Raw genomic sequence first — 110,658 nt, 5'->3', positions numbered from 1 at the left:
TCGCTTCGCTCAACGCCATCCTACGAAAAGCCGTGCTTCCCTGGAGGTGTAGGAGCGGACTCCGTCCGCGATTGAAAACGACCATCGCACAACCTGCGGACATCCTCGGGGTGCCGGTGGGCACGATGATGAGCCGCTCGGCGGCGGCCCGCTTGAAACTGGCGGAAGCTGCGACGCCCGGCCAGGGGAGGACGGCGATGAACGAACACGGCACAGACCTGCGAAGTGGAGGCGCGGATCGCCGCCGACGCCGAGCTGGCCCCGCTGCAGCACCTGGGAGGCGGGGGTGGGGCGTGACGGCCTGGCTGGCGGGGTTGCTGCTGGCCGCCAGCGCTGCGTCGTTGCAGGCGGCGCCCGGGGAACACTGGCGCCTGGCCCGTGACGAGGACGGCATCCGCGTCTACCTGACCGCGGTGCCCGGCTCGCGCTACCAGAGCTACCGCGGCGTGGCCGACATGCGCGCCGACGTGGCCACCCTGGCCGACCTGCAGGAGAACCTGCGGGTGGCCTGCAAGTGGCTGTATGCCTGCGCCGAGCTGCGCCTGTTGAAGACCAGCGGCGACGACGTGTGGCTGTACATGAGCACCCAGCTGCCCTGGCCGGTGCAGCCGCGCGACATGGTGTTGCTGGTGACTACCCGGCGCACTGCCGATGGTGGCCTGTTGCGCGACATTCGTGCGTTGCCGGACTACCTGCCGGTGGTGCCGGGGCAGATTCGCGTGCGGGAGTTGAGCGGTATCTGGAGCCTGACGCCGTTGGGGGATGGGCGGACGCGGGTGACTTACCAGATGCGTGCGGAGCCTGGCGGGAGTGTACCGTCCTGGTTGGCGGATAGCTTTGTCGTCGATGCGCCGTTGGATACCCTGAGGACCCTGCGGGCGGTGGCGGAACGGCAGGCGCCGCGGCGGCCGTAGTTTTGGCGTTTGGCTTTTCGTAGGATGGGTTGAGCCTTGGCGAAACCCATGCTGCCGTGGTGATGGGTATCGCTCCGCTCAACGCCATCCTACGCGGCGGCGTGTTTGCCGGTGGGGTAGGAGCAATTGTCTTGCGCCGAGGTGCTTTTCGTAGGATGGGTTGAGCCTTGGCGAAACCCATGCTGCCGGGGTGATGGGTATCGCTCCGCTCAACGCCATCCTACGCGGCGTCATGTTTGCCGGTGGGGTGGGAGCAACTGTCTTGCGCCGAGGTGCTTTTCGTAGGATGGGTTGAGCTTGCGATACCCATGCTGCCGGGGTGATGGGTATCGCTTCGCTCAACGCCATCCTACGAAAAGCCGTGCTTCCTGGAACCGTAGGACTCTATCCGCCCTACGATGAAACATCCGATCGGGATGACCCCGAACTCCCCATTCACTCCGGACGGCTCCCTCTCCCTCCGGGAGAGGGTTGGGGTGAGGGGGCTCTGCACGAACGCAAAAAAAGACCGGCCCTGGGGCCGGTCGAGGGTGACACCGGAGTAGGAGAGATCAGCCGCGCTTGAGCACCAACGTCAGAATGTCGTAGCTGGCCACCAGCTCGCCGTTCTGGTTGGTGACTTCCACGTCCCAGGCGACCACGCCTTGCGGCTCGCCCTTGGGGCTCTTCTTGCCCTGGTCGATCTTGCGCTTGCAGGTCAGGCGGGCCTGGATGGTGTCGCCGATGCCCACCGGGTTGATGAAGCGCAGGGTGTCCAGGCCGTAGTTGGCCAGCACCGGGCCGACGCCGGGGGAGACGAACAGGCCGGCGGCCGCCGAGAGCACGAAGTAGCCGTGGGCGATGCGCTTGCCGAACTGCGAGTCTTTCGCCGCCAGCTCGTCGAAGTGCATGTAGAAGTGGTCGCCCGACAGGCAACCGAAGTTCACCAGGTCGGCCTCGGTGACGGTGCGCCGGTGGGTCAGCAGGGATTCGCCGATCTTCAGCTCGTCGAAGTAGCGGCGGAACGGGTGCACTTCGGTCTCGTAGACCTGGGCGCCGCGCACGTATTCGCCGGTGACCGCCATCAGCATGGTCGGCGAGCCCTGTATCGCGGTGCGCTGCAGGTAGTGCTTGACCGCGCGCACGCCGCCTAGCTCTTCGCCGCCGCCGGCGCGGCCCGGGCCGCCGTGCTTGAGCACCGGCAGCGGCGAGCCGTGGCCGGTGGATTCGGCCGCCGACTCGCGGTCGAGGATGTGCAGGCGGCCGTGCAGCGCGCCCATCACCGGGACCACCTTGGCCGCGACCTGCGGATCGCGGGTGATCAGGCTGGCCACCAGGCTGCCCTTGCCGCGCGCGGCCAGGGCGATGGCTTCGTCGAGGTCGTCGTAGGCCATCAGGGTGCTGACCGGGCCGAAGGCCTCGATGTCGTGGGCGCCACCTTCGGCGTGCGGGTCGCGGCTGCGCAGCAGGGTGGGGGCGAAGAACGCGCCTTCGCTCACGCCTTCGCCGCGTGGGGCGAAGCCGTCCTTCGCGCCGAAGATCAGCTCGCTGGATTTCAGCAGCGCTTCCACGCGCTCGGCCACGTCGGCCTGCTGGGCGTGGGAGGCGAGGGCGCCCATCTTCACGCCTTCCACCGACGGGTCGCCGACCACGACCTTGGCCAGGCGCTCGCGCAGGCGCTCGGCCACGGCGTCGACGTGTCTGGCGGGGACGATGGCGCGGCGGATGGCGGTGCATTTCTGCCCGGCCTTGGCGGTCATCTCGCGGGCCACTTCCTTGACGAAGAGGTCGAATTCCTCGTCGTCCGGGGTGACGTCCGGGGCCAGGATGGCGCAGTTCAGCGAGTCGGCCTCGGCGTTGAAGGGCACCGAGTTGCGGATCAGGTTGGGGTTCACCCGCAGCTTGGCGGCGGTGTCGGCGGAGCCGGTGAAGGTGACGATGTCCTGGCCCAGCAGGCGGTCGAGCAGGTCGCCGGTGCCGCCGATGATCAGCTGCAGGCTGCCGGCCGGCAGCAGGCCGGATTCGTGCATCAGGCGCACGGCCGCTTCGGTCACGTAGCTGGTGGCGGTGGCCGGCTTGACGATGCAGGGCATGCCGGCCAGGAAGCTGGGCGCGAACTTTTCCAGCATGCCCCAGATCGGGAAGTTGAAGGCGTTGATGTGCACGGCGATGCCGCCGCGCGGCACCAGGATGTGGCTGCCGGCGAACTTGCCGGTCTTGCCCAGGGGGATCGCCGGGCCTTCGTGGACCACGTTGCCCGAGGGCAGCTCGCGGCCGCCGACGCCGGCGTAGGCGAACAGGGTGCCGGCGCCGCCCTCGATGTCGATCCAGCTGTCGGCGCGGGTGGCGCCGGTGTGCCGGGAAATCTCGTAGAGCTGTTCCTTGCGCTCGGTCAGGTACAGGGCCAGGGCCTTCAGGCGCTGGGCGCGCTGCTGGAAGTCCATGGCCAGGAGCTCGGCCAGGCCCTGCTGGCGGGCGTGGGCCACGGCTTCGGCGAAGTCCAGGGCCTCTTCGTGGGTACGCGCCACGAGCTGGCCGTTCAGTGCGCTACGCAGCGCCTGGGCGCCATGCTGGCCGATCCAGCGGCCGCCGATGAAACTCTGCAGGGTGGGCTCTTGGGCCATCACTCTATCCTCCAAAAGGTACGCAAGGGTTCCGGCCGCGGCCGGTGACCGCCGTAGCCGGGTGGGCTGCGGCGGCGCGTTCGAACGGTGGCGGGAAAAACCGCCGGGTCAGGGACGCCAGGGGCCTTTTGGGCCCGGGGCGGTGAAACCTGACTCTTTGTAGGAGCGGGCCCTGCCCGCGATTCGCGCGCAGGGCGCGCTCCTACATGGAGACCGCGTAGGATGGGTTGAGCGAAGCGATACCCATCATCGTGGCCTACGAAGAGCAGTCAGAGCTGGTCGAAGTCGAGGACCACCTTGTCGCTCAGCGGGAAGGCCTGGCAGCTGAGCACGTAGCCGGCGGCCACTTCGTAGTCTTCCAGGGCGAAGTTGCTGTCCATTTCCACTTCGCCTTCGATCACCTTGCACTTGCAGGTCGAGCACACGCCGGCCTTGCAGGAGTAGGGCAGCTCGGCGCCCTGGGCGTTGCCGGCGTCGAGCACGCTGACGCTGTTGCGCGCCAGTTCGAAGGACAGTTCGCGGCCGTCGCTGATCACCGTGACCTGGCTCTTGCCGCTGCCGCTCGCGGCGGCGGCCTGGCGGGCTTCGCGCCTGCTCTCGCTGCCGGCGGCGGCGAACAGTTCGAAGTGGATGCGCTCGGCCGGCATGCCGTTGGCCTTGAGCTGGTCGCGCACGGTCTCGGTCATCGCCTGCGGGCCGCAGATGAACGCGGCGTCGAGGCTTTTCACGTCCAGCCAGCGGCTGAACAACTGGCCGCACTTGTCGGCGTCGATGCGGCCGTTGTACAGGTCCACGTCCTGCTGCTCGCGGCTGAACACGAAGATCAGGTTGAGGCGCTGCAGGTAGCGGTTCTTCAGGTCTTCCAGCTGCTCGCGGAACATCGCGGCGTTGCTGGAGCGGTTGCCGTAGAGCACGGTGACGCGGCTGTGCGGCTCGCTTTCCAGGGTGGTCTTGACGATCGACAGGATCGGTGTGATGCCGCTGCCGGCGGCCACCGCCAGGTAGTTGCCGTGGCGCGCGGCATCCAGTTGCACGTTGAAGTGGCCGGCAGGCGGCATCACTTCCAGGCTGGCGCCGGCCTTCAGCGCCTCGTTGGCGTAGGCCGAGAAGCGCCCGCCGGGCACGCGCTTGATCGCCACGCGCAGCTCGCCGTCGTTGACGCCGCTGCAGATGGAGTAGGAGCGGCGCACTTCCTCGCCGTCCAGCTGGGCGCGCACCACCAGGTGCTGGCCCTGCTCGAAGCGGAAGCTGTCCTGCAGGTCCTGGGGGACGTCGAAGGCGATGGACACGGCGTCGCGGGTCTCCGGGCGCACTTCGCGGATCTTCAGGCTGTGGAATTTGCTCATTGTTCTTCTCCGGCGGCTTTGCCGCATGGAGGGCGAATACAAACGTCGCGAGCGACGGTCAGGCTAGGCGGAAGCGGCTTTGGAAGCGCAGTTCACGTGTGTGAATGAGCATTCCGAAGGCGTTTCCAACGACGCATGGCCGAGCGCAGCAGTTTGTCTTCGTCCTCCCTAGATGCACTTGAAATAGTCGAACGGTTCGCGGCAATCGAGGCAGCGGTACAGCGCCTTGCAGGCCGTGGAGCCGAACTGGCTGAGCTGCTCGGTGTGCAGGCTGCCGCACTGCGGGCAGCGCACTTCCGGGGTCTCGCCGAGCAGGCTGCGCTTGCTGGTGCTGCCGGCCGGCGGGGCGATGCCGTATTCGCGCAGCGCCTGGCGCCCGGCGTCGCTGATCCAGTCGGTGGTCCAGGCCGGGTCCAGGCGCCGTTCCAGTTGCGGCGCGGCGAAGCCGGCGTGTTCCAGGGCCTGCTGGATGTCCTGCTCGATGACCTCGGTGGCCGGGCAGCCGGAGTAGGTGGGGGTGACCACCACGTGCAGGTGCCCGCCGTGCCAGTCCAGGCCGCGGACGATGCCCAGGTCGACCACGCTGACCACCGGCACCTCCGGGTCCATCACCTGGCCCAGCACGTGCCAGGCGCGGCTGAGGTCGTCGGCGGAGCCTGCGCGCGCGCCGCGGTCGCTGGCGATCAGCTCACCAGGTCGCATCGGGGTAGGCCCGCTGGAGGAACTGCATCTCGGCCAGGAGGATGCCCAGGTGTTCGGTGTGCAGGCCGCGGCGGCCGCTGAGGTAGAAGTTCACCGCGGGCTGGGGCAGCGGCAGGGTGGCGCTGGCGAAGATGTCGGCGACCTTGGCGCGCCAGGCGGCGGCCAGCTCTTCCGGGTTGGGCGCCACGCCCTCGGCGAACAGGCGCTGTTCCACCTCATCCGCGTTGGTCATCTCGACGGTGAAGCGCCACACCTGCGGAATCGCCGCGAGCATGCGCGCATGGCTTTCCTCGGTGCCGTCGCCCAGGCGCTCGACCCACTCGCCGGAGCGGCGCAGGTGGTAGGTGACTTCCTTCAGGCCCTTGGCGGCGATGGCGGCGATGCGCGCGTCGCTGGAGCCGCTGAGTTGGCGCAGCACGTGGAAGTGCCAGGCGTCGTAGAGGAACTGCTTGGTCATGGTCACGGCGAAGTCGCCGTTGGGCTGCTCGACCAGCAGCAGGTTGCGGAAGGCGCGCTCGTCGCGGCGGAAGGCCAGGTGGTCGGCGTCGCGGCCGTCGTCCAGCAGTTCAGCGGCGTACTCGTACCAGTTGCGCGCCTGGCCGACCAGGTCGAGGCCGACGTTCATCAGCGCCAGCTCTTCTTCCAGGGCCGGGGCGCGGCCGCACCATTCGCACAGGCGCTGGCCCTGGACCAGGGCGCTGTCGGCGAGGCGCAGCAGGTATTCGATCTTGTCGTTATGCGGGTTCATGCACGCGATCTCACATGTGGCCGACTTCGGGCGGCAGCTCGTAGAAGCTGGCGTGGCGGTAGACCTTGTCCTGCGCCGGGTCGAACAGCGGGTCCTTCTCGTCGGGCGAGGAGGCGGTGATCAGCGCCGAGGGCACCACCCAGAGGCTCACGCCTTCGTTGCGGCGGGTGTACAGCTCGCGGGCGTTCTCGATGGCCATCGCGGCGTCGGCGGCATGCACGCTGCCGACATGCTTGTGGTTCAGGCCGTGCTTGCTGCGCACGAAGACTTCGAAAAGGGTCCATTCGCTCATGGTGTTCTCCTCGCGGCTCAGGCGGCGTCGCGTTTGCGTTGTTGTTTTTTACGGGCATGGGCGACCGCGGCTTCGCGGACCCAGGCGCCGCTCTCGATGGCGTTGCGGCGGGTGGCGATGCGCTCGGCGTTGCACGGGCCGTTGCCCTTGAGCACTTCGTAGAACTCTTCCCACTGGATTTCGCCGAAGTCGTAGTGGCCGCGTTCCTCGTTCCACTTCAGGTGCGGGTCGGGGGCGGTGCAGCCGAGCAGTTCCAGCTGCGGCACGGTCTGGTCGACGAAGCGCTGGCGCAGTTCGTCGTTGCTCTGCCGCTTGATCTTCCAGGCCATGGACTGGGCGCTGTTGGGCGAGTGCTCGTCGCTGGGGCCGAACATCATCAGCGCCGGCCACCAGAGGCGGTTGATGGCGTCCTGGACCATGTCCTTCTGCGCCTGGGTGCCGTGGCGCATCATGGTCAGGAGGATTTCGTAGCCCTGGCGCTGGTGGAAGCTCTCTTCCTTGCAGATGCGGATCATCGCGCGGGAGTAGGGGCCGTAGGAGGTGCGCTGCAGTACCACCTGGTTGACGATGGCGGCGCCGTCCACCAGCCAGCCCACCGCGCCCATGTCGGCCCAGTTCAGCGTCGGGTAGTTGAAGATGCTGGAGTACTTGGCGCGGCCGGAGTGCAGCTTGGCGACTTCCTCGTCGCGGTCGGCGCCGAGGGTTTCCATGGCGCTGTACAGGTACAGGCCGTGGCCGGCTTCGTCCTGGATCTTCGCCATCAGCTGCAGCTTGCGCTTGAGCGTCGGCGCGCGGGTGACCCAGTTGCCCTCCGGCAGCATGCCGACGATTTCCGAGTGGGCGTGCTGGGAAATCTGCCGGATCAGGGTCTGGCGGTAGGCGTCGGGCATCCAGTTCTTCGCCTCGATCTTGATCTCGGCGTCGATCTTCTCCTGGAAGGCACGCTCCTCGGGGGACATGTCCTCGAGCGACTTGACGCGTTTGACGCCAGTCTCGACCAGTTGTGCGTACATGCTGTGTCTCCAGCCTTTGTTCTGTTGTGGGGGAGGCCTTGGCCATGGCGTTATTTTTAAATGATACAGAAAGCAATGTCTAACACTAAATAGTGTGTCGTATGTGTTTTTTGTATCGCTTTGGGGGTAGGCGCGGGTGGGGCGTTGGGCGCCAGTGGGAGGCTTGTGGTGACTGGTTGCTGGAATTTGCAGCTATCTGGCGGTGAACGTGATGATAGAGGAGGGTGCGGATCAGGCGGATGGTCGCGGCTTCGGCGCGATACCGGAGTGACGAGTGGAGGGGTTGAAGCGATACGTAAAATTCGGTTCAGGTTGGAATGTGTGTCTCCGATGGCGCCCGCCGGGGCGGGCGCCGGTATCGGTTCAGGCGTCGACGATCACCTGGAAGCCGCCGAAGATCATGCGCTGGCCGTCGAAGGGCATGGACTGGAAGTTGTCCTTCAGGCGTGGGTCCTCCATAACCTTCTTCATCCCGGCGTCGCGTACCTCGCGGGACGGCCAGGTGATCCAGGAGAACACCACGGCCTCGTCGTCCTTGCGTTTCACGGCCATGGGGAAGGAGGTCACCTTGCCTTCGGGGACGTCGTCGCCCCAGCACTCGACCACGCTGAGCGCGCCGTACTCCTTGAAGACCACCGCCGCCTTGCGGGCCAGCTCGGTGTAGGCCTCGCGGTTGGCGGTGGGGACGGGGACGATGAAGCCGTCGATGTAGTTCATGGTGGGGCTCCCTTTGCTGTTTGAGGGGGGAGGTGGGTCTCCCGTGGGGTCGATTGCTAGTCGTTCAGGGTGGGGGAGGATCGACAGGGGTGAGGCGGAAGGTGATGGGCGGTCGGGGAGTGGGCTGGATGTTTTTGGTGTTGGGGGTGAGTTGGGTTCCCTCTCCCCAGCCCTCGGCTGCGCGCCCCGCCCTGAAGGGAGAGGGGGCTTGTCCGTGCCGAGAAAGGTGATGGTTTCCGCCGGCAGCCACTGCGCTAGCCGGCTAACGCCATAACACCAAACCCTGCCCAACGGTCCCCTCTCCCTTCAGGGAGAGGGTTAGGGAGAGGGAGCGGAGGTCCGCTTGACGATGAAGCCAAGCCTTATCACTCAATAGCCAAAGGCCGCAGGAGTGCTCGGATGTTTCAGCAGGTAGAGGACGGCTCCCTCTCCCTTCAGGGAGAGGGCTGGGGAGAGGGAGCGGAGGTCCGCTTGACGATGAAGCCAAGCCTTACCTCTCAATGCCGACTGGCCACAGCCGCCCCAATCCCCGTCATCGACCGGATGAACTGCCCCAGGTACCGCCCACGCTCCGCTTCCGCCCTTGCCGAACGGTCGCTCACCGAGAACGCCCAGGCCGCCAGGAAGGCCGCGCTCATGGAGAACAGCGCCGGGTTGCTGTAGGGGAACACCGCTTCGGCGTTGCCCAGCACCGCCACCCACACCGGCGGGCCGAGCACCAGCAGGGCGATGGCGGTCAGCAGCCCGGCCAGGCTGCCGGCCACCGCGCCGCGGGTGGTCAGGCCGCGCCAGAACATCGAGAGGAACAGCACCGGGAAGTTCACCGAGGCGGCGATGGCCAGCACCAGGCCGGAGAGGAAGGCGATGTTCTGCGACTCGAAGAGCACGCCGAGGATCACCGCCAGCACGCCGATGCCCAGGGTGGCCAGGCGCGACACGCGCATTTCCTCGGCCTCGCTGGCCTGGCCCTTGCGCAGCACGCAGGCGTAGAGGTCGTGGGACACTGCCGAGGCCGCCGACAGCGCCAGGCCCGCCACCACCGCGAGGATGGTGGCGAAGGTCACCGCGCAGATGAAGCCGAGGAACAGGTTGCCGCCCACCGCCTGGGCCAGGTGTACGGCGACCATGTTGCCGCCGCCGATCAGCGCGCCCTCGGCGGTGCGGAAGGCCGGGTCGTCGCCGACCATGACGATGGCACCGAAGCCCACGGCGATCAGCAGCAGGTAGAAGTAGCCGATGAAGCCGGTGGCGTAGAACACGCTCTTGCGCGCCTCGCGGGCGTCGCTGACGGTGAAGAAGCGCATCAGGATGTGCGGCAGGCCGGCGGTGCCGAACATCATGCCCAGGGCCAGGGAGATGGCGTCCACCGGGTTCGCCAACAGGCCGCCGGGGGCCATGATCGCCACACCCTTGGCGTGCACTTCGCTGGCCGCGGCGAACATCGCCTCGCTGCTGAAGCCGAAGTGGCGCAGCACCATGAAGGCCATGAAGCTGGTGCCCGAGAGCAGCAGCACGGCCTTGATGATCTGTACCCAGGTGGTGGCCAGCATGCCGCCGAAGGTCACGTAGCAGACCATCAGCGCGCCCACCACCAGCACCGCCTGCAGGTAGCTCAGGCCGAACAGCAGTTCGATCAGCTTGCCGGCGCCGACCATCTGCGCCACCAGGTACAGCAGCGCCACGATCAGCGTGCCGAAGGCCGCGGTGATGCGGATCGGCGCCTGCTCCAGGCGGTAGGAGACCACGTCGGCGAAGGTGTACTTGCCCAGGTTGCGCAGGCGCTCGGCGATCAGGAACAGGATGATCGGCCAGCCGGCGAGCACGCCCAGGGCGTAGAGCAGGCCGTCGTAGCCGCTGGCGAACATCATCGCCGAGATGCCCAGGAAGGACGCCGCGGAGATCATGTCGCCAGCGATCGCCAGGCCGTTCTGCATGCCGGTGAGGCCGCCGCCGGCGGTGTAGAAGTCCGCCGCCGAGCGGGTGCGCAGGGCGGCCCAGCGGGTGATGGCCAGGGTGGACAGGACGAAGGCCAGGAACAGGCCGATGGCGTGCCAGTTCAGCGGGCGTTCGGCGCCGGCGGCCAGGGCCGGCTCGGACAGCGCCAGACCGGCGAGCAGGAACAGGGCCTTCATGCCTGGGCCTCCTGCTTGAGCCGGTCGTTCAGCGGGTCCAGCACCTTGTTGGTCTGGTGCACGTAGAGGCCGGTGAGCAGCACCGAGAGCAGGATCAGGCCGACGCCGGCGAGCATGCCGACGCTGGTCACCCCGCCGGCGAGCGGGCGGCCCAGCAGGCCGGGGGCGAAGGCCACCAGCAGGACGAAGCCGTAGTAGGCCAGCAGCAGGGTGGCGGTGAGGGACCAGGTGAGGCGTTGCTTGCGGCGGACGAGAAGGAGGAAGTCCGGGTGTTCCCGGAGGCGTTCCAGGGGCAGGGTCATGGCGCGCTCTCTGTTGTTGTGAGGTTGTCGAGGCGGTTTGTTCGATACGTAAGTTTATTGTTTGTTTGTAATTGCGTATCGTAATTGATTGTCGCTCAGCGAGCGTGGGGCGGGGAGGGTGGTGCGGGCGAAGTTCGTGTCGGGATGTTGCCGGGAGAGGGCTTTTCGTAGGAGCGAGGGGGACGCCTAGCCCCGTAGGATGGGTTGAGCTTGCGATACCCATCGGGCCATGGTGATGGGTATCGCTTCGCTCAACCCATCCTACGAAAAGCATCACGGCGCAATCGCCGGCAGGGGCACCGCACGCAAACGAAAAAACCCCGCCTCGGCGGGGTTTTCGTGGCGCGGGGCGATCAGCCCTGGTTGCGCTTGTCGAACACGTGGCAGGCCTTGCCTTCCGAGCGCTTGAGGCTGTGGAAGGGCTGGATCAGGATGCGCGCGCTGATGCCGATGTGCGTCTTGACCTGCTTGCTCAGCTCGTTGGCCACCTGCTTCTGCTGCTCGGCGTCCAGGTGCTGCAGTTCGTGCTTGAGCTCGACGTGCACGTCCATGCTGTCCATGTTGCCGTTGCGATACAGGTGGATTTCGTAGACTTCGGCCAGCTGTTTCACTTTCAGCACCTGCTCCTCGATCTGCGTGGGGAACACGTTCACCCCGCGGATGATCAGCATGTCGTCGCTGCGCCCGGTGATCTTGTCGATGCGCCGCATCGGCCGCGCGGTGCCCGGCAGCAGGCGGGTCAGGTCGCGGGTGCGGTAGCGGATCATCGGCAGCGCTTCCTTGGACAGCGAGGTGAACACCAGCTCGCCGTATTCGCCGTCGGGCAGCACGCGGCCGGTGGCCGGGTCGATGATCTCCGGGTAGAAGTGGTCTTCCCAGACGGTCGGGCCGTCCTTGGTCTCGGCGCATTCCATGGCCACGCCCGGGCCCATGATCTCGGACAGCCCGTAGATGTCCAGGGCGGTGATGCCCAGGCGCTCTTCCACGGCGCGGCGCAGTTCGGCGGTCCACGGCTCGGCGCCGAAGATGCCCAGGCGCAGCTTGAGGCTGTGCGGGTCGACGCCCTGGCGCTCGATCTCGTCGGCCAGGTTGAGCATGTAGGACGGGGTGACCATGATGATGTCCGGCTGGAAGTCGCGGATCAGCTGGACCTGTTTCTCGGTCTGGCCGCCGGACATCGGGATCACCGTGCAACCCAGGCGCTCGGCGCCGTAGTGGGCGCCCAGGCCGCCGGTGAACAGGCCGTAGCCGTAGGACACGTGGACCTTGTCGCCCTTGCGCCCGCCGGCGGCGCGGATCGAGCGCGCCACCACGTTGGCCCAGGTGTCGATGTCGTTCTGCGTGTAGCCGACCACGGTGGGCTTGCCGGTGGTGCCGCTGGAGGCGTGCAGGCGCACGATCTCGCGCTGCGGCACGGCGAACATGCCGTAGGGGTAGTTGTCGCGCAGGTCGTTCTTGCCGGTGAAGGGGAACTTCGCCAGGTCGTCGAGGGATTTCAGGTCGTCGGGGTGCACGCCGGCTTCGGCGAAGCGCTGGCGGTACAGCGGGACGTTGTCGTAGGCGTGCTTCAGGCTCCAGCGCAGACGGTCCAGCTGGTGCTGGCGCAGTTCGTCGACGCTGGCGGTCTCCAGCGGGTCGAGCAGGGCACGTTCGGCATCATGGTACATATTCATGGGTTCACTCGATTTGTTCTTGTACGCCAGCCCGCGTGCGGGCTGCGAGTGTCATGGGGGGAGGATACGCCCCCCGCGGAATCCGGTCTTTGCGCTTCTGGCCAGGGTCTTTGGCGTCTCTGCCAGAATTACTGCGGCAGGCGCTCGATGACCATGGCGATGCCCTGGCCGACGCCGATGCACATGGTGCACAGGGCGTAGCGGCCGCCGCGCTCTTCCAGCTCGTGCAGCGCGGTGGTGACCAGGCGCGCGCCGCTCATGCCCAGCGGGTGGCCCAGGGCGATGGCGCCGCCGTTGGGGTTGACGCGCGCGTCGTCGTCGGCCAGGCCCAGTTCGCGCAGCACGGCCAGGCCCTGGGCGGCGAAGGCTTCGTTGAGTTCGATCACGTCCATGTCGTTGAGGCTCAGGCCGGTCAGCTCCAGCACCTTGCGCGTCGCCGGCACCGGGCCGATGCCCATGATCCGCGGCTCGACGCCGGCCACCGCCATGCCGACCACCCGGCCGCGGGCCTTCAGGCCGTGGCGTTGGGCCGCTTGCGGGCTGGCCAGCAGCAGCGCGCAGGCGCCGTCGTTGACCCCCGAGGCGTTGCCGGCGGTGACGCTGCCGCCCTCGCGGAACGGCGTGCCGAGCCTGGCCAGCTGTTCCAGGGTGGTGTCGCCGCGTGGGTGCTCGTCATGCTCGACCACCTTGGCCGGGCCTTTGCGCTGGGGAATTTCCACCGGGACGATTTCCTTCGCCAGGCGGCCGCGGGCCTGGGCGGCGGCCGCCTTGTGCTGGCTGCGCAGGGCGAAGGCATCCTGGTCGGCCCGGGAGATGTCGAACTGTTCGGCGACGTTCTCCGCGGTTTCCGGCATGGAGTCGATGCCGAACTGCGCCTTCATCAGCTTGTTGACGAAGCGCCAGCCGATGGTGGTGTCGAAGATCTCCGCCGTGCGACCGAAGGCCTGCTCGGACTTGCCCATCACGAAGGGCGCGCGGGACATGGATTCGACGCCGCCGGCGAGCATCAGCCCGGCCTCGCCGCAGCGCAGGGCGCGGGCGGCGTTGCCGATGGCGTCCAGGCCCGAGCCGCACAGGCGGTTGATGGTGGTGCCCGGCACTTCCTGGGGCAGGCCGGCCAGCAGCGAGGCCATGTGCGCGACGTTGCGGTTGTCCTCGCCGGCCTGGTTGGCGCAGCCGAGGATGACGTCGTCGATGGCGCTCCAGTCCAGCTGCGGGTGGCGCTGCACCAGGGCCTTGAGCGGGATGGCGGCGAGGTCGTCGGCGCGCACGCCGCTGAGGGCGCCGGCGTAGCGGCCGATGGGCGTGCGCACGGCGTCGATGATCAGGGCGTCGCTGAGGGTGGCGTTGGTCATTCGGGGGTCTCCTGCGTCAGCACGGTGCCGCGCACTTTGTAGGATTTGCCGTGGAACAGGGCGATCAGCTGTCCGTGCTGGTTTTCGATGCGTACGTCGTAGTTGCCGGTGCGGCCGCTGCGGCTCTGCTCGCTGGCCGTGGCGGTCAGTTCGTCGCCCAGGCGCGCCGGGGCCACGTAGTCGATGCTGCAGCCGATGGCCACGGTGGCCTCGTCATAGCTGTTGCAGGCGAAGGCGAAGGCCGAGTCGGCCAGGGCGAAGAGGAAGCCGCCGTGGCAGGTGCCGTGGCCCTGGATCATGTCCTCGCGCACCGGCATGCGCAGTTGCGCGCTGCCGGGGCCGGCGTCGAGCAGGGCGATGCCCAGGCGCTGGGTGGCCAGGTCGCGGCTGAACATGGCGTCGGCGCAGGCGCGGGCCAGTTGTTCGGGGGTGCGTTCAGTCATGCAGGCGGCTTCCTTCGGCGTGTTTGCGGCGCAGCAGCAGGGACGGGCGGTAGCGTTCCTCGCCGTAGCTGCGTTGCAGGTTGTCCAGAGTGCGCAGCACGTAGCCGACGCCGATGGCTTCGGCCCAGGCCAGCGGGCCGCGCGGGTAGTTGACGCCGGCGCGCATGGCCAGGTCGATGTCGGTGGCTGAGCCCACGCCTTGCAGCACGGCGTCTGCCGCTTCGTTGGCGAGCATGGCCACGGTGCGCAGCACGGCCAGGCCGGGCAGGTCGGCCAGGGCGGTGACCTTCAGGCCGGCGCGGCGCAGCAGGGCCACGGCCTGGTCGCGGGCTTCGGCGCTGGTGTCGGCGGACCAGCCGATGGCGATGCGCGAGGCCTTGGCGTAGTCCAGCGCCAGGTCGAACAGCACCAGGTTGCGCAGGCCGTCGTCCTTGCCGCGCTGGCTGGCCAGGCGGCCGTCGGAGAGCGCCAGCACCGCGTCGCCGACGCGCAGCAGGCCGCCGCCGGCGCGCTCGATGACTTGCACGCCGGCATCCTTCAGGCGCTGCACCAGCGGCTGGGCCACGCCCAGGTCGCCTTCGACCACGCAGTTGGCCACTTCGGCGGCGCTGTCCAGTTCCGCCGCCTGCGGGCGCTCGGCGCCTTCGGCATAGTCGTAGAAGCCGTGGCCGCTCTTGCGGCCCAGGCGGCCGGCATCCACCAGCTCCTTCTGGATCAGCGAGGGCTGGAAGCGGAAGTCGCCGTAGTAGGCGGCGAACACCGAGCAGGTCACCGCGTAGTTGACGTCGTGGCCGATCAGGTCGGTCAGCTCGAAGGCGCCCATGCGGAAGCCGCCGGCATCGCGCAGCAGGGCGTCGAGGCTGGCGCAGTCGGCGGCGCCTTCCTGCAGCAGGCGCAGGCTTTCGGCGTAGAACGGGCGGGCCACGCGGTTGACGATGAAGCCGGGGGTGGAGCGGGTATGCACCGGCTGCTTGCCCCAGTGCTTCGCGGTGGCGTGCAGGGCCTTGGCCAGTTCCGGGCAGGTCGCAAGGCCCGAGACGATTTCCACCAGGGCCATCAGCGGCGCCGGGTTGAAGAAGTGCATGCCGATCACCCGCTCGGGGTGCTTGAGGCCGGCGGCGAGGCTGGTGATGGACAGCGAGGAGGTGTTGCTGGCGAGGATGCAGTCGGCGGCGCACAGCGCTTCCAGCTGGTTCAGCAGGCCGCGCTTGACCTCCAGGTTCTCGACGATGGCCTCGACTACCAGGCGCGCATCGGCCAGGGCCTCGATGGCTTCCACTGGTTGCAGGCGCGCGACTATGGCGCTGCGCTGCTCGGCGTCGAGCTTGCCTTTCTCGACCAGGCGGCCGAGCTGGCGGTCTATGCCGTCGATGGCCTGGGCGGCGGCGCCCGGACGGTTGTCGTAGAGCTTCACCGGGTGGCCGGCCTGGGCCGCCACCTGGGCGATGCCGGCGCCCATGGCGCCGGCGCCGATCACCGCGACCTGGGCATTGATATCCAGTGCTTGCATGTCAGCGGCCCTTGAAGCTGGGGGTGCGTTTTTCCATGAAGGCGCCGACGCCTTCGCGGTAGTCCTCGCTGCGCCCGGCCAGGCGCTGCAGGTCGCGCTCCAGCTCCAGCTGCTCGTCGAAGCTGTTGTTCAGGCTGGCGTTGAGGCTGCGCTTGATCAGCGCCAGGCCGTAGGTCGGCTGGGTGGCCAGGTGGCGCGCCAGCTTCAGGGCTTCCTCGCGCAGGTTGGCGTCGTCCACCACCTGGTAGATCAGGCCCCATTGCTCGGCCTGTTCGGCGGACAGGCGATTGCCCAGCAGGGCCAGGGCCTTGGCGCGGGCCAGGCCGACCAGCCGCGGCAGCGTCCAGGTGCCGCCGGAATCGGGGATCAGGCCGATCTTGCAGAAGGCCTGGATGAAGCTGGCCGAGCGCGCCGCCAGGACCAGGTCGCAGGCCAGCGGGATGTTCGCCCCGGCGCCGGCGGCCACGCCGTTGACCGCGCAGATGACCGGCAGCGGCAGGTCGCGCAGGGTGCGGATCAGCGGGTTGTAGAACTTCTCGATGGACTCGCCCAGGTCGGGCATCTCGGCGCCCGGGGCGACGTTGCGGTCGGACAGGTCCTGGCCTGCGCAGAAGCCGCGGCCTTCGCCGGTCAGCAGCAGCACGCGGGCCTCTTCGCTCTGGCGCACCTGCTTGAGCGCTTCGCGCACCTCGCCGTGCATCCTGGCGTTGAAGCTGTTCAGCTGCTCCGGGCGGTTCAGGCTGAGGAGGGCGACGCCGTCCTCGATGGAAAACAGGATGTGCTCGAAGGTCATGGGCGGGCTCGCTCCATCAATCGGTATATAGAAAGGAAGAGGCTTCAGCGGCCGAGGAAGCGCGCCGGGCGCTTTTCCTGGAAGGCGCGGATGCCTTCCTCGCGGTCGGCGGTGCCGGCCAGCAGGGTGAAGGCGTGGCGCTCGAAGCGCAGGCCGCTGGCAAGGTCCGTGTCCTGGGCCTTGAGCAGCGCTTCCTTGGCCATGCGCACGGCCAGCGGCGCCTTGCGCGCGATGACGCGGGCGACCTGCAGGGCGCGCTCGACGGTGAATTCGGGTTGGGTGACTTCGCTGACCAGGCCGGCGCGCAGGGCGTGGCGGGCGTCTATGGCTTCGCCGGTGAGGACCATCTGCATGGCCAGGGACTTGCCCACCGCGCGCAGCAGGCGCTGGGTGCCGCCGGCGCCGGGGATGATGCCGAGGTTGATTTCCGGCTGGCCGAAGCGGGCGTCCTCGCCGGCGATGAGGATGTCGGCGTGCATCGCCAGTTCGCAGCCGCCGCCCAGGGCGAAGCCGTTGACCGCGGCGATCAGCGGCTTGGCGAAGGCGGTGATGCGCTGCCAGTGGGCCACGCGCGGGTCGTTGAGGATGCCGACCAGGTCGCGCTCGGCCATCTCCTTGATGTCGGCGCCGGCGGCGAAGGCCTTGCGGCTGCCGGTGATGACCACCACGCGGGTCTCGGCGTCGCGCTCGGCGGCGTCCAGTTCCGCGGCCAGTTCGCCCAGCAGTTCGGTGTTCAGGGCGTTGAGCGCCTCGGGACGCTGCAGGGTGATCAGGCGGACGCCGTCCTCGGGCGCCTGCACGGCGAGGGTACGAGGCATGTAAAGCTCCTCAGGCTGCACGCACGGCCTGGGGCCGGCTCATTGGAATTGTTATGTGGGCCCGTCGCGCCTCTGTGGGTGCGGACGGGCCCTGGCTGGCATCCAGTATATGCCTTAAGTGATACAAAATAGCAATAACAAAATTGATTTATGTGTCTCGTATGTCGAGCGAGCTGCCAGGTTCGGGCTTCCGCAAGGGGCTGCGAAGCCCGTTGGGCAAGGGCTGAGAGCTATAGGATTTGCGGCTTGGCAGGCGCGCCGGTGGTCGCTCGGGAAAGCGATACAGCATCGGGCGCATTGACGATCAGATTTGTTGTGATACAAGATTTTCCAAACAACGAATCACGACGGGTCGCTTTCCCGTCCCGCCTTGCCGGCGCCCCTGGCGCCGCCGTGCACAAGGAGCCACCCCGATGCCGTCCGTCGCCTGCGCGCTGGAACCCTTCGCCGAAGCTGGATGCCCGTTCAGGGTGCAGCGCCACCTCGATCTGCCCGAAGAGGAGGCCTGAGATGCCCTGCTACAGCCTCGAAGGTCTGACCCCGGTGGTCGATCCGACCGCCTATGTCCACCCCACGGCGGTGCTGATCGGCGACGTCATCGTCGGCCCCGGCTGCTACGTGGGGCCGCTGGCGGCGCTGCGCGGCGACTTCGGGCGGATCATCCTGGAGGAGGGCGCCAACCTGCAGGACACCTGCGTCATGCACGGCTTCCCGGACAGCGACACGGTGGTCGAGCGCAACGGCCACATCGGCCATGGCGCGGTGCTGCACGGCTGCCGCATCGGCGCCGACGCCCTGGTGGGGATGAACGCGGTGGTGATGGACAAGGCGCACATCGGCGAGCGCTGCATCGTTGCCGCCACCGCCTTCGTCAAGGCCGGCTTCGAATGCCCGCCGCAGAGCCTGGTGATGGGCTCGCCGGCCACGGTCAAGCGCGAGCTGAGCGAGCAGGAGATCGCCTGGAAGCAGCGCGGCACCGCCGAATACCAGCAACTGAGCAAGCGCTGCCTGGCCAGCCTGGTGGAATGCCAGCCGCTGGCCGCGGCGGAGGTAGACCGCCCGCGCCTGGGCGATTCCGGGTTCCGCCCGAAGGGGCGGGGCGCATGAGCCTCATTGGGGTTCGCTCCAATGGCCAGGCGGCCCGGCGGGCAGGTATAGTCGGCGCTTTATCCGCGCCCGACCGAGCCATGAGCAGTCTCGCCCCGCTGAACCAACTGATCGCCCGCTTCCAGGAACAGACGCCGATCCGCGCCAGTTCGCTGATCATCACCCTCTATGGCGACGCCATCGAACCCCACGGCGGCACCGTCTGGCTGGGCAGCCTGATCGGCCTGCTGGAGCCCATGGGGATCAATGAGCGGCTGATCCGCACCTCGATCTTCCGCCTGACCAAGGAAGGCTGGCTGACCGCCGAGAAGGTCGGCCGGCGCAGCTACTACAGCCTCACCGGCACCGGCCGGCGGCGTTTCGAGAAGGCCTTCAAGCGCGTCTACAGCCCCGGCCTGCCGGCCTGGGACGGCGCCTGGACGCTGGTGCTGCTGTCGCAGCTGGCGGCGGACAAGCGCAAGCAGGTGCGCGAGGAGCTGGAATGGCAGGGCTTCGGCGCCATCGCCCCGAGCGTGCTGGCCTGCCCGCGCTGCGACCGCGCCGACCTCACCGCGACCCTGCTGGACCTGGACGCGCTGGACGACAGCATCGTCTTCGAGACCCACGCCCAGGAAGTGCTCGCCTCCAAGGCCATGCGCCTGCAGGTGCGCGAGAGCTGGAAGATCGACGAGCTGGGCCAGCACTACAGCGAATTCATCCGTCTATTCCGCCCGTTGTGGCAGGCGCTGCGCGAGCAGGGCGAGCCGGATGCCCAGGACTGTTTCCTGGCGCGCACCCTGCTGATCCACGAATATCGCAAATTGCTACTGCGCGACCCGCAACTGCCGGACGAACTGCTCCCCGGCGACTGGGAAGGGCGCGCGGCGCGGCAGCTGTGCCGCAACCTCTACCGCCTGGTGTACGCCAGGGCCGAGGTGTGGCTGAACAGCGCCCTGGAGACCGCCGACGGCCCCTTGCCGGATGCCGGCGAGAGCTTCTACCGGCGCTTCGGAGGGTTGAACTGAGCCAGGCTGGCTCGAAACATGCTTCACAAGCGCCGGACCGAGGCGGCGCTGCGGGACCACCGGCCGGACGGCCGGGCCATGACGGGCGCCTGCCTGAGCGTCCGCTGATAAAAACAATGCGTGCATGAGGCTTTAGGTCATGAACCCTTCATCGATTTCCAGGGATGAGGCTTTCGAAGCGTGGTTGTGCCAGGTGAACCAGGCGTGCGGGCGTTTCGACGCGCGCACCCTGGGGCCGTCCTTCCACGGGAAGCTGCGGGAGTACCAGGGCGGTGCCATCAAGCTCAGCGTGGTCGACATGTCCCAGGTGCACCTGTACCGCACCAGCAAGGAGGTGAGCGCCAGCGGCAACGGCCACTTCTACGCGGTTTTCCAGCTCGAAGGGCGCTCGCGCCTGGAGCAGGACGGCAACCGCGTGCAGCTGGCCCGCGGCGACATCACCCTGGTGGACGCCAACCGCCCCTGCGACATGACCTACGAGGAGGACTCGCGGCAGCTGTCGCTGATCCTCCCGCGCCAGGTGCTGGAGCGCGGCCTGCGTTTCTCCGGCATCGACTGTGCGCGGCGCATCCCGGCCAGCTCGCCGGTGGCGGTGCTGGCCAACACCCTGATCCTCGAAACCACCCGCCAGAACGGCCTGGGCATGCAGGAGAGCGAGGCCACCCTCGACGCCCTGGTCAGCCTGCTGCGCCCGGCGCTGGCCGGCGCGGAAGCCGAGGGCGACAGCCATGAAAGGCTGTTCCGCAAGGCGCTGGCCTTCATCGACGAGCACATCGGCGCGGAGGAACTCTGCCCGGAACTGATCGCCCGCGAAGTGGGCGTGTCGGTGCGCGGCCTGTACCGCATGTTCGCCAAGAAGGGCCTGGTGGTGGCGCAGTACATCAAGAACCGCCGCCTGGACTTCTGCGCCGAATCCCTGCGCAACGCGGCGGGCGAGCAGAAGCTGTCGGCGCTGGGGTATGCCTGGGGGGTCTCGGATTCCAGCTACTTCTCCACGGCGTTCAAGTCGCGCTTCGGGGTTTCGCCGGGGGAGTATCGGAAGCGGTATGTGCATTGATGTAAGAGCCGCTGGAGGCTGGAAGCTGGAAGCTGGAAGCAAGAGCGCCCAGAGCCCCTCTCCCCAACCCTCTCCCGCAAGCGGGAGAGGGGGCTGTCTGTGTCGAGAGGGGGCCTGGCCCCAGATGGCAATCCCTGCGCTAACCGGCTAACTCCAGAACATCCGACCCTGCCCAACGGTCCCCTCTCCCTTCAGGGAGAGGGTTAGGGAGAGGGGGCTCTTGGGCCGGGCACCATAGCTTCCCAGCTCCGTAGGATGGGTTGAGCGAAGCGATACCCATCACCCCGGCAGCATGGGTTTCGCAGGCTCAACCCATCCTACGAAAAGCCCCTCGACGCAGCCGGCGGTTGCCCCTACCGCTCTTGCTTCCAGCTTCCAGCTTCCAGCTTCCAGCCTCCAGCGGCTCTTCTGGCACCCCCACCAACACGACTGGCACACAGAAAAACACCCGCACTCGCGCCCCTGGCGACAATCGTCCTCGACCGGCACCTGCCTTGTGCCCGGCCGACAAGAATCGATCGAGAGTGCCTCTGCATGCTTTTCACCGTGAAAACCCGAATCAAGACCGGCCTCTGCGGCCTGCTGCTGGCCGTGGCCGGTGCCCAGTCCGGGCTGGCCCTGGCCGATGACCTGGCCGCCAAGGGCCAGGCCGTTTTCGAGCGCGACTGCTCCGTTTGCCATACCGCCAATGCCGGCGGTGCCAACATCATGGGGCCGAACCTGCATGGGGTGATCGGCCGCAACGCCGGCTCCCTGGCCGGTTTCAGCTATTCCCAGGCGATGAAGGACAGGGGCGCGGCCTGGAGCCGCGAGAGCCTCGAAGCCTTCGTCACCCAGCCCCAGGCCGCCGTGCCGGGCACCTACATGCCCTACCAGGGCCTGGCCGACGCCGACGAGCGCAAGGCCCTGAGCCTGTGGCTGAGCCAGCAGCACTGACCTTTCCCGGCCGCTCCCGGCGAGCGGTTCCCTGCCTGGCCCGCGGGCCGCAAGAACAGGAGTCACCATGAGCATCACCGCAACCCTGCCGCAGGTCGCCGAGTTCCTCCAGCGCCGCCACGGCTGCTTCATCGACGGCGCCTGGGTGGCCTACGACGGCCCCACCAGCGACGTGCTCAACCCGGCCAGCGGCGAAACCATCGCGCAGATCGCCGACATCGATACCGAGATGCTCGACCGCGCCGTGAAATCCGCCCACGCCGCCTTCAAGTCGCGCGTCTGGTCCGACCTGCGCCCGGCCGACCGCGAGCGCATCCTGCTGCGCTTCGCCAACCTGGTGGAGCAGCACGCCGAGGAACTGGCCCAGCTGGAAACCCTCAGCCAGGGCAAATCGATCAACCTGACGCGCATGCTCGACGTCGGCGCCACCGTCGAATTCATGCGCTACATGGCCGGCTGGGCGACCAAGATCGAGGGCCAGTCCCTGGACGTGTCCATCCCGCTGCCGCCGGGCACCAAATTCACCGCCTTCACCCGCCGCGAGCCGGTGGGCGTAGTCGCCGGCATCGTGCCCTGGAACTTCCCGCTGATGATCGCCGTGTGGAAGCTGATGCCGGCCCTGGCCACCGGCAACACCGTGGTCATCAAGCCCGCTTCGGAAACCCCGCTGACCGCCCTGCGCCTGGCCGAGCTGGCCTTCGAGGCGGGCGTGCCGGCCGGGGTGTTCAACCTGGTCACCGGCGACGGCGCGCGCATCGGCGGCGGCCTGGCTTCGCACAAGCTGATCAGCAAGGTGTCCTTCACCGGCTCCACCGCGGTGGGCCGCAGCGTCGGCATCGCCGCCATGCAGAACATGACGCGCTTCGCCCTGGAACTGGGCGGCAAGAACCCGATGATCATCCTGGCCGACGCCGACATCGACAAGGCCGTGCAGGGCGCGCTGCTGGGCGGCCTGCTCAACAGCGGCCAGGTCTGCGCCGCGGCCTCGCGCTTCTATGTGCACGAGTCGCGCTACGCCGAGTTCGTCGAGAAGCTCGGCGCGGTGGTCGCCGGCATGAGCATCGGCCAGGGCATGGACGACACTGCGCAGATCACCCCGCTGGTGTCGCGCAAGCAGCAGGTCTCGGTGCTCAAGCACATCGAGACCGCCCGCCGCGAAGGCGCCCGGGTGGTCTGCGGCGGCGAGCCGATGGACTGCGACGGCTTCTTCGTGCGCCCGACCGTGCTGGCCGACGTCACCCAGGACATGGCCGTGGCCCACAATGAAGTCTTCGGCCCGGTGCTGGCGGTGCTTTCCTTCAAGGAAGAGGACCAGGCCATCGAGATGGCCAACGACAGCGAGTACGGCCTGGGCGCCAGCCTGTGGACCAACGACCTGACCCGCGCGATGAACCTGGTGCCGCGCATCGAGTCCGGCACCGTGTGGGTCAACGCCCACGTGCTGCTGGACCCGAGCATGCCCTTCGGCGGCGTCAAGCAGTCCGGCATGGGCCGCGAGTTCGGCCGTGCGGTGGTCGAGGCCTACACCGAGATCAAGTCGGTGTGCATCGCCCACTGAGGGCGCCTTGCGTAGCGTGCCGCGCGGCGGCACGCTACGCCGCTTTTCCGGATGGCGGCAGAGGAGGCTGATCGCATGTTCGCCCTGACCCTGCGCGTGGCGCTGGCCTGCCTGCTGCCGTTCGCCGCCATCTTCCTGCTCGACGCCATGCCCGGCGTGCACCCGGCCTGGGACTTCGCCAACGTCGCCGGCTTCGTCGCCGGGGCGCTGTTCCTGCTGCTGTTCGCCTACACCGGCAAGCCCATGGCCCGGCCGCGGCACGACGGCAAGTTCTTCATGGTGCTGCACCGCGACCTGTCGTTCGTCGCCGCCGTGCTGCTGGTCGTCCACGTGGCGGTGCTGCTGGTGGACGAGCCGCTGGTGCTCGACGAACTGCTGCCCGGCGCGCCCTGGCACATGCTCGCCGCCGATGGCGCGACGCTGCTCCTGCTGCTGATCCTGCCGCTGAGCCTGACCGCCGTGCGCCGGCGCATCTGGCCCAGACATGCGGACTTTCGCCGCTGGCATTATGGGTGGAGCGCGGCCATAGTCGCGCTGGCCGGCGTGCACATGATCGGCGCCGGCTACTACAGCGGCGCCACCTGGAAGGCCGTGCTCTGGGGCGCGCTCAGCGTCGCCGCGCTGGTCTGGCCGCTGCTGCCGCGGCCCACGCCGCACTATGCCGAGGGCGGGCGCCGGCGGCACAGCGCCTACCTGGCCAGCCGCCTGAGCCTGGGCGTGCTCTGCGCCGGCCTGGCGTTGGCCGGGCTCTATGCGCTGCTCGGCAGCGTGGACCTGCCGCTGCTATGAAGCGCTGGTACCTGCTGTTGGCCATCCCGCTGCTGGCGGCCTTCGTCCTCGGCGCGCGGCACGGCCACGACCAACTGGTGCGCCAGCACCCGCTGCTGCCGATGAACTTCGACCACACCAACCACGGCAGCATCAACTGCGTCACCTGCCACCACGACTTCGTCGACCGCTCCACCTCGGCCTCGCCCAGCGGCAGCCGCACCTGCGTGCTCTGCCACAAGGAGTCGCCGCAGCTGGCCGTGACCATCGAGCACGACTTCCACCAGTTCTGCGAAAGCTGCCACCTCAAGCGCCTGCAATCCTTCCAGCAGGCCGGCCCGGTGCGTTCCTGCAAGGGCTGCCACACGCCGCCCGCGGTGGCGGGCGCGCCTTAGTTGAGGATCAGCAGGCGCGGGTATTCGCGCAGGTGCGAGGAGGTGATCTGGGCGAGGGAGCGCATGGCCCCCAGCGGGTCGTCCAGGCGGTAGTTGGCGGTGATGCTGACGTCTTCCAGGCGCTCGTCGGCGTTGACGATCCAGCCCGGGTAGTAGCGCCGCAGTTCGGCCAGCACCTGGCTCAGCGGGCAGTTCTCGAACACCAGGCGGCCCTGCACCCAGGCCAGCAGGCGCTGGCTCTCGCCGTTGTGGCGGCGCTCGCCGAAGCCGCCGGGGCCGACGCGGATGCTGTCGCCGGCGCCGAGGCTGACGCGGGTGTCGTCGCCGGCGCTGCGCAGGTCCACCTCGCCGTGCTGCACGCTGACTTCCGCCTCGTTGCCCAGGTAGCGCACGGCGAAGGCGGTGCCGCGCACACTCACCTGCACCGGGCCGGCCTCCACCTCGAAGGGGCGGCTGCGGTCGTGGGCCACGTCGAAGTAGGCTTCGCCGCGGAACAGCCGGGCGCTGCGGCGCTGCTCGTCGAGGTGGCTGGACAGGGCGGTGTCGGTGTTCAGCAGGATGCGCGAGCCGTCGGCCAGTTGCAGGCTCTGGCGCTGGCCCACGGCGGTGTAGTGGTCGGCGCGGATGTGCGTCAGCAGGTCGCCCTGCAGCGCCACGCCGAGGGCCAGCAGCAGCCCCGCGGCGGCGGCGAAGGAACGCCAGCGCCGGCGCTTGCGTTGCCGCGCCTGGTGCCGCGCCTGGGCCTCCAGGCCGGTGGCGGCCAGGCCGAGCAGTGGCGAGTCCCACAGGCTACTGGCGTGCCGGAAGGCGCGGGCGTTGGCCGGGTGCGCAGCCAGCCAGGCGTCGAAGCGCGCGCGGGTGGCGGCGTCGGCGTCTTCCAGCTGGATCAGCCAGTCCAGCGCTTGGGCCAGGTGCGGGTCCGGGGCGGTCACGCGGCGTTCCTCGAATCGGGGGCGCACATTGTGGGCCAGCCGCGGGCCGATGGGTAGCCCGTCATGCCGGCGGCTCCAGGCGCCCGAGCACGCCGATGCAGATGGCCATGATGAGCTTCAGCTCCTTCTGCACCGTGCTGGGCGACACCCCCAGTTGCTCGGCGATTTCCGCGTAGCCGCAGCCGTGCAATCGGCTGAGGATGAAGATCCGCTGCTGGCGCGGGGTGAGGCGTTCCAGGGCCGAGCCCAGGCGCTCCAGCAACTGCTCGGCGTGCAGGCCGTCCTCGGCCGAGCTCTGGCTGGAGGGCACCGCCTGGAGCACCTCCTGGGGCACGTCGTCGAGCAGGGTGCGCGATTGCATGCGCAGGTGGCGCAGGTGGTCCAGGGCAAGGTTGCGGCCGGTCTGGAAGAGGAACGGCTCCAGGTGTTCCACCGGGCGCTCGCGCAGGGTGCGGGCCACGCGCAGGTAGGTTTCCTGGACCAGTTCTTCGGCGATGCTGGGGTTCTTCACCATTCTCGCCAGGGTGCGCAGCAGCGGGGTGCGTTGGGCGAGGAACACGGTGTCGAGGTGGGAAAGGCTCACGCGACGTCCATGCAAGTCATTTTCTGATGAGAATAATTATCGTTCGGCGGGCATGCTCGGCACAAGCCGGGGCGCCGAGAAAAAAGAGCGAGGCCCGCAAGCGCGCCTCGCTCGTCCCTCAGCCGGCTTGTGAGGGAAAAGGGGGAGGGGGCTCAGGCCTTGTCGGCCTTGCCGGCGGCCGCGGCGAACTTCGCCAGGCGCACGTCCAGGCGCCGCGGACGGCGGCCGTGGTCCTCGGCCTGCTCCTTGCGGCGGATGGCGTTGCGCACCATGAGCGAGCCCAGGTAGCGCACCGGTTCCGGCGGGAAGTGGCCGAGCGGCCCCTGGGCCAGCGGCGAGCGCGTCCACTCGTTGTCCAGGCCCTGCACCAGCGAGGCGAGGAGCTGCCCGCCCATGTGGCAGGGGCCGACGCCGCTGCCGGAGTAGCCGAAGCCGTAGAAGATGTTGCCGCCGGCGCCCAGCCGGCCGAAGAACGGCAGGCCGGTCACCGAGCGGTCGGAGGGGCCGTTCCAGCTCGCGGCGATGGGCACCTCGGCGAAGGTCGGGAAGAACTCGCCGAGGCTGCGCCGCAGCAGGCCGAGGTAGGGCGAGGGCTGGTCGAACACCGGCAGCATGCGCCCGCCGTAGGCGAAGGTGTTGCCGCCCTTGCCGAGCATGAGCCGGCCGTCCGGGGTGTTGTGGTAGTAGTGCACGAAGATGCGCGAGTCGAGCACGGTCACTCCCGAGGTCAGGCCGATCTGCCGCAGCAGGTCCGGGCGCGGCTCGGTGATGATCATGTCGCTGGAGACGATGGCCACCGTGCGCTCGAACTGCGGGAAGGCCCGCGCCATCCAGGCGTTGATCGCCAGCACCACGCGGTCCGCCGCCACCTGGCCATTGGGCGTGTGCACGCGGGCCGGGTGGCCTTCCTCCAGGCCGGTCATCGGCGTGCCCTCGTACAGGCGCACGCCCAACTGCAGCGCCACCCGGCGCAGGCCGCGCACCAGCTTGCCCGGCTGCACGCTGGCGGCGGCGGGGGAGAACCAGCCTTCCAGGTGCTTGTCCGAGCCGGCCATGCGCCGCACGTCTTCCAGCGGGCGCCGGGTGAAGGAGTTGATGCCGTGCTTCTCCAGCGCGGCGATCACCCCGTCGGTGGCGCCGACCTGGGCGGCATTGGTCGCCGTGTACAGGGTGCCGTCCAGGCGGTAGTCGGCATCCACCCCGTATTTTTCGCAGAACTCGCCGATGGCCTGGATGCTGCGCTCGGAGGCCTTCACCAGGCGGATCGCCTCGGCCAGGCCGAACAGCCGCTCCAGGGTAAAGAATTTCGCCGACCAGGACAGCGCGCAGCCGCCGTTGCGCCCGCTGGCGCCGGCGCCGCAGATGTCGGCTTCGACGATCACCACGTCCAGCTCCGGGTTCTGTTCCTTGAGCTGGATGGCGGTCCACAGGCCGGTGTAGCCGCCGCCGACGATGCACACGTCGGCGCGGGTGTCCTGTTGCAGCGGGGCGGCCCTGTCGCTGTCGTGCTGCAGGGCCTGGGCGAGCCAGAAGGGGCGCATGGGGAGTCTCCGTGATCGGGGCGCAGGGTAGGGCGTTCGGTATGCGGTTTATCGGGCGGGGTGGGCACGTCCCTGTGCCCCGGGAATCAGGAGCGCGCCGGGCGCACCTTCAGGGGGCGGTTCGGCGTGGCCGGGGCGCTCTTGCGCGCGCCTTCGGGCAGGCTGTTCCAGTGCGGCACCAGGATGGCGGCGGCGATCAGCGCGGTGACGGTGAAGCCGATGAACACGCTGTAGGTGTCGAAGTAGCCGGGCAGCAGGCCGCCGAGGATGGCGCCCACCGAGCCGCAGCCGTTGACGAAGCCGGCGGCGGTGCCCGCGGCCTTGCCGGTGCCGAAGTCGATGGCGGCGGCGCCGCTGATCATCGAGTCCGGGCCGTAGAGGGTCAGGCCCATCATGAACAGCAGGGCGAACACCAGCATCGCGCTGCCGGTCTGCATGGCCGGGACGAACAGCGCCAGGCAGGCGGTCAGGCCGATCAGGCTGATGACGCAGGCGGGCATGCGCCGGGCGCCGAACAGCTTGTCCGAGGCCAGGCCGATGAGGATGGGGCCGAGCAGCCCGGCGATCTCGAAGGAGGTCGGCAGCACCGCGGCGCCCACCTTGCCCAGGGCCGGCATGCGTTCGTAGACGATCACCGGGCCCCACAGCAGGATGGCGTAGCGCGCCGGCTTGAGCAGGAAGTAGGCCAGGCCGAGGGTCATCACGGTGCGGTTGCGCAGCACGGCGCGGAGGGTTTCCCAGAAGCCGGGGTTCTTGCCCTGCTCATGGAAGCCGGCGTAGTGCACGGCCTGCGGCTCGTCCGCCTCGATCGGCGGCAGGCCGACGTCCTGCGGGCGGTTGCGCTGCAGCAGCAGGAACAGCAGGGCGACGCCGCCGACCACCGCGGCGGAGGAATAGAAGGCCGCGTGCCAGGTGCCGAACACGCTGTAGGCCCACCAGCCGGCGAAGGGCGAGGCGACCAGGCCACCGAAGGCGTAGCAGGTGCTCCACAGGCCGAGGATGCGGCCGCGCTCGTGGGCGGCGAAGAAGCTGCCCATGTTCTTGCACAGCCCGGACCAGCCGGTGGACTGCGCCAGGCCCTGGATGACCATGCAACTGGCGAAGATCGGCACGGTGGCGAAGGTGCCCATGACCAGGGCGGCGAGGGTGGAGATCGCCAGGCCGCCGAACACCACGATGCGCGGGCCGAAGCGGTCGGCGAAGACGCCCCAGGTGAACTGGCCCACGGCGTAGGCGGCCAGGTAGATGGCGTCCATGTCGGCCATCATGGCCTTGTCCAGTTCGAAGGTCGTGTCCTCGGCGATGCCGAGCTTGGCCACGGAGAAGGCCTTGCGGGTGAAGTAGAAGGCGGCGTACGCGAGCCAGGTGATCGCGAAGATCTGCACGCGCCAGCGCTGCATGGAACCTTTGCCCGCGTGGGCTGCGGTGCCGGTGGGGTTGCTCATCTGATCTGACCTCGTTGTTGTTGGAGTGCCGGCAGTCAGGGAAAAACTTGTTGTTGTTATATGAGCGGGCCGTACCTTTCCGGAGGTGACGGGTCAGGGCGGATGCGGTGAGGTTGCCGTGGGCCGGAGCCCTTGGTGAAACGCATGGAAACAAGTTCGGATAAATAAATAAAATCGATTTATCAAATTTTAAAAATAAGTCTGACTTGTAAGTCACGGCGCCGGCCGACTACAGTGGCGACCTTCCCGAACCCTACGGAGCCAGGCCCATGCAGGTTTCCCACGCGCAACTGAAGGCCTTCCACGCCGTGGCGCTGACCGGCAGCTTCACCCGCGCCGCCGAGCGCCTGTTCCTCACCCAGCCGGCGGTTTCCGACCAGGTGCGCAAGCTGGAGGAGCGCTACGGGGTGCTGCTGTTCCACCGCAACAAGCGCTCGGTGCGCCTGACCGACCTGGGCGAGCGCCTGCTGGCGGTGACCCAGCGGCTGTTCGTCATCGAGGCCGAGGCCCACGAGCTGCTGGCGGCCTCCAGCGCCCTGCAGACCGGCAACCTGACCCTGGCGGTGGACGCCGCGGTGCACCTGCTGCCGCAGGTGGCGCGCTTCTGCCAGCGCTACCCGGGCATCCACGTGCGCATCGAGAGCGGCAACACCGACGAATCGCTGCAGTCGCTGTTCAACTACCGGGCCGACCTGGCGCTGCTGGGGCGCACGGTGGAGGACGAGCGGTTGCTGTCGGTGACCCTGCGCAGCGACCCCATAGTCGCCTTCGTCGCCAGCGGCCATCCCTGGGCCGGGCGCGAGTCGATCCGCCTGGCGGACCTGGACGACGCGCCACTGGTGCTGCGCGAGCAGGGCTCGGTGACGCGCCAGACGCTGGAGGAAGAAATGCACCGCGCCGGCCTGCGCATCCGCCCGGCCATCGAGGTGGAAGGCCGCGAGGCCGCGCGCGAGGCGGTGGTGGCGGGCATCGGCCTGGGCGTGGTGTCGGCCGCCGAGTTCGGCGCCGATAGCCGGGTGCATGCTTTGCCGATAGTCGATTGTGAAAGGCGGATGAGCGAGACCCTGGTGTGCCTGCGCGAGCAGAGTTCGCGGCGGATAGTGTCGACCTTCCTCGATGTGGTGCGCGAGGATTTGTGGGAGGGGGCTGGCTAGTCCGGCGTCGCCTTGGGGGCAATCGCGGACGGTACACCTTCCGGCAACACCCCGTAGGATGGGTTGAGCGGAGCGATACCCATCACCGCAACCGCATGGGTTTCGCAAGCTCAACCCATCCTACGGTGCCGTGCCTATGCGGGGTGTGTAGGAGCGGACTCCGTCCGCGATTATCCGTCGTCAACGGCAGGTCAGGCCCCGCCATCCTCCGCCAGCTCCAGGAACGCACTCACCACCCGCAAGCCGCGGCGCCGCTCCAGGCAGCCGAGGGAATGCCGGTTCACCAGCGCCTCGCCGAGCAGCGGCACGGCGCGTACCCGCGGGTCGCGGCTGACTTCCAGCGAGGAGACGATGCCGATGCCCAGCTCCGCCGCCACCGCTTCGGTGACCGCCTCGCGGCTGCTCAGCTCCATCAGCACCCGCGGCTGTATCGGCAGGGCGCCGCAGGCGCGGTCGAAGGTGCGACGGGTGATGGAGTCCGGCTCGCGCAGCACCATGATCTGCTGGTCCAGCTCCGCCAGTGGAATGCCTTCGCTGCGCCCGCACCAGGCGTGCTCCGCCGGCAGCAGCGCGCACAGGTGAGATTCCACCAAATCGCGCAGGTACAGCCCCGGCCGCTCGTCCACCTCGGTCACCACGGCCACGTCCACGTGCTCGCTGAGCAGCGCGTTCAGCGTCTCCTGGGCGTTGCCCAGGCGCAGGTTGACGGTGATGCCGGGGTAGCGCGCGCGAAGGCGGGCGAGCAGGGGCATGACCAGGTGCGGGCCGTCGGCCGCCACCTCGATGCGCCCGCTGAGCAGCTTGCGGTTGGCGTCGAGCAGCGTCTCGGCCTCTTCCTCCAGGGCGAACAGCGTGCGGCTGATGGCCGCCAGGCGGCGGCCTTCCTCGGTCAGCTCCACGGCGCGGGCGGTGCGGCGGAACAGGTTGACCTGGTAGTGCTCTTCCAGCGCCTTGACGTGCCCGGTCACCGCCGGCTGGCTGATGAACAGGCGCTCGGCGGCGCGGGTGAAGCTGCCTTCGCGGGCTACGGCGTCGAAGGCGCGGAGCTGGAACAGGTTCATAGGGTATAGGTCCGACTTATGCCTTGGATCATGACAAACAATTTGAGCGATAACGCGTCGCTTGGCAACGTATGTCCAGGCCCGCTCGACGGGCCGCGACAAGAACCTCACCCCGCACAGGTTTTCCCCTGATAGAGGAACCGAGCATGAGCACTGCCGAGCGCGCGCCCATCCTGTTGACCCCCGGCCCCCTGACCACCTCCCCGCGGACCCGCCGCGCCATGCTGGTCGACTGGGGCTCCTGGGACAACGATTTCAACGCCCTGACCGCCGATGTCTGTTCCCGCCTGCTGGCCATCATCCATGGCGAAGGCAGCCACACCTGCGTGCCGCTGCAGGGCAGCGGCACCTTCTCCGTCGAGGCCGCGGTGGGCACCCTGGTGCCGCGCGACGGCAAGGTGCTGGTGCTGATCAACGGCGCCTACGGCAAGCGCCTGGCGAAGATCTGCCAGGTGATCGGCCGGCAGTTCAGCACCTTCGAGACCGAAGAGGACGTGCCGACCACCGCCGAGGACGTCGATCGCCTGCTCGCCGCCGACCCGGCCGTGACCCACGTGGCGCTGATCCACTGCGAGACCAGCACCGGCATCCTCAACCCGCTGGAAGCCATCTCCAAGGTCGTCGAGGCCCACGGCAAGCGCCTGATCATCGACGCCATGAGCTCCTTCGGCGCCCTCGACATCGACGCCCGCAAGGTGCCCTTCGACGCGCTGATCGCCGCTTCCGGCAAGTGCCTGGAAGGCGTGCCCGGCATGGGCTTCGTCTTCGCCCGCAACGAGTCGCTGGCGGCCAGCGCCGGCAACTGCCATTCCCTGGCCATGGACCTGCAGGACCAGCAGGCCTACATGGCCAAGACCGGCCAGTGGCGCTTCACCCCGCCCACCCACGTGGTCGCCGCGCTGCACGAGGCGCTGAGCCAGTACGAGGAGGAGGGTGGCCTGGCAGCCCGTCACAATCGTTACGCGGACAACTGCCAGACTCTGCTGGGCGAGATGGCCAAACTCGGATTCCGCAGCTTCCTCCCGGCGGCGATCCAGGCGCCGATCATCGTCACCTTCCACGCCCCGCGCGATACCCGCTACAGCTTCACCGAGTTCTACAACCGGGTGCGCGAGAAGGGCTACATCCTCTACCCGGGCAAGCTGACCCAGGTGGAAACCTTCCGCGTCGGCTGCATCGGCCAGGTCGACGCCCAGGGCATGCGCGAGGCGGTGGCGGCCATCGCCCAGACGCTGCGCGAGATGGAAGTCTTCGAGATCTGAACCCCTTTCCCGGCGCAGGCCCGGCCTGCGCCCGACAACAGGATGCAAACGATGAACTACGAACAACCCAAGCAACTGCAAGCCGTGGTACTGGACTGGGCCGGCACCGTGGTCGACTTCGGCTCCTTCGCGCCGACGCAGATCTTCGTCGAGGCCTTCGCCGAGTTCGGCGTGCAGGTCAGCCTGGAAGAAGCCCGCGGCCCCATGGGCATGGGCAAGTGGGACCACATCCGCACCCTCTGCGACATCCCGGCCATCGCCGAGCGCTACCAGGCCAAGTTCGGCCGCACGCCGACGGACGATGACGTCACCGCCATCTACGAGCGCTTCATGCCGTTGCAGATCGAGAAGATCGCCGAGCACTCCGCGCTGATCCCCGGCGCCCTCGATGCCATCGCCCAACTGCGCGAACAGGGCCTGAAGATCGGCTCCTGCTCCGGTTACCCGGCGGTGGTGATGGAAAAGGTGGTCAAGCTGGCCGCCAGCAACGGCTACGTCGCCGACCACGTGGTGGCCACCGACGAAGTGCCCAACGGCCGCCCGCACCCGGCCCAGGCCCTGGCCAACGTGATCGCCCTGGGCATCGACGACGTGGCCGCCTGCGTGAAGGTCGACGACACCTGGCCGGGCATCCTCGAAGGCCGCCGCGCCGGCATGTGGACCGTGGCGCTGACCTGCTCGGGCAACGCCCTGGGCCTGACCTACGAGCAGTACAAGGCGCTGCCGCAGGACAGGCTGGAACAGGAGCGCCGGCGTATCGGGCAGATGTTCGAGGGTTCGCGCCCGCATTACCTGATCGACACCATTGCGGAGCTGCCGGCGGTGGTGGCCGACATCAACGCCCGCCTGGCGCGGGGGGAGATGCCGCAGAGTTTCTGAGGCTTCCGGCATGAGAGAAAGGCCCGCTTCGGCGGGTCTTTTTCGTTGCTGGGTGGGGGGCTTTTCGTAGGAGCGAGGGGGACGCCTAGTCCTTGCTCGCGAACAGAGTTGGCTGGGGATTGCAGGTGCTGGGTTTGAGAGCGCCCTCTCCCTAACCCTCTCCCTGAAGGGAGAGGGGACCGTTGGGCAGAAACGTGTATTACGGAGTCAGCCGGCAGTTCCAGGGCTTCCGGCTAAAACAATTGTCGACACTGGCACGGACTAGCCCCCTCTCCCTTCAGGGAGAGGGCTGGGGAGAGGGTTGCGGAGCCAACCCAATACGCCATAACCGCCAGTGAGCGCCGTTCGCGAGCAAGCTCGCTCCTACGAAAAGCCCCCTCAATTCACCACATTGCGCACAAAACGCAGCAACCCATCCCCCAGGTTCCGATAGGAAAACCGCTGGTTGCTCTTGAACACATGGAACCCCCCGCTGGCCACCTCCCAACGCTGGTCGCCAATCTCCAGCGTCAGGTGCCCCTCGATGACGTAAACCATGTCATACCACCCCTCGGCATCGGGCTCTGCGTCATAGCTGTCGCCCGGCGCCAGGGCCCAGTGCCACAGCTCGGCCTGGCCGCGGGCCGGGGTGCTGGCCAGCAGGGTGCCGCGGCTCTCGGCCTGGCGGCCGGCCCAGGCCACCACGTCGACCCGCGAGAGGTCGCCGGTCTGCGGGGCGCGCACCAGGTCGGCGAAGGTCACCGAGAGGGCCGCGGCGATGCGGTCGAGGGTGGCCAGGCTGACGTTGGTGTCGCCGCCTTCGATGCCGACCAGCATGCGCCGGCTGACGCCGCTGGCCTTGGCCAGGGCGTCCTGGCTCAGGCCCGCGGCGCGGCGCAGGGTCTTGACGTTGTCGGCGACGTGGACGAGCACGCTGGGGCGTTCGTTGGTGTTGGGCAATATATTGCTCATTCGACCGATTTTGCGCATTATGTTGCGCATAAGCATACGCCAGGTCCCTGGCTGCATTTCAACCTTTTCGGTCTGCCTCCATGCCGCGTTCCCGTTTCGCCACGCTGTTCTTCCCGGTCGCCGTGCTGCTCGTCTCCATGGCCTCGATCCAGGGCGGGGCGGCCCTGGCCAAGAGCCTGTTCCCGGTGCTCGGCGCCCAGGGCGTGACGGCCATGCGCCTGCTGTTCGCGGCGATCATCCTGCTCGCCGTGCTGCGCCCCTGGCGCAAGCCCGTCGCGCGCAGTTCCTGGGGGCCGCTGCTGGCCTACGGCATCACCCTGGGCGGCATGAACCTGATGTTCTACATGGCCCTGCGCACGATTCCGCTGGGCGTCGGCGTGGCCCTGGAGTTCACCGGGCCGCTGGCGGTGGCGCTGTACTTCTCGCGCAAGCCCATCGACTTCCTGTGGATCGCCATCGCCGTGTGCGGCCTCTGGCTGCTGCTGCCCATCGGCGAGCTGGGCCATGGCGTCGACCCGCTGGGCGCCGCGCTAGCCCTGGGCGCGGGTGCCTGCTGGGCGATGTACATTCTGTTCGGCCAGCGCGCCGGCAACGACCACGGCACCCAGACGGCGGCCATGGGCGTGACCATCGCGGCGATATGCATCTTCCCCGTGGGCCTGGTGCATTCCGGCGCCGCGCTGTTCGACCTGCAGCTGATCCCGGCGCTGCTGGGCGTGGCGGTGCTCTCCAGCGCCTTGCCCTACACCCTCGAGATGATCGCCCTGACGCGCCTGCCGGCGCGCACCTTCGGCACCCTGATGAGCATCGAGCCGGCTTTCGCCGCGCTGTCCGGCCTGGTGTTCCTCGGTGAGCAGCTGACCGTGCTGCAGTGGCTGGCCATCGCCGCGATCATGCTCGCCTCGGTGGGCACCACCCTGACCAGCCAGCCGAAGCAGCCCGCCGCGAGCGTGGTGGCGGCGGACTGATCAGCCGCCGAGGGTGGTCGCCAGCCGTTCCTGGATGAAGTCCAGGAAGCACTGGATGCGCAGGGCCAGCTGCGAGTTGCGGTAGTACACCGCGTTGATCGGCTGGCGCTGCTCGCGCACCAGTTCCGGCAGCACCTTGACCAGGCGCCCGGCGGCGATGTCGTGGCAGGTCATGAAACCCGCCAGGCAGACGATGCCCTGGCCGGCCAGGGCCAGCTGGCGCAGCGTCTCGCCGCTGGAGGCGGAAAGGTCGGGGGTGATCGCCAGGCTTTCCCCGCCGGCATGGGGCAGTGGCCAGACGTTCAGGCTTTCCGGCTGGGTGAAGCCGAGCAGGCTGTGCCGGGCCAGGTCTTCCACGCTCTGCGGCGCGCCGTGCTTTTCCAGGTAGGCCGGGCTGGCCAGCAGGTTCAGCCGGCTGCTGCCCAGGGGCCGGGCGTGCAGCGTCGAATCGCTGAGGGTGCCGATGCGGATGGCGACGTCGGTGCTCTGTTCCAGCAGGTCGATGTTCAGGTCGTTGGTGTTCAGCTGCAGCTCGATGTCCGGGTACTGCGCGCGGAAGGCGTCGATGTGCGGCACCACGGCGTGCAGCATGAAGGGCGAGGCGGCGTTGATCCGCAGGCGCCCGGCCGGCCGTTGTTGGCGCAGCGCCAGGCGTTCTTCCAGCTCGTCCATCCGCGCCAGGATGTGCCGCGCGCTGTCTAGGAAGAAGCGGCCCTCCTCGGTGAGCTTCATGCGTCGCGTGGTGCGGTTGAGCAGGGTGGTGCCGAGCTTGTCCTCCAGGCGCGCCAGGGTGCGGCTGACGGCCGAGGCGGTGAGGCCCAGCTGCTCGGCGGCGGCGGTGATGGAGCCGCTGTCGATGACGGTGGTGAAGGTGCGGAGTTCGTCGGATTGGACTTTCATCGGGGCCCTGTCGGTGGCTGCTTCTAGCTCGCGAATGGTGTTTGCCGGTGGGGGTGGTGCATGGGGTTGATTCCGTTCCCTCTCCCCAGCCCTCGGCTGCGCGCCCCGCCCTGAAGGGCGAGGGGGCTTGTCCGTGCCGAGAGAAGGGATGGTTTCAGCTGGAAACCTTCGGTGTTGCCGGCTAACGCCAGAACACCCAGCTCTGCCCAACGGTCCCCTCTCCCTTCAGGGAGAGGGTTAGGGAGAGGGCGCTCCCAAATCCAGCACCTGCATTCCCGGTGAACTCTGTTCGCGAGCAAACTCGCTCCTACAAGTAAAGCCGCCCCTCAAAACGTCCCCGGATAAGCCCCGCCATCCAGCAACAGATTCTGCCCGGGCATGGGCACTGCAGACAAAGGCACGCAGCGCACCTCGATGCCCGGCGCGTGCTGGCGCAGTTCCGCGGCGGTGGCTTCCAGCGCCTCGGCGCCGCGAAAGTGGCGGCCACGACATTTACCCGCGCCGTGGCCGCAGCGCAAGCCGCCGGCTTCAGTCCCAGGCCGGGGCCAGGCTGGCCGGGCTGGTGATGCGCTCGTTGCGCTCCAGGGCGGCGATGGCGGCCATGTCCGCCTCGCTCAGGCGCAACTCGCGGGCGGCGAGGTTGCTCGCCAGGTTGGCGCGCTGGGTGGAGGAGGGGATCACCGCGTAGCCCAGCTGCATGGCCCAGGCCAGCACCACCTGCGCCGGGGTGGCGCCGTGGCGCTGGGCGATCTCGCCGATCACCGCGTCGCCCAGCACCTTGCCGTAGCCCAGCGTCATGTAGGAGGTGATGCGGATGCCGTGGCGCTCGGCGAACCCGGCGACCTTGCGGTTCTGCAGGTAGGGGTGCAGCTCCACCTGGTTGGTGGCGATCTCGCCGGCGCCGACCGCGTCGATAGCCTGCTGCATCAGCGCCAGGGTGAAGTTGGACACGCCGATCTCGCGGGCCAGGCCACGGGCCTTGGCCTCGGCCAGGGCCGCCATGTATTCGGCGACCGGCACCGCGCCGCCCGGCGAGGGCCAATGGATCAGGCAGAGGTCGACGTAGTCGGTCTTCAGCTTGTGCAGGCTTTCTTCCAGGCTGGGGATCAGCCGCTCGCGGGAGAGATTCTCGGTCCAGATCTTGGTGGTCAGGTACAGCTCGCCGCGCGGCACGCCGCTGGCCGCCACGGCCTGGCCGACCTCGGCCTCGTTGCCGTAGATCTGCGCGGTGTCGATGGCGCGGTAGCCCAGCTCCAGGGCGGTGGATACCGAGTCGATGACCACCTGGTCCTTGAGGCGGAAGGTGCCGAGGCCGAGGGCGGGAATGCTCATGGGAAGCTCCTGTGGGGGATGGGTTGCACTGGAGCTTAGTATCCGGGGATGCACTGCTGAGAAAAACGCGGGCAGCAGCAAAGGATATTTGCCGTGGAATCACGAATGCTTGGAGCGGGCAATTGCTCCACTCACATGGCGGAAGGCGCACCGTCGTAGGATGGCGTTGAGCGAAGCGATACCCATCATCGCCGCTACAGGGAAATGGTGCGGGTGGGGCGGAGCGGATCTCATCCGCGAATCGCGCCGGGACGTCCGGCTATCGCGGACAAGGTCCTACGGTTCCAGGAAGCACGGCTTTTCGTAGGATGGCGTTGAGCGAAGCGATACCCATCACCACGGCAGCATGGGTATCGCAAGCTCAACCCATCCTACGAAGAGCATCTCGGCGCAAGACAGTTGCTCCTACGAAGAGCGCGCAAAAGAAAAGCCCCGCCAAGGCGGGGCTCTTCCATGTAGCGCGAGGCTCAGTTGCCAGCGGCAGCTGCTGCGGCCTGCTCGGTCAGCGTCTCGGTGTGGTCGCCGTGGTTCTTGCTGAGCTGCGGGGCCAGGGAGCCGATGATCATGCCGAAGGCGCTACAGATCAGGCCCACCAATTGCGGCGGCCAGAAGTCGCCTTCCTGGTGGCCCATCTCCAGCGAGATCCAGCCGATCAGCCCGCAGGCGATGGCGGTCAGGGCGCCCTGGGTGGTGGCGCGCTTCCAGAACAGGCCGAAGAACAGCGGCACCACGGCGGCGACCAGGGTCACCTTGTACGCGTTGCCGACCATCTCGTAGATGCTGGCATTGGAGTAGAAGGCGAACAGGCAGGTGGCGATGGTCATGGCCAGCACGCTGGCGCGCATCAGCTTCAGCGCCTGGTGGTCGTTCAGGTGCGGCAGCATGGGCTTGAGGATGTTCTCGGTGAGGGTCACCGACGGGGCCAGCAGGGCGCCGGAGGCCGAGGACATGATCGCCGAGAGCAGGGCGCCGAAGAACATGATCTGGGCGAACATCGGGGTGCGCTCCATGATCAGGTGCGGGAGGATTTGCTGGGCGTCCTCGTTCAGCCAGTGCTTGACCATCTGCGGGTCGATCATCGACGCGGCGTAGGTCAGGAAGATCGGCAGCATGCAGAACACCAGGTAGCAGGCGGCGCCGGTCATGGTGGCGCGCGAGGCGATCTTCTCGGTCTTGGCCGACATCACCCGGGCGTACACGTCCTGCTGCGGGATGGAGCCGAACATCATGGTCACCGCCGCGCCGAGGAAGGCGACTATGTCCTTGGCCGAGGTGCCCTGCAGGAAGTGGAACTTGCCTTCGGCCGCGGCGTGGCTGATCACCACCTGCGGGCCGCCGGCCATGTCGCCGATCAGCCAGACCAGGTAGCACAGGCCGCAGACGATGATGATCATCTGCAGGAAGTCGGTCAGGGCCACCGACCACATGCCGCCGAACAGGGTGTGCAGCAGCACGATCACGGTGCCGATGAGCATGCCCTGGGTGGTGGTGATGGCGCCGTCGGAGAGCACGCTGAAGCATACGCCGAGCGCGGTCAGCTGGGCGGCTACCCAACCCATGTAGGAGATGATGATCACCAGGCTGGTGAAGATTTCCACGTGCTGGCCGAAGCGCTTGCGGAAGAAGTCACCGATGGTCATCAGGTTCAGGCGGTACAGCGGGCGGGCGAAGACCAGGCCCACCAGCATCAGGCAGCCGAAGGAACCGAAGGGGTCTTCGATGATCCCGGCGAAGCCTTCCTGGAGGAAGGTGGCGGGAATGCCCAGAACGGCCTCGGAGCCGAACCAGGTGGCGAACACCATGGTCACGACCAGGGGGAAGGACATGCTGCGGCCGGCCGCTGCGTAGTCCGAGGAGTTGTGCACGCGGGTCGCGGCGTAGAAGCCGACGATGACCGTAATCAGCAGGTAGATCCCGACAAACCAGATCAGCATTTGTTCGTTCTTTCCATTGGCTGGCCAGGTGCGCTTGGCGGGTAGGGGAGGCGCAGACTGGCGGTTTTTGTTTTTGGACTTGGCGGCCCCGGCGGGTGCCGGGCCCGGTCGGCAGGAGGGACTGCCGGCCGGAACGCAACGGGCGAGCAGTCTGCCAAAGACGTAAAATATGTCAAACAATTACAGAGCGATTGAATGAAAAAAATGACAGGCGAGCAGGCTTGATTCGTTCAACTGTTTGATTTAGTGCGGTTGAGCTGCGCCGATAGTCAGAAATATTTGACAGTAGGTGTTCGATAAGAACAACGCGGGTGCCGGCGCCGGGCTGACCTGCAAGGCGTTTCGTGACCGCTGCGTCCGGCCTGCCCGGCATGGGCAGAAGCGCCGCAGCGGGCGCCGCGCATTGACGCGGAGCCGCCGCCAGCCAGTAGAATCGCGCCTTTTCGCCCAAGGACGCCCCATGAGCCTCTACCAGCCCGGCATTCTCGCCACCCCGGTTCCCGCCCAGGCCCGCCACCTGTTCTTCGACCTGCAGGCCACGGAACACCTGCCGGCCGCCCTCGACCGCCTGCTGCAGCTGGCCGACGGCGAAAGCGCGGTGGTCGGCTTCGGCGAATCTCTGGTGCGTGTGCTGGGCCGCCAGGTCGAGGGGCTGCGCGAGTTCCCGGCGCTGTCCGGCGCCGGCGTCGACAACCCGTCCACCCAGCACGCCCTGTGGGTGTGGCTGCGCGGCGAGGACCGCGGCGACCTGCTGCTGCGCACCCATGCGCTGGCGCGCGAACTGGCGCCGGCGTTGACGCTGGTAGAGCAGGTCGAGGCCTTCCGCCACGGCGCCGGCCTGGACCTGACCGGCTACGAGGACGGCACCGAGAACCCGCAGGATGAAGACGCGGTGGATGCGGCGGTCGTCGCTGGCGCCGGCGCCGGCCTGGACGGCGGCAGCTTCGCCGCCATCCAGCAGTGGCGCCACCAGTTGCAGGCCTTCGCCGCGCTGCCCCAGGCCGAGCAGGACGACATCATCGGCCGGCGCAAGAGCGACAACGAGGAACTGGACGAGGCGCCCGAGTCCGCACACGTCAAGCGCACCGCCCAGGAGAGCTTCGAGCCCGAGGCCTTCGTGGTGCGCCGCTCGATGCCCTGGACCGCAGGCGCCGAGGCCGGGCTGATGTTCCTGGCCTTCGGCCGCAGCCTGGACGCCTTCGAGGCGCAGCTGCGGCGCATGAGCGGCCTGGAAGACGGCATCGTCGACGCCCTGTACCGCTTCAGCCGCCCGCTGACCGGTGGCTATTACTGGTGCCCGCCGCGCCGTGACGGCCTGCTCGATGTGAGCGCGCTGCTCGGCTGAGGCGGGGCGGGCGCTTTCAGCGGCTGAGGTGGATGCGCATCTGCGTATAGCCGTTGACGAAGCGCCCGGTGCTGCCGAAGGCCGCATAGCGGAAGGCCCGGTGCATGGCGGTGAGGCCGCTGCAATGCAGGTTGCGCAGCTTGCGGTAGGCGGTCTGGTAGCGGTGAAGGAAGTTCTGCACGAAGGACGTCTCCCTGTTCGCGGTTGGGCGATCCCTGCATCGAGCGGTATCGACAGTATGGCCAGGCCTGGGACTTCTGCCGGTTTGCCTGCATGGCGATGGGGCTGTTGCCGGCGATTTCCTGGCCTATCCTGGAAAGACCGTCGAAGATCGCCACTGTTCCCCGGCGAATTGAAAAATGGAGTAGGCCATGGCTGTCAGACGCCTGGTCGCCAACCTGGCCGTGGACGATCCGGCGGCGCTGGCGGCCTTCTACCGGCAGGTATTCGAACTGGACCTGCTGATGGACCACGGTTGGATTCTCACCCTGGGCAGCGAGGGCCGCGCCCGTGCGCAGTTCTCCCTGGCCAGCGAGGGCGGCGGGGGCGCCCCGGTGCCGGCGCTGTCGGTGGAGGTGGACGACCTGGAGGCCGTGTTGCAGCGGGCCCGCGAGGCCGGCGCGGCAATCCTCTTCGGGCCGCGGGACGAGCCCTGGGGCGTTCGCCGCTTCTTCCTGCGCGACCCGGCCGGGCACATCGTCAACGTCCTGGTCCACCTCGACGCCGACGCTTGACGGCCGCCCCCGGCTTCGCCTAAGTTGGCCGGCATGACCCGCACAACCCTGAACTTCGGCCGAATCATTATTACCGCCATTACGCAATTGGCGGGTTAGCCGACGTCCACCGAACCCGCCCTGGAGGCGGGTTTTTTCTGACTGTCTCCCGGGCCCCGTGAAAATGCCCAGCAGGAGACAGGCCCAATGAGCCCCCACCGCGTCACCCAGGCCATCGAACAGGCGGATCGGTTGATCAACGCCCGGCAGTTCGAGCCCCTCATGGATTCCCATACCGATGACGCCTGCGGCGCCGACCTGCTCGACAGCCTGCCGGCCGGCGGCCGAACCCGGGAGGCGCGCGCATGAGCCAGGACGCGCTGCTCAAGGAATACGTGCGCAAGATCCTCGCCGCGCCGGTCTACGACGTGGCCATCGAAACCCCGCTGCAAGCGGCCCGGCAGCTCTCCGAGCGCCTGGGCTGCCAGGTGCTGCTCAAGCGCGAGGACCTGCAGCCGGTGTTCTCCTTCAAGATCCGCGGCGCCTACAACAAGCTGGCGCAACTGAGCACCGCGGAGCGTTCGCGCGGGGTGATCGCCGCCTCCGCCGGCAACCATGCCCAGGGCCTGGCGCTGGCGGCGAAGGAACTGGGCGTGAGCGCGACCATCGTCATGCCGCGCACCACGCCGGAGCTGAAGGTGCAGGGCGTGCTCTCCCGCGGCGGCAAGGTGCTGCTGCACGGCGACGCCTTCCCCGAGGCCCTGGCCCACGCCCTGCAACTGGCCGAGGTCCACGGCTACACCTTCGTGCCGCCCTACGACGACCCGGACGTGATCGCAGGGCAAGGCACCGTGGCCATGGAAATCCTCCGCCAGCACCCCGGGCGCCTGGACGCCATCTTCGTGCCGGTGGGCGGCGGCAGCCTGGTCGCCGGCATCGCCGCCTATGTGAAATACCTGCGCCCGGAAGTGAAGGTCATTGGCGTCGAGCCGGACGATTCCAACTGCCTGCAGGCCGCGCTGGCCGCCGGCGAGCGCGTGGTGCTGCCACAGGTGGGCCTGTTCGCCGACGGCGTGGCGGTGGCGCAGATAGGCGCGCACAACTTCGAGGTGTGCCGCCATTACGTGGACGAGGTGATCACCGTCAGCAGCGACGAAATCTGCGCGGCGATCAAGGACATCTACGACGACACCCGCTCCATCACCGAGCCCGCCGGCGCCCTGGCCGTGGCCGGGATCAAGAAGTACGTCGAGCGCGACGACGCGGCGGGGCAGACCCTGGTGGCCATCGATTCGGGCGCCAACATCAACTTCGACCGCCTGCGCCACGTCGCCGAGCGCGCCGAACTGGGCGAGAAGCGCGAGGCCATCCTGGCGGTGACCATCCCCGAGCGCCCGGGCAGCTTCAAGGCCTTCTGCGAGGCGGTGGGCAAGCGCCAGATCACCGAGTTCAACTACCGCTACGACCGCAGCGAGGAAGCGCAGATCTTCGTCGGCATCCAGACCCACCCGCAGAACGACCCGCGCCCGGCGCTGGTGGAGCAACTGCGCGAGCGGGGCTTCCCGGTGCTGGACCTGACCGACAACGAGGCCGCCAAGCTGCACATCCGCCACATGGTCGGCGGCCGCGCGCCGCAGGTGGAGCAGGAGCGGCTGTTCCGCTTCGAATTCCCCGAGCGGCCGGGGGCGCTGTTCAACTTCCTCGAACGTCTCGGCGGGCGCTGGAACATCAGCCTGTTCCACTACCGCAACCACGGCGCCGCCGACGGCCGCGTGCTGGCCGGCCTGCAGGTGCCCGAGCACGAGCGCGACGAGCTGGTCGCGGTGCTCGACGCCATCGGCTACCGCTACTGGGACGAGAGCGAGAACCCGGCGTACCGGCTGTTCATCGGCTAGGGCAGGGCAGTGGACTGGCGAACTTCGCCGCGATTGGCTATTGGGCCCGCCTCGGGGCCGGCGTAGCTTGGGGGGCAACAGCCCTTCAACCCGCTGGGCCCCTGGCCCGAGGAGCCGTCCGATGTCCCTTCGCAATCTGCTGTTCGCCGGCCTGGTGCTGGCGCTGCCCGCGCTGGCCCACGGGGCCGAGCACGAGAAGATCGCCACCCTGCAGGAACACGCGCTGCCCGACGCCCCCGGCAAGAAGGGCCTGCTGATCGAGGTCAGCTACAAGCCTGGCGAGGCCTCGGCGCCCCACGTCCACGCCGGCGCGGTGTTCGCCTACGTGCTGGAAGGCGCGGTGGTGTCGCAGCTAGAGGGCCAGCCGCCGGTGACCTACAAGGCCGGCCAGTCCTGGTATGAGGCGGCCAACACGCCGCACCTGGTCTCGCGCAACGCCAGCGCGACGCAGCCGGCCAGGCTGCTGGTGTGGATGCTGCTGGACGAAAAGGCCCCGGTGCTGACGCCGCTGAAGCAGTGAGATTGCCGCCGCCGGCCATTTCTGCTGGGATGCCCCGATCGACCGACAAACGAGGGAGCCCGCAATGGCCAGCTACCAGGAACTCTTCGCCATCGGCGAAGGCTTCGACGCCTTCGTCGCCCGCGGCCTGCCGGCGGAAATCGCCGCGGTGCGCGCGGTGCAGCAAAGGCTCGAAGAGCCGGGCCTGATCAGCGCCGCCACCCGCGAACGCCTGGCCGCGGTGCAAGGCCGCTACCACCTGCTGGTGGCCGGTGAGATGTGGTGCCCGGACTGCCAGCTCAACATCACCGCCCTGGACTGGCTGTGCCGCCAGCAGCCGCGCATCGACCTGGCGGTGATCTCCAAGGGGCGCGCCGAGGATGAACTGCAGCAGCGCCTGGGGTTGGAGCGCGTGGCCATTCCGCTGGTGGTAGTGCTGGATGCCGGGTTCGAGGTGGTCGGGCGCTTCATCGAACGGCCGCAGGTGGTGGTGGCGGGGTGGGACGGGGTGAAGCCGGCGTATCGGGCGGGGGATTATCTGGAGAGTACGGTGCTCGATCTGGTGGCGGTGTTTGAGGGGGCGGAGGGGAGGGTGTTTGCTGGTGGGTGAGGTGTGTTGGGTTGACGCCGCTCCCTCTCCCCAGCCCTCTCCCTGAAGGGAGAGGGGGCCAGTCCGTGCCGAGAGAAGGTCTGGTTTCAGCCGGCAATCTCAGTGCTAGCCGGCTGACTCCAGAACACCAGCGTCTGCCCAACGGTCCCCTCTCCCTTCAGGGAGAGGGTTAGGGAGAGGGCGCTCTTCAGGCCACATACCGAACCTGGCCGGTAACTGCGGTGGTTCTGCTTGATCTGGTGGGGGCCAGTCCGTGCCGAGAGAAGGCCTGGTTTCAGCCGGAAACCTTCGGCGTTGCCGGCTAACTCCAGAACACCCAGCCCTGCCCAACGGTCCCCTCTCCCTTCAGGGCGGGGCGCGCAGCCGAGGGTTAGGGAGAGGGCGCTCTCCAGGTCACGCACCACAACCATCCGGCCCCACCAACCGCTTCTTCAGATAAAACCGCTGATGCCCCGGCGGGCAATCCTCCAGCACGCCCATCAGCTCGAACCCCTGCTTCCGATAGAACCCCGGCGCCTGGAAGCTGTAGGTATAAAGGAACACCCCCACACACCCACGACGCCGCGCTTCCTCCTCAACCAGCACCAGCAACTGCGCACCCAGCCCGGCACCGCGTTGCCGTGCGTCCAGCCACAGATAGTCCACGTACAACCACCCCATCCCCGAATGGCCGAACAACCCGCCCACCAACTGCCCCTCGGCATCACGGGCATACAGCTCGAAACCCTCATAGCCATACGCCGTGCCCATCTGCTCGACGTTATAGGCGCGCAGGCCTTCCTCCACGACGGCCCGGGCCTGGGGGTCGGCGCCGGGGGTGAACTGGTAGCGGGCTTGCGACATGGCGCCTCCTGGGCGTGGGAAAGCGCCTAGTCTAGAGGTTAAGCGGGGCCCGTGTCCGGTGCCCCGCGCTGGCACCGGTACGCGCTTTGGTGAAGAATGCGCGCCCGCGCCAGACACCGAGCACCCCATGACCGCCACCCGCGAGCACCGCCCATGAGCACCACCACCGTCGAGCTGATGCGGACCGGCCCCGAGCACAGCGAGCTGATCCGCAACCTCTACCAGTTCTATGCCTACGAGTCCTCGGACTGGGAGCAGGAAGACGTCGAGGCCGACGGCCGCTTCTACATCCACGAGGAACACCTGGCGCGCTACTGGCAGGCGCCGCAGTGGAGCGCCGAGCTGGTGCTGGTGGACGGCTTCATCGCCGGCTTCGTGCTCATCGAACGCAGCGAACTGCCGGGCATCGATGCCCTGGAGCTGGCCGACCTGTTCATCCTGAAGAAGTACCGCCGCCAGGGCATCGGCCGCGCCGTGGCGACCCAGGTGCTGACGCGCGGGGAGGGCGCCTGGCTGGTGCGCTTCTACCGCCAGGACGAGGCGGCGCGGGCCTTCTGGCAGGCGGTGCTGGAGGTGTTGCCGCGGCCGGCGCTGTCCGTCGAGCCGGGCGACGACGAGCAACTGCTGAGCTACCTGGTGACGCCGGCCATCCACTGAGCCGCTGTGCGCGCGGGTCATAGGTCTGTCATTTGCGATCATTGAGCCGCGCCGGGGCCGGTCTTATGGTTCCTCTGACCACGGCGTCCGGCGCTGCCGGATGGCCCTGCATTACAAGAACGACGAGACAGAGGAACCGATGATGAGCGAATTGCAACTGCAACCCCGGGCTGCCGCCTCCCTCCAGCACTGGCACCGCATGATCGCGCAGCGTGACTTCGGCGCGTTGCCCGAGCTGTTGGCCGAGGACGTGGTGTTCCGCTCGCCCATGGCGCACACGTCCTACCCGGGCGCGAAGGTGGCGGCGACCATCCTCAACACCGTGCTGCAGGTCTTCGCCGACTTCACCTACCACCGCGAGCTGGCCAGCGCCGACGGCCTGAGCGTGGTGCTGGAGTTCAGCGCCAAGGTCAACGGCCGCGAGCTCAAGGGCATCGACATGATCCGCTTCGACGAACAGGGCCGCATCGTCGAGTTCGAAGTCATGGTGCGCCCCATGAGCGGCCTGCAGGCCCTGGGCGAGGAAATGGGCCGGCGCGTGGGCGCCTACCTGGCGACGGCCAAGGCCTGACCGGAAACCCCATCGGCCCGGCATACGCGCCGGGCCGAACCCCGGGTGCGGCGGCGCCCTGTGCTAGGCTGAGGCGGTTGTCCCCCCAGCCGAGTGAACACGGATGCTCGCTGCACTCAAGCGTTACCCGCGGTCGGTGAACCTGCTGTTCTGCGCCACCTTCGTCCTGACCCTGGGGCGAGCCATCAGCCTGCCGTTCCTGGTCGTCTACCTGTCCTCGGCCTTCGCCCTGCCGATCGCCCGCATCGGCGCCATCGTCGGCGGCGCGCTGATCGCCGGCTCCGTGCTGAGCCTGTACGGCGGCTACCTGACCGACCGCCTGTCCAGCCGCGGACTGATCCTGGGCTACACCGCGTGCTTCATCGCCGGCTTCGTCGGCATGTGCCTCACCGCCAACCTCTGGCTGTTTTTCGGCTTCCTGGTGGCCTTCAACTTCGCCTACTCGGCGGTGGACGTGGTGGTGAAGGCGAGCTTCGGCCGCCTGCTGCCGGCGCAGGAGCAGGGCCGCGCCTTCTCCATCCGCTACACCTTCATCAACATCGGCTACGCCGTCGGCCCCTTCCTCGGCGCCGGGCTGGCGCACTGGGCGCCGAAGCTGCCGTTCGTGGTTTCCGCGCTGCTCGGCGCCGGCTTCCTGCTGCTGTACCTGGGCTACGGCGAGCGCAGCCAGCGCCCGGCGCCGGCGGTGCAGGCGCCGGTGTCCTTCCTGGCCCTGGGCCGCGTGCTGCTGGATGACCGGCGCCTGGTCTGCTTCACCTTGGGTGGGGTGCTCAGCGCGGTGGTGTTCGGCCAGTTCACCGCCTACCTCTCGCAGTACCTGGTCACCACCCGCAGCGCCGAGGTGGCCTACCAAGTCATCAGCACCGTGGTGGCGGTCAACGCCCTGGTGGTGATCGCCCTGCAGTACCCGCTGGGCCGACGCATCGACGAGAACCGCCTGGAAAACTGGCTGCTGGCCGGGCTGGCGCTGTTCCTGGCCGGGGTGATCGGCTTCGCGCTGTCCACCAGCGTGCTGCACTGGGTGCTGGCGATGACGGTGTTCACCCTGGGCGAGATCATCGTGTTCCCCGCCGAATACATGTTCATCGACCGCATCGCCCCGCCGCAGCTGCGCGGCATGTACTACGGCGCGCAGAACCTATCGAACCTCGGCGGCGCCCTGGGCCCGGTGCTCTGCGGCTGGGTACTGGCGAGCCTGCCGGCGCACTGGATGTTCGTGATGCTGGGCGCCTTCGTCGTCGCCGGCGGGGTGTTCTACCGCCTGGGCGCGGCGCTGCCGGCCGCCCGGCAGGCCTGAATGCCGGAACCGCCGCCTTCCGGGCCCGCCGGCACGGGTTGCCGCTTGCACCACCGTCGCCGCCATTGATAGCCTTCGCGGCCTAAGAAGAACACAGGCCCCGGGTATGGTGATCAGGGTTGTCGAAGCGCAGGAAGTCGATCAGCAGCGGATAGCCATTCCGGGTTGGGAGCAGCAGTACACGCAGATGTCCGCCGGGCGTTTCGCCGGGCGCATCCTGCATGCCGAGGTCGAGGGCATCGAGCTCTACGAGGAGCAGATGAACCTGCGCGTGGAGCAGGAGTTCCACGCGCCGCCCGGCGCGCTGGTGTTCAGTTTCGACATGTCGGAGAACACCCTCTACCTGCTCGATGGCGAGACGCGCAACGCCTGGGTCACGCCGGAGAACTACCGCGAGGTGGCGGTGGTGATCAAGCAGGCGGGGCAGTGGGGCCAGGCGCTGGACGACTTCGCCGACCTGGTGCTGACGCCCCTGCGCTCCGACGGTTGCCGTTCGCTGGCGGCTTCGCTGAGCAACCTGCTCGCCGGCGCAGGCGCCGGGCGTCATCCGGTGGAGGCCCCCGGCGTGGCGCAGGCCATAGTCGCCAATTGCTTCTCCCTGCTCTGCGAGGCGCCGGCCGGCGACGAGCAGCGTTCGCGCTCCATCGTCCAGGCCAAGCGCGTGGTGCAGCGGGTCAAGGACGTGGTGAACGATTGCCCCGAAGAGAACTTCGCCATGGCCGAGCTGGCCGCGAAGGCGGGTGTCTCGCCGCGCACCCTGCAGCAATCCTTCCTGCGTTACGCCGGCATGCCGCCCATCGTCTGGCTGCGCAACCGCCGCCTGAACGCCGCCCGCCGCGACCTGCTGGGCGCCGCCGAGTCGGGCATGACCGTCGCCGATGTGGCGATGAAGTGGTCGTTCTGGCACCTGGGACGCTTCTCCCAGTCCTACCACGCGCTGTTCGGCGAGTATCCCAAGGCCACTGTCAGGCAGGGGGCACGGCCTTAGTGCTGTTACCTTCGGCCAGCGGCGGATAACCGCGAACGGTTATGCGCCCTACGGTGTTCGCCGGAAATACGGGGTGCGAGGATGGCGCCGGACTACCAGCGCACTCAGGACAGCCCCCTCTCCCGCTTGCGGGAGAGGGTTGGGGAGAGGGCGCTCTTGTGCCCAGCACCTACGCCACCGGGAAACACCGTTCGCGAGCAAGCTCGCTCCTACGAAAAGCTCTTCGCGCCACGCAAAGAAATGATGGGTATCGCTTCGCTCAACCCATCCTACGGGTGTTGTGTTTGCCGAAGAGCATTTCGGCGCGGCCTCAGCCCAGCTTCTCGCGTATCCGGTACCAGGCCATGCCCAGGGCCAGCAGTGGCGAGCGCAGCAGCTTGCCGCCGGGGAAGGTCAGGTGCGGCACCGCGCTGAACAGGTCCAGGCCCTGGCTGTGGCCGCTGTGGATGGCCTCCGCCAGCAGCTTCGCCGACCAGTGCGTGACGTTCAGCCCGTGGCCGGAGTAGCCCTGGGCGAAGAACACGTTCGGGTACGCCTTGAGCCGCCCCACCTGGGGGAAGCGGTTGGCAGTGATGCCGATCATGCCGCCCCACTGGTAGTCCAGCCTTACGTCCGCCAACTGCGGGAACACCTTGAGCACCTTCGGCCGCATGTAGGCGCCGATGTCCTTCGGGTCGCGCCCGGAATAGTGGCAGGCGCCGCCGAACAGCAGGCGGCGGTCGGCCGTCAGGCGGTAGTAGTCCAGCCCCACCTTCTGGTCGCACAGCGCCATGTTCTGCGGGATCAGCTGCGCCGCCAGCGCCTCGGGCAGCGGCTCGCTGGCCACCACGTAGCTGCCGGCGGGCAGCACCTTGCCGGTCAGGCGCGGTTCCAGTTCTTCCAGGTGCGCGTTGCAGCCGAGCACCAGGTTGGCGGCCAGCACCCGGCCCCGCGCGCAGTGCACCACCACCTGGCGGCCATGCTCGATGCGCAGGGCGGGGCTGCGTTCGAACACCTTGGCGCCCAGGGCCGCCGCCGCGCGGGCCTCGGCGCGCACCAGGTCGAGCGGGTGCAGGTGCCCGGAGCCCATGTCCACCAGGCCGCCGGCGTACTGGTCGCTGGCCACCACCTCGCGGATGCGCTCCGGCGCCACCAGATGCGTCTCGTGCGGGTAGCCCTGGGCGTTCAGCTGGGCGTGCTCCTCCACCAGGCCGGCATACTGCGCCGGGGTGTTGGCCAGCTCGCAGAAGCCCCAGCGCAGGTCGCACTCGATGGCCAGGTCGCGGATGCGCTGCGCCACCAGCTCCACCGACTCGGTGCCGGCCCGCTCCAGGTAGCGCACGCCTTCCTCGCCGACGTACTTGGCGAAGCCGCTGACGTCGTGGCCGATGCCGCGGATCAACTGGCCGCCGTTGCGCCCGCTGGCGCCCCAGCCGATGCAGCGGGCCTCCAGCAGCACCACGCTAAGGCCGCGCTGGGCCAGCTCCAGCGCGGTGTTGACGCCGGTGAGCCCGCCGCCGACGACGCAGACGTCCGCGCGAACCTCGCCCTCCAGCGCGGGGTAGGGCTGTTTGTCCCGGGCGCTGGCGGCGTAGTAGGACGCGACCTGCTCGTCGGTGTGGCTCATGGCTCGCTCTCGCTTCATTGGTTGAACTTGATCTTGCTCCAGCTGCGGGTCATCAGGCGCATGATCTTGGGCGGCGGCGCCTTGGCGATGTACAGCTTGTCCAGCACCTGCTGGCTCGGGTAGACCTCGGGGTCGTTCTGCATCTGGGCGGGCAGCAGCGCCTTGGCGTCGGCGTTGGCGCTGGGGTAGCCGACGTACTCGCTGATGCCGGCGATCACCTGCGGATCGAGAATGTAGTTGATGAAGGCCAGGGCCTGCTCGGGGTGCGTCGCGTCCGAGGGAATGGCCATCAGGTCGAACCACAGGTTCGCGCCTTCCTTGGGAATGGCGTAGGCGATCTCGATGCCGTTCTTCGCCTCCCGGGCCCGCGCGGCGGCCTGGAACACGTCGCCGGAGTAGCCGAAGGCCACGCAGATGTTGCCGTTGGCCAGGTCCGAGATGTACTTCGAGGAGTGGAAGTAGGTGACGTAGGGGCGCACCGCCGCCAGCTTGGCCTCGGCCTTCGGGTAGTCCGCCGGGTTGGTGCTGTTGGGGTCCAGGCCCAGGTAGTTGAGCACCGAGGGGATCATCTCGTCGGGCGAGTCCATGAAGGCCACGCCGCAGGCGCTGAGCTTCTTGATGTTCTCCGGCTCGAACAGCACCGCCCAGGAATCGATGCGGTCGACGCCCAGCACCTGCTTGACCTTCGCCACGTTGTAGCCGATGCCGTTGGTGCCCCACAGGTAGGGCACCGAGTGCTTGTTGCCCGGGTCGTTCTGCTCCAGCAGCTTGAGCAGCCGCGGGTCCAGGTGCTTCCAGTTCGGCAGCTTGCTGCGGTCCAGCTCCAGGAACACCCCGGCCTGCACCTGGCGGGTGAGGAAGTGGTTGGAGGGCACCACCACGTCGTAGCCGGTGCGGCCGGCCAGCAGCTTGCCTTCCAGCGTCTCGTTGGAATCGAAGACGTCGTAGACCGGTTTGATGCCGGTGGCCTTCTGGAAGCCGCCGAGGGTGTCCGGGGCGATGTAGTCGGTCCAGTTGTACACGCTGACGGTCGGTTCGGCGTGGGCGCCCGCGGCCAGCGTGGCCAGGGCGAAGGGCGCAAGGTAGCGCAGCAGTCTCATGACGACTCCTGAATTGTTGTTGTGGTTGAGGCGAAAAGGGCGGATCAGACGCTCAGCAGCAGGAACTCGCGCTCCCAGGAACTGATCACCCGCTTGTAGTTCTCGTGCTCGGTGCGCTTCACCGCGACGTAGCCCTGCACGAACTTGCGGCCCAGGTATTCGCCGAGCACCTCGCAGTCTTCCATCTGCGCCAGGGCGTCCTCGATGGTGATCGGCAGGCGCAGGTTGCGGCGCTCGTAGGCGCGGCCCTGCACCGGCGCGCTGGGGTCCAGCCGCTCGACCATGCCCAGGTAGCCGCACAGCAGGCTGGCGGCCAGCGCCAGGTAGGGGTTGGCGTCGGCGCCGGGCAGGCGGTTCTCCACGCGCATGGCCGCGGGCGGGGCGGCCGGCACGCGCAGGCCCACGGTGCGGTTCTCTTCGCCCCACTCGACGTTCACCGGCGCGGAGGTGTCCGGCAGGAAGCGGCGGAAGGAGTTCACGTTCGGCGCGAACATCGGCAGCACTTTCGGGATGTACTTCTGCAGGCCGCCGATAAAGTGCAGGAACAGCTCGCTCATGGAGCCGTCCTCGTTGGCGAAGACGTTTTTGCCGGTGGCGATGTCCAGCACGCTCTGGTGGATGTGCATGGCGCTGCCCGGCTCGTCGGTGATCGGCTTGGCCATGAAGGTGGCGCTCACGTCGTGCTTGAGCGCGGCCTCGCGCATGGTGCGCTTGAACACGGTGATCTGGTCGGCCAGGTGCAGCGCGTCGCCGTGGCGGAAGTTGATCTCCATCTGCGCCGGGCCGTCCTCGTGGATCAGCGTGTCCAGGTCCAGGCCTTGCAGTTCGCACCAGTCGTAGACGTCTTCGAACAGCGGGTCGAACTCGTTGGCGGCGTCGATGGAGAAGCTCTGCCGGCCGCTCTCGGCGCGGCCCGAGCGGCCCACCGGGGCTTCCAGGGGGAAGTCCGGGTCGCTGCTGCGCTTGGTCAGGTAGAACTCCATCTCTGGCGCCACCACCGGGCTCCAGCCCTTGTCGGCGTACAGCTTCAGCACGCGCTTGAGCACGTTGCGCGGCGACAGCTCGATGGGGTTGCCGTACTTGTCGAAGGTGTCGTGGATGACCATCGCGGTCGGCTCCAGCGCCCAGGGCACCACGAAGATGGCGTCCGGGTCGGGCTTGCAGAGCATGTCGATGTCGGCCTCGTCCAGCAGGTCGTAATAGACGTCGTCGTCGACGAAATCGCCGGTGACGGTCTGCAGCAGCACACTTTCCGGGAGCCGCATGCCCCCTTCGCCGAGGAACTTGTTGGTGGGGGAAATCTTGCCGCGGGCGATGCCGGTCAGGTCGCTGACCACGCATTCGACTTCGGTGATTTTCTGTTGCTTCAGCCGTTGCTCCAGTTGCTCGGCGGGGGTGCTCATACAAGCCTCGGATGGTTCATGGGTTCTGGGTGGGGGCGCCGGCAGCGTGGCGCTGCCTGGCCGCGGGGCTAGTTTCGTCCGCCGGGCGGGGGCGTTCTATCCACTTTCCGCACGCTTGAGGCCGCGGGGGGCGCAGGGCGGGGGACTTGTGGCGATTCTTCGGGCGGAATCAGGGGAAGTTTCCGTCGCGGCAACTGCCTTGAGCCCTTACAAGGCGCATCCGTAGATTCCGTCTGCCACGGTTCGTCCGTGGTGGGGCGTAGGAACCCCTGAACGACAACAGAGCACGGCGGCGCCATAGCCGCAGGGAAAGGCAGCTTCTTGTGTCTGATTCCCTGCGTTTCCATGGCGGGCCGTGCGAGGAGGCTTCGGCCTGCCGGTTTCTCTGTTGTCCGGTATTCCTACCCTGGCACGGTCCGCCTCTCCCTTCCAGGAGGCGGCTCCCATATCCCATAGAGGAGCAAGACGGAACATGCATCGCCTTGTCGTTCAGTCCAAGCAACACCCCCGCAGCACCCGCCAGGAGGTCCGTCATGGCTGACCTCGTTCCCCTCATCCCCCTCAGCCCGGCCACCGAGCCCCACGACGACGTGCTGTACGTCAACCCCAACGCCCCCGCCGACCACCTCCACGAAGCCGCCGTCCGCCGCCTGAGCGCGCTGGAAGACCTGCTGCACATGCTGGAGGACAGCGCCGACGAAATGCCCCTGACCCACCTCCAGGCCCGCATGGCTGCCGCGCTTGCGCCGCTGGCGGCGGAAGCACGGCAGCTGTACGAGCTGGCGCAGGTCAAGCGAGGGTAATGCCCCGGCCCCGGACGCGCCGGGGCCATGACGGGGCGGCGCTGGCGGCGTACCGTTCGACCGCCGGCAGCGTCGTCCTCCCCGTGATTTGATCGTGGTCAAACTTCCGTTCGCCCCGCGGCGTACAAGTGACCCGGCGGTTCCTTCCCACGCCGGCGCCACGCCAGGAGGTTTCCATGCCCACCACCCAGCCTTCACAGCCCACCACCGAAGCCCCCGACGAGCATTGGGTCGAGGCCCTGCCCGACGGCAGCCATGTTCTGATCCGGCCGTTGCGCGCGGAAGACCGCCAGCGCGAGGCGGACTTCATCGCCCGGCTGTCGCCGGAGGCGCGGCATTTCCGCTTCCTGTGCAGCATGCGCGAGGTCAGCCCGGCGCTGCTCGACCAGTTGATGACGGTGGACTTCCACGACAGCGCCGCCTACATCGCCCTGGTGCACCAGGACGGCGAGCTGGTGGAAGTGGGCGTCAGCCGCTACGCCCGCGGCGCCGACGCCGGCCATTGCGAGTGCGCGGTGACGGTGGCCGATGACTGGCGGCACCGCGGCCTGGGGGTGGCCCTCATGCGCCACCTGATCGAAACCGCCCGGCGCAACGGCATGACGCAGATGTATTCGATCGATTCGGCGGCCAACGCGCCGATGCACGAGCTGGTGCGCTTCCTCGGCTTCAGCAGCCACCAGGACCCCGAAGACCCCACGCAGACCATCCATACCCTGCAGCTGCAACCGGCGACCTGAAGCGGGGAGGCTGCCATGCACATCCAACTGCTGTGCACCGGCGACGGGCGCTGCTACGTCCAGCTCGACCAGTTCCGCGTGCCTTTCCGCAACGCGGAGCAGGCCAGCGCCTACCTTGAGCGCCTGCAGCAGCGTATCGCCGCGCCCCACGTGCTGGCCGAGGCGCAGCGCCGCGACGCCGACAAGCGTCAGGCCCAGCGCCGCGCGGGCTGAGCCTTCCACGGGCCGCGGTCACGGCCGGCGCGCCGTGGGCCCTCCTGGCCGCCTACAAGGGGCGGCCGCTCACCGGCCGTTCAGGGGCGTATCGCCAGGATGCTGGAGTGCACCCGGTACAGCGCCTGCTCGGTGGTGCTGCCGACGATCTTCGCCAGCCCGGCGTGGTAGAGGGTGCCCATGACCACCACATCCATGCGGTAGTCGTCGACGAATTCGGCGATGACGCGGTTGGCCGCGCCCTTGATAAGGTGCAGGCACTTCTGCTCGATGCCGAAGCGTTCGCCCAGGCGCTGCATGCGCTCGGTGGCGCGGCCGCTCATCTGTTCCTGTATTTCGCTGGTCCAGGCCACCGGCCCCACGGCGTAGGCGAGGAAGCTGCTGCTCAGGTCGTAGGCCTGCAGCAGGTGCAGCTCGGCGTCGCATTGCAGCGCGAGCTGCTGGGCCGATTCGACGATGCGTTCGTTCAGTTCGTCGACGCGGGTGTCGTCCTGGGACAGGTCCAGCGCCGCCACCACCTTGCGCGGCAGGGGATGCTCTGCGTGGCTGACCAGGTGCAGCGGCACCGCGCACTGGCGCAGCAGTTGCCAGTCCAGCGGCGTCATCAGTGCCCGGCTCACGGCCGTTTCGTAGTGGACGTCCTTGATCAGCAGGTCGAAGCCGCGTTCGCGCACCCGGCGCAGGACTTCCTGCAGCGGGTCGTCGCTCCACACCGCCTCGGGGCTGGCCTCGATGCCGCGCCCGCGCAGCAGCTCCACCTGGTCGTCGAGCCAGGCCTGGTGCCGCTCCTGGATGGTGTTGCGGGCGCGTTGCTGCAGGTCGTAGTCGAGGGTGTTCAGGGCTGGCGCCAGGCTGTCGATCATCAGCATGTGCAGGCTGGCGCCGGCGGAGCCGGCCAGGGCCTGGGCGCGGGCCATGGCGGCGGAATAGTGCTGGTGGGTGTCGCAGATCAGGAGCAGGCGCGAGTAGGCGTTCATGGCGGTCTCCGCAGCGGCGCCCGCGCCACGGGCGGCGCGGGCTGGGTGGCTGTGAGCCTGGGCCGGGGCGCGTGCGGGCACTTTGATGCGCATCAAGAACGATGCATCAAGAACGATAGTGGAGAGGGGGCGGCAGGCGGTCGAAGCGGACCACCGGTCCTTCGGCCGGGGGCGGCGACTGCAGGCGCTCGTTGCGCAGCCAGATGCTCGCCGCCGGCACCCCGCTGCGCAGGCACGCCTGGGCCGCGCTGCGGCCGAGAAAATCCGGGGTGGCGCAGAACACCACGTCGGGCAGCCGCTCCAGCAGTTGCCGGTGCAGGCGTTCCAGCAGGCAGGCGCCGTGGACCCTTTCGTCGAGCAGGCCCAGCGAGTGCAGCCAGCGCCGGCATTCCTCGGGCAGGCCCGCCAGGCTGGCGGCATCGGCGATCAGGTCCAGGCGCAGCGCGGGCATCCAGCAGGCCAGTTCGTCGATCGCCGCCGCCACCGACAGCAGGCCGTTGCCGCTGGCCACCACCAGCAGCCGGCCGGCGCGCAGCGGCAGGGGCCAGCCGACGCCCAGGGGGCCGCGGTAGTCCAGCCAGCCGTCCGTGGCCGCGAACCGGCCGGGGTGGCTGGCGCTGACGATGAACGGCCCGTGGTGCTCCGGCAGGCTGATGTAGCTGCACGGCTGCAAGGCCCCGCCATGCACGCCCAGCAGGCAATACTGGCCGGGTATGACGGCGCTGCCCGCGTCGTCCTCCAGCAGCAGGCGCAGGCATTGCCCGGTGCCCGGCAGGCAAAGCACTTCCAGTAGCCGTACCCGTTCCATTGCGCGCCCCCTTGGCGAGGTCGACCAGACGCGTCGTTTCGGGTCAGGCTAGGCGCCGCGGGCCGGGCCGCCTTGACCGTCATCAAGTTCTGCGCCGCGGGGGCCGATGCCGGCGTTTTGACCGGGATCAAGGACAGCCGCCATGGCCGTCGCAGAATCGATTCGCCCCATTTCCGAGGCGGTTCATCCAGCGGAGGAATTCCCCATGTCCGACCCCGCAAAGCAAGTCCCCGTCACGCCGTCCCCCAGCCAACCGGCCAAGGCGCCAACCCCCGGCGCCAGCCCCTTCGATACGCTGCGACGGCAGATCGACAGCCTGTTCGACGACTTCGGCCGCACGCCGCTGCGCCTGCCCTTCGGCCACAGCGCCTTCGACGTGGAGCCGTTCTGGCGGCGCGAGCCGTTCAGCCGCGGCCTGCCCGCGGTGGACGTCAGCGAGCAGGCCGAGGAGTACCGCATCAGCGCCGAGCTGCCCGGCATGGATGAGAAGGACATCGAGGTGAAGCTGGCCAACGGCAACCTGGTCATCAAGGGCGAGAAGAAGGAAGAGAAGGACGAGAAGCGCAAGGAGTACCACCTGTCGGAACGCCACTACGGCAGCTTCGAGCGGGTGTTCCGGCTGCCCAAGGAAGTGGACGCGGAGAAGGTCCACGCGCAGTTCTCCAAGGGCGTGCTGCAGGTGCACTTGCCCAAGCGCGCCGAGGCGGTGCACCCGGAGAAGGTCATCCCGGTGAAGAACGGCGATTGATGCACTCGGGCGCGCCTGCTGGCGGCAGGCGCGTCCCTTCGTCGAGTGGCGTAGCGCGGCCAAGCGCAACGGCTATAGTGGGAAAATCCCCTTATTGCCGGAGGCGCCGCCATGTCCGACGCTTACCGCTCCCCGCCGCGCCCGCAGGTCAACTGCCAGGCGTGCTCGTTGAGCCGCCTGTGCCTGCCGGCGAGCCTCAGCGACGGCGAGGTCGAAGAGCTGGACCGCATCGTCCGGCGCAGCCGCCCCCTGCAGAAGGGCGAGTACCTGTTCCGCGCCGACGAGCCGATGCAGCACGTGTTCGCCGTGCGCTCCGGGGCGCTGAAGAGCTACCTGCTCGACGCCAACGGCGGCGAACAGGTGACCGGCTTCGTGCTGCCGGGCGAGATGCTGGGGCTGGACGCCATCGGCTCGCCGCGCTTCCCGGGCTATGCGGTGGCGCTGGAGGTTTCCATGGTGTGCAGCATCGGCCTGGAACAGCTGGAGGACCTGTCCGGGCGCATCCCCGGCCTGCGCCACCAACTGCTGCACATCCTCAGCCAGGGCATCCAGGGCGAGTACGCGCACATCCGTTGCAGCCGCGAGCGCGCCGAACAGCGCCTGGCCGGCTTCCTCCTCGGCCTGTCGGCCCGCTACCAGCAGCGCGGCCTGTCGCAGGACCGCTTCACCCTGCCGATGAGCCGCGGCGACATCGGCAACTACCTGGACCTCACCATGGAGACGGTCAGCCGGCTGTTCACCCGCTTCGTGCAGACCGGCCTGATCGAGTGCCACGGGCGCGAGGTGCGCCTGCTCGACCGCCAGGGCCTGTGCCGGATGAGCGGTGTGGAGGCGCAGCCGGAGCGACCGTGAGCCGCTGAGCGGGCCGTTCATCCGCTGGCCGCGGCGCGGGCGGCGGGCGCGCCGCCAATCTGATCGAGATCAAAGTCGGGCCGTGGCGTCGCGCCCATCGTGCAAGGCGAGCGAATGTCCGCTTGCCCGCACAGGAGACGAGCCATGGCCATCGGCGAATACTGCAACCGCGACGTCGTCATCGCGGCGCCTACCGTATCCATCCTGACCGCCGCCCGGTTGATGAGCGAATACCACGTCGGCGACCTGGTGCTCGCCGAGCAGGTGGAGCGCGAGCGCTACCGGCCCGTGGGCATCATCACCGACCGCGACATCGTGCTGGAGGTGGTCGCCAACAACGAGCCGGAGCCGGGCAGCATCCAGGCCGGCGACATCCAGCTGCGCAACCTGGTCACCGCGAAGGAAAGCGACGATGTGTTCGACGTCATCACCCGCATGCGCCAGGCCGGCATCCGGCGGATGCCGGTGGTCGACGAGCAGGGGCTGCTGGTGGGCATCGTCTCGGCGGACGACCTGCTCGGCGTGCTGGCCGACAACCTGCGCGACCTCTCGCGGCTGGTGGGCTTCCAGAACCTGCGCGAAGAGGGCGAGCGCGAAGAGGATTACTAGGCCCTGCCGGGCGAGGTGGCTGCCATGCATGACCTGACGCTTCCCTTCGTCGACCGCGCCGCTGCCGGCAAGGCCATAGCGCGCTTGCTGCCGGCCTACCGGGGCCGCCCCGGGGCGATCGTGCTGGCCCTGCCGCGCGGCGGCGTGCCGGTCGGCTATGAGGTGGCCAGCGAACTGGGCGTGGAGCTGGACCTGATGATCGTGCGCAAGCTCGGCGTGCCCTGGTACCCGGAGCTGGCCATGGGCGCCATCGCCAGCGGCGGCGTGCGGGTGCTGAATGACGACGTGCTGCGGATGCATGGCGTCGACGCGCACGCCCTGGAGACGGTGGAGCGCAGGGAAAGCGCCGAGCTGCACCGGCGCGAGCGCGCCTACCGTGGGCAGCGGCCCGTGCCGCAGCTGGCTGGCCGCCAGGTGCTACTGGTCGACGACGGCCTGGCCACCGGCGCCACCATGCTGGCTGCCGTGCGCGCGGTACGCCAGCAGGCCCCGGCGGCCATCGTCGTCGCCGTGCCGGTGGCGCCGGCGGAAGTGCTGGAAGAGCTGCGCCACGAGGTCGACGAGGTGGTCTGCCCGTTCACCCCGGAGCCGTTCAGCGCCATCGGCCGCTGGTACCTGGACTTCTACCAGACCTCCGACGCCGAGGTGGTGGAGCTGCTGCAGCGGGCCTGGCGGCGGGAGGCGGGCGAAGCCTAGCCTCAGGTGCAGCGCCGGCCGTGGCGCAGCACGTCGATGCGCAGCTCCGGCTCGTAGGGCGGCACGTTGCATTCGACGATGTCGTCCGGCGCCACCTGCAGGCGCAGCCCCACCACGTCGGCGTGCACCGGTTGGCGGCTCACGCAGCGGTCCACCAGCACGCCGGCCAGCACGTGCCGCGCTCCGAGCTGGGCCAGGTAGGCGCAGGCGCGCAGCAGCGAGTGGCCTTCGTAGAGCACGTCGTCCACCACCAGCAGCGTGGTGCGGCTGAGGTCCATGCCGGCCAGTTGCGGGTTCTCCGTCAGCTCCGTCTCGGGGTGCAGCAGGCTCAGGTCGTCGGCGTAGCGCTTCACCTTCAGGGCGTGGACGGGCAGGGGCGGGTGGCCGCATTGCACCAGGTGTTCCTGCAGCCGGTGCGCCAGGGGTTCGCCACGCCGGACTATGCCGACCAGCGCGCTTTCGCCCGGGGGCAGCAGCGGGGCGGCCTTTTGCGCCATGGCCTGGAGCACGGCATCCAGCTCCCGGGCGTCGTACAGGGTCAGGCGTTGCGGAGCGTTCGGGGTCGCCATGGTGGGCCTCCAGGCCGTTGCCGGGCATGGCTTTCACCATCGCGCGTCGGGCGAGGGGCGAATTTGATCCAACGCAAATCCGGCGCAGGCCAGGGGGCTGAAACTCGTTGGTAGTTCCCCCATCGAGCCCGATGCGGGCCCCTGCCTTCCGGCGCGCTGGCGGCGTGGCCGGATACCCACGAGGTGCGCTATGAGCCAGCCACGCAAGCTCCTGTTCCTGACCCACCCCGAGCAGCACGATTCCCCCGGCCTGCAGCGCGCGCTCGCCCTGGCATCGGCCTGCAATGCGGCCTTGCACGTGCTCGTCTACGTGGGGCCCTTCGCGACCTTCCTGCTGGACCGCAAGGTCATGGAGCAGGCGCGCGAAAGCCTGGTGCAGGCGCAGCGCAAGGCCTGGGAAGGCGAATGCGCGGCCCTGCGCGGGCGGGGGCTGGAGGTCACGGCCTCGGTAGTGGCGGCGGACAACCTGCGCGAGGAGATGCTCCAGGACATCCGCGAACAACAGCCGGACATGGTGATCAAGGACGTGCGGCACGAATCGGCGCTCAAGCGTTCCTTCGTCACCCCGCTGGACTGGCACCTGCTGCGGGAGTGCCCGGCGCCCCTGCTGCTGGTCAACGACATCCGCCAGCCGATGCCGCGCAAGATAGTTGCCGCGGTGGACCCGTCCGACCCGCAGACCCAGCTCAGCGACATCAACGACAGGATCATCGCGGCCGCCAACGGCCTGGCCCTGCAATGCGACGCGGAGCTGCACCTGCTGTTCGTCTACGACTGCATGCCGGCCTACATGGCCAACGGCGGCGAGGGCGGCGTGGCCTGGGTCGACCTGGTCGAGGAGATGCGCGGCGCGCTGCACAAGCCCTTCGTCGCCTTGGCGGACAAGTACGGCGTGCCCGAGGAGCGCCGCCACTTCCTGATGGGCACGGCGGTGCGCGGCATCGCCAACTTCGTCCAGCAGAACGCCATCGACGTGACCGTGATGGGCCGCATCCACCGCAGGGCCGTGGACAGGCTGATCGGCAGCACCACCGAGCACCTGATCGAGCATGTGCAGGGCAGCGTGCTGGCGCTGCAGCCGGGCGAGCAGGGCGCCTAGCGCAGCAGCTCGGCCACCCGCAGCGCCGTGGCTTTCGCCGACTGCGGGTTCTGGCCGGTCACCAGGCGGCCATCCACCACCACCTTGGGTACGAACGGCAGCAGGGCCTTTTCGTAGCGCGCGCCGCGCCGCTTCATTTGCTCTTCGGCGTTGTAGGGCATCTTCTTCGCCACGCCGGCGAGGATTTCCTCGCGCCAGGAGAAGCCGGTGAGCCTGCGCCCCGCCACCAGCAGGCTGCCGTCCGACAGCGTTGTATTCAGCAGGCCGCAGTAGCCGTGGCAGACCGACGAGACTATGCCCCCGCGTTCGTAGATGGCTCGGGTGAGGCGCTGCAGGCCGGCGTCGTCCGGGAAGTCCCACATCACCGCGTGCCCGCCGGTGAAGTAGATGGCATCGAAGTCCGCCGGGTCGATGTCCTCGGGCTTCGCGGTGTTGGCGAGCAGCGCCCGGTGGGCGTCGTCGGCCAGCCAGGCCTTGGCCGAGGCATCCCGGTTCGGCCATTTGAGCGAGCGCGGCTCTAGCGGCGTGACGCCGCCCTTGGGGCTGACGATCCGCTGCACGTAGCCCTTGGCGGCGAACAGGTCGTAGGCGTGGGTCAGCTCCGACAGCCACAGGCCGGTGGGGTCGGCCGGGTCGGCGTAGTGCGCGACGTTGCTGACGACATGGAGAATGCGCTTGCTCATTTGCCCTTCCTTCCCGGTGGTTGACCTTGCCGGCCTGTATCGGCGGCGCGGGGGAACTCTAAGCTTGAATATAACTTTAAGGTCAAGGGTTCCGGGGATGGGGAATGAAGGGGCTGATCTGGCCACCAGCGCCAGGGCAGGGTAAAAGAGCGGGTTCATTGCCGCAGGATGCCATGCCTTGAAACGCGCAAGCCCATTGCTGATCGCCACGCTCCTGGCCGCCGCCGACCAGGCGGGGGCCATGGACGGGAAAGGCAACTCGTCCGACCACTTCACCGTCGCCACCAGCCTGGGCAGCGCGGCGCTCAGCGAGTCCACCAGCCAGCCGCTGCGGACCTACCGGGCCGCCCGCGACGATGCCCTGGCGTACATCGCCTCCGACGGGCGCATCCATGGCGCGCAGCTGGAGCAGGCGCTGCGCTTCTACCGGCAGGCGCATCCGCAGTCCGACCTGAGCGACATGCAGCTGGCCCGGGCCATCGCCAGCCTGGGGTGAACCCTGCTCGCCGAGAAGTGGGGCCGGCGAGGTCCGCATTGTGGAAATGCACGGCATTGAAATAAAATGAGACGCTTTCTCATTTTCACTCTTTTGGCGTTCCCGCCAAGGATGCCCGCGCATGTTTTCCGCTTCGTCCCACGCTTCGCCGCCCGTCGCGCTGGAGCGCCTGTATGGCGACCACCACGGCTGGCTGTTCGGCTGGCTGCGCCAGCGCCTGGGCAATGCCCCGGACGCGGCGGACATCGCCCATGACACCTACCTGCGCATCCTCAGCTCCGGGCGCACGCCGCCGCTGGCGGACTCGCGGCGCTACCTGGTGCAGGTGGCCAAGGGCCTGGTCATCGACCTGTGGCGCCGCCAGGACGTGGAACGGGCCTACCGCGAGGCCATCGCGCACCTGCCCGAAGCGCAGGTGCCGGCGCCGGAAACCCACTGGCTGATCGTCGAGTCGCTGCTGCGCATCGACGCGATGCTCGACGGCCTGCCGCGCCAGACGCGCGAGGTGTTCCTGCTGGCGCAGTTCCACGAGCTCACCCTGCAGCAGATCGCCGAGCGCACCGGCATGGCGCTGATCACCGTGCGCCGGCACATCCACAAGGCGCTGGTGGCCTGCATGACGGCCTGCGAGCCATGAGCCGCGGGGAGGCCCGCGCCGCGCCGGCAGCCGGGTTGCTGGAGGAGGCCGCCGAGTGGGTCATGACGCTGCGTTTCGACGCCCCCGGCGAGGCGCAGTGGCAGGCCTTCGAGCGCTGGCGCGGGCAGAGCGACGCGCACCGCGAGGCCTGGGCGCGCGCCGAGCGGGTATTCGGCACCTTCGACGCGGTGCCCACGGAGCTGGGCCGCCAGGCGCTGCATGGCGTGGAAGGGCTCAAGGGCCTGAGCCGCCGCCGTGCGCTGCGCCTGCTGAGCGCGCTGCTGATGGCCGCGCCGGCGGGCTGGCTGGTGGCGCGCAGCGCCCCCTGGGACAGCTGGATGGCCGACGCCAGCACCGCCACCGGCGAGCGCAAGGCGCTGACGCTGGCCGATGGCAGCCGGGTGGTGCTCAACACCGTGTCGGCGCTGGATGTCCACTTCGACTCTACGGCGCGCCGCCTGCGCCTGCGCACCGGCGAGGTGCTGGTGACGACCCATGCCGACCCGCTGGCGCCGCGCCGACCGTTCCTGGTCGACGCGCAGCAGGGCGTGGTCGAGGCGCTGGGCACGCGCTTCAGCGTGCGCCAGCTGGGCGAGCAGTGCCAGGTTGCGGTGTTCGAGCACCAGGTGGAGATTCGCCCGCACGCTGGTGCGGCAATGCGCCTTTCCGCCGGCCAGCAGGCCTGGTTCGATGCCCGCGGCGTGCTGCGCAGCGCGCCGGTGGACGACAGCGCCGCGCTCTGGGAGCAGGGTATGCTGGTGGCCCGCGACCAGCCGCTGGCGGAGGTGCTGGCGGAGCTGGCGCGCTATCGCCGCGGCCTGCTGCGCTGCGACCCCGAGGTGGCCGGGCTGCGCGTTTCCGGCGCGCTGTCGGTGGCGGACACGGACCAGGCGCTGAACGCCCTGGAGCTGACGCTGCCGGTGCGGGTGTCGCGCCTGAGCCGCTACTGGGTGACGGTTTCGGCCCGCTAGCAAAAAAATTTCGCGCCCCCCTGAGCACTTTTTCCATCTCGTCCGGGATAGAGGGTGAACACGCCTCATGGGGAGGGGTGGGCAGCCCGCGCGAGGCGCGGCTTGAAGGATGGCAAAGCACATGGCTTCGAAGCACCGACGGCATTCCGGCACTCGTCGATTCACCCACCTGGCCCTGGCGGCGGCGATCCATGGCGTGGCCCTGGGCTGCGCCGGGCTGGCCCTGGCCCCATCCGTGGCCATGGCCGCCGAGGCCGCGCGCGACTATGCCATCGGCGCCGGCGCCCTGAGCGACGTGCTGGCTCGCTTCGCCGCCAGTGCCGGCGTGCAGCTGGTGTTCGACCCGGCCAGGCTCGCCGGGCGCAACAGCCCGGGCCTGAAGGGCCGCTACACGCTCGAGCAGGGCTTCCAGCAACTGCTGCGCGGCAGCGGCCTGCAACTGGTGCAGCGCGGCGCGGGCATCTACGCCCTGCAGGACGCCGGCGCCGCGCTGCAGATGCCGGCCGAAACCGTGGTCGGCAAGGGCGGCGATACCCTGGCCATGTCCGCGACCGTGATCCAGGCGAACGCCAACGGCGCCGGCACCCCCACCGGCTACCAGCAACTGAGCGACAGCAGCACCACGCGCCTGGGCCTGACGCCGCGGGAAACGCCCCAGGGCGTCACCACGCTGTCGCGCCAGCAGCTGGACGACTTCAACATGAACAGTGTGAAGGACGCGCTGCGCAGCGCGCCCTCGGTGACGGTGGAGCAGTACGAGACCGACCGCACCAACTTCACCTCGCGCGGCTTCGACATCAACAACTTCGAGTACGACGGCATCGGCTCGCCGTTCAGCGCCGGCCTGCTCAGCGGCGACCTGGACCTGGCCGAGTACGAGCAGGTGGACATCCTGCACGGCGCCAACGGCCTGATGAGCGGCACCGGCAACCCCTCGGCCACCGTCAACTTCATCCGCAAGCGCCCGACCTACACGCCGCAGGCGCAGGTGAAACTGTCGGTGGGCTCCTGGGGCACCCGCCGCATCGACCTCGACGCCTCCGGCCCGCTGACCGACTCGGGCAAGGTGCGCGGCCGCTTCATCTACGCCAACGAGACCGGCAATTCCTACCTGGACCGCTACTCCCACGAGAAGAACGTGCTCAGCGGCATGCTGGCCTTCGACCTCACCGAGGCGGACACCCTGACGGTCGGCTTCTCCGACAACAAGAGCAATTCCAACGGCAGCAGCTGGGGTGCTCTGCCGCTGACCGACCAGGCCGGCAACCTGATCCACTACAGCCGCCGCGGCGCCAACATCGGCCAGGACTGGACCTACTGGGACGTGCACACCCAGCGCGCCTTCGTCGAGCTGGCCCACGACTTCGGCGGCGGCTGGAAGGGCAAGCTCAACGTCACCGGCGTGGACCAGAGCCAGCAGGCGGACATGTACTACCTGATGGCCAACGACGCCGACACGCCCTGGCTGGCCGACCCCAGCCACAGCCACTCCGGCGAGAAGCAGCTGCTGGGCGAGGCCCAGCTGAGCGGCCCGTTCAGCCTCGGCGGGCGCCAGCACGAGCTGACCCTGGGCGTGGACTACGGCCGTTCGCGGCACAGCGACCGCGGCTACTACAACAACGAAGACGAGTTCATGGACGCCGACCTGGGCCAGACCCTGAGCGGCGCGGTGCCCAGGCCGAGCCTGACCTACACCAACGACACCATCGAAATGGCGCGCTTCACCGACCGGCAGAAGAGCGTCTACGCCGGCACGCGGCTGAACCTCACCGACCAGCTGCACTGGATCCTCGGCGCGCGCATGCTCAGCGTCGACAGCGACGGCACCGACTACGGCAGCGCCCGCGATGTGCGCATCCACGGCGAGGTGACGCCCTACACCGGCGTGGTCTACGACCTCGACGAGCAGTATTCGCTGTACGCCAGCTACACCAAGATCTTCAACCCGCAGTACGTGATGGACGCCCAGGGCAAGGTGCTCGAGCCGCTGGAGGGCAAGAGCTACGAGGCCGGCATCAAGGGCAGCCTGCTCGACGACCAGTTGAGCGTGTCGGCCGCGCTGTTCAAGACCGACCAGCGCAACGTCGCCGAAGCCACCGATCAGAGCCTGCCCGGCGGCGAGACCATCTACAACGGCGAGGACTTCAAGAGCCGCGGCGCGGAGCTGGAAGCCAGCGGCCAGCTGGCCCCCGGCCTGCAACTGCAGGGTGGCTACACCTACGTGCGCATCGAGGACCCGGACGGCCACAAGGCGCGCCAGTACGTGCCCAGCCACAGCCTGCGCAGCAGCCTGACCTACCAGTTGCCCGGCCTGCCCCAGGCCAAGGTCGGCACCCGGGTGAGCTGGCAGAGCGCGATCCAGCTCGACGACGACAGCCGTGTGCGGCAGAACGCTTATGCGCTGGTGGATTTGATGGGGAGCTATGACATCGACAAGCACTGGAGTGCGTCGTTGAACCTGAACAACCTGACCAATCGCAAGTATCTGATGAGCTTGTATAGCGGTGGGTCCGGTTTCTATGGACCGTCGCGCAATGTGACGGCTTCGGTGAGTTACAACTTCTGAGGTTGGGGTTTTGTGGGGGAGGGGGCTTGAACTGGGCCTGACGGTGGCGCGGCCTGGCCCCCGCTCCCTCCGGGAGAGGGCTGGGGTGAGGGGCCCGGCGCCGTCGTAGGATGGCGTTGAGCGAAGCGATACCCATCACCAGCACCGCATGGGTTTCGCAAGCTCAACCCATCCTACGAAAAGCACCTTGGCACGGAGTCGTAGGGCGGATAACCACGAACGGTTATGCCTGAAATAGCCATGCCATTCCCCTGTAGGAGCGCGCCCTGCGCGCGAATCGCGGGCAGGGCCCGCTACAGGTCGACGCCAAACCTCCCCACCCACGCCGAACGGCCCCCTCTCCCTCCGGGAGAGGGCTGGGGTGAGGGGCTCTTGACCCCCACATCGCCAGCCACATACCACGCTCTTCGCTGTATCCCAATGTATCCAACCCGCCCCTCCGCAAGGCACGCATACAAACCCAACCCCCCTCCGATACGCCACCGATACATGGCGCGGGCCAAATGGCCACACCCGGACGCGACACCCGGCGGGCTTCGAAAGCCAGCCCCTCGCGCATCCCGGTCCGACCAAGCCCCAGACCCGCGCCCCAAGCGCCCAGCATCGGAGAACCACCCATGTCCCGTAACCCGATCCAGACCAAGACCCGCATCGGCCTGCTCGCCATCGCCCTGGTGGGCGGCGCCAACCTGGCCACCTCGGCCTTCGCCGTCGAGGCGCTGCCCCAGGGCTACCAGCTCGCCGCCGCCGACAAGGCCGGGGAGGGCAAGTGTGGCGAAGGCAAGTGCGGCGCCAGCAAGGCCAAGGTCACCCAGGCCGAAGGCAAGTGCGGGGAGGGCAAGTGCGGCGACGCTTCCTTCACGCGCACCGACAGCGACCACGACGGCAAGGTCTCGCGCGACGAGTTCCTGGCCGTGGCCAGGGACCGCGCCGGCGACTTCGACGGGATCGACGCCGACCACGACGGCTTCATCTCCGAAGCCGAGGCCTACCAGCACCTGAAGAACGTCTTCGAATCCAACGGCAAGCCAATGCCGGCCGGGCTGTTCGCCAGGTTCCAGGGCGACCGCCACTAAGCCGGACGCGCCACCCAGCCCTCCCTGCCGGGAGGGCACTCCTCCTCCGCGGAGCCTTGCCATGAATGCCCATTCCCTACCGCGCGGTGCCGGCCTCGGCCTGCGTCGCGCGCTGCTGCCCGAGCTGCTGGCGATGCCTACCGCAGCCGTGGACTTCCTCGAATGCGCGCCGGACAACTGGATCGGCGTCGGCGGTGCCTACGGCGACGGCCTGGCGCAGCTGGCCGAACGCTTCCCGCTGGCCTGCCACGGCCTGTCGCTGTCCCTCGGCGGCCCCGGGCCGCTGGACCTGGAGCTGCTGCGGCGCACCCGGCAATTCCTCGACCGCCACCGCGTCGGCCTGTTCAGCGAACACCTGAGCTATTGCTCCGACGACGGCCAGCTCTACGACCTGCTGCCGCTGCCCTTCACCGACGAGGCGGTGCATCACGTCGCCGCGCGCATCCGCCAGGCTCAGGACGTGCTGGGGCGGCGCATCGCGGTGGAGAACATTTCCTACTACGCCGCGCCCTACCAGGCGCTGAGCGAGATCGAGTTCCTGCGGGCCGTGCTGGCGGAAGCCGACTGCGACCTGCTGCTGGACGTCAACAACCTGGTGGTCAACGCCTGCAACCACGGCTACGACGCCGCCGCCTTCCTTGCCCAGGTGCCCGCCGAGCGGGTGGCCTGCATTCACGTGGCGGGGCACTACGACGAGGCGCCGGACCTGAAGATCGACACCCACGGCGCCAGCGTGCAACAGCCGGTGTGGAGCCTGCTGGCGCAGGCCTATGCCCACTGCGGCCTGGTGCCGACGCTGCTGGAGCGCGACTTCAACCTCCCGCCGCTGGCCGAGCTGCTGACGGAAGTGGAGCACATCCGCACCCTGCAAGGCGCCGCCGCACCGCGGGAGGTGCGCCATGGCTGACACCCTGCGCGAGCAGCAGCTGCAACTGGCCCGGCACATCCGCGACCCGCAGCGCAACGCGCCGCCGCCGGGCATCGAAGCACGGCGCCTGGCCGTGTACCGCCAGCTGTTCCTGGGCAACGTGCAGTCGCTGCTGGCCGGCAGCTTCCCGGTGCTGCGCGCCAGCCTGGCCGAGGCCCAGTGGCAGGCGCTGACGGAGGCCTTCTATGCCGACTACCGCTGCCAGACGCCGCTGTTCGTCGAGTTGGCCGGCGAGTTTGTCGCCTTCCTCGAACAGGGCGGGGCGGACGCGCCCGCCTGGGCCGCCGAGCTGGCGCACTACGAATGGGTGGAGACGGCCCTGTTGCTCAGCGACAGCCAGGAGCCGGCCCACGATCCGCAGGGCGACCTGCTGCACGGCGTGCCGCTGCTGTCGTCCCTGGCCTGGCCGCTGGCCTACGCCTGGCCGGTGAGCGAACTGGGCCCCGGCCACCTGCCCGAGCAGCCGCCGGAGCAGCCGACCCTGCTGCTGGCCCGCCGCGGCGACGACCGGCAGGTGCATTTCGCCCGCCTGGCGCCGCTGGCCCATGCGCTGCTGGAGTCCGTGCGCGACCGCCAACTGAGCGGCCGCGAGCACCTGCTGGCGCTGGCCGAGGCCATCGGCGCCGACCCCGAACCCATCCTGCAGCAGGGCCTGGCCCTGCTGCGCAACCTTCACGCACAAGGCGTGGTGCTCGGCACGCGCAACCTGTGCGCCACCCACCGCCGACAGCCTTCCCCAGCCCCCAAGGAGACACCGCGATGACCGACATCCTGGACAGCATCCTCTACACCGCCCACACCCGCACCACCGGAGGCCGAGACGGCCGCGGCAGCTCCAGCGACGGCGAGCTGGACGTGCGCCTGAGCCCACCCGGCTCTGGCCGCCCCGGCAGCAACCCCGAGCAACTGTTCGGCGTGGGCTGGTCCGCCTGCTTCATAGGCGCCCTGCGCCGCGCCGGGCAGAAACTGGAGATTCGCCTGCCGGCCGACGTGGCGGTGGCCGCCGACGTGACCCTGGGCACCACCGACAACGGCAGCGGCTTCGCCCTGGCGGCCAGGCTGACGGTGGAACTGCCGGGGCTGGCCGCCGGGGACAAGGCGAAGCTGGTGGAGACGGCACACCGGATCTGCCCGTATTCCCGGGCTACCCGGGGGAATATCGAGGTGACTTTCGAGGTTCCGTGATACTGAGGAGCAACTGTAAAAGCCCGCGTACCTGAACGGTCTGCGGGCTTTTTGTTGGCCTCGATCTTCGATTGAACATTACTTGTCCTTGTCTTTTTTCTGACAGATTAATATTTCAGGGTAGGTTTTTTCTTGTTTGAATTTGGCGAAATTCCTGGCCTTTCCTGGCGTAAAGAATTCCAGTTTGCGGACGCTATATTTTCCAGATCTTGAAGGAGAGAAATTCTTCAGGGTTTAGGACTCGGCACTCCAATGTCGGGTCAAGAAATTCTGGAAATAAGGATTTTCTGTTTATGGAAATGAAAGCGATATATAAGGGGCTCCTTTGTGGGCTGGTTTTGGCTAGTTTTTCTTTGAGCTCGATGTCTGCTTCTGCAGAAGTCATCGTCACCCTTCATAACAACACTCCCAAGGAAATACGCAAGGTATCTGGCTCCTATGAGCTTCCCAGTACTCTGGGGCCGGGAAAGCGAGTAGTGGTCAAGGTGCCGGCATCATTCACCAGTAGTGATGTGCAGGCGACCTATGCGAGTGGACAGTCGAATGGTGGCTGCAAGTTCAGGGCTGGGCACAAAGAAAATTCAACTGGCCCGGTCTACTCGAGTAGCAGTTCAGGTTATGGTCAGGTCTCTAATGGTGCATGTTTTATTTATGTAACCAAGAAGTGGACCAAGCCATACAATTATGAAGTTCTCTTCATGATGTCGCAGTAATGGTCACGCATGGAGTCTTCATGAGGGAGGCTCCATGCGCAGGGAGGATGTATGTTCGATATTACTCGGGCGGAATATATCTTGGGAGCAAGAGAGATTCAGCCTGGAAATCTGAGAAAAATCATCAATGGTCCGATTTACGACAATTTGACCAATGCTCAAGAGCGTGTCCGAAAAAATGATAGTGGAGTCTCTGTAACCTTATCGGACAGGGGCCGGCTTATTGCCTCGGCGCTACAGCTTCAGAACCGAGGTGGTACAACAGCGGCTGCGGGGTTCGATGATTTTCTGGAGAGCATGCATCGGGAAATCCTCGCGGACGGCGAGCAGGCCGCCGTGCTGTCGGAGTTGCCAGAAAGTGGCGATACGCTTCGCACCAGCGTGGCCAAACAGGCAGCTAATTATATTTTGACCTCTCTGTACGGAAAGAAAAGCGTATACGAAGATGTTTCATCGGAGAGCCCCTTTGTCGGATTGGACAGAAAATCTTTGTCGAAAATAGCATTCGATGATTCTGGTTCATTCACTTCGATCGAGCGGTTCGTGGCATTCCTGGATATGACGAGTCGTGATGTTGAATTTCAGAACAGAGCTTTCGATTTGCAATCATCCATGCAGAGCAAGAAGCCTGGGGGGCCATGGCATCAGGTGTTGAGCATGAAGGCACATGCGGAAATGGCATCGCAAATGAGTGAGGCGGAAAAAGCCTGGCGTAACTGGGGGAGTCCGGAAGATATGCGCGTTCTGGCGGAGCAATTGGCGAGTCAGAGCAAGATTGAGGTCCCTGATCTACCGAGTTACTCGGATGTGGGTGGAGATGATGAGTTACTTTTTATCGCCGCAGTGAAGGATCGTGATGTTTTGGGTTGGCTGGGTTTACAGCCCGACAGGTCGAATTCGGACAGCGTCCAGGAGTCACTCGTCTACTTTATTCCACGCAAAGGGCTGTCGCGAGAATAAGTGTTTTGCATTGGTGGCGATGTGCCGTCCTCCGGTAAGTTGTATAGATGCTGGGCAGTGCATGGCTTTGGAGTGCTTTTATTCTTGCGTGATTGATTATTGTTGTAGACCTTTCAGTAGAGGGCCTGCGCATATCGCCATGAGTCTTCGGTGGCCGGAATTTCTGAAGGATTGATTTTTGATAGAGCTCGATAGAGTGTGCCAGAGCTATTATCGGAACGGTATACAGCAGCAGATATTGCAGGAGGTCTCTTTATCCGTCGCTCGAGGGGAAAGCTGTGCCATCGTTGGTTCCTCGGGGTCGGGCAAGAGCACGTTGCTCAATATTCTCGGTCTGCTGGATCGGCCCCTATCCGGGCGCTTTCTGCTTGACGGTGTCGATATCTCCCATTCCACCGCCGATGCGTGCGCTGATCTTCGCAATCGGCTAATCGGGTTTGTTTTCCAGGGATTCAATCTGCTGCCTCGTCTTAGCGTATTGGACAATGTTGCACTACCGCTGTTGTATCGCGGCTGTCCCCGTGTCGAAGCCCGGCAGCGTGCCATTTGCCAACTCGAGCGGATTGGGTTGGCCGAGCGTTTCGCGTACCGGCCCACGGAGCTTTCCGGTGGCCAGTGCCAGCGCGTCGCCATTGCTCGCGCGTTGGTGGGCGAACCTGCGCTGATCCTCGCTGATGAACCAACTGGCAACCTCGATAATACAACCGCTCAGGACATCATGGACTTGCTGCTGCAACTCAACGAATGCGATGGCGTTACCTTGGTCATGGTGACCCATGACAAGGGGCTAGCAAGCCAACTCGGTCGCCAATTGCTGGTGCGAGATGGCCGCGTCGTGGAGCTGGAGCTCTGCAGACAAGGGGCTACTTCCAATGCCTGACGGAAAGGGTACGTGTCGACCAGGCCTTTCTTTCCGTGGCGTGGTGTTCGAGTCGCTCGATAGCCTGCGCCAATCAGGGCTTCGTTCGTTGTTTGCGCTGCTGGGCATCGCAGTCGGTTGTGCGGCAGTCACCGCCCTGCTCAACATCGGTCATAGCGCAGCTAACGAGGCTACCGACACATTCAAGAGATTGGGCACGAACACTCTGGTGGTCAGCTTTTCACCACTGTCGGGCTCTGTAGGCCCCAGTGCCGTCGCACCGGACTGGAAAGCACTTACCGTGGAACTAACCGAGATCGAGTACGTTGCACCTGTTGTCATGCATTCTGCACGCATTCGCCATGCCGGACGGGACACTGATGTCAGTATTGTCGGTACCACGCAGGACCTCGCTCCGGTTATGGGTTTGCGGGCGGATAGGGGGCGCTTGCTCTCCGACTTCGATCGTTGCAGCACTTATGTCGTCGTTGGCGCTGGAGTCGCGCGTGGCTTGGCCCTGGAGCTTGGCAGTCGATTACAGGTCGCAGGCTACCTGTTGGAGGTTATCGGCATTCTTGCGAACCAACCGTTCAACCCATTGCTGCCCGTTGACGTGGACGAATCGGTTTTCTTGCCGATTGAAGGCATTCGCCGGATGCGTCCGGCTCCCGGAATTGGCAATGTCATTGTTCAGGCGCACGACACTGCTGATCTTGCCCAGACCGCCAGCACTTTGAAGCGCTATCTGGATCACGCTTCCCGAGGGTATCAGGTCGACGTGCAGGTTCCACGACAGCTGCTCGAGGCCCTTAGCCGCCAGGCCAATACGTTCGCTTATCTGCTGGCGGGAGTGGGAGGCATTGCGCTGCTCGTAGGCGGCGTAGGCGTAATGAATGTCATGCTGATGGGCGTGCGTGAGCGACGTCGGGAGATTGGCGTACGCATGGCGCTTGGGGCCCGTGCCAGTGACATTCGCAACTTGTTTCTCGCCGAGGCGGCTGGCCTTTGTCTCTCTGGATCTACCCTGGGTGCCATCGGTGGATTGCTCTTCGCCTACGCTTTCGTCTGTTTCTCTGGCTGGACCTTCAGATTGTCCCCCGTGTCCCTTCCTCTGGGTATATCCAGTTCTCTGGCGATAGGCTTGTTCTTCGGCTGGTACCCTGCCTTGCTTGCCGCCCGTCTGCGCCCCGTACAGGCTCTACGCGATGACTGACACTCGTCGCACCTGCGCTCCAGCGCTGGCGCTTTGCGTTGCCTTGTCGTTATCGACATCGATTCAGGCCACCACGCTCCTCAACCCTTCCCGAGCCAGCATGTCTCTGCGCAGCGAGACGGTATCTCTGTTGGAACAGCGTGTCGAGTTGACCCTGAGCGATGTTGTCTATCTCGGCTTGCGCAACAATCGTTCGATCCGCAGCGCCTATCTCGAGCGTATCGCGCAGAGGTTCGAACTGCGAGTGGAGGCGGACCGCTTCAACCCAAGGCTGGTACTCACCAGCCGTCACTTGGCCAACCGTAACCATGCGGATCGCTACCGTCAGACCGAGATCTTCCCGCAAACCAGTGTGCTGACCGAGTACGGCACCCGCTTCAGCCTCGCCTGGCGCAACCAACTGACCCTGGCTGACCAAGCTGGACGTACTGCAAACGACGGCGCCGACTTCAGTTTCATTCAGCCTCTGTTGCGCGGGGCTGGCCGCGACATAGTCGGTGCACCGCTACGTATGGCCAGACTTGGTGAACAACTCAACAAGCTGAACTTGAAAGCCACGGTTTCGGACACCGTTACCCAGATGATCATGGCCTATCGGGAGATTCTCCGGGCTCAGGAGCAATTGGAGATTGCCAAGGATGCGCTGGAACGTTCACGCCAATTGATGGACTCCAACAGAGCGTTGATTGCAGCAGGTCGTATGGCAGAGTTCGAGATCGTGCAGGCTGAAGCGGATGCGGCTACCCAGGAGTTGGCAGTAGAAGACGTGGCCAACCAACTGGAGACTAACCGGCTGGAACTGCTGCGTTTGCTTGCCCTGGATCTGAACCTGCAGATCCGAGCCGTCGATACGCTCGATGCGCAACCTGTCACCATCGGCCTGGCTGAGGCTCTTGTCATCGCCCAGCGACAACAGCCTGCCTACCTTTCCCAATTGATTGCCAGTGAGCAGGCAGCTATTCAATTGAACGTCTCTCGCAACCAGCGTTTGTGGGATCTCTCGCTGGTTGGTGGCGCGACGCAGGTTCGCGATCACTATCCGACACCCCATGGCCGTGCTATCGACCGGACTTGGGAAGGCTATGCAGGCATCCAGATCGAGATTCCTATCGGCGATCTGTCGCGACGCCAAGCGGAAGTACGCGCGCAAGTGGCCGTCGAGAACCAGGCTATCCGTTTGACCGAGGCTCGTCAGATGCTCGAGCGTGATGTCGGGGATGCCGTGCGCAACCTTGGTACACGTTGGCGCCAGTACGAGATTGCGCAGCGGGCTCGCGATCTTTCGCGGCGCAAGCTGGATATCGAACGCGAAAAGTTCCAGGCCGGGCGTTCCAGCAATTTCCAGGTACTGAGCTTCGAGGCCGACTTGCGTAGCGCCGAGAGTGCCAGCCTGAATGCACTGATCGCGTACCTCAACACTCAGACCACCCTGGATCAGATGCTGGGCACTACATTGGAGAGCTGGGACATTGCCCTCAACGATTGAGCATTTCGCGACATCCCCGGCAACGCGTTGGTCATGGGTTGCCGCCAGCCTGTGTGTGCTGATCCTTGTTGGCTGCCTGACCTTCATATTCGCTCGTCCAGGAGCGTATTCGACCAACTCGGATAGCTTACGCTGGGTCCAGGTACAACCCCGGCTCCTGGAAAACCGTCTGGGTTTGATCGGGCGCATTGAGGCGTCAACTCGACAGACCATGGTCGCCCCGTTCGACGGTATTGTTCAGCATCTGGCTGTCAGGGAGGGGCAGAGTGTAGAGCGGGGTCAACTGCTGCTGCGTCTGGACACCGTACAACTGGACATCCAGTTGCGCCGAGCCTTGGCCGAACTGCTCAAAGCCAAGCGTGACGCACAGGACCTGCAGGGCTGGGAAAGCAGCGATGAGGTTGCACGTGCGCGTCGGGCGGTTACCAACGCAGAGTTGAGCCTCAACGATACGGTTTCCAGATTGTCCGATACCCGACGATTGTTCGAGCGGGGCATTGTCCCACGCATGGAAGTCGACGCATTGGAGCAGCAGCTGCGACTTCAACAAGTCGATTTGGCTGCCTCGCAGTCGGAGCTGCGCACTGTCAGGAGCAAAGGCCGAGGGGAGTCACTTCAAATGGTGGAAATGGAGCTGGTCAATGCCCAGGCTCACTATGACGGACTCTTGGCCCTGCGGGCTCAAGGCAATTTGCACGCGCCTTTTGCTGGCATCGCCATGTTGCCACAACGCGCTGACGAGACCGGTAGAGTGCCATCCCTCCAGGTGGGGCAGCGCGTCACCCAGGGCATGCCGTTACTTGAGCTTGTCACACTCGAAAACCTCAATGCCGTCGGGCGCATAGATGAGTCGGACCTGCATCTTCTGCAGGAAGAGATGCCTGTAGAGGTTACCGGAGACGGGTTCAGTGGGCTCATGCTACAGGGGCGTGTTCTGGCTATCGGTGCTCAGGCCCTTGTGTCGGAGGTTTACGGTGGCGGAAGCAGTTATGAGGTCGTGGTCGGTATTGACCCGCTTTCTCCCGACTTGCAGCAACGTATGCGCCTGGGAATGAGCACCAGGCTTACCGTCGTGACTTATCGTGCAGAGAATGGTCTGGCTGTTCCGGTTGATGCGGTGCGTTATGGCGAGGATGGCGATTGCTTCGTCATCTACCGTCGCGAACTGGACGAGCCTTCCCAGAGAGTCGCGGTTGTTGCCGGTCGTGCCGTTCCGCATGGTGTGGAAGTATTTGGGCTGATGTCAGGGTATGTTGAACTTCCTCCACCTTGAGGGTGCATCTTTCTTCTTTCGGAGCACTCACAACAATCGCAAGAAAACAGTGGAGCCAAGCAAGTCGTCGGTGCTCGCCTGGGCAGATCGATGTGAAATGGCAGCCTCTGGTCACTCCCTCATTCCAACCCATTGCGGCCAGGCTTCCCAAGCCTGACCGTTGAATGGTCAGGCTCTTGAAACCCTGGCTGGATACGGCGTAGGGGCTGAGGCAGTAAGGCGGATGTAGGATCAGCCACGCCGCCCCAACCACGCATCCAGGCTCAACCGCCCGGCCCCCTTGAGCAGCAACGGCACCAGCGCCACCAGGTAGATCAACGGCAGCTTGTAGTTGCCATAGCCGTTATCGCTGATCGAATACCCCATGGCCAGTTCGCCCAGGCTGGACCAGTGCGCCGGCCAGTGCACGGCGGCGATGGCTACCAGCGTCAGCACCATCAGCACCGCCGAGGCGAAGCGGGTGCCCAGGCCCAGCAGCAGGAGCGCCGGGGCTATCAGTTCGGCCCACAGGGAGATTTGCCAGTCCAGGCTCGCCGGCAGGCGGTCGAAGGGAAAGGGGAAGGCGTCGTGGATCTGCGCGAACCAGTTTTCGCCGTTCCACTTCTCCAGGCCGGATTCGAGGAATTCCCAGGCCAGGAACAGCCGCAGGGGGATGTCGGCGCCCCAGGCGCCGAGGCGGTCGAGGGGGCGCAGGGTGGTGGCGAGGGTGCTTTGCATGGCGGTGTCTCCTTGGACCGGGGAGTCGGCGGGTGGAGCCATGCTGGCAAGGCGGCTTGTCCCGGATGTGTCCCGCCGGGGGCCGCCTTGTATCGGCTTGTACGCTCGCTCAGGCCGGGAGCGGCAGTTCCAGTTGCGCGCACAGGCCGCCGCCGTCGCGGTTGGCCAGGGTCAGGCGGCCGCCCAGGGCCTGGCTCAGCTGGTGGGCGATGGCCAGGCCCAGGCCGGTGCCGCCGGTGCTGCGGTTGCGCGAGCTTTCCACGCGGTAGAAGGGCTTGAGGACTTCTTCCAGTTCTTCCTCGGCGATGCCCGGGCCGCGGTCGAGTACGCGGATACACAGCTTGCCGTCCTCGCGGCCCACCTCCAGTTGCGCGGCGCCGGAGAATTTCACGGCGTTGTCCAGCAGGTTGCCCAGCACCCGGCGCAGGGCATGGGGGCGGGTTTCCAGGGGCACGCCGGCGCGGCCTTGCAGGCTGACCTGCTGGCCGGCGTCCTGGTAGTCGAGCACCAGGCTGTCGAGGAAGGCGTCGAGGTCGACGCGGCGTTGCGCCTCGCTGGCGCCGTCCATGCTGCGGGCGTAGGCCACGCCTTCGCGGACCAGGTGCTGCATTTCTTCCAGGTCGCTCCACAGGCGTTCGCTTTCCGGCGATGGGTCCATCTGTTCGACGCGCAGTTTCATGCGCGTGATGGGAGTTTGCAGGTCGTGGGAGATGGCCGCCAGCAACTGCATGCGCTCCTTCAGGTAGTCGCCGATGCGGCCTTGCAGGGCGTTGAAGGCGCGGGCGGCGTAGGCCACTTCGTTGGGGCCGTTCTCGTCCAGCGGCGCGGCCGGGGTGTCCGGGTCAAGGTGGTCGACGGCCTGGGCCAGGCGCGTCAGCGGGCGGATCGCGGTGCGCACCGCCAGCCAGGTGCAGATCAGCAGCACGGCCAGCTGCAGCATCAGCACCACCGGCAGCCAGCGCGCCACCGCCGCCACCCCGCGCGGGGTGACGTCTATGGTCAGCGGGCTGCCGTCGGCCAGGCGCAGGTGCGCCTGGAAGTGCGCGGCCGGGCCTGGGATGCTCTCGAAGCGCAGGGCGTAGCGCGAGCCGATGGCGCTCTCGATGCTGGTCGCGGCCATGGGCGCCCGGGCCATGTCCATGGCCTGGCCCGGTTCGCCTTCGTCCAGGCGGTAGCGGTAGTTGGGGCGGTCGACCATGGGCAGCCACTGCTCGCGCTCGTTCGCCGGCAGGCGGTCGAGCAGGGCCACGGCGGTGCTCACGTCGCTTTCCAGGTTGCCGAGCATCATGCTCCGCGCGCTGACGTAGCGTTCGTAGAACTGCGAGCTGAAGGACAGGCCGTAGGCCAGCACCAGTCCGGTGAGGAAGATCAGCGCCAGGCGCGCTGCCAGGGTGCGGGGCATGGCGGTCACTCGGCGGGTTCGATGAGCTGCACCGGCAGCGAGAAGACGTAGCCTTCGTTGCGCACCGTCTTGATGCAGTCCGGCTCGCGGGCGTCGTCGCGCAGGCGCTGGCGCAGGCGGCTGACCAGCAGGTCGATGGAGCGGTCGAAGACGTCCGCCTCGCGGCCCTGGGTCAGGTTCAGCAGTTGCTCGCGGCTGAGCACCCGCTGCGGGTGGTCGAGGAACACCCGCAGCAGGCGGTACTCGGCGCCGCTCAGGGCGACCAGGGTGCCTTCGGCATCCAGCAGGTGGCGCGCGCTGGTGTCCAGGCGCCAGGGGCCGAAGCCGATCAGCCGGCTGCTCTCGGTGATCGACAGGTTCGGCGGCAGCATGCGCGTGCGCCGCAGCACGGCGTTGATCCGCGCCAGCAGCTCGCGGGCGGAGAAGGGCTTGGTCAGGTAGTCGTCGGCGCCCATTTCCAGGCCGATGATGCGGTCGGTTTCGTCGTTGCGCGCGGTGAGCATCAGCACCGGGGTGGCCTTGTGCTTGCCCACGCGCAGCTCGCGGCACAGCTTCAGGCCGTCGTCGCCGGGCATCATGATGTCCAGCACTATCAGGTCCACCGCGTTGGCTTCGAGGAAGGCGCGCATCTGCCGGCCGTCCGCGGCCAGGCTGACGCGCAGGCCGCTCTTCTTCAGGTAGTTGCCGACCAGCTCGCGGATCTCGCGGTCGTCGTCGACGATCAGGACGTGATCGACATGTTCCATGGTGGTTCCCCAATCGGTGCGTTCGTTGGGGCAAGTGTATAGAGCAAGGCGGTGCATTCCCGCCAGGGTTTGTATACCAGTGTATCTATTCGCCGCGCCGATACCTGGGGCGGCATTCGCGGGCGGCGGCGGACACAGGCGGGATACCCGCGGCGGGTGAAATGGGCACCAAGCGGAAGGCACAAGGCCTCCGCGCCACGAACCCACACTGAGGACACCGCCATGAAAACCCTGACTCTTGCCGCCGCCCTGTTCGCCTTCGCCGCGCCCCTGGCCAGCTTCGCCGCCAGCGCCCCCGCGCCGGTGGAGCAATACCACTACGGCCAGCAGCTGGACGTGAAGAAGGTCCTGGCCCTGCACGAAGACCCCGGCAGCTGCCAGGTGGTGCAGGCGCGCATGGACTACCTGGACTCCAACGGCCAGCCCCACAGCCTGGCCTACCAGAAGTTCTCCAGCGACTGCAACGAAGGCGGTTGATGCACGCCGCCCCGGCCAGGGATGGCCCTGCCGCTCCAGCCCCCTTCAAAAGGAGATTCCCATGCTGATCATCGCCTTTCTCGGCGGGGTGCTGACCCTGCTCAGCCCCTGCATCCTTCCCGTATTGCCGTTGTTGCTGCAGCGCGCCGGCGGGCCGGCCTGGTCGCCGCTGCTGACCCTGGCGGGCCTGGCCAGCGGTTTCGCCGTGCTGGCCAGCCTGGCGGCGGTTTCCAGCGCCTGGGTGGTGGAGGCCAGCGAGGTCGGCCGCTACCTGGCCCTGGGGCTGCTCGGGCTGTCCGCCCTGGCGCTGCTGTCGCCACGCTTCGGCACCTGGATTTCGCGGCCCTGGGCCTGGCTCGGCGACCGCCTGCACGGCCAGGCCCGTGGCCTGCCGCCGGCGCTGTCCGCCTGGCTGCTGGGCTTCGCCGCCGGCCTGCTGTGGGCGCCCTGCGCCGGGCCCATTCTCGGGCTGATCCTCTCCGGGGCCATGCTCCAGGGGCCCAATGCGTCCACCAGCCTGCTGCTGTTCGCCTACGGGCTGGGCAGCGCCGTCGCCCTGGGCGCCGCGCTGTTCCTCGGTCGCGGCCTGTACCAGCGCCTGCGCCCGTCGCTGGGTGCGCTGGAGTGGCTGCGTCGCGGGGCAGGGGCCCTGGCCCTGCTGGCGGTGGTGGTCATCGGCAGCGGCGCCAGCGCGCAGCTGGTGGGTTCCGGCGCCTCGCGCACCCTGGCCGTGCTGGAGCACAAAGTTCTGGATGGTGTGCCCAAGCTGCTCGACAAACTGATGCCCAGTGCCAGCGCCGCCGACCTGGCCGACCTGGGCGCCATGCCCAGCCTGGACGGCGCCGTGCAGTGGCTCAACAGCGCGCCGCTGACCAGCGAAGCGTTGCGCGGCAAGGTGGTGCTGGTGGACTTCTGGACCTACGACTGCATCAACTGCCAGCACACCCTGCCGTATGTCAACCAGTGGGCGAAGCGGTATGCCGACCAGGGCCTGGTGGTGATCGGCGTGCACACCCCGGAGTATCCCTACGAACGCATCCCAGCGAACGTGGCGAAGGCCGTGGCGCGCAACGACATCCACTACCCGGTGGCGCTGGACAACCAGTACCGCATCTGGAACGCCTTCGCCAACCAGTACTGGCCGGCGCACTACTTCATCGATGCCAAGGGCCACGTGCGCTACCAGCACGTGGGCGAAGGCGATTACCAGGGGCAGGAGGCGATCATCCGCCAACTCCTCAAGGAGCGCGGGCAGCCGGCGGGCTGAACAGCGGCGGGGCGGTCATGGGGCCGCCCCGCGCTGTCGTGTTGGGGCCTCAGTGCGGCGCGCGGCGGATGGTCTTGAGCAGGTCTTCCGGGCTGATCTGGCCGACCACCTGGCTGACCGCGCTGCCCGGCTGCGGCAGGTCGAGGATGTGGCCCTTCATCTTGCCGATCACGTGCATCTCGCAGGGTTTGCAGTCGAACTTCAGCGTCAGCACCTCGTCGCCGTGCACCAGCTGCATGGGCGCGACCTTGGTGCGCACGCCGGTGACGCCCTTGGCCTGCTTCGGGCACAGGTTGAAGGAGAAGCGCAGGCAGTGCTTGGTGATCATCACCGGCACCTCGCCGGCTTCCTCGTGGGCCTCGTAGGCCGCGTCGATCAGCTGTACGCCGTGGCGGTGGTAGAACTCGCGGGCCTTGTGGTTGTACACGTTGGCCAGGAACGACAGGTGCGCCTCGGGGTACACCGGCGGCGGGTTCGTCTCGGCCTTGCGGCTGCCGCGCGGGTGGGCGGCGACGCGGGCGGCGGTGAGCGCCTCGATGGCCTCGCGGCGCAGGGCCTTGAGCTGCGAGTTGGGGATGAAGAATGCCTGCGGCGCATCCAGCTCGATGCGCTCGGCGTGGTACTGGGTAGTGCCCAGCTGGCCGAGCAGGTCGTGCAGTTGCTCCAGGGCCTGTTCCGGCTTGTTGGCCACGCCGAAGGGGCCGTCCAGGGCGACGCTGACGCTCACGCCTTCCTCGCTGGTGGCGGTCAGCTCCAGGCGTTCCTCGCGCAGGCGGGCCTGCCAGTCCAGGCCCACGCGGCGCTCGGCGGAGGTCTTGAGCAGGGCCTGCTGCCAGTTGTGGTCGAGGTTGCGCGACAGCGGGTGGTTGGGGCGCAGACGGTACAGGCCCTCGGGCATTTCGTTGGGCTCGACGCGGTAGCGGTAGCGCTTCTCGCCGTCTTCCTCGAATTCGCCTTTCGGCTCGGCGATGTTGGCGCGGAAGCCCACCACCTCGCGCTTGACCAGCACGTTGAGGCCGTCGCCGTTGGACAGCGGCTGCTCGGTGGCGACGATCAGGTCGCGCTTGCCGACCTTTTCCACCACGCCCACCGGCAGGCCGGTGAAGGTCGGCGAGTCGAAGGCGCCGATGTCCACCTTGCGCTCGTTGACGAAGTAGTCGGTGCTGCCGCGGTGGAAGGTCTTGTCCGGGTCGGGCAGGAAGAAGTGCTCGGTGCGGCCGCTGGAGGCGCGGGCCAGGTCCGGGCGCTCGGCGAGGATGCCGTCCAGGCGCTGGCGGTAGTAGGCGGTGATGTTCTTCACATAGCCCATGTCCTTGTAGCGCCCTTCGATCTTGAAGGAGCGCACGCCGGCGTCGACCAGGGCGCTGAGGTTGGCGCTCTGGTTGTTGTCCTTCATCGACAGCAGGTGTTTCTCGAAGGCCACCACGCGGCCCTGGTCGTCCTTCAGTGTGTAGGGCAGGCGGCAGGCCTGGGAGCAGTCGCCGCGGTTGGCGCTGCGCCCGGTCTGCGCGTGGGAGATGTTGCACTGGCCGGAGAAGGCCACGCAGAGCGCGCCGTGGATGAAGAACTCGATGGCCGCGTCGGTTTCGTCGGCGATGGCGCGGATTTCCTTCAGGTTCAGCTCGCGGGCCAGCACCAGCTGGGAGAAGCCGGCCTGGTCGAGGAACTTGGCCCGGCCCAGGGTGCGGATGTCGGTCTGGGTACTGGCGTGCAGTTCGATTGGCGGGATGTCCAGGTCGAGCACGCCCAGGTCCTGCACGATCAGCGCGTCGACGCCGGCGTCGTAGAGCTGGTGGATCAGCGCGCGGGCCGGCTCCAGCTCGTCGTCGTGGAGGATGGTGTTGAGGGTGACGAAGATGCGCGCGTGGTAGCGGTGGGCGAATTCCACCAGCCGGGCGATGTCGCTCACCTCGTTGCAGGCGTTGTGCCGGGCGCCGAAGCTCGGGCCGCCGATGTACACGGCATCGGCTCCATGCAGGATGGCCTCGCGGGCGATGCTCGCATCGCGGGCAGGGCTGAGCAGTTCCAGATGGTTCTTGGGCAGGGACATGGTTTCTTCTTCATCAGGCGTGACACGGCAAGGCGCGCATTGTAGCGGCGAAACGCCGGCGCGGCACCCGTGCGCTGCCCGATGGCGGCGCCGTCCGGCGGGGTGCCGGGCGGCGCCGCGGCGGCATCAGGCCTTGGCGGCCAGCGCGGTGACTTCCACGCGCATGCCTTCCACCGCCAGGGCGGCCACGCCGACGGCGGCGCGCACCGGCCAGGGCTTGGCGAAGAAGCGCTGGTAGACCTCGTTGAAGGCGGCGCGGTCGGCCATGTCGGTGAGGTAGATGGTCAGGTGCAGCACGCGCTCCATGGAGCTGCCGGCGCGTTCCAGGGCGCTTTTCAGCGCGCGCAGGGTGCACTCGCTCTGCTCGACGATGCCGCCCAGCTCCAGGCTGCCGTCCTCGCGGGTGGGGATCTGGGTAGAGACCAGCAGGCCGCCGAAGCCGGCGACGTCGGAAGAGATCGACTGCGGGTCGGCGTCGGGGAGGAAGCTGAGGTCGTTGTTCGCCATGGGGGCCTCTTTCTGCGGGTGGGACGAGGGGCGGCAGCTTACCCGCCGGGGCCGGTGGCGTCATCCGCGCGGAACCGCACATCGGGCAACGCCGGGGCCGGGACGTAGGGCGCATAACGCCTACGGCGTTATCCGCCGTTTGGCCTTGATTCCCGGCGGCGCCGGGGCCGGCCTTGGCGTCGATCGTGGCCTCGGTGTAGCGGCGGATAACCGCGAACGGTTATTCGCCCTACGTCCAGGTCAGCGGTAGAAGGCCGAGGGCGCCACGCCGAACTGTCGGCGGAAGGCAGCGGCGAAGGCGCTCTGGCTGTCGTAGCCGTGCTGCAGCGCCACTTCCAGCACCGGCAGGCCCTGGGCCAGGGCTTCCAGGGAGAGCAGCAGGCGCGCCTGCTGGCGCCAGCGGCCGAAGGTGATGCCGGTGCTGCGCTGGAAGCGGCGGTGGAAGGTCTTCGGGCTCATCGCCAGTTGCTCGGCCCAGTGCTCGGCGCTGCTGCCCTGCGCCGGGTTTTCCGCCAGGGCGCGGCAGACCCGGGCGATGCGCTCGTCGTCCGGCCAGGGCAGGTGGAAGGGCAGCACCGGCAGGCTGCGCAGTTCGTCGAGCAGGAAGCGCATCAGGCGGCCGTCGCGGCTGTCGCTTGCGTAGCGCCCGGGCACCTGGGTGGCGGCCTGGATGAGTTCGCGCAGCAGCGGCGACACGTCGATCACGCAGTCGCCGACCGGCAGGCCGTCGATGGCGTCGGGGTTGACGAACAGGCTGCGCACCCGCGTCACGCCGCGCATGCGTAGCGAGTGTTCGACGCCCGCCTGCAGCCAGACGCCGCGGGTCGGCGGCGTCACCCAGCGCCCCGCCGGGGTCTCCACCACCAGCACGCCCTCGATGGCGTAGATCAGCTGCGCCCGCGGGTGGCTGTGGGGCGGCACCACGTGGCCGCTTGGGTAGTCGATGGCGACGCCGGTGACCGGCATCTCCAGGGATTCGTAGGGCAGGCTGGCGTGGTCGACCATGGGGCGCGTCCGTTGCGGGGGAAGGGCGAGCTTAGCGCAGGATGACCCTTTCGCGACAACGATGGACCCTTTGGCGCGAGTTGGACGGCTGCGCCCCGCCTATGCTGGGCCCGAACACCCGTTCGAGGCCAGACCATGCAAGCGAACCCACAAACCAAGTACCGCCCGTTCCCCGCCATCGACCTGCCCAACCGCCGCTGGCCGTCGCAGACCATCGTCCAGGCTCCGGTGTGGCTGTCCACCGACCTGCGCGACGGCAACCAGGCGCTGTTCGAACCCATGAACCGCGAGCGCAAGCTGCGCCTGTTCGCCGAACTGGTGCGGCTGGGCTTCAAGGAGATCGAGGTGGGCTTCCCGGCCGCCTCGCGCACCGACTTCGCGATCATCCGCCAACTGATCGACGAGGGCGGCATCCCCGACGACGTCACGCCCATGGTGATGACCCAGCTGCGCGAGGACCTGATCGACGAGACCGTGCGCGCCGTGGCCGGCGCGCGGCGGGTGATCGTGCACCTGTACAACGCCATCGCCCCGGTGTGGCGGCGCGTGGTGTTCGGCCTTTCGGTGGACGAGGTGGAGCAACTGGTGGTGCGCCACGTGCAACTGCTGAAGGAGAAGGTGGCGGCGCACCCGCAGACCGAATGGGTGCTGCAGTACTCGCCGGAGACCTTCTGCATGGCCGAGCTGGAGGTGTCGCTGCGCATGTGCAATGCCGCCATCCGCACCTGGGACGCCGGTCCCGGAAGGCCGATCATCGTCAACCTGCCGACCACCGTGGAAGTGGCCACGCCCAACGTCTTCGCCGACCAGATCGAGTGGATGCACCAGCGCCTGGAACACCGCGAGCACGTGGTGCTGTCGGTGCACCCGCACAACGACCGCGGCACCGGCGTGGCCTGCGCCGAGCAGGCGCTGCTGGCCGGCGCGCAGCGGGTGGAGGGCTGCCTGTTCGGCAACGGCGAGCGCAGCGGCAACCTCGACCTGGTGACCCTGGCGCTGAACCTCTACACCCAGGGCATCCACCCGGGCCTGGACTTCAGTGACATCGCCGGCGTGGCGCGGGTGGCCGAGGCCTGCACGGGGCTGCCGATCCACCCACGGCATCCCTATGTCGGCGACCTGGTGTTCACCGCCTTCTCCGGCTCGCACCAGGACGCCATCGCCAAGGGCTTCGCCGCCCAGGCCGCGGACGGCTTCTGGGAAGTGCCCTACCTGCCGATCGACCCCCGGGACCTGGGGCGCACCTACGACAGCATCGTGCGGGTCAACAGCCAGTCGGGCAAGGGCGGCATCGCCTACCTGCTGCAGCGCGACCATGGCGTGGTGATGCCGAGGCGGATGCAGGTGGAGTTCAGCGCCATCGTGCAGCGCCAGGCTGACAGCAGCGAGACCGAGCTGAGCAGCGAGGCGCTGTGGCAACTGTTCGCCCAGACCTACCTGGCCCCGGCGCGGCCCGGCGGCGCCCTGGCCTACGTCGGCCACCGGCTGTTCGAGACCGAGGGCGGGCAGGGCATAGTGCTGCAGGTGGAACTGGCCGACGGCCGCCGCCGGCAGTTGCAGGGCGTGGGCAACGGCCCGATCGACGCCGCCGTGGCGGCTCTGGGCCTGCCGATCCGCATCGACGGCTACGAGGAACGCAGCCTCGGCGGCGGCGCCGACGCCCAGGCCCTGGCGCTGGTGGAAGTGGCCTGGCCGGGGGAGGCGGGCACGCGCTTCGGCGCTGGTTGCCATGCCAACATCGTCAGTGCGTCGATTCAGGCTGTGCTTTGTGCGGTGTCGCGCTTTGCTGGGGGACGTGTAGTGCCTGGTGGCTTTTTGTAGGGGCGAGGGGGACGCCTAGTTCTTGCTCGCGAACGGGGTGGCTGTGGTGTTGGGTTCAGGAGCACCCTCTCCCCGGCCCTCTCCCTGAAGGGAGAGGGGGCTTGTCCGTGCCGAGAGAGGTGATGGTTCAGCCGGAAACTTTCGGTGCTGCCGGCTAACTCCAGAACACCCAAGCGCTCCGAACGGTCCCCTCTCCCTTCAGGGAGAGGGTTAGGGAGAGGGAGCAGAGTTAACCGAGTGCACTGAAATCACCAGTGAAGCCGGTTCACTAGCAAGCTCGCTCCTACGAAAGCCCGCTGCCCACTAAAGCGGAAAAGGCCGCAACCGCCCCCGCCCGCCCTCCACGGCAAGGGCACCCAGCACCAGCCGGCTCACGCTTTCGGCCACTGCCCGGTAGTCCGCCTCCGCCGGCCGGGCCTTGCCGGTGATCAGCGAGGCCTGCCAGCCGAAGTGGGTGTGGGCCTGGGTGGCCGACCAAAGGAACAGCAGCAGGTGCTGCGGGTCGGCCGTGGCGATCAGGCCGCGCCCATCCAGTTGCGCAGGCAGGCGAGGCCTTGTCCCCTGGACCTTGCGCCGCCTCAGGGCAGGGTGTACAGGCGCAGCAGCATGCGTTGCTGTTCCGAGGGCCGGCCGAAGTAGCGGCTGTACAGCGCCTCGCCGCCGGGGCCGCGCAGGGTTTCGCTGATGGCGCGGTCCACCAGCAGGCGGAAGGCGTCGTCGTCGCGGGGCAGGGCCAGTGCGACGCGGGCCACTTCGAACAGGTGCTCGGAGACCTGCAGGCGGTCGCCTTCGGCCGAACGGGCCTGGTAGTTGAGCAGCGACAGGCGCTCGCCGAAGAAGGCGTCCACCTGGCGGCGCAGCACGCGCTCGACGCCTTCCTGGTAGCTGCCGACCTCCTCCAGACGCGATTGCAGGCCCAGGGTGCGGACCTGCTGCTGCGCCCATTGCAGGTTGGTGCTGCCGCGCAGCACGGCGAAGCTGCGCCGGTTCAGCCCCTGGTTGATGGTCGCCCGCCAGGTCGGGGTGCGTTCGCGCGGGGCGCCGCTGAGCGCGGCCAGCAGGGTGGGGTCGGCGTCGCGGCGCAGGATCACCCCGAGGCCGGCGGTGAACACCGGCAGCGAGAAGCTGACCAGCTCGCGGCGCTGCAGGGTTTCCACCAGCGGGCTGCAGAACAGGTCGACCTGGCCGCCGTGCACGGCTTCCAGGGCCTGTTCCAGGGGCAGCGGACGGTAGCGCACCTGCAACTCGCCCAGGCCCGGCTCGCTGCGCAGGCGGGCGACCAGCGCCTGGCAGAGGTCGATGGCGTAGCCGCTGGCCGTGCGCTCGTCGCCCTCGGAGAAGGGCGCGTTGTCGGCCAGAAAGCCCAGCGTCAGGGTATGGCTGGCCTGGATGCGCGCCAGGGTGCCGGCCTGGGCGGCGGGCACTAGCAACAGCAGCGCGAGCAGGGGAACGAGCAGGCGGTTCATGGCGACTCCGGCGGCGCGGCGAGGCGCTCGTAGGCCTTGACGAAGCGCTTGGCGATGAAGCCGAACAGCAGGTAGCCGACCACCATCACCAGGGCCGCGCCGAACACCGCTTCCAGCCCCGAGGCATAGAGCGCGTAGAAGCAGTAGCAGGCGGCGACCAGCATCACGGCGGTGTTGCGGCGCACCAGCTCCAGGCCGACGCCGGCCTTGTAGAGGATCACCACCAGCCCGGTCAGCGAGGTGATGTAGGGGATGATGTTGGTGACCGCTGCCAGGTTCACCAGCTTGTTGAACTGCGCGGTGGCGTTGGGCGAGATGGTCGAGAGGGCGATCAGGCTCTGCAGCACCGCGCAGGTGACCAGCCCGGCCAGGGGCGCGCCGGCGTTGGTGACGCGGGTGAACAGCTGCGGGAACAGGCCCTGGGCGGCGGTGACCTTGGCCGTCTCGGCCAGGGTGAACTGCCAGCCCAGCAGCGAACCGACGCAGGCCATCACCGCCAGGGCCATGACCAGGTTGCCCACGCCGTCGTTGAACAGCCGCGCATAGGCCAGGGCGAAGGGCGCGCTGGAGTTGGCCAGCTCGGGGTTGGGCACCAGGCCCTGGATCACGGTGGTGGACAGCACGTACACCACCGCCGCGCCCAGGGTGCCCAGCAGGCAGGCCAGCGGCACGTTGCGCTTGGGGTTGTCCACCGCGTCGGAGTTCTGCGCCGCCGATTCCATGCCGAGGAAGGCCCAGAGCGTGAGCGGGATGCTGTCGGTGATCGCCTGGCCGACCGGCAGGTCGTTGGGGTTCCAGGCGGCGGCGAAGACCTCGGGGCGGAACCAGAACCAGCCGAAGAAGCCCAGCCCGGCCACCGGGATGATCACCCCCCAGACGGTGACCGAGCCCAGCCGCCCGGTGATCCGCGGGCCGCCGAAGTTGGCCAGGGTGGTCAGCCAGATCAGCCCCAGGGTCCCGAGGAGCAGGGGCACCGAGCCGCTGCCCAGCCAGGGGAAGAAGGGCGTCAGGTAGCCCACCGCGGAAAGGCTGATGGCGACGTTGCTGATCACCAGGGACAGGAAATACAGGTACGAGCAGAGGAAGAACGCCGACTTGCCATGGGCCTCCTCGCTGTAGGCGGACATGCCGCCGGAGCGCGGGCAGTAGATGCCGCACTGGGCGAAGCAGTAGGCGATGGCCATGGAGCCCACGGCGGTGAACACCCACGACAGCAGCGAGACCGCGCCCAGCTGGGCCATGCTGGAGGGCAGCATGATGATCCCCGAGCCCATCATGTTGACCATCACCAGGGTGGTCAGCCCGGTGAGGCCCATCTTCCTGGTCGTGGCCATGCAGGCCTCCTGGGGCGGTAAGCGAAGCGGCGGAATGCTCAAAGAATAGGCACGGCCTGGCGGGGCGGCCATCGAGTGGCGGGGTGTTTTTCAGGAATGGGATTGGGGTGGCATTTGCGGGGAAGCGGAGTACGGGTTGGCAGCGGAGTGGCGGTGCAGTCCGTTGCCCTCACCCCAGCCCTCTCCCGGAGGGAGAGGGGGCCGTTCGTGCCGCCGGGGCGTCCGGCGTGGCCGGTGAATCCAATCGCGGACAAGGTCCGCTCCTACGCCCGTGCTTCCTGGAACCGTAGGAGCAACTGTCTTTTGCCGAGGTGCTCATGCGGTCACGGCGATGGGTATCGCTTCGCTCAACGCCATCCTACGAAAAGCTGTGCTTCCTGTAACCGTAGGAGCGGACCTTGTCCGCGATTTGGATTTCCAGAGAAATAGCCGAGCGCACCGGAGCGCCCCTTCAGCAGGCCGAGCGAAACCGGCGCTCAGGAGGTCATGCGACATGGATGTCGCGAGAGCCCCGATGGGCTACAGGGACGTACCCTCGGGGCGGGCCTCCGTGGCGGGGGAGTTCGTGAGGGTAGCCCGGCTCCATCGGGCCCGTATGCCGGGGCAAGCCTTTTTGGTTACTTTTGTGGCGACTGACAAAAGTGACTCGCCCGAGGGGGCGAAACAAGACGGTCGGGCAGACTCGGAGCGGCGCGCTACACCAAGCCCCCAAGCCACTGGCTTCCGCGTTCGCGGGAATGACGAGGGAAGGTCAGGAACGCGGGGCCAAGGTTCAGGATGCAAACAAAACATGCCCCAGAAAAAACGCCGTTCCCTTCAACAGGAAACGGCGCTCTTCCAGACCTAGGCACGATTACCAATGCCGATACCCACGATAGTAACCATGGGGCGGCCCGTAATAACGCGGCCCATAGTATGCCGGCCCGTAGTACACCGGCCGGTAATAGCGCACCGGCAGCGCCACCACCACGGCCACCGGAGGCGGCGGCGGAGCGTAGTACACCGGGGCCGGCGGATAGTAGGCCGCCGGCGGCGGGGCAGGTTGCACGTAGACCGGGGCAGGCGGCGCGGAGGCGCCGGCGACGACAGCGCCACCCACGACGGCGCCGACCACCGCGCCGATGGCCGCCGCATCGGTATTGCTGTTGGCCGATGCCTGCCCGGCCAGGGCGAAGGACGCGCACACCACCAGGGCGAGTTGCGGGATCCGGCGAATCATCTGTCTTACCTCCTGAAATTCCCGGCCTGGGGGCCGGATACTTCTAAGACATTCTGTTCCCGCAAAGTGTAACCGGCGCTGTGTAAATCCTGTGTAAAGGGCGCCGTACGGTCGTTCCGGGGCTGATTCGATGCAGCCGGCAACACAAAAACCGGGCCGGCTGCGGCGCGGCTTGTTATGGTTGCGGTTTTCCCTCAAGCCAAGGAGGCTTTATGCCCTTGAATCGAGCCCTGCCGGCCATGCTGTTCGGCGCCATCCTGCTGGCCGGTTGCAGCAGCGCCGACAAGCCCGCCGAATCCCCGGCCGCCGCCGCGCCCGAAACCGGCCGCTGCAATGCCGGGGCGGTGCAGTCGCTGGTCGGCAAGCCGCTGTCCCAGGCGCTGGTGGAGCAGGCCCGGCGCGACTCCGGCGCGCAGAGCGCACGCGCGCTGCACCCCCATGACGCGGTGACCCTGGAATACAACTCGCAGCGCCTGAACATCAATGTCGACGACAGCGAAATAGTGCGCGGGCTCAACTGCGGTTGAGGCGAAAAACGGCGCCCGGCGTGCAATGCCCGGGCGCGGGGTGACGGGAGCCCGGCGAGGGCTCCCGTCACCCTGGGTACCCGGTCAGCGGTTGGCCGGTTTGCGGATGATGCGCAGCGCCTGGGTGGTGTGGTTCACGCAGGACTCGTAGTCGCCGGCGGCGCGGGCCTTCTCGGCCTGGTCGATATGCTCCTGGACCACGTTGACCTTCACGCCCGTGGCGTTCTTGCTGGCCGTGGCGATGAAGTCCTTCAACTGCGTCAGGTTGGCGTCGCAGAGCTTGCTGTCGGCCATGGCTGCCAGCGGCAGGGCAAGGGTGGCGGCGAGGACGAGGGCGATCTTCTTCATGGGGCTGTCTCCTGGATGGGTTCACCATGAACCTGAGGGCGCAGGGCCTTGGCAGGGCGAGCCTGCGGGTCCGTGGATGGCGCTTCACCCGATGCCGATCGGGGCGGTCAGGAATACCTGACGCCTGTTTCGACCTTGCCTTTTGCCGGACGTGTCATTTTTTTCGCGCTACTGCGCATCGCCAGTGCACTCGGCATAGCGCCGGTGCAATTGGAGCTGTAGTTTCCCGACACCGCAGTGGGCGCCCGAAGACTCACCGCGCCGGCACCCGGTCGCGGCTCTGGATGTTCCAGTGCGCGGCGCTGCCGGCCAGTTGTGCGGAGAGCTGTTCCACCTGCTCGTACAGGCGCAGGGTCAGCCAGTAGAAGCCCTGTACCTCGAAGGAGCCGGCCAGGCTCTGCGGGCGCGGCGGCAGGTGGCCGCTGCCCTGGCACTCCTGGACCAGGCGCGAGGTGCGGCTGAACTTCAGGGCGTGGGCCGATTGCAGCAGGAGACGGCCGATGGCCTGGCGCATGGGCTCCAGGTCGGCGGGCGGCGGGGCGATGTCGCCGGCCTGGGCGGCGAACTGGCGCGAGGCGAGCAGCGATTCCAGGGTGCCCATGATGGCCCGGTGGGCGCGCTGGATCAGTTCCAGCTCGCGCAGCGGCATGCCGGTTTCCCGCGCCACCGGCGCCAGGTGCGCGCGGGAGGCCACCAGGCGCTGGTCCAGCTCCTCCAGCTGGCTGGCGAAGTGCTCGGCGCGCAGGTCGGCGCTGCTGCTCAGTTGGCCGAACAGGCGGGCGCAGGCGCGCAGGTTGTCCGACAGCAGGTAGCGCCACACGTAGACCGCGCGCAGCGGGTAGATCTGCGCAAAGACCAGCGCCAGGGCCACGCCGATCAGCACGTTGAGCATGCGCCAGAGGCCCTCGGTCATGCTGTTGTCGCCATGCCCGGCCACGGTGCACATGGTGATGCCCGCCAGCAGCGCCACGTAGCCGGGGCGGCGGATGGCGTAGAAGGCGGCCACGGCGCCGGCCAGCGACATCAGCAGGTAGACCAGCACGCTAGAGCCGCTGAGGTTGTGTACCAGGATGATCGCCAGGCCCACGGCGGCGCCCAGCAGGGTGCCCAGGATGCGGTCGCGGGACTTGCCGCGGATGGTGCCCTGGTGCACCAGCCCGCCCATCACCACCAGCACTGTGACCGAGGCCCAGAGGCCGTGGGGGATGTCGATGCCGGTGGTCAGCAGGATGGAGGCCAGCAGCGCCAGGCCGACGCGCACGCAGTGGATCCAGGCGGCGTAGCGGTAGCGCGTGTAGGGGTTGGCCAGGCGGCGCCAGGGCAGGGCCAGGGATTGCAGGATGTTCGCCAAGGGGGTTCCTCGCGGAGTGGACCTGCTCAGCTTAGGTGTTGTGGCCGACGAGCGGCAAACCCGGCGGCGCCCCGGCAGGGAAATGCATCTGGTTGAAGGCACCGGCGCTTGGGGCTGCGGCATCGCCGGCATGCGCTACCTGGGTATGTACGTCATGCTCATGCAGCCGGGCATCGACTACGGCCCGCTGTTGTTCGGCCTGCCCCTGGTGGTCGCCGGCCGGGCTGGACAACGGCTGGCTGGCGCTGCTGGTGATCCCCGTGCCCCTGGCCATCCTCGCCATCGCGCTGCTCGCCTCCGTGCCCGACGCCCGCCTGGAGGCGCGTACCGCGCAGCTCACCGGCTCCCTGGCGCAGGCCAACCCGGAACTGACGCAACTGGCCCTGCATGACAACCTGACGCGCCTGCCCAACCGCCTGCTGCTGGAGGACCGCATCGGCCAGCCGTGACCGGCCGAGCAGTTCCTGGGCCGGCTCACCCAGCCGGTGTGAGGCTGAGCTGTGCGCACAGCTCGCGCAGTTGCTCGCACAGGCTGCGGCCGGCGCTGGGCAGGTCGGCGCGGGCGTAGAGCGCCAGTTCCAGGCCGGTGATTTCCGCGAAGCCCTCGGCGGCGCCGAGCACCCGGTGCGCCGGCAGCCGGCAGCGCTGTGGCAGCAGGCTGACACCCAGGCCCGCGGCCACCGCCGCCGACAGGCTGGCCAGGGCGGCGCTGCCGTAGGCGATGCGCCAGCGCCGGCCCTGGGCCTCCAGGGCGTGGATCATCTCCTGGCGGTACAGCGCGCCGAGCGGGAAGGCCACCAGCGGCAGCGGCTCGCGGGCGGCCGCCGGGTTGGCGGCGCTGTCCAGCCAGCACAGCGGCTCGGGCCAGCGCGCCAGGCAGTCGCTGTCGGCGCCCCATTGCTTGACCAGGGCCAGGTCCAGTTCGCCGTTGCGGTACTGGCGCAGCAGCTCGTGGCTAAGGCCGCTGGATACCTCCAGGCGCAGGCGCGGGCGCTGCGTGGCGAAGGCCGCCAGCAGCGGCATCATGCGCTCGCCGGCGAAGTCCTCGGGCATACCCAGGCGCAGCACGCCCTCGCTGTGTTCCTCGCCGAGGGCGGCGCGGGCCTCCTCGCCGAGCTGGAGGATGCGCCGGGCGTAGCCCAGCAGGCGCTCGCCGGCCTCGGTGGGCAGCACCTGGCGGCGGCCGCGCTCCAGCAGGCGGCAGCCGAGCTGTTCCTCCAGGCGCAGGATCTGCTGGCTGACGGTGGACTGGGTGAGGTGCAGCCACTCGCCGGCGCGGGTGAAGTTGCCGGCGTCCACCACCATGACGAAGCTGCGCAGCAGGGTCGGGTCTAGCATTTGGAAATCCACTGGAAGTCATTTTTCCATTTAATTTCACCATGCAAAGCCAGGCCGGGATAATCCTTTCGACGAAGGGGCGCCGCACGGGCCCCGCTGAGGAGGATTCCCCATGCAACACCTGGCATTCATGCGCGAAGCCCTGGCCCTGGCGCGGGCCAACGTCGAGGCCGGCGGCCGCCCGTTCGGCGCCGTGCTGGTGCGCGACGGCGAGGTGCTCGCCCGCGCCGCCAACGGCATCCACCTGGACCACGACCCCACCGCCCACGCCGAACTGCTGGCCATGCGCGAGGCCGGCCGCGCTCTGGGCAGCCCGCGCCTGGACGGCTGCGTGATCTACGCCAGCGGCCACCCGTGCCCGATGTGCCTGGCGGCCATGCACCTGAGCGGCGTCAGCGCCGCCTACTATGCCTATTCCAATGCCGACGGCGAGCCCTACGGGCTGTCCACCGCGGCGGTGTACGCGCAGATGGCGCAGCCGGTGGAGTGGCAGGCGCTGCCGCTGCAGGCGCTGCGCCCGGAAGACGAGGAGGGGCTGTACGGCTTCTGGCGGGAGAACCAGGCGTGAGCGGCGACAAGGCGCGGGTCGGCTGGATCGGCCTGCTGGTCATAGTCGCGCTGGGCATCAACCTGCGGCCGATCCTCACTTCCATCGGCCCCTTGCTCGCGGAAATCCGTCAGGCCACCGGGCTGGGCTTCCAGGGCGCGTCGCTGCTGACGGTGCTGCCGGTGCTGTGCATGGGCCTGTTCGCCCTGGCGCTGCCCTGGGTGGGCCCGCGCCTGGGCGAGAGCCGCGGCATGCTCGCCGGGCTGCTGGCCATCGCCGTGGCCTGCGCCTGGCGCCTGCTGCTGGACAGCGGCCTGGCGCTGATCGCCAGCGCGGTGCTGGCCGGCACCGGCGTGGCGATCATCCAGGCCCTGGTGCCGGGGGTGGTCAAGCGCTGGTTCCCGCAGCGGGTGCCGGCGGCCATGGGCCTGTACTCGGCCTCGCTGATGGCCGGCGGCGGCACCGCCGCGGTACTGGCGCCGGTGCTGGCCGGTGGCTCCGGGCACTGGCAGCTGGGCCTGGGCGCCTGGGTGGCGCTGGCCGTGCTGGGCTTGGCGCTGTGGGCCCTGGTGCGCCCGCGCGAGGCGGCGGCGCCCAGCGTGGCGCGGCGCGGCGAACACTTCTTCGGCAGCCGCCGGGCCTGGCTGCTGGCGCTGTATTTCGGGCTGATCAACGGCGGCTACACCAGCATGGTGGCCTGGCTGCCGATGTTCTACCGGCAGTTGGGCTGGAGCGCCCAGGGCAGCGGCCAACTGATCGGCCTGATGACCATTTTCCAGGTGCTCGGCGCGCTGAGCATGCCGGCCCTGAGCCGCGGCTCGGCGGACCGCCGGCCATGGCTGTGCCTGTGCCTGCTGATCCAGCTCGGCGGCTTTGCCGGCCTATTGCTGTCGCCCCTGGGGCTGCCGGCGGCCTGGGTGGCGCTGATCGGCTATGGCCTGGGCGCCTGCTTCGCACTGAGCCTGACGCTGACCCTCGACCACCTGGCCGAACCCGGCCCGGCGGGCAGCCTGGCGGCCTTCGTGCAGGGCATAGGCTTCATCATCACCGGCATCATTCCCTACGTCACCGGCTGGCTGCGCGACGCCACCGGCAGCTTCCAGGCTTCCTGGACGCTGCTGGCATTGTCGGTGCTGCTGATGCTGGGGGTGACCCTGCGCTTCGCCCCGGCCGGCTATGCCCGGGCGATGCACGGCTGGCGCGGCGCTCAGACCGCCGAGGTGGCGAGGTAGATGCGGTAGGTGATGATCGACAGCATGCTCAGCACGCCGACCCACATCAGCAGCACGCCCGCGCCCCGCTCGCGGATGGTGAAGCCGATGCCGAGCATGAACATGCCGAAGATGATGACTGCGAGGGTGACGCCGAAGGAATCCATGGGTGGGCCTTATCCATTGTGTCGTTGGAACAAGTCTAGGCCAGCTGCGGCTCGAAAGGGGTTGATCCGGGGCAAATCCGGCGTCATGGCACCTGGTCTTCTCGTGTAGCCGCGGGCCCTGCCCGCGATTCGCGCGCAGGGCGCGCTCCTACAGATGGGCATACCCCAGGCGCAAGAGTCTTGCCGACCGCGCCGATGCGCTTTTCGTAGGAGCGAGCTTGCTCGCGAATGGAGTTTACCGGTGGCTACGGTGTTGGGTGCAAGAGCGCCCTCTCCCCAGCCCTCTCCCTGAAGGGAGAGGGGGCTTATTCGTGCCGAGAGAAGGAATGGTTTCAGCCGGTAATCACTGTGCTAGCCGGCTAACGCCGCACTATCAGCATCTGCCCAACGGTCCCCTCTCCCTTCAGGGAGAGGGTTAGGGAGAGGGAGCGGAGTCAGCCGAACACGCCGAAGTCACCGGTACCTTCCGTTCGCGAGCAAGCTCGCTCCTACGAAGAGCAGGTCGGCGCACGGTCGTTTCTACAGGCGGAAGCGCTGCACCAGGCCGCTGAGGTCCACGGCCAGGCGCGACAGTTCGTGGCTGGCGCTGCTGGTCTGCTGCGAGCCGGCGGCGCTCTGGTTGGACAGGTCGCGGATGTTGCCCAGGTTGGTCTCGATGTCGCGGGCCATGGCGGCCTGGTGTTCCACCGATTCGGCGATGCGCCGGTTGCGCTCGTCGATGCTGCGCGCGGCCTCGATGATCTGCGCCAGGGCGCGGTCGGCGGCGCTGGCCTGGCCCTGGGTGTGCTCGGCCTGCTCGGCGCTTTGCTGCAAGGCCTCGACCGTGCGCCCGGTGCCTTGCTGGATAGCGCCGATCAGCTGTTCGATCTCGCGGGTGGAGTCGCCGGTGCGCTTGGCCAGCGCGCGCACCTCGTCGGCCACCACCGAGAAGCCGCGCCCGGCCTCGCCGGCGCGGGCTGCCTCGATAGCGGCGTTGAGTGCCAGCAGGTTGGTCTGCTCGGCGACGCTGCGGATCACGTCCAGCACCTTGCTGATGTTCAGCGTCTGCTCGGCCAGGCCCTGGGCCTGCTGCGCCGCGTGGCGCACGCCTGCGCCCAGCTCGCGCAGCGAACCCAGGGTAGTGGCCAGCTGCTGCTGGCCGTCCAGGGCCTCGTCATTGGAGCGCCGGGCCACCGCGGCGGTGCTCTGCGCGTGCTCGGCGACGTCGCCCACCGCCGCGCTCATCTGGCTCATGGCGCGGCTGACGTTGTCGATCTCGCCGTGCTGCTGGTGCAGGCCGCGGCTGCCTTCGTCCATCACCATGCTCATCTGCTCGCTGGAGGTGGCCAGCTGTTCGGCGGCCTCGCCGATCTGGCGGATGGTGCCCTGCAGATTGTCGCGCATGCGCCCCAGGCGCTCCAGCAGCTGTGCCGCCTCGTCGCGGCCGTGGCTGCGCACGCCCTGGCTGAGGTCGCCGCCGGCGATGCGCTCGGCCACCTGCAGCGCCTCGGCCAGCGGCCGCACCAGGCTGCGTGTCAGGCGCCAGGCCAGCAGCAGGGTGACCAGCAGGGCGCCGCCCAGGGCCGCCCAGACGATGCGCAGGGCCTGGGCATAGGCGCTGGCGGCCGCGCTGGTGGCGCTGTCCGCGGCCTGGCGGTTGAGCTCGCGCAGCAGCTGCACCTGGGTGTCGATGGCTTCGCCCTGCTGGTCGATGTTGGCGATGAGCAGGGTGCGCGCCTCGTCCAGCTTCTGCTGCTCCAGCAGTTGCTGTTCCTCGCGGATGGTCTGGATGAACTGGCCGAAGGCCTGGTGCAGCGCCTCGATGGCGCCGCGCTCGGTGTCGTCGCTGATCAGCGCCTGGTAGGCGCGGAATTCCTGTTCGATGTCCAGGGCCAGCTGCTCGATGATCACCTTGTTGCCGCTGCGCACCATGGGCTCGGGGTTGGCCACCTGCTGCATGGAGCGCACGCGCAGTTGGGCGAGGTTGAGGGCGATGCTGTCGGCCAGGGCGATGCTCGGCAGCTGGTCGCTGTCGATGGCCTCGCCCTGGGCGCGGATGGCCGCCATCTGGTACAGGCAATAGGCGCCGACGCCTCCCAGCAGCGCCGCGCTGAAGAGGAAGCAGAGCAGGGTGCGCTGGCCGATGCGCAGGCGCCGCAGGGGCTCCCAGCGGGCAAATCGGCCGAGGAGGGCTTGGAGTGTCTTCATCACGGGCTACCACGGACTGCTGTGATGCTCTGGCGAGCGGGTTTCGGACGCGCAGAGCATATGAAAGCCATGTGACAGTCTTGTGTAATGGCCAGGGGATATCACTGCTTTCGGTCGGGCAGTGCCTTGATTTGCCTGGGGAATTTCGCTGTCAGGCGGGCGTCGGATGGCGCCGGGCCGGCTGCACCAGGTAGGCGGCGAGGCTATCGTCCAGCTCGCCGTCGCGCAGCCAGCGCAGGGCGATGGGCCAGAGGCTGTCCTGGAAGCGGCTGTGGAAGAAGGCGAAGTGGCCGATGCTGGCGAAGCCCATGGCCCGGGGCGGCAGGCGCAGGTGCAGGCAGCGGCTGTTGCGGTAGTAGTCGAGCAGGCGCTGGATGGCCGGGCCGGTGCCGAATTCGTCGTCGGTCACGCTCAGGGCCAGGGTGTCGCCGCGCAGCCCGGCGAAGCCTTCGGCCAGGCGCCTGCGTTCTTCCGCGGACATGGCCCGCGGGCCGCGCCGGTAGGCGTCCTCGAAGCGTGGGGAGCGGTGCGTCCAGTCGCGCACCACGCCGTGGGGCGTGTCTTCCATCCAGCCCAGGCGCTTGGCCGGGAAGTAGCCGAACAGGCCGCTGAGAACCGGCATCGCCAGGTGCCACTTGAGCAGCATGCGCAGGCGCCGCTGCGGGTGGTAGTCGCGCCAGTGGGCGAACTGCGCGCCCATGCTGAACACGCGCTGGATGAGGTGGTTGGAAGGGGCAAGGCCGACGAGGAAGCCGCCGACGCTGTGCGCCACCACCTGGATGGGTTGCTGCGGGGCGTTGGCGACGGCCCATTGCAGGGCGCCTTCGAAGTCCAGGCGGCCCCAGTCCAGCCAGCTTGCGGAGAAGCCGCGCAGCGAGGCCGGGCGCGAGCCGCCGATGCCGCGGTAGTCGTAGCAGAGTACGTCGAAGCCCTGGCCGTGCAGGTAGTCGGCGAAGCGTGCGTAGTAGTCGCTGCGCACCGAGGTGGCCGGGTTGACGATCACCAGCGGGCGCGGCTGCGCCGCCGCTTCGGCATGGCGCCAGAGGCGGCCCCGGAGCGGGTAGCCGTCGGTGGCGTCGAAGGTCAGTGGCTGGCCCATGGCGTTCTCTTTTCCCGTTGCGCAACAGGCACTCTAGCGCCGGGCGATGGGGCGCCACCAGTACAGTTGCGGGAAAAAAAGCCGCCGCACCCATCCCGGGTGCGACCGGGGTTGGGGCGGCGGAGGCTGCAGATCGGCAGCGGGGCGATTGGCCTCGCTGATCCGGTTGATAGTGTGTGCCGGGGCGGGGTTGGGGGGTAGGTTCAGGTGGGGTGGGAAAAAGCGGTGCAGAGGGTGGCTCGCTCCTACGAGAGGCCGTGCCTGGCTGTGCCGTAGGGGTAACTGTTTATTGGGTTCCCGCGAATGCGGGAACCCAGAAACTGCGGACTTTGTCCGCGATGGAGTTTGTCGGTGGCTGCGGTGTTGGGTTTAAGAGCGCCCTCTCCCTAACCCTCTCCCTGAAGGGAGAGGGGACCGTTCGGTGTGCGTTGGTGTTTCGGCGTTAGCCGGCTGGCACAGAGATTACTGGCTGAAACCATTCCTTCTCTCGGCACGGTCTAGATCCCTCTCCCTTCAGGGAGAGGGTTGGGGAGAGGGAGCGGACTAACCCCAGTGCGCCGATCCCCCAGGAAAAAACACCCACCAAGACCCCCATCAAGCCAACAACCCGCTCGCCTTGGCCCGCGCCACCGCCTGGGTGCGTCTTTCCACTTCCAGCTTGATGTTGATGCGCCGGGCGTGGGTTTTCACCGTGTGCAGCGAGATTTCCAGCTGCTCGGCGATCTCCTGGTTGGAGCAGCCCTGGGCGATCAGTTCCAGCACTTCCAGTTCGCGCTGGCTGAGCATTTCCGTCGGCGCCGGGGCGGTGGCCGTGGTGGGCTGGGCCTGGGGGGGCGTGGGCAGTTGCGCCAGCAGTTGCCGCGACCAACTGGCGTCCTTGCGCTGCAGCCTTGCCAGGGGGCGCAGCAGGGACAGCCGGCGGCAGTCCTGCAGGGCTTCGCGCAGGTGTTCCTCGGCGGCGGCCGGGTCCAGGCCGTGCAGGGCCTCGGCCAGGCGCAGCTGGCTTTCGCAGGCCAGGCTGCGCAGGCCCAGGCGCTGGCAGTCGCGCTGCAGGGCCAGCAGCTCCTGGCTGGCACGGGTGGTTTCGCCCAGCTCGCCATGGGCCTGGGCCAGCAGCAGGCGCACGCGGTACTGCAGGTCGTAGAAGCCGGTGGGCGCCAGCAGCGGGTTGAGGCGCAGCTCGGCGAGCACGCCGAACAGCTCGTCGCGGGCCTTGGCCGGTTCGCCGCTGGCCAGCCACAGCCGGGCGCGGGCCAGGCGCAGCACTTCGCGGTAGCGGATCTCGGGGATGCACAGGCGCTGCATGCGCCGCTCGGCGGCCAGCAGCAGCTGGTGGGCGCGCTCCACCTCGCCGCGCTCGCAGGTCAGGCTGATCAGCGCGTGGTAGGCGTAGAGCAGGTAGGCGTCCTGGCATTCCTCGGCCTCGCGCAGGCCCTGCTGGAGAGCGGCTTCGGCGGCGACGTCCTCGCCGCGCAGGGTCAGCAGTTCGCCGCGCAGCACGTGCAGGCGGGCGCTCATGGGGCCGCCGTGGGTGCCCTTGCGCAGTTCGGCGAGCATCTGCTCGGCGTAGTCCAGGGCGTGGTGGTGCTCGCCGGAAAGGGCCAGCAGGTGGATGTGCTCAACGCTCAGCAGGGCCTCGAAGCACAGGCTGGCGTGCCGCCGCGACAGGCGCAGGCCGGCCTGGCAGTGCTGCCGCGCGACGATCAGGTCGCCCTCGACCATGGCCTGCTGGGCCAGGGCCTGGTGGCAGAGGATGTGCTGGCCCCAGTAGTGCTCCTCCAGGTGTTCCAGGGCGTCGCTGCAGTTGCGCCGCGCATCGGGCAGGGCGAACTGGCGTTGCAGCACGCCGAGGATGGACTGGTAGTGCGCCAGGCTGAGCCGCTGGCGGTGGGCGTCCGGCCGCGGCAGGAAGCGCGCCAGCGCCTGCAGGCAGTCCATGGCCTCGTCCAGGCGGGCGCAGATGATCAGCGCCCAGGTTTCCAGGAGGATCAGCTTGGGGCTGGACTGCAGCAGGCCGGCGGGCAGTTCGTCGCGCCAGCGCAGCAGTTGCACGGCGCTGTGCTCGACCATCATCTGGTCGCTGTTGGCGTCCTGCAGCAAGGCCACGGCGCGTTCGATGGAGCCGGCGGCCAGGGCCAGCTGGGTGGCCTGGCGCAGGTCGCCGTGCTCGGCGAACCACTGGCTGGCTTCCAGCAGGGCGACGGTGGGCGGCGCGTCGTCCTGTTCCTGGCGCAGCAGCTCGGCGAGCGGCGGCCAGACGGCGAACCAGCCCGAGTTCTCGTCCAGGCGCCGGAGCAGCTGCAACTGGCCCAGTTGGGCGAAGGCCGCCTCGCCGACCGAGCCCAGGTGCCGGCACAGGCCGGCCTTGAAGCGGGGCAGGTGGCTGAGCACGCGCAAGGCGCCGCGCAGCTGCGCCGGCAGCGGGGCGAGCACCTCGCGGCGCAGGTAGTCGTGCAGCAGGCCGCCGCCGGCCTCGGGCCAGCGCATGCGGCCCTGCAGGGCGAGCAGGCCGAGCAGCGCCGGCCAGCCGGCGCTGTGGCTCAGCAGGTCGACGCTGTCGCCGTCGCTCGCCTCGGCCTGCTGCTTGCGCAGCAGGTGCTCCAGTTCGTCGTGGTCCAGGGCCAGGTCGCTGGCATCGAGTTCCAGCAGTTCGCCCTGCAGCAGCAGGCGCGGCAGGTTCCAGTCCGGGCGGCGGCGCGAGCCGATCCACCAGCGGATGTCGCTGGCGCTGGTCTCCAGCAGGCGGGCCACGCAGGCGTCCAGCTGCGCATCGCCCTGCCGCGGGTAGTCGTCGAGCACGATCCACAGCGGCTGCGCGCTGCCCTCCAGCAGGCGCTGCAGGTCTTCCTGCCAGTTCCGCGCGCTGGGGTCCAGGTCCAGCACTATGGCCAGGCGGCTGAGGAAGTCGCCCTCCTGCAGCGGCCGGCCGCGCAGGTCCAGCCAGGCGACGCGGCCGCGGGGGCCGGCCTGGCGCGCGCATTCGTTGAGCAGCACGCTCTTGCCGAAGCCGGCGGGGGCGTGCAGCAGGCTCACCCGCTGGCGTCCGCCGAGCAGGCGTTGCAGCAGGCGCGGCCGCGCCACGTGGCGGGCCGGCAGCAGCGGCAGCGCGCCACTGAGGGGGCGTGGGGCGGGACGGCTGGCGATGGCGTGGAGGTTGGGGTGCGAATTCATCTGCGGAACTCCTGGCCCCGGGCTGCCGGGGCGCTGATGCGGATGTGCTGCCGGCTCAGCCGCGCAGCGGCGGCAGGCGCGAGGCCCAGGGACGGGCGCGTTCGAGCTCGGCGGCGAGACGGAACAGGGTGCCCTCGTCGCCCAGGCGCGCGGCGAACTGCACGCCGATGGGCGTGCCGCCGGCGGTCCAGTGCAGCGGCACGCTCATGGCCGGCTGGCCGGTGGCGTTGTACACGGAGGTGAAGGCGGCGAAGGGGCCCGAGCGGGCGAAGAAGGCTTCCAGGGTTTCGCCCTCGCGGAAGGCCAGTTCGCCGATGGCGCTCGGCGGGCAGGCCATGGTCGGGCTGAGGATCAGGTCGTAGTGCTCGTGGAAGGTGGCGATCTCCCGCGCCATGCGTTGCAGGGTGCGCTGGGCCAGCACGTAGTCGGTGGCGCTGACCTGGCCGGCCAGGCCGACCACCGCGCGGGTCAGCGGCTCGATGTCGTGCTCGCCGGCCTGGCGGCCCACCTGTTGCTCCAGGCTGCGCAGGTGCAGCGCCGCGGACACCACGAAGAGCCGGGCGAAGGCCTGGCCGACGGCGGGCATGTCGCTCACCGTCGGCGCCTCGTCGGTGACCTCGTGACCCAGGCCGCGGCAGAGCAGGGCGGCCGATTCCAGCGCGGCGAGGCAGTCGGGGTGCACGTCGATGCCGGTGAGCGGGGTGCGCAGCAGGCCGATGCGCAGGCGGCGGTGCGGTGCGTCGACTTCCTGCAGGTAGGGGCGGGCCTTGAACGGGGCCACGTAGGGCGCGCCGTAGTCCGGCGCCGAGGTGGCGTCGAGCAGGGCGGCGCTGTCGCGCACCGAGATCGAGCAGCAGTGCTCGGCGGGCAGGCCGCCGGTGCCTTCGCCGACCTTGGGGCCGGCCGGGTTGCGCCCGCGGCTGGGCTTGAGGCCGAACACCCCGCAGGCCGAGGCGGGAATGCGGATGGAGCCGCCGATGTCGCTGGCGTGGGCCATGGGCACCAGGCGCGCGGCCACCGCGGCGGCGGCCCCGCCGCTGGAGCCGCCGGCGGAGAGGCCGAGGTTCCAGGGGTTGAGGCAGGGGCCGAAGGCCGCCGGCTCGGTGGTGGGGGTGATGCCGAATTCCGGGGTGTTGCTGCGCCCGACGGTGATCAGCCCGGCGCTGCGGTAGCGGCGCACCAGCTCGGTGTCGTGGTCGGCGCGGTTGCCCAGGCCCAGGCGGCTGCCGTAGGACAGCGGCTGGCCGCTCTCGGCGCCGCCGGCCAGGTCCTTGAGCAGGAAGGGCACGCCGCGGAAGGGGCCGCCGGGCAGCGGGCCGCGGGCGCGCTCGCGGGCCAGTTCGAACTGGCGCCAGATCACCGAGTTGAGCGCCGGGTCGTGCGCTTCGATGCGGGCGATGGCGGCGTCCACCAGTTCCAGCGGGGTGACTTCGCCGCGGTAGACCAGTTGGGCCTGGGCGGTGGCGTCGAGCAGGTGCAGCGAATCGTTCATGCGGGGGCTCCTGTGCGGGCGGCGGCGAGGAATGGGTCACGGGCATGCCTGTAGCGTAGGGCGAAGCAGGCGGGTGCGTGTACGGACGGTGGCATGTCTTTTCCTCGGGGCCGGTTCAGGCCGGCTGCTGCGGCGTCGCCAGGGCCTTGCGCATGCCCAGGGCCATGGCCAGGGCGGCGATCACGAACAGCGCGCAGAGCAGGTAGATGGCATCGTCCAGGCTGCCGGTGCGGGTCTTGATGGCGCCGACCACGGCCGGGCTGATGCCGGCGACGCTGGCCAGGGTGTTGACCAGGGCGATGCCGACGGCGGCGCGTTCGCGCGCCAGGTAGCGGGTGACCATGGCCCAGAACACCGGGGTGGCCGCCACCAGGGCCGAGCCGCCGGTGCTGATGGCGACCAGCGTCCAGGCCAGGCTGCCGTTGCCGATGGCCCAGGCCAGCAGGAGGAAGCCGGCGGCGGCGACGACGAAGGCCCAGGCCCAGTGCAGGCGCTGTTCGTCGCGGCGGTCGGAGCGGCGGCCGTACCAGAACATGGCGAACAGGGCGAAGACGTTGGGGATGACCGCGTAGAGGCCGACCAGCTGCAGGTCGGCCACGCCCAGTTCGCGGATGATGGTCGGCGTCCAGAAGGCCAGGAAGTAGCCGGCGCAGCCGGAGACGAAGGCGCCGAAGGCCAGCAGGTAGACCCGTGGGTCGCGCAGCGCCGCGGCCAGCGCGCCCTTGCCATGGCCGCCGCCGTCGACGTCGGCGCCGGTGGTGCCCTGCACGCCCTGGCGCACCAGTTCGCGCTCGTCCGGGGTCAGCCACTTGGCGTCCTGCGGGCCATTGGGCAGCAGCCACAGCACCAGCAGGCCGAGCAGCACCGTGGGCATGCCCTCGATGAAGAACATCCACTGCCAGCCTTCCCAGCCGTGGGTGCCGTGCAGGTTCTTCAGGATCCAGCCCGACACCGGGCTGGTGATGAAGGCCGCGGCCACCTGGGCCATGCAGAAGAACGCCAGCACCCGGGCGCGGCGCTGCGGCGGGTACCAGAAGGTGAGGTAGAGGACGATGCCGGGGAAGAAGCCGGCCTCGAACACCCCGAGCAGGAAGCGCACCACGTAGAACTGGGTGGGCGTGGTGACCAGCAGGGTGGCGCTGGAGGCCAGGCCCCAGAGCAGCATGATGCGCATGATGGTCAGGCGCGCGCCGATGCGCTGCAGAAGCATGTTGCTGGGCACTTCGAAGAGCACGTAGCCGACGAAGAACATGGCCGCGCCGAGGCCGTAGACGGCGTCGCTGAAGCCCAGCGAGCTCTTCATCTGCAACTGGGCGAAGCCGATGTTGGCGCGGTCGATGAAGTTCAGCAGGTAGCAGATGAACAGGAAGGGAATGAGGCGGCGGGTGATCTTGCCGTAGACGGCTTCGGCGTCGCCCTGGGGCGCCAGGGCGGCCTGTGCCGCGGCGGGGGCGCTGATGACTGTGGACATGCGAGGCTCCGGGGTGGGGTCTACCGCGGGTTACCGGCCGCCGCCACGGGGCCCTTGTGGGGCCGCCGCACGGCGGGCCGGCGCCGGGATCACTGGACCTGTGTGGCTTCGGCCGCTGCCGGCTGCGGCGCGGGGCTGGGCTGTTGCGCCGCGGCGCCGTTCACCTTGCGTCGCGGCGGGGCCGCCGGCCTGGCCTTGGGCAGCGCCTTGGCGGGGTTCCTGGCCTTGGCTGCCGGCTTGTCCGCAGCCTCGCCCTGCTTGCTGGCGACGGCCTTGGCGGCGGCGCTGTGCTTCTGGCTGGCCGGCTTGTCGCCGCCCTTGCCCTGCGCCGCCGCGGCAACCTTGTTGCGCGCCAGTTCGAGCAGGCGGCGGTGTTCGGCCAGCAGGTGGTCGCCCAGGTCGTTGAGGTCCGGCAGGGCCCGGCGGCAGGCGATCAGGCCGTAGTCCAGGCGGTCGTGGTAGCTGGTCACGGTGACGTTCAGCGCCATGCCGTGGGAGGGGATGGACACCGGGTAGTAGCACAGCACCTTGGCCCCGGCGAAGTACAGCTGGGCGGGGATGCCGGTGACGTTGGAGATCACCAGGTTGGCCGGCGGCGGCATCCAGTTGGCCAGGCGCGAGCGGCCGTACATGGCGGCCATGCCGGAGAGCAGCCAGGGCGCGGCGAAGATCGGGAAGTCCATGGGGATGGCCGAGCGGAACTTGTTCATCGCCGCCTTGCGCTGCGTCGAGGAGGCGTTGATGCGCTGCAGGCGCTGCAGCGGGTCGGCCTCGTCGGTGGCCAGGTCGACCACCAGCATGCTCACCTGGTTGTTGGCGGTGTCGTCGCCGGGGGCGCGCAGGCTCACCGGCGCGGCGGCGGTCAGGGGTTTCTCCGGCAGCTCGCCGCTGGCCTTGAGGTAGCGGCGCAGGGCGCCGGAGACAGTGGCCATGACCACGTCGTTGAAGCTCACGTCCAACTGGCGCGCCATGTCCTTGATCTCGGCCAGAGGCACGGTGCGCCCGGCGAAGCTGCGCTGGTTGGTGATGGCCACGTTCAGCGGGGTGCGCGGGGCCAGCAGCTTGCGCGGGTCGAGGCTGCGCCAGTTGCGCAGGTTGCCGTCGCCGATCACCGGCAGCAGGCTGCGCCCGGCGCGGAGCATGTCCGGCAGCATCTTCGCCAGCTTGACGTACTGGCGCCCGGCGTTGCCGATGGCCGCCCCGGCCAGTTCGGCGACGCCGAGCTGGTACTGGTTGCGCCGCAGCTTGGGCGGCGCCGGCGGGACGACGCGGCCGCTGGGCACGTCGTCGAACAGCGCGCGGACCAGTTCGATGCCGGCCTGGCCGTCGACATTGGCGTGGTGGACCTTGGCGTACAGCGCCACTTCGCCGCTGCGCAGGCCGTCGATGATGGTGACTTCCCACAGCGGCCGGCTGCGGTCGAGCAGGCTGGCGTGGCTGCGCGCCACGGCCTGCTGCAGCTGGCGGTTGCTGCCGGGCTTGGACAGGGTGATGTGGCGGATGTGGTGTTCCAGGTCCAGCTGCTCGTCCTCCACCCACACCGGGTCGGACAGGTCGAAGGGCATGAACGCCAGCTTGCGGGTGAAGACCGTGGCCAGGTGCAGGCGCCCGGTCAGGTACTGCTTGACCTCCTCGAAGAAGTCGCCGTCATGGCCCTCGGGGAGTTGCAGCACATGCAGCGAACCGATGTGCGTAGGCATCTCGGCCGATTCCATGTGGAGGAATATGGCGTCCATCCCGCTCAAATGTTTCATCGCATCACCAACCTTCGTTCTTGTTGTTGCAGGGAAAGTACTCGCAAGGCCCATTGCCGCCGGGCCGGTGTGCCCCTCAGCGCCGGGGGGCGCGGAAGGGGTAGAGCGCGCGCTTCAGACCGCGCGGCCGGAACTTCTGCCACTGGTCCTGCGCTTGCGCCAGGCGGTCGCCGATGGCGTACCAGACCAGCGGGTGTACGCCCAGGCCGATGTGGCTGGCGCAGTTGACTTCGATGTTGTCGGTCAGGCGCCCCTGGCGCTCGACGCTGCCGCCCCAGCCGACGATGCCGTCGGCGCGGCTGTAGATGGAGGTGGTGGGCACCGGCGGCGCCTCTTCGCCACGCTCCTCGCTCTCGCGATTGAAGCTGCGCACCAGGCGGTACAGCTCCCAGGCGTTGGTGCTGGTCTGCGGCGGGCCGTACAGCGGGCTGCCGAGGGTGATCACCTGGCGCACGCTGGCGGGCATGGCGCGGGCCATCTCGCGGGCGAAGATGCCGCCCAGGCTCCAGCCGATCAGGCTGACCTTGCGCCCGGACGTCTCGTGCAGTTCCTGCAGTTGCGCCAGCAGGCGCTCCACCACGCCGCGGCTCGGGCCGCGGTTGAGGCCCTGGCCCCAGCCGTGGGTGTCGTAGCCGCGGTTGTCGAGGAAGCGCCGCAGGGGCAGGGTGGTGCAGTCGTGGGCCATCAGCCCGGGCAGTACCAGCACGCTGTGGCCGTCGCCGCGCGGCACGTTGAGCAGCAGCCAGGGCATGGCCGCCGGGATCGAGGCCCATTCCAGCAGGGCACGCGACTCCAGCGCCCAGAGCATGGGCGAGGGGCGGCGCTCCACCGGGTGCCGGCGGAAGGGGGCGGTGAGGGACTCGTAGAAAGCGGCGGGCATGATGGCGGTTTCCTTGTACGGGGGTACTACGGGTTCAGTTACCGGCGCTCGCTTGAGCGGCGGCGATTTCGTCCTTGAGCAGCTTCTTGGACAGTTTGCCCACGGCGGTCTTGGGCAGGTCGGCGCGGATTTCCAGGGCCTGCACCATCTCGTGCTTGCCCAGGCGGTCCTTGAGGAAGTCCTTGAGCGCGTCGAGGTCGAAGGCCGCATGGCCGGGGCGCAGCTTGACGTAGGCCTTGGGCGACTGGCCGCGGTAGGCGTCGGGAATGCCCAGGACCATGACTTCCTCCACCGCCGGGTGGGCGTAGATGGCTTCCTCGATCACCCGCGGGTAGACGTTGAAACCGCCGCACAGGAGCATGTCCTTGGTGCGGTCGACGATGTAGATGTAGCCGTCCGCGTCCATGTAGCCGACGTCGCCGGTGCGGAAGTAGCCGTCGTGGGTGAAGGACTCGGCGCTGGCCTGGGGGTTGTTCCAGTAGCCGCGCATGATGTTCGGCCCGCGGATGGCCAGCTCGCCGTTCTGCCCCGGCGACACCTTGCGCCCGGCGTCCTCCAGGTCGAGGAAGCAGATGTCCACGCCGATGTGCGGCACGCCGCAGGAGCCTGCCTGGGGCCGCTCGGCGGGGGTGAAGGTGCCGCCGGTGCAGGTCTCGGTCATGCCCCAGCCCTCGGTGATCTGGCAACCGGTCAGGGCCTTGAACTGCTGCATCAGCTCCACCGGCAGCGGGGCGCCGCCGGAGGCGCAGATCTTCAGGCAGCGCAGGTCGTACTCGCTGACCTGCGGGTGGCTGAGCAGGGCGGTGAACATGGTCGGCACGCCGGGGAAGCAGCTCACCCGGTTGTCGTGGATGTCGCGCAATACGGCGCCGGCGTCGAAGCGCGTGTGCAGGCGCATTTCGGCGCCCGCGGCCACCGGGAACAGCAGGCAGCCGACCATGGCGTAGACGTGGAACAGCGGCAGCACCACCAGGATGCTCTCGCGGCCTTCGTGCAGGCGCTGGTCGTTGTCGACGTTGATCATCATCACCTGGGCCGCGGCGGCGCCGAGGTTGGCGTGGGTCAGCATGGCGCCCTTGGGCAGGCCGGTGGTGCCGCCGGTGTACTGCAGCACGGCCAGGGCCTCGTCCAGCGGCGGCAGGGCGTGGGGCTGCCAGTCGCCTTCGTTGTCCAGCAACTGTTCGAAGGGCAGGCATTGCTCGCTGTAGTGCACCTGGGCGAGCTGGCCCTCCTGCTGCAGGCGGGCGCGGATCTCCCGCGGCTGCGCGCCGAACTCGCCCAGCGAGCCGACCACCAGGGTGTGCAGGCGGGTGCTGTCGAGCAGGCGGGCCATCAGCGGGTAGAGGCTGTTGAGGTCGAGGGTGACGAGGATGTCGGTGCGGCTGTCCTCGATCTTGTGCGCGAGCACCTCGCCGGCATCCAGCGGCGAGTAGTTCACCACGGTGCCGCCGGCGCGCAGGATGGCGAAGAAGGTGATGACGTATTGCGGCACGTTGGGTAGGTAGAGGCCGACGTGGACGCCGGGGCCGACGCCCAGGTCCTGCAGGCCCTTGGCGGCGCGGTCGATCAGCGAGGTGAGTTCGCGGTAGTCGATGTTGCGGCCCATGAAGTCGATGGCCGGGCGGTCGGCCCAGCGGCGCACCGAGTCATCGAGCATGTCCAGCACGCTGAGGCCGGAGAGGTCGGTGTTCCAGCGCACGCCGGCAGGGTATGAGCGAGTCCAGGGGGTTTGCACTTGCTGGTGTCTCCTTATTGTTTGCAAGCATGGTGAGGCTGCGGCGCTTGTATGAACTGTCCGGAATTTGCGGCTTGGAGAAAGTGCCGATGGTGGGGGCTGGCGTTCGTGCCAAAGGCTGACAAGCGAGGGCTGGAGAGGCTCTGGGGCGGGGGTTCTGGCGTGATCAGCGGCGTGGAGGGTGGGGGATTCATGGGGGTTATGGGGTGGTTGGCGTGGGGGGATAAGCAGTTGTGGTTTGAGGCTGTTGTGTCCGCCGTTCGCGTTGTGCTCCTGCAGGTTGGCGGGGGGGGCTGTAGGAGCGAGCTTGCTCGCGAATGGGGTTTGCCGGGGGCGTAGGCGCTGGGGTTAAGAGCGCCCTCTCCCCAACCCTCTCCCGCAAGCGGGAGAGGGGGCCGTTCGGAGTGGACGGGGAATCAAGAGTCATCCTGAAACTCCTCACGACCCCTGTCATTCCCGCGAACGCGGGACGCGGCTCCATCGCGAACAGCGCTTGCGCTGGCCCGAAGGGGAATAACCCAGTGACTGCTGGGTTCGCGAGCAAGCTCGCTCCTACGAAAAGCAAAAGCGCGTCTGCTCTTGGATTTCCAGAGAAATAGCCGAGCGCACCGAAACGCCCCTTCAGAAGGCCGAGCGAAACCGGCGCTCAGGAGGTCAGGCGACATGGATGCCGCGAGAGCCCCGATGGGCTACAGGGACGTCCCCTCGGGGCGGGCCTCCGTGGCGGGGGAATTCGCGAGGGTAGCCCGGCTCCATCGGGCCCGTATGTCGGGCAAAGCCTTTTGGTTTCTTTTTGTGGCGATTGACAAAAGGGACTCGCCCGAGGGGGCGAAACAAGACGGTTGGGCAAACTCGGTGCGGCGCAGAAACACCCAAGCCAAGGCAGCGCAAGCGCTGTTCGCGGGAATGACGAGGGTGGGAGGATTGCGCCTGGCCGACGCATCGCTCAGGACAAGCCCCCTCTCCCGCTTGCGGGAGAGGGTTGGGGAGAGGGCGCTCTTGCACCCAACATCCACGCCACCGGGAAACTGTTCGCGAGCAAGCTCGCTCCCAGGAAACACACCATGCCTCCCTGGACTGCAGGAGCGCGCCCTGCGCGCAAATCGCGGACGGAGTCCGCTCCTACGGTCGACCCCTGTGCCAGGCGCCGTAGGAACGGACTCCGTCCGCGATTAACTCAGGTCTCGAAATAGAAACTCTGGAACCGCTCCGCCAGTTGCACGGTGAGTTGCGCCGCCTGCATATGGTTGGGATGGGGCCCATAGTCCTGGGCCGCCTTGAACGACTCGAAACTGATGATCATGGCGAAGTCGAAGCTGTCGTCCGAGCCGACGCCGCCCAGGTTGGCCCGGGGGCCGAAGCGGACTTCGCTGACGCCGGGGATCTGCCGCAGGCTTTCGCAGGCGGCGGTCAGTTGGGCGATGTGTTCCAGGTTGCCCGGCTCTTTCAGCCAGGACACGACTACGCAATGCACGCTCATGGGCAGCATTCCTCTGTTGGTTGCGGGTTGATGCAGTTGCGCAGCGGCGCGCCCTGCAGGGCGTCGAGCAGGTT

General features: G+C 68.2%; 107 protein-coding genes and 2 pseudogenes (1 of these 109 cut by a window edge). 51 read left to right on the top strand and 58 right to left on the bottom strand.

Translation table 11 applies throughout. The features are described 5' to 3' along the window. Positions 1–293 precede the first annotated feature (293 nt). Entirely contained in the window at positions 294–914 is a 621-nt protein-coding gene (locus tag FG99_RS18375; protein ID WP_081884687.1) for an START domain-containing protein, read from the top strand. A 551-nt stretch (positions 915–1,465) separates the two neighbouring features. On the opposite strand, the gene paaZ is transcribed toward FG99_RS18375, so the two are convergent. The 15 genes from paaZ to paaF all read right to left on the bottom strand — a co-directional run bounded on the left by paaZ (position 1,466) and on the right by paaF (position 17,361). Continuing rightward, positions 1,466–3,517: a phenylacetic acid degradation bifunctional protein PaaZ gene (gene paaZ / locus FG99_RS18370; protein ID WP_043271756.1), complete on the bottom strand. Its 2,052-nt coding sequence runs from the start codon at positions 3,515–3,517 to the stop codon at positions 1,466–1,468. A 269-nt stretch (positions 3,518–3,786) separates the two neighbouring features. Continuing rightward, positions 3,787–4,863: a 1,2-phenylacetyl-CoA epoxidase subunit PaaE gene (paaE, locus tag FG99_RS18365; protein WP_043271755.1), complete on the bottom strand. Its 1,077-nt coding sequence runs from the start codon at positions 4,861–4,863 to the stop codon at positions 3,787–3,789. Between the two features lie 168 nt (positions 4,864–5,031). Next, on the bottom strand, positions 5,032–5,565 hold the full coding sequence (gene paaD / locus FG99_RS18360) for a 1,2-phenylacetyl-CoA epoxidase subunit PaaD (protein ID WP_043271754.1): 534 nt from the start codon (positions 5,563–5,565) through the stop codon (positions 5,032–5,034). Beyond that, on the bottom strand, positions 5,552–6,313 hold the full coding sequence (paaC, locus tag FG99_RS18355; protein ID WP_043271753.1) for a 1,2-phenylacetyl-CoA epoxidase subunit PaaC: 762 nt from the start codon (positions 6,311–6,313) through the stop codon (positions 5,552–5,554). Before paaC ends, paaD begins: the two co-directional genes overlap by 14 nt. A gap of 10 nt (positions 6,314–6,323) precedes the next feature. Next, positions 6,324–6,605, bottom strand: a complete 282-nt coding sequence (gene paaB / locus FG99_RS18350) for a 1,2-phenylacetyl-CoA epoxidase subunit PaaB (protein ID WP_024764426.1) — start codon at positions 6,603–6,605, stop codon at positions 6,324–6,326. Between the two features lie 17 nt (positions 6,606–6,622). Next, entirely contained in the window at positions 6,623–7,618 is a 996-nt protein-coding gene (gene paaA / locus FG99_RS18345) for a 1,2-phenylacetyl-CoA epoxidase subunit PaaA (RefSeq protein ID WP_043271752.1), read from the bottom strand. Positions 7,619–7,981: 363 nt separating this feature from the next. Next, complete coding sequence (locus FG99_RS18340) at positions 7,982–8,335, bottom strand: DUF1428 domain-containing protein (protein WP_043271751.1); 354 nt, start codon at positions 8,333–8,335, stop codon at positions 7,982–7,984. 497 nt (positions 8,336–8,832) lie between these two features. Next, positions 8,833–10,467: a cation acetate symporter gene (locus tag FG99_RS18335; protein ID WP_043271750.1), complete on the bottom strand. Its 1,635-nt coding sequence runs from the start codon at positions 10,465–10,467 to the stop codon at positions 8,833–8,835. Beyond that, a complete protein-coding gene (locus tag FG99_RS18330; RefSeq protein ID WP_043271749.1) occupies positions 10,464–10,769 on the bottom strand; it encodes a DUF485 domain-containing protein in 306 nt (101 codons plus the stop codon). Before FG99_RS18330 ends, FG99_RS18335 begins: the two co-directional genes overlap by 4 nt. Positions 10,770–11,122: 353 nt before the next feature. Beyond that, the gene (gene paaK / locus FG99_RS18325) at positions 11,123–12,442 is read right to left on the bottom strand and encodes a phenylacetate--CoA ligase PaaK (protein ID WP_043271748.1); all 1,320 of its coding nucleotides are present in this window, start codon (positions 12,440–12,442) and stop codon (positions 11,123–11,125) included. A gap of 128 nt (positions 12,443–12,570) precedes the next feature. Further along, on the bottom strand, positions 12,571–13,797 hold the full coding sequence (gene pcaF, locus FG99_RS18320; protein ID WP_043271747.1) for a 3-oxoadipyl-CoA thiolase: 1,227 nt from the start codon (positions 13,795–13,797) through the stop codon (positions 12,571–12,573). Further along, complete coding sequence (gene paaI, locus FG99_RS18315; RefSeq protein ID WP_043271746.1) at positions 13,794–14,240, bottom strand: hydroxyphenylacetyl-CoA thioesterase PaaI; 447 nt, start codon at positions 14,238–14,240, stop codon at positions 13,794–13,796. Before paaI ends, pcaF begins: the two co-directional genes overlap by 4 nt. Beyond that, positions 14,233–15,750, bottom strand: coding sequence for a 3-hydroxyacyl-CoA dehydrogenase PaaH (gene paaH / locus FG99_RS18310; protein WP_043271745.1), 1,518 nt, complete (start codon positions 15,748–15,750; stop codon positions 14,233–14,235). The genes paaI and paaH overlap by 8 nt, the downstream gene beginning before the upstream one ends. Before the next feature lies 1 nt (position 15,751). Further along, positions 15,752–16,543 (bottom strand): 2-(1,2-epoxy-1,2-dihydrophenyl)acetyl-CoA isomerase PaaG, encoded by a 792-nt coding sequence (paaG, locus tag FG99_RS18305; RefSeq protein WP_009622460.1) that lies wholly within the window; start codon positions 16,541–16,543, stop codon positions 15,752–15,754. Positions 16,544–16,587: 44 nt separating this feature from the next. Continuing rightward, positions 16,588–17,361 (bottom strand): 2,3-dehydroadipyl-CoA hydratase PaaF, encoded by a 774-nt coding sequence (gene paaF, locus FG99_RS18300; RefSeq protein WP_043271744.1) that lies wholly within the window; start codon positions 17,359–17,361, stop codon positions 16,588–16,590. Between the two features lie 510 nt (positions 17,362–17,871). Between paaF and paaY the strand changes: the two genes are divergently transcribed. The 7 genes from paaY (at position 17,872) to FG99_RS18265 (ending at position 24,186) form a co-directional block, all read left to right on the top strand. Then, positions 17,872–18,468, top strand: a complete 597-nt coding sequence (paaY, locus tag FG99_RS18295) for a phenylacetic acid degradation protein PaaY (protein WP_043271743.1) — start codon at positions 17,872–17,874, stop codon at positions 18,466–18,468. Positions 18,469–18,548: 80 nt separating this feature from the next. Further along, a complete protein-coding gene (gene paaX / locus FG99_RS18290) occupies positions 18,549–19,472 on the top strand; it encodes a phenylacetic acid degradation operon negative regulatory protein PaaX (RefSeq protein WP_024128733.1) in 924 nt (307 codons plus the stop codon). A gap of 139 nt (positions 19,473–19,611) precedes the next feature. After that, positions 19,612–20,529, top strand: a complete 918-nt coding sequence (gene feaR / locus FG99_RS18285) for a transcriptional regulator FeaR (RefSeq protein ID WP_043271742.1) — start codon at positions 19,612–19,614, stop codon at positions 20,527–20,529. 534 nt (positions 20,530–21,063) lie between these two features. Then, complete coding sequence (locus FG99_RS18280) at positions 21,064–21,465, top strand: c-type cytochrome (RefSeq protein ID WP_051879045.1); 402 nt, start codon at positions 21,064–21,066, stop codon at positions 21,463–21,465. A gap of 67 nt (positions 21,466–21,532) precedes the next feature. Continuing rightward, positions 21,533–23,023 (top strand): aldehyde dehydrogenase family protein, encoded by a 1,491-nt coding sequence (locus FG99_RS18275; protein ID WP_043271741.1) that lies wholly within the window; start codon positions 21,533–21,535, stop codon positions 23,021–23,023. Positions 23,024–23,098: 75 nt separating this feature from the next. Then, positions 23,099–23,812, top strand: a complete 714-nt coding sequence (locus FG99_RS18270) for a hypothetical protein (RefSeq protein ID WP_043271740.1) — start codon at positions 23,099–23,101, stop codon at positions 23,810–23,812. Further along, positions 23,809–24,186 carry a cytochrome c3 family protein gene (locus tag FG99_RS18265; protein ID WP_043271739.1) on the top strand — a complete coding sequence of 126 codons (378 nt, stop codon included), beginning with the start codon at positions 23,809–23,811 and terminating at the stop codon, positions 24,184–24,186. The genes FG99_RS18270 and FG99_RS18265 overlap by 4 nt, the downstream gene beginning before the upstream one ends. On the opposite strand, the gene FG99_RS18260 is transcribed toward FG99_RS18265, so the two are convergent. The 4 genes from FG99_RS18260 to FG99_RS18245 form a co-directional block, all read right to left on the bottom strand. Next, positions 24,183–25,118: a FecR family protein gene (locus FG99_RS18260; RefSeq protein ID WP_081884668.1), complete on the bottom strand. Its 936-nt coding sequence runs from the start codon at positions 25,116–25,118 to the stop codon at positions 24,183–24,185. The two genes, FG99_RS18265 and FG99_RS18260, sit on opposite strands and share 4 nt — an antisense overlap. A gap of 61 nt (positions 25,119–25,179) precedes the next feature. After that, positions 25,180–25,701: an RNA polymerase sigma factor gene (locus FG99_RS18255; protein WP_043271738.1), complete on the bottom strand. Its 522-nt coding sequence runs from the start codon at positions 25,699–25,701 to the stop codon at positions 25,180–25,182. Between the two features lie 152 nt (positions 25,702–25,853). Continuing rightward, complete coding sequence (locus FG99_RS18250; RefSeq protein WP_043271737.1) at positions 25,854–27,242, bottom strand: FAD-dependent oxidoreductase; 1,389 nt, start codon at positions 27,240–27,242, stop codon at positions 25,854–25,856. A gap of 86 nt (positions 27,243–27,328) precedes the next feature. Further along, complete coding sequence (locus FG99_RS18245) at positions 27,329–28,687, bottom strand: MFS transporter (protein ID WP_043271736.1); 1,359 nt, start codon at positions 28,685–28,687, stop codon at positions 27,329–27,331. Between the two features lie 269 nt (positions 28,688–28,956). Between FG99_RS18245 and FG99_RS18240 the strand changes: the two genes are divergently transcribed. Next, positions 28,957–29,841, top strand: coding sequence for a LysR substrate-binding domain-containing protein (locus FG99_RS18240; protein ID WP_009622435.1), 885 nt, complete (start codon positions 28,957–28,959; stop codon positions 29,839–29,841). Positions 29,842–30,032: 191 nt separating this feature from the next. On the opposite strand, the gene FG99_RS18235 is transcribed toward FG99_RS18240, so the two are convergent. Next, entirely contained in the window at positions 30,033–30,902 is an 870-nt protein-coding gene (locus tag FG99_RS18235) for a LysR substrate-binding domain-containing protein (protein WP_043271735.1), read from the bottom strand. 146 nt (positions 30,903–31,048) lie between these two features. Here FG99_RS18235 and FG99_RS18230 point away from each other — a divergent pair, with 146 nt between their 5' ends. Together FG99_RS18230 and phnX are read left to right on the top strand one after the other, a co-directional pair. Beyond that, on the top strand, positions 31,049–32,164 hold the full coding sequence (locus FG99_RS18230) for a 2-aminoethylphosphonate--pyruvate transaminase (RefSeq protein WP_043271734.1): 1,116 nt from the start codon (positions 31,049–31,051) through the stop codon (positions 32,162–32,164). A 51-nt stretch (positions 32,165–32,215) separates the two neighbouring features. Continuing rightward, positions 32,216–33,043 carry a phosphonoacetaldehyde hydrolase gene (phnX, locus tag FG99_RS18225; protein WP_043271733.1) on the top strand — a complete coding sequence of 276 codons (828 nt, stop codon included), beginning with the start codon at positions 32,216–32,218 and terminating at the stop codon, positions 33,041–33,043. A gap of 378 nt (positions 33,044–33,421) precedes the next feature. Here phnX and FG99_RS18220 read toward each other — a convergent pair whose 3' ends face one another. Beyond that, a complete protein-coding gene (locus FG99_RS18220; RefSeq protein ID WP_051879041.1) occupies positions 33,422–34,024 on the bottom strand; it encodes a helix-turn-helix domain-containing protein in 603 nt (200 codons plus the stop codon). 50 nt (positions 34,025–34,074) lie between these two features. Between FG99_RS18220 and rhtA the strand changes: the two genes are divergently transcribed. Beyond that, on the top strand, positions 34,075–34,962 hold the full coding sequence (rhtA, locus tag FG99_RS18215) for a threonine/homoserine exporter RhtA (RefSeq protein ID WP_043271732.1): 888 nt from the start codon (positions 34,075–34,077) through the stop codon (positions 34,960–34,962). On the opposite strand, the gene FG99_RS18210 is transcribed toward rhtA, so the two are convergent. From FG99_RS18210 to FG99_RS18200, 3 genes are all read right to left on the bottom strand, one after another. Beyond that, positions 34,963–35,862 carry a LysR family transcriptional regulator gene (locus FG99_RS18210; RefSeq protein ID WP_043271731.1) on the bottom strand — a complete coding sequence of 300 codons (900 nt, stop codon included), beginning with the start codon at positions 35,860–35,862 and terminating at the stop codon, positions 34,963–34,965. Positions 35,863–36,390: 528 nt separating this feature from the next. Beyond that, complete coding sequence (gene dkgB, locus FG99_RS18205) at positions 36,391–37,194, bottom strand: 2,5-didehydrogluconate reductase DkgB (protein ID WP_043271730.1); 804 nt, start codon at positions 37,192–37,194, stop codon at positions 36,391–36,393. Positions 37,195–37,661: 467 nt separating this feature from the next. Beyond that, the gene (locus FG99_RS18200) at positions 37,662–39,128 is read right to left on the bottom strand and encodes a high affinity choline transporter 1 (protein WP_043271729.1); all 1,467 of its coding nucleotides are present in this window, start codon (positions 39,126–39,128) and stop codon (positions 37,662–37,664) included. Positions 39,129–39,588: 460 nt separating this feature from the next. Here FG99_RS18200 and FG99_RS18195 point away from each other — a divergent pair, with 460 nt between their 5' ends. After that, positions 39,589–40,473, top strand: coding sequence for a Dyp-type peroxidase (locus tag FG99_RS18195; RefSeq protein WP_043271728.1), 885 nt, complete (start codon positions 39,589–39,591; stop codon positions 40,471–40,473). A 16-nt stretch (positions 40,474–40,489) separates the two neighbouring features. Here FG99_RS18195 and FG99_RS32510 read toward each other — a convergent pair whose 3' ends face one another. Continuing rightward, the gene (locus FG99_RS32510; RefSeq protein WP_167361018.1) at positions 40,490–40,654 is read right to left on the bottom strand and encodes a hypothetical protein; all 165 of its coding nucleotides are present in this window, start codon (positions 40,652–40,654) and stop codon (positions 40,490–40,492) included. A gap of 190 nt (positions 40,655–40,844) precedes the next feature. On the opposite strand from FG99_RS32510, the gene FG99_RS18190 reads away from it, so the two are divergent. The 5 genes from FG99_RS18190 to FG99_RS18175 all read left to right on the top strand — a co-directional run bounded on the left by FG99_RS18190 (position 40,845) and on the right by FG99_RS18175 (position 44,190). Further along, positions 40,845–41,207, top strand: a complete 363-nt coding sequence (locus FG99_RS18190; protein WP_043271727.1) for a VOC family protein — start codon at positions 40,845–40,847, stop codon at positions 41,205–41,207. 186 nt (positions 41,208–41,393) lie between these two features. Then, positions 41,394–41,555, top strand: a complete 162-nt coding sequence (locus FG99_RS32170) for a hypothetical protein (RefSeq protein WP_156060087.1) — start codon at positions 41,394–41,396, stop codon at positions 41,553–41,555. Positions 41,556–41,566: 11 nt separating this feature from the next. Next, positions 41,567–43,081 carry a threonine ammonia-lyase, biosynthetic gene (gene ilvA, locus FG99_RS18185; protein ID WP_043272208.1) on the top strand — a complete coding sequence of 505 codons (1,515 nt, stop codon included), beginning with the start codon at positions 41,567–41,569 and terminating at the stop codon, positions 43,079–43,081. A 121-nt stretch (positions 43,082–43,202) separates the two neighbouring features. Beyond that, entirely contained in the window at positions 43,203–43,601 is a 399-nt protein-coding gene (locus FG99_RS18180) for a cupin domain-containing protein (RefSeq protein WP_043271726.1), read from the top strand. A gap of 64 nt (positions 43,602–43,665) precedes the next feature. Further along, entirely contained in the window at positions 43,666–44,190 is a 525-nt protein-coding gene (locus FG99_RS18175) for a thioredoxin family protein (protein WP_043271725.1), read from the top strand. A 393-nt stretch (positions 44,191–44,583) separates the two neighbouring features. Here the strand turns inward: FG99_RS18175 and FG99_RS18165 are convergent, their stop codons facing one another. After that, entirely contained in the window at positions 44,584–45,033 is a 450-nt protein-coding gene (locus FG99_RS18165; RefSeq protein ID WP_043271723.1) for a GNAT family N-acetyltransferase, read from the bottom strand. Between the two features lie 96 nt (positions 45,034–45,129). On the opposite strand from FG99_RS18165, the gene FG99_RS18160 reads away from it, so the two are divergent. The 4 genes from FG99_RS18160 to FG99_RS18145 all read left to right on the top strand — a co-directional run bounded on the left by FG99_RS18160 (position 45,130) and on the right by FG99_RS18145 (position 48,546). After that, on the top strand, positions 45,130–45,690 hold the full coding sequence (locus FG99_RS18160; RefSeq protein ID WP_070878490.1) for a GNAT family N-acetyltransferase: 561 nt from the start codon (positions 45,130–45,132) through the stop codon (positions 45,688–45,690). Positions 45,691–45,832: 142 nt separating this feature from the next. Then, on the top strand, positions 45,833–46,261 hold the full coding sequence (locus FG99_RS18155) for a nuclear transport factor 2 family protein (RefSeq protein ID WP_043271721.1): 429 nt from the start codon (positions 45,833–45,835) through the stop codon (positions 46,259–46,261). Positions 46,262–46,364: 103 nt separating this feature from the next. Then, positions 46,365–47,558: an MFS transporter gene (locus FG99_RS18150; protein WP_043271720.1), complete on the top strand. Its 1,194-nt coding sequence runs from the start codon at positions 46,365–46,367 to the stop codon at positions 47,556–47,558. Between the two features lie 106 nt (positions 47,559–47,664). After that, entirely contained in the window at positions 47,665–48,546 is an 882-nt protein-coding gene (locus FG99_RS18145) for a helix-turn-helix domain-containing protein (protein WP_043271719.1), read from the top strand. A gap of 310 nt (positions 48,547–48,856) precedes the next feature. On the opposite strand, the gene FG99_RS18140 is transcribed toward FG99_RS18145, so the two are convergent. From FG99_RS18140 to FG99_RS18130, 3 genes are read right to left on the bottom strand one after another with little or no spacing between them, the layout of a single operon-like run. Beyond that, on the bottom strand, positions 48,857–50,152 hold the full coding sequence (locus FG99_RS18140; protein ID WP_043271718.1) for an NAD(P)/FAD-dependent oxidoreductase: 1,296 nt from the start codon (positions 50,150–50,152) through the stop codon (positions 48,857–48,859). Positions 50,153–50,166: 14 nt separating this feature from the next. Beyond that, positions 50,167–51,252 (bottom strand): polyamine ABC transporter substrate-binding protein, encoded by a 1,086-nt coding sequence (locus FG99_RS18135; protein ID WP_043271717.1) that lies wholly within the window; start codon positions 51,250–51,252, stop codon positions 50,167–50,169. A 44-nt stretch (positions 51,253–51,296) separates the two neighbouring features. Next, the gene (locus tag FG99_RS18130; RefSeq protein ID WP_043271716.1) at positions 51,297–52,655 is read right to left on the bottom strand and encodes a glutamine synthetase family protein; all 1,359 of its coding nucleotides are present in this window, start codon (positions 52,653–52,655) and stop codon (positions 51,297–51,299) included. A gap of 533 nt (positions 52,656–53,188) precedes the next feature. On the opposite strand from FG99_RS18130, the gene FG99_RS18125 reads away from it, so the two are divergent. The 3 genes from FG99_RS18125 to FG99_RS18115 all read left to right on the top strand — a co-directional run bounded on the left by FG99_RS18125 (position 53,189) and on the right by FG99_RS18115 (position 54,411). Further along, positions 53,189–53,458, top strand: coding sequence for a hypothetical protein (locus FG99_RS18125; RefSeq protein ID WP_051879039.1), 270 nt, complete (start codon positions 53,189–53,191; stop codon positions 53,456–53,458). A gap of 176 nt (positions 53,459–53,634) precedes the next feature. Beyond that, complete coding sequence (locus FG99_RS18120; RefSeq protein WP_009622394.1) at positions 53,635–54,198, top strand: GNAT family N-acetyltransferase; 564 nt, start codon at positions 53,635–53,637, stop codon at positions 54,196–54,198. 15 nt (positions 54,199–54,213) lie between these two features. Beyond that, positions 54,214–54,411, top strand: a complete 198-nt coding sequence (locus tag FG99_RS18115) for a hypothetical protein (protein WP_043271715.1) — start codon at positions 54,214–54,216, stop codon at positions 54,409–54,411. Between the two features lie 80 nt (positions 54,412–54,491). Here the strand turns inward: FG99_RS18115 and FG99_RS18110 are convergent, their stop codons facing one another. Next, on the bottom strand, positions 54,492–55,388 hold the full coding sequence (locus tag FG99_RS18110; RefSeq protein ID WP_043271714.1) for a universal stress protein: 897 nt from the start codon (positions 55,386–55,388) through the stop codon (positions 54,492–54,494). Between the two features lie 106 nt (positions 55,389–55,494). Continuing rightward, positions 55,495–56,196 (bottom strand): ferredoxin reductase domain-containing protein, encoded by a 702-nt coding sequence (locus FG99_RS18105; protein WP_141766216.1) that lies wholly within the window; start codon positions 56,194–56,196, stop codon positions 55,495–55,497. A 205-nt stretch (positions 56,197–56,401) separates the two neighbouring features. Between FG99_RS18105 and FG99_RS18100 the strand changes: the two genes are divergently transcribed. The 4 genes from FG99_RS18100 to FG99_RS18085 all read left to right on the top strand — a co-directional run bounded on the left by FG99_RS18100 (position 56,402) and on the right by FG99_RS18085 (position 59,101). Continuing rightward, positions 56,402–56,944 carry an Hsp20/alpha crystallin family protein gene (locus FG99_RS18100; protein WP_043271710.1) on the top strand — a complete coding sequence of 181 codons (543 nt, stop codon included), beginning with the start codon at positions 56,402–56,404 and terminating at the stop codon, positions 56,942–56,944. A 111-nt stretch (positions 56,945–57,055) separates the two neighbouring features. After that, the gene (gene fnr, locus FG99_RS18095) at positions 57,056–57,796 is read left to right on the top strand and encodes a fumarate/nitrate reduction transcriptional regulator Fnr (protein WP_009622383.1); all 741 of its coding nucleotides are present in this window, start codon (positions 57,056–57,058) and stop codon (positions 57,794–57,796) included. A gap of 144 nt (positions 57,797–57,940) precedes the next feature. Then, entirely contained in the window at positions 57,941–58,405 is a 465-nt protein-coding gene (locus FG99_RS18090) for a CBS domain-containing protein (RefSeq protein WP_043271708.1), read from the top strand. A 24-nt stretch (positions 58,406–58,429) separates the two neighbouring features. Further along, on the top strand, positions 58,430–59,101 hold the full coding sequence (locus FG99_RS18085; RefSeq protein WP_043271706.1) for a phosphoribosyltransferase: 672 nt from the start codon (positions 58,430–58,432) through the stop codon (positions 59,099–59,101). Between the two features lie 2 nt (positions 59,102–59,103). On the opposite strand, the gene FG99_RS18080 is transcribed toward FG99_RS18085, so the two are convergent. Then, positions 59,104–59,670 (bottom strand): phosphoribosyltransferase family protein, encoded by a 567-nt coding sequence (locus tag FG99_RS18080; protein ID WP_009622377.1) that lies wholly within the window; start codon positions 59,668–59,670, stop codon positions 59,104–59,106. 190 nt (positions 59,671–59,860) lie between these two features. Between FG99_RS18080 and FG99_RS18075 the strand changes: the two genes are divergently transcribed. Next, the gene (locus tag FG99_RS18075) at positions 59,861–60,769 is read left to right on the top strand and encodes a universal stress protein (RefSeq protein WP_043271704.1); all 909 of its coding nucleotides are present in this window, start codon (positions 59,861–59,863) and stop codon (positions 60,767–60,769) included. Here the strand turns inward: FG99_RS18075 and FG99_RS18070 are convergent. Then, a complete protein-coding gene (locus FG99_RS18070; RefSeq protein ID WP_043271702.1) occupies positions 60,766–61,452 on the bottom strand; it encodes a type 1 glutamine amidotransferase domain-containing protein in 687 nt (228 codons plus the stop codon). The two genes, FG99_RS18075 and FG99_RS18070, sit on opposite strands and share 4 nt — an antisense overlap. A gap of 178 nt (positions 61,453–61,630) precedes the next feature. Here FG99_RS18070 and FG99_RS18065 point away from each other — a divergent pair, with 178 nt between their 5' ends. From FG99_RS18065 to FG99_RS18005, 14 genes are all read left to right on the top strand, one after another. Continuing rightward, on the top strand, positions 61,631–61,948 hold the full coding sequence (locus FG99_RS18065; protein WP_043271701.1) for a DUF2388 domain-containing protein: 318 nt from the start codon (positions 61,631–61,633) through the stop codon (positions 61,946–61,948). Positions 61,949–62,069: 121 nt separating this feature from the next. After that, a complete protein-coding gene (locus FG99_RS18060; RefSeq protein WP_043271699.1) occupies positions 62,070–62,585 on the top strand; it encodes a sigma-70 family RNA polymerase sigma factor in 516 nt (171 codons plus the stop codon). Next, positions 62,582–63,556 (top strand): FecR domain-containing protein, encoded by a 975-nt coding sequence (locus FG99_RS18055; protein ID WP_043271697.1) that lies wholly within the window; start codon positions 62,582–62,584, stop codon positions 63,554–63,556. The genes FG99_RS18060 and FG99_RS18055 overlap by 4 nt, the downstream gene beginning before the upstream one ends. Before the next feature lie 121 nt (positions 63,557–63,677). Then, entirely contained in the window at positions 63,678–66,122 is a 2,445-nt protein-coding gene (locus FG99_RS18050) for a TonB-dependent siderophore receptor (protein ID WP_043271695.1), read from the top strand. A gap of 617 nt (positions 66,123–66,739) precedes the next feature. After that, positions 66,740–67,198 carry an HvfA family oxazolone/thioamide-modified RiPP metallophore gene (locus FG99_RS18045; protein WP_043271693.1) on the top strand — a complete coding sequence of 153 codons (459 nt, stop codon included), beginning with the start codon at positions 66,740–66,742 and terminating at the stop codon, positions 67,196–67,198. Between the two features lie 61 nt (positions 67,199–67,259). Beyond that, positions 67,260–68,105 (top strand): HvfB family MNIO-type RiPP peptide maturase, encoded by an 846-nt coding sequence (locus FG99_RS18040; RefSeq protein WP_043271691.1) that lies wholly within the window; start codon positions 67,260–67,262, stop codon positions 68,103–68,105. Beyond that, on the top strand, positions 68,098–68,889 hold the full coding sequence (locus tag FG99_RS18035) for an HvfC family RiPP maturation protein (RefSeq protein WP_043271689.1): 792 nt from the start codon (positions 68,098–68,100) through the stop codon (positions 68,887–68,889). Before FG99_RS18040 ends, FG99_RS18035 begins: the two co-directional genes overlap by 8 nt. Further along, the gene (locus FG99_RS18030) at positions 68,886–69,311 is read left to right on the top strand and encodes an organic hydroperoxide resistance protein (protein ID WP_043271687.1); all 426 of its coding nucleotides are present in this window, start codon (positions 68,886–68,888) and stop codon (positions 69,309–69,311) included. Before FG99_RS18035 ends, FG99_RS18030 begins: the two co-directional genes overlap by 4 nt. Positions 69,312–69,604: 293 nt before the next feature. Continuing rightward, positions 69,605–70,024 (top strand): hypothetical protein, encoded by a 420-nt coding sequence (locus FG99_RS32165; protein ID WP_141766215.1) that lies wholly within the window; start codon positions 69,605–69,607, stop codon positions 70,022–70,024. A 51-nt stretch (positions 70,025–70,075) separates the two neighbouring features. Next, on the top strand, positions 70,076–70,984 hold the full coding sequence (locus FG99_RS30825; protein ID WP_141766214.1) for a hypothetical protein: 909 nt from the start codon (positions 70,076–70,078) through the stop codon (positions 70,982–70,984). Positions 70,985–71,162: 178 nt separating this feature from the next. Continuing rightward, positions 71,163–71,864 (top strand): ABC transporter ATP-binding protein, encoded by a 702-nt coding sequence (locus FG99_RS18020; RefSeq protein ID WP_051879036.1) that lies wholly within the window; start codon positions 71,163–71,165, stop codon positions 71,862–71,864. A 43-nt stretch (positions 71,865–71,907) separates the two neighbouring features. After that, positions 71,908–73,056, top strand: coding sequence for an ABC transporter permease (locus tag FG99_RS18015; RefSeq protein WP_256204869.1), 1,149 nt, complete (start codon positions 71,908–71,910; stop codon positions 73,054–73,056). After that, entirely contained in the window at positions 73,049–74,542 is a 1,494-nt protein-coding gene (locus tag FG99_RS18010; RefSeq protein ID WP_043271683.1) for a TolC family protein, read from the top strand. Before FG99_RS18015 ends, FG99_RS18010 begins: the two co-directional genes overlap by 8 nt. 211 nt (positions 74,543–74,753) lie before the next feature. Continuing rightward, on the top strand, positions 74,754–75,815 hold the full coding sequence (locus FG99_RS18005; RefSeq protein ID WP_168187692.1) for an HlyD family secretion protein: 1,062 nt from the start codon (positions 74,754–74,756) through the stop codon (positions 75,813–75,815). Between the two features lie 231 nt (positions 75,816–76,046). Here FG99_RS18005 and FG99_RS18000 read toward each other — a convergent pair whose 3' ends face one another. The 3 genes from FG99_RS18000 to FG99_RS17990 form a co-directional block, all read right to left on the bottom strand. Next, complete coding sequence (locus FG99_RS18000) at positions 76,047–76,532, bottom strand: HvfX family Cu-binding RiPP maturation protein (RefSeq protein WP_043271681.1); 486 nt, start codon at positions 76,530–76,532, stop codon at positions 76,047–76,049. 109 nt (positions 76,533–76,641) lie between these two features. Continuing rightward, the gene (locus FG99_RS17995) at positions 76,642–77,934 is read right to left on the bottom strand and encodes a sensor histidine kinase (protein ID WP_043272203.1); all 1,293 of its coding nucleotides are present in this window, start codon (positions 77,932–77,934) and stop codon (positions 76,642–76,644) included. Between the two features lie 5 nt (positions 77,935–77,939). Continuing rightward, on the bottom strand, positions 77,940–78,680 hold the full coding sequence (locus tag FG99_RS17990) for a response regulator (RefSeq protein WP_009622351.1): 741 nt from the start codon (positions 78,678–78,680) through the stop codon (positions 77,940–77,942). 222 nt (positions 78,681–78,902) lie between these two features. On the opposite strand from FG99_RS17990, the gene FG99_RS17985 reads away from it, so the two are divergent. Beyond that, positions 78,903–79,157, top strand: coding sequence for a DUF2790 domain-containing protein (locus tag FG99_RS17985; RefSeq protein ID WP_009622349.1), 255 nt, complete (start codon positions 78,903–78,905; stop codon positions 79,155–79,157). Positions 79,158–79,218: 61 nt separating this feature from the next. Continuing rightward, positions 79,219–80,424 carry a cytochrome c biogenesis protein DipZ gene (locus FG99_RS17980; protein ID WP_043271679.1) on the top strand — a complete coding sequence of 402 codons (1,206 nt, stop codon included), beginning with the start codon at positions 79,219–79,221 and terminating at the stop codon, positions 80,422–80,424. A gap of 49 nt (positions 80,425–80,473) precedes the next feature. On the opposite strand, the gene FG99_RS17975 is transcribed toward FG99_RS17980, so the two are convergent. The 3 genes from FG99_RS17975 to FG99_RS17965 all read right to left on the bottom strand — a co-directional run bounded on the left by FG99_RS17975 (position 80,474) and on the right by FG99_RS17965 (position 83,986). Then, positions 80,474–82,474 carry a peptidase U32 family protein gene (locus tag FG99_RS17975; RefSeq protein WP_043271677.1) on the bottom strand — a complete coding sequence of 667 codons (2,001 nt, stop codon included), beginning with the start codon at positions 82,472–82,474 and terminating at the stop codon, positions 80,474–80,476. A 126-nt stretch (positions 82,475–82,600) separates the two neighbouring features. Beyond that, positions 82,601–82,981 (bottom strand): RidA family protein, encoded by a 381-nt coding sequence (locus FG99_RS17970; RefSeq protein ID WP_043271675.1) that lies wholly within the window; start codon positions 82,979–82,981, stop codon positions 82,601–82,603. A 240-nt stretch (positions 82,982–83,221) separates the two neighbouring features. After that, on the bottom strand, positions 83,222–83,986 hold the full coding sequence (locus tag FG99_RS17965) for an AraC family transcriptional regulator (protein WP_043271673.1): 765 nt from the start codon (positions 83,984–83,986) through the stop codon (positions 83,222–83,224). A 135-nt stretch (positions 83,987–84,121) separates the two neighbouring features. Here FG99_RS17965 and FG99_RS17960 point away from each other — a divergent pair, with 135 nt between their 5' ends. Further along, positions 84,122–85,807, top strand: a complete 1,686-nt coding sequence (locus FG99_RS17960) for a 2-isopropylmalate synthase (protein WP_043271672.1) — start codon at positions 84,122–84,124, stop codon at positions 85,805–85,807. Between the two features lie 303 nt (positions 85,808–86,110). Here FG99_RS17960 and FG99_RS33290 read toward each other — a convergent pair whose 3' ends face one another. The 4 genes from FG99_RS33290 to FG99_RS17945 all read right to left on the bottom strand — a co-directional run bounded on the left by FG99_RS33290 (position 86,111) and on the right by FG99_RS17945 (position 89,826). Beyond that, positions 86,111–86,323: a TetR family transcriptional regulator C-terminal domain-containing protein gene (locus FG99_RS33290; RefSeq protein WP_371263878.1), complete on the bottom strand. Its 213-nt coding sequence runs from the start codon at positions 86,321–86,323 to the stop codon at positions 86,111–86,113. A gap of 62 nt (positions 86,324–86,385) precedes the next feature. Further along, complete coding sequence (locus FG99_RS17955) at positions 86,386–87,273, bottom strand: amino acid ABC transporter substrate-binding protein (protein WP_043271670.1); 888 nt, start codon at positions 87,271–87,273, stop codon at positions 86,386–86,388. Next, complete coding sequence (gene potE / locus FG99_RS17950; RefSeq protein WP_043271668.1) at positions 87,270–88,607, bottom strand: putrescine-ornithine antiporter; 1,338 nt, start codon at positions 88,605–88,607, stop codon at positions 87,270–87,272. Before potE ends, FG99_RS17955 begins: the two co-directional genes overlap by 4 nt. An 853-nt stretch (positions 88,608–89,460) precedes the next feature. Further along, a complete protein-coding gene (locus tag FG99_RS17945) occupies positions 89,461–89,826 on the bottom strand; it encodes a hypothetical protein (RefSeq protein ID WP_043271666.1) in 366 nt (121 codons plus the stop codon). Between the two features lie 212 nt (positions 89,827–90,038). On the opposite strand from FG99_RS17945, the gene FG99_RS17940 reads away from it, so the two are divergent. Next, positions 90,039–90,353, top strand: coding sequence for an I78 family peptidase inhibitor (locus FG99_RS17940; RefSeq protein WP_009622335.1), 315 nt, complete (start codon positions 90,039–90,041; stop codon positions 90,351–90,353). Positions 90,354–90,437: 84 nt separating this feature from the next. On the opposite strand, the gene FG99_RS17935 is transcribed toward FG99_RS17940, so the two are convergent. Together FG99_RS17935 and FG99_RS17930 are read right to left on the bottom strand one after the other, a co-directional pair. Next, a complete protein-coding gene (locus FG99_RS17935) occupies positions 90,438–90,701 on the bottom strand; it encodes a hypothetical protein (RefSeq protein ID WP_009622333.1) in 264 nt (87 codons plus the stop codon). Positions 90,702–90,954: 253 nt separating this feature from the next. After that, positions 90,955–92,052: an FUSC family protein gene (locus FG99_RS17930; RefSeq protein ID WP_009622331.1), complete on the bottom strand. Its 1,098-nt coding sequence runs from the start codon at positions 92,050–92,052 to the stop codon at positions 90,955–90,957. A gap of 88 nt (positions 92,053–92,140) precedes the next feature. Between FG99_RS17930 and FG99_RS31440 the strand changes: the two are divergent. Then, positions 92,141–92,495: pseudogene (locus FG99_RS31440) on the top strand (MHYT domain-containing protein); the annotation flags it as partial. 31 nt (positions 92,496–92,526) lie between these two features. Here the strand turns inward: FG99_RS31440 and FG99_RS17920 are convergent. Further along, entirely contained in the window at positions 92,527–93,390 is an 864-nt protein-coding gene (locus FG99_RS17920) for a LysR family transcriptional regulator (protein WP_043271663.1), read from the bottom strand. A gap of 112 nt (positions 93,391–93,502) precedes the next feature. Here FG99_RS17920 and FG99_RS17915 point away from each other — a divergent pair, with 112 nt between their 5' ends. Both FG99_RS17915 and FG99_RS17910 read left to right on the top strand, forming a co-directional pair. Next, positions 93,503–93,958, top strand: a complete 456-nt coding sequence (locus FG99_RS17915) for a nucleoside deaminase (RefSeq protein WP_043271661.1) — start codon at positions 93,503–93,505, stop codon at positions 93,956–93,958. Next, complete coding sequence (locus FG99_RS17910) at positions 93,937–95,169, top strand: CynX/NimT family MFS transporter (protein ID WP_051879104.1); 1,233 nt, start codon at positions 93,937–93,939, stop codon at positions 95,167–95,169. The genes FG99_RS17915 and FG99_RS17910 overlap by 22 nt, the downstream gene beginning before the upstream one ends. On the opposite strand, the gene FG99_RS32505 is transcribed toward FG99_RS17910, so the two are convergent. From FG99_RS32505 to FG99_RS17860, 12 genes and pseudogenes are all read right to left on the bottom strand, one after another. After that, entirely contained in the window at positions 95,145–95,315 is a 171-nt protein-coding gene (locus FG99_RS32505) for a hypothetical protein (protein ID WP_009622326.1), read from the bottom strand. The genes FG99_RS17910 and FG99_RS32505 overlap by 25 nt on opposite strands. 519 nt (positions 95,316–95,834) lie before the next feature. Continuing rightward, entirely contained in the window at positions 95,835–96,548 is a 714-nt protein-coding gene (locus FG99_RS33285) for a methyl-accepting chemotaxis protein (protein WP_371263877.1), read from the bottom strand. A 144-nt stretch (positions 96,549–96,692) separates the two neighbouring features. Further along, positions 96,693–97,502 (bottom strand): annotated as a pseudogene (locus FG99_RS33280) (MCP four helix bundle domain-containing protein); the annotation flags it as partial. A 151-nt stretch (positions 97,503–97,653) separates the two neighbouring features. After that, positions 97,654–98,601: an alpha/beta hydrolase family protein gene (locus FG99_RS17900; protein ID WP_043271657.1), complete on the bottom strand. Its 948-nt coding sequence runs from the start codon at positions 98,599–98,601 to the stop codon at positions 97,654–97,656. Positions 98,602–99,195: 594 nt separating this feature from the next. Continuing rightward, positions 99,196–101,772 carry a LuxR C-terminal-related transcriptional regulator gene (locus FG99_RS33085; RefSeq protein ID WP_043271655.1) on the bottom strand — a complete coding sequence of 859 codons (2,577 nt, stop codon included), beginning with the start codon at positions 101,770–101,772 and terminating at the stop codon, positions 99,196–99,198. A 55-nt stretch (positions 101,773–101,827) separates the two neighbouring features. After that, positions 101,828–103,264: an amidase gene (locus FG99_RS17890; RefSeq protein WP_043271654.1), complete on the bottom strand. Its 1,437-nt coding sequence runs from the start codon at positions 103,262–103,264 to the stop codon at positions 101,828–101,830. A 115-nt stretch (positions 103,265–103,379) separates the two neighbouring features. Continuing rightward, the gene (locus FG99_RS17885; protein WP_043271652.1) at positions 103,380–104,735 is read right to left on the bottom strand and encodes an MFS transporter; all 1,356 of its coding nucleotides are present in this window, start codon (positions 104,733–104,735) and stop codon (positions 103,380–103,382) included. Positions 104,736–104,824: 89 nt separating this feature from the next. Further along, a complete protein-coding gene (locus FG99_RS17880; protein WP_256204866.1) occupies positions 104,825–106,435 on the bottom strand; it encodes a WS/DGAT/MGAT family O-acyltransferase in 1,611 nt (536 codons plus the stop codon). 130 nt (positions 106,436–106,565) lie between these two features. After that, a complete protein-coding gene (locus FG99_RS17875; RefSeq protein ID WP_051879030.1) occupies positions 106,566–107,369 on the bottom strand; it encodes a lipase family alpha/beta hydrolase in 804 nt (267 codons plus the stop codon). 34 nt (positions 107,370–107,403) lie between these two features. Further along, a complete protein-coding gene (locus tag FG99_RS17870) occupies positions 107,404–109,104 on the bottom strand; it encodes a long-chain-fatty-acid--CoA ligase (protein WP_081884664.1) in 1,701 nt (566 codons plus the stop codon). A 1,177-nt stretch (positions 109,105–110,281) separates the two neighbouring features. Next, positions 110,282–110,584 (bottom strand): Dabb family protein, encoded by a 303-nt coding sequence (locus FG99_RS17865; protein ID WP_051879026.1) that lies wholly within the window; start codon positions 110,582–110,584, stop codon positions 110,282–110,284. Next, a protein-coding gene (locus FG99_RS17860; RefSeq protein ID WP_043271648.1) for a 2-hydroxyacid dehydrogenase crosses the window boundary here: on the bottom strand, positions 110,581–110,658 show its 3' portion. Its footprint extends 903 nt past the window's final position; only the last 78 of its 981 coding nucleotides appear in the window; its start codon lies beyond the right edge, outside the window; its stop codon occupies positions 110,581–110,583. Before FG99_RS17860 ends, FG99_RS17865 begins: the two co-directional genes overlap by 4 nt.

The sequence above is a fragment of the Pseudomonas sp. AAC genome, assembly GCF_000725445.1.
GTDB lineage: Bacteria > Pseudomonadota > Gammaproteobacteria > Pseudomonadales > Pseudomonadaceae > Pseudomonas > Pseudomonas citronellolis.
This window is presented reverse-complemented; position numbering and strand designations above follow the sequence as displayed.

Coding starts and splice junctions, on each gene's coding strand:
- paaZ (WP_043271756.1), bottom strand. CDS start 3,517: ATGGCCCAAGAGCCCACCCTGCAGAGTTTCATCGGCGGCCGCTGGATC.
- paaE (WP_043271755.1), bottom strand. CDS start 4,863: ATGAGCAAATTCCACAGCCTGAAGATCCGCGAAGTGCGCCCGGAGACC.
- paaD (WP_043271754.1), bottom strand. CDS start 5,565: ATGCGACCTGGTGAGCTGATCGCCAGCGACCGCGGCGCGCGCGCAGGC.
- paaC (WP_043271753.1), bottom strand. CDS start 6,313: ATGAACCCGCATAACGACAAGATCGAATACCTGCTGCGCCTCGCCGAC.
- paaB (WP_024764426.1), bottom strand. CDS start 6,605: ATGAGCGAATGGACCCTTTTCGAAGTCTTCGTGCGCAGCAAGCACGGC.
- paaA (WP_043271752.1), bottom strand. CDS start 7,618: ATGTACGCACAACTGGTCGAGACTGGCGTCAAACGCGTCAAGTCGCTC.
- FG99_RS18340 (WP_043271751.1), bottom strand. CDS start 8,335: ATGAACTACATCGACGGCTTCATCGTCCCCGTCCCCACCGCCAACCGC.
- FG99_RS18335 (WP_043271750.1), bottom strand. CDS start 10,467: ATGAAGGCCCTGTTCCTGCTCGCCGGTCTGGCGCTGTCCGAGCCGGCC.
- FG99_RS18330 (WP_043271749.1), bottom strand. CDS start 10,769: ATGACCCTGCCCCTGGAACGCCTCCGGGAACACCCGGACTTCCTCCTT.
- paaK (WP_043271748.1), bottom strand. CDS start 12,442: ATGAATATGTACCATGATGCCGAACGTGCCCTGCTCGACCCGCTGGAG.
- pcaF (WP_043271747.1), bottom strand. CDS start 13,797: ATGACCAACGCCACCCTCAGCGACGCCCTGATCATCGACGCCGTGCGC.
- paaI (WP_043271746.1), bottom strand. CDS start 14,240: ATGACTGAACGCACCCCCGAACAACTGGCCCGCGCCTGCGCCGACGCC.
- paaH (WP_043271745.1), bottom strand. CDS start 15,750: ATGCAAGCACTGGATATCAATGCCCAGGTCGCGGTGATCGGCGCCGGC.
- paaG (WP_009622460.1), bottom strand. CDS start 16,543: ATGACCTTCGAGCACATCCTGTTTTCCATCGAGGACGGCGTCGCCCTC.
- paaF (WP_043271744.1), bottom strand. CDS start 17,361: ATGCCTCGTACCCTCGCCGTGCAGGCGCCCGAGGACGGCGTCCGCCTG.
- paaY (WP_043271743.1), top strand. CDS start 17,872: ATGCCCTGCTACAGCCTCGAAGGTCTGACCCCGGTGGTCGATCCGACC.
- paaX (WP_024128733.1), top strand. CDS start 18,549: ATGAGCAGTCTCGCCCCGCTGAACCAACTGATCGCCCGCTTCCAGGAA.
- feaR (WP_043271742.1), top strand. CDS start 19,612: ATGAACCCTTCATCGATTTCCAGGGATGAGGCTTTCGAAGCGTGGTTG.
- FG99_RS18280 (WP_051879045.1), top strand. CDS start 21,064: ATGCTTTTCACCGTGAAAACCCGAATCAAGACCGGCCTCTGCGGCCTG.
- FG99_RS18275 (WP_043271741.1), top strand. CDS start 21,533: ATGAGCATCACCGCAACCCTGCCGCAGGTCGCCGAGTTCCTCCAGCGC.
- FG99_RS18270 (WP_043271740.1), top strand. CDS start 23,099: ATGTTCGCCCTGACCCTGCGCGTGGCGCTGGCCTGCCTGCTGCCGTTC.
- FG99_RS18265 (WP_043271739.1), top strand. CDS start 23,809: ATGAAGCGCTGGTACCTGCTGTTGGCCATCCCGCTGCTGGCGGCCTTC.
- FG99_RS18250 (WP_043271737.1), bottom strand. CDS start 27,242: ATGCGCCCCTTCTGGCTCGCCCAGGCCCTGCAGCACGACAGCGACAGG.
- FG99_RS18245 (WP_043271736.1), bottom strand. CDS start 28,687: ATGAGCAACCCCACCGGCACCGCAGCCCACGCGGGCAAAGGTTCCATG.
- FG99_RS18240 (WP_009622435.1), top strand. CDS start 28,957: ATGCAGGTTTCCCACGCGCAACTGAAGGCCTTCCACGCCGTGGCGCTG.
- FG99_RS18235 (WP_043271735.1), bottom strand. CDS start 30,902: ATGAACCTGTTCCAGCTCCGCGCCTTCGACGCCGTAGCCCGCGAAGGC.
- FG99_RS18230 (WP_043271734.1), top strand. CDS start 31,049: ATGAGCACTGCCGAGCGCGCGCCCATCCTGTTGACCCCCGGCCCCCTG.
- phnX (WP_043271733.1), top strand. CDS start 32,216: ATGAACTACGAACAACCCAAGCAACTGCAAGCCGTGGTACTGGACTGG.
- FG99_RS18220 (WP_051879041.1), bottom strand. CDS start 34,024: ATGCGCAACATAATGCGCAAAATCGGTCGAATGAGCAATATATTGCCC.
- rhtA (WP_043271732.1), top strand. CDS start 34,075: ATGCCGCGTTCCCGTTTCGCCACGCTGTTCTTCCCGGTCGCCGTGCTG.
- FG99_RS18210 (WP_043271731.1), bottom strand. CDS start 35,862: ATGAAAGTCCAATCCGACGAACTCCGCACCTTCACCACCGTCATCGAC.
- dkgB (WP_043271730.1), bottom strand. CDS start 37,194: ATGAGCATTCCCGCCCTCGGCCTCGGCACCTTCCGCCTCAAGGACCAG.
- FG99_RS18200 (WP_043271729.1), bottom strand. CDS start 39,128: ATGCTGATCTGGTTTGTCGGGATCTACCTGCTGATTACGGTCATCGTC.
- FG99_RS18195 (WP_043271728.1), top strand. CDS start 39,589: ATGAGCCTCTACCAGCCCGGCATTCTCGCCACCCCGGTTCCCGCCCAG.
- FG99_RS18190 (WP_043271727.1), top strand. CDS start 40,845: ATGGCTGTCAGACGCCTGGTCGCCAACCTGGCCGTGGACGATCCGGCG.
- FG99_RS32170 (WP_156060087.1), top strand. CDS start 41,394: ATGAGCCCCCACCGCGTCACCCAGGCCATCGAACAGGCGGATCGGTTG.
- FG99_RS18180 (WP_043271726.1), top strand. CDS start 43,203: ATGTCCCTTCGCAATCTGCTGTTCGCCGGCCTGGTGCTGGCGCTGCCC.
- FG99_RS18175 (WP_043271725.1), top strand. CDS start 43,666: ATGGCCAGCTACCAGGAACTCTTCGCCATCGGCGAAGGCTTCGACGCC.
- FG99_RS18165 (WP_043271723.1), bottom strand. CDS start 45,033: ATGTCGCAAGCCCGCTACCAGTTCACCCCCGGCGCCGACCCCCAGGCC.
- FG99_RS18160 (WP_070878490.1), top strand. CDS start 45,130: ATGCGCGCCCGCGCCAGACACCGAGCACCCCATGACCGCCACCCGCGA.
- FG99_RS18155 (WP_043271721.1), top strand. CDS start 45,833: ATGAGCGAATTGCAACTGCAACCCCGGGCTGCCGCCTCCCTCCAGCAC.
- FG99_RS18150 (WP_043271720.1), top strand. CDS start 46,365: ATGCTCGCTGCACTCAAGCGTTACCCGCGGTCGGTGAACCTGCTGTTC.
- FG99_RS18145 (WP_043271719.1), top strand. CDS start 47,665: ATGGTGATCAGGGTTGTCGAAGCGCAGGAAGTCGATCAGCAGCGGATA.
- FG99_RS18140 (WP_043271718.1), bottom strand. CDS start 50,152: ATGAGCCACACCGACGAGCAGGTCGCGTCCTACTACGCCGCCAGCGCC.
- FG99_RS18135 (WP_043271717.1), bottom strand. CDS start 51,252: ATGAGACTGCTGCGCTACCTTGCGCCCTTCGCCCTGGCCACGCTGGCC.
- FG99_RS18130 (WP_043271716.1), bottom strand. CDS start 52,655: ATGAGCACCCCCGCCGAGCAACTGGAGCAACGGCTGAAGCAACAGAAA.
- FG99_RS18125 (WP_051879039.1), top strand. CDS start 53,189: ATGGCTGACCTCGTTCCCCTCATCCCCCTCAGCCCGGCCACCGAGCCC.
- FG99_RS18120 (WP_009622394.1), top strand. CDS start 53,635: ATGCCCACCACCCAGCCTTCACAGCCCACCACCGAAGCCCCCGACGAG.
- FG99_RS18115 (WP_043271715.1), top strand. CDS start 54,214: ATGCACATCCAACTGCTGTGCACCGGCGACGGGCGCTGCTACGTCCAG.
- FG99_RS18110 (WP_043271714.1), bottom strand. CDS start 55,388: ATGAACGCCTACTCGCGCCTGCTCCTGATCTGCGACACCCACCAGCAC.
- FG99_RS18105 (WP_141766216.1), bottom strand. CDS start 56,196: ATGGAACGGGTACGGCTACTGGAAGTGCTTTGCCTGCCGGGCACCGGG.
- FG99_RS18100 (WP_043271710.1), top strand. CDS start 56,402: ATGTCCGACCCCGCAAAGCAAGTCCCCGTCACGCCGTCCCCCAGCCAA.
- fnr (WP_009622383.1), top strand. CDS start 57,056: ATGTCCGACGCTTACCGCTCCCCGCCGCGCCCGCAGGTCAACTGCCAG.
- FG99_RS18090 (WP_043271708.1), top strand. CDS start 57,941: ATGGCCATCGGCGAATACTGCAACCGCGACGTCGTCATCGCGGCGCCT.
- FG99_RS18085 (WP_043271706.1), top strand. CDS start 58,430: ATGCATGACCTGACGCTTCCCTTCGTCGACCGCGCCGCTGCCGGCAAG.
- FG99_RS18080 (WP_009622377.1), bottom strand. CDS start 59,670: ATGGCGACCCCGAACGCTCCGCAACGCCTGACCCTGTACGACGCCCGG.
- FG99_RS18075 (WP_043271704.1), top strand. CDS start 59,861: ATGAGCCAGCCACGCAAGCTCCTGTTCCTGACCCACCCCGAGCAGCAC.
- FG99_RS18070 (WP_043271702.1), bottom strand. CDS start 61,452: ATGAGCAAGCGCATTCTCCATGTCGTCAGCAACGTCGCGCACTACGCC.
- FG99_RS18060 (WP_043271699.1), top strand. CDS start 62,070: ATGTTTTCCGCTTCGTCCCACGCTTCGCCGCCCGTCGCGCTGGAGCGC.
- FG99_RS18055 (WP_043271697.1), top strand. CDS start 62,582: ATGAGCCGCGGGGAGGCCCGCGCCGCGCCGGCAGCCGGGTTGCTGGAG.
- FG99_RS18050 (WP_043271695.1), top strand. CDS start 63,678: ATGGCTTCGAAGCACCGACGGCATTCCGGCACTCGTCGATTCACCCAC.
- FG99_RS18045 (WP_043271693.1), top strand. CDS start 66,740: ATGTCCCGTAACCCGATCCAGACCAAGACCCGCATCGGCCTGCTCGCC.
- FG99_RS18040 (WP_043271691.1), top strand. CDS start 67,260: ATGAATGCCCATTCCCTACCGCGCGGTGCCGGCCTCGGCCTGCGTCGC.
- FG99_RS18035 (WP_043271689.1), top strand. CDS start 68,098: ATGGCTGACACCCTGCGCGAGCAGCAGCTGCAACTGGCCCGGCACATC.
- FG99_RS18030 (WP_043271687.1), top strand. CDS start 68,886: ATGACCGACATCCTGGACAGCATCCTCTACACCGCCCACACCCGCACC.
- FG99_RS32165 (WP_141766215.1), top strand. CDS start 69,605: ATGGAAATGAAAGCGATATATAAGGGGCTCCTTTGTGGGCTGGTTTTG.
- FG99_RS30825 (WP_141766214.1), top strand. CDS start 70,076: ATGTTCGATATTACTCGGGCGGAATATATCTTGGGAGCAAGAGAGATT.
- FG99_RS18010 (WP_043271683.1), top strand. CDS start 73,049: ATGACTGACACTCGTCGCACCTGCGCTCCAGCGCTGGCGCTTTGCGTT.
- FG99_RS18005 (WP_168187692.1), top strand. CDS start 74,754: ATGGTCGCCCCGTTCGACGGTATTGTTCAGCATCTGGCTGTCAGGGAG.
- FG99_RS18000 (WP_043271681.1), bottom strand. CDS start 76,532: ATGCAAAGCACCCTCGCCACCACCCTGCGCCCCCTCGACCGCCTCGGC.
- FG99_RS17995 (WP_043272203.1), bottom strand. CDS start 77,934: ATGCCCCGCACCCTGGCAGCGCGCCTGGCGCTGATCTTCCTCACCGGA.
- FG99_RS17990 (WP_009622351.1), bottom strand. CDS start 78,680: ATGGAACATGTCGATCACGTCCTGATCGTCGACGACGACCGCGAGATC.
- FG99_RS17985 (WP_009622349.1), top strand. CDS start 78,903: ATGAAAACCCTGACTCTTGCCGCCGCCCTGTTCGCCTTCGCCGCGCCC.
- FG99_RS17980 (WP_043271679.1), top strand. CDS start 79,219: ATGCTGATCATCGCCTTTCTCGGCGGGGTGCTGACCCTGCTCAGCCCC.
- FG99_RS17975 (WP_043271677.1), bottom strand. CDS start 82,474: ATGTCCCTGCCCAAGAACCATCTGGAACTGCTCAGCCCTGCCCGCGAT.
- FG99_RS17970 (WP_043271675.1), bottom strand. CDS start 82,981: ATGGCGAACAACGACCTCAGCTTCCTCCCCGACGCCGACCCGCAGTCG.
- FG99_RS17965 (WP_043271673.1), bottom strand. CDS start 83,986: ATGGTCGACCACGCCAGCCTGCCCTACGAATCCCTGGAGATGCCGGTC.
- FG99_RS17960 (WP_043271672.1), top strand. CDS start 84,122: ATGCAAGCGAACCCACAAACCAAGTACCGCCCGTTCCCCGCCATCGAC.
- FG99_RS17955 (WP_043271670.1), bottom strand. CDS start 87,273: ATGAACCGCCTGCTCGTTCCCCTGCTCGCGCTGCTGTTGCTAGTGCCC.
- potE (WP_043271668.1), bottom strand. CDS start 88,607: ATGGCCACGACCAGGAAGATGGGCCTCACCGGGCTGACCACCCTGGTG.
- FG99_RS17945 (WP_043271666.1), bottom strand. CDS start 89,826: ATGATTCGCCGGATCCCGCAACTCGCCCTGGTGGTGTGCGCGTCCTTC.
- FG99_RS17940 (WP_009622335.1), top strand. CDS start 90,039: ATGCCCTTGAATCGAGCCCTGCCGGCCATGCTGTTCGGCGCCATCCTG.
- FG99_RS17935 (WP_009622333.1), bottom strand. CDS start 90,701: ATGAAGAAGATCGCCCTCGTCCTCGCCGCCACCCTTGCCCTGCCGCTG.
- FG99_RS17920 (WP_043271663.1), bottom strand. CDS start 93,390: ATGCTAGACCCGACCCTGCTGCGCAGCTTCGTCATGGTGGTGGACGCC.
- FG99_RS17915 (WP_043271661.1), top strand. CDS start 93,503: ATGCAACACCTGGCATTCATGCGCGAAGCCCTGGCCCTGGCGCGGGCC.
- FG99_RS32505 (WP_009622326.1), bottom strand. CDS start 95,315: ATGGATTCCTTCGGCGTCACCCTCGCAGTCATCATCTTCGGCATGTTC.
- FG99_RS33285 (WP_371263877.1), bottom strand. CDS start 96,548: ATGAGCCAGATGAGCGCGGCGGTGGGCGACGTCGCCGAGCACGCGCAG.
- FG99_RS17900 (WP_043271657.1), bottom strand. CDS start 98,601: ATGGGCCAGCCACTGACCTTCGACGCCACCGACGGCTACCCGCTCCGG.
- FG99_RS33085 (WP_043271655.1), bottom strand. CDS start 101,772: ATGAATTCGCACCCCAACCTCCACGCCATCGCCAGCCGTCCCGCCCCA.
- FG99_RS17890 (WP_043271654.1), bottom strand. CDS start 103,264: ATGAACGATTCGCTGCACCTGCTCGACGCCACCGCCCAGGCCCAACTG.
- FG99_RS17885 (WP_043271652.1), bottom strand. CDS start 104,735: ATGTCCACAGTCATCAGCGCCCCCGCCGCGGCACAGGCCGCCCTGGCG.
- FG99_RS17880 (WP_256204866.1), bottom strand. CDS start 106,435: ATGCCTACGCACATCGGTTCGCTGCATGTGCTGCAACTCCCCGAGGGC.
- FG99_RS17875 (WP_051879030.1), bottom strand. CDS start 107,369: ATGCCCGCCGCTTTCTACGAGTCCCTCACCGCCCCCTTCCGCCGGCAC.
- FG99_RS17865 (WP_051879026.1), bottom strand. CDS start 110,584: ATGAGCGTGCATTGCGTAGTCGTGTCCTGGCTGAAAGAGCCGGGCAAC.